Source organism: Arthrobacter sp. ISL-85, from assembly GCF_018613675.1.
GTDB lineage: Bacteria > Actinomycetota > Actinomycetes > Actinomycetales > Micrococcaceae > Arthrobacter.
In genome coordinates this window covers 1-114,500 of sequence record NZ_JAGGPQ010000002.1, presented here as the reverse complement: position 1 = coordinate 114,500, position 114,500 = coordinate 1, and the positions used below count along the sequence as shown (strand labels likewise).

The following is a 114,500-nucleotide window of genomic DNA, read 5'->3' as shown; positions in this document are numbered from 1 at the left end:
AAGTATCCGTCGGTCTTGGCGGGGTCACCATTGGTGACGCAGAGCAACAGCTGGTAGCCGCGCTCGTCCGCCGCCTGCGTCATCGTCTTGGCAAGTTCTGCGAAGAACGGGTTCGTGATGTCAGGGACGATCAGCGGGACAAAAGTGCTGGTCTTGCGACGAAGCGCCTGGGCGAGCGGACTCATGGTGTAGCCGAGTCCCTCGGCGACCCGGAGGATGTGCTCGCGTGTTTCACTTTTCACCGCCTCGGGGCGTGAGAACGCCCGGGAGACCGTTGATCGGTGGACGCCGGCAGCTTTTGCTACGACGTCGATGCTTAAGTCAGGCATGTTCTCTTCCTCCGTGCTGGTCGTCATAGGCCCGCCAGATGGGGCGCATGACATTTTCGAGCTGGGCCAGTGTGGTCAGGCCCCGGAATCCATCTTCCAGCGTCCGGGCGACGCTCCGCACGAACGGAGCGTAAAGAGGGTCGCTGTCCACGTTGATCTTGTCGACCTCGGTGGTGCCGTCCAGTGCCGTGAACGTAGCTGTGCCGTCCGAATCGACGGCGGCGAATCCTGCCTCACCGACTGAGGTGAAGCTGCAGTAGCGCTTAAGCGGGGAGCCAGGGAATGCGTAGCCGACCTCCACAATGGCTTCGCGTCCTTCGGGTGTCGTGATGATCAGGCTGGCGTGATCCTCCACGGCCTGGTTGTGAAGAACCGATGAGAGCCGGGAGCCCACGTGCGCTGCTGACTCACCGCTGCCCCGGAGGAACAGATCGACAAAATGCGGAGCCAGGTTGGCCAGGCAACCCCCGCCGGCCTTGACCGGATCGAGCATCCAGGGATTGGCATTGTCGAGATACCGGGAGGGTGGACCGGCAATGAATGAGGCTCGCTGGTAAGTGGCCCGGCCTGCCTTGGCAAGCCATTGCTCTGTGGGTCCGCCGCGCTGGACCAGAGGAACAGTGGCAGGCACGCCCGCTGCGTCGGCGGCTTGACGCACGGCGGAAAGCTCGTCAAGGGAAGTACCCAATGGCTTTTCCACGACGAACGGAATACCCCGCTCGATCAGGGCGAAACACTTTTCGGCCATACCCTCATGGGGACCAAAGACGTACGCGAGTCCGACGCCAGGGAGACCAACCAGCTTCCGCCAGTCGGCTTCAACCGGAGCCCCCCAGCCATCGGCCAGGTTCTGCACCTGCACGCGGGATACGTCGTCGTCACCGACTCCGATCACCTCGTGCTCTTCCGCAATTGCCTGCGCACAGAGCGGAACATGCCAATGGGAAGCACCGAGAATGATTGTCCGTACGTGCGTCAACCGCAATACCCCCTTGTATGAGATCGGTTGCTGAGATCGGTTGCAATAACAGTATGGATAGTGGGAGAGTTTGTCAACGGAAGCAAACACCCACACCGGGTCGGGCCCCTCAAAAGTTAGAGATTCCCGGCCAAGAGAGAGGCCAGCATGTATAAGAAACTTCGCACCCTGCAAACCATCGACGAGTCCGGGGCCGTCCTTATCGTGAGGCTGGAGAACGCGGAGGTTGCCGAACGCGTTGCAGAAGCTGCCATCGAAGGAGGATTCCGGGCGCTCGAAATCACACTTTCAATTCCCGGCGCCATAGACGTGATCCGTCGGCTCGCTGCCAAGCATGGACCCAGCGGAGTAGCCATCGGTGCCGGGACAGTGCTCGACGAGCACTCAGCATACGAATGCACCCGGGCCGGCGCGGAATTCCTGGTCAGCCCGCAGCTGAACCCCGCGATGATCCGCACAGCGAACCGCTACCAGATACCGACCATCAGCGGAGCCTACACACCCACCGAGCTCGTCCAGTCCGCCGAGGCAGGCGCCGACATCCTCAAGCTCTTCCCGACCGAGGCCGGCGGAGTCGCCTACGCAAAATCGGTGCTGGCTCCACTGGCACACCTGCCGATCATGCCCGCAGGCGGCGTCACCCTGGAAAACGTCGGCGAATGGTTCGCAGCGGGCGTGGCAGGCGTCGGCGTTGGCAGCTACGTAACAAAAGCATGGCAACCGGACGGCGACTTTACCCGCGTCACCGAGGCAGCCAGGGCGTTCCTTTCAGCGGTAGCAGAGGCCCGCAAATAATGTCCCCCCGCGTCTTCATTGTTATCGGGCCGGCAGGCTCAGGGAAAACCACCATTGCCCAGCAAACAGCACAACAGCATGAAGCTGCATACCTGGACAAAGACCGGGTCAGCGGCCGCTTCGTCGAATTCGCGCTGACCGCCAGCGGGCATGATCCCACCGACCGCGAGTCCAACGACTACTATCGCGCCAACTTGCTGCCCCTCGAGTACGAGACCCTCATGGATGTGGCTGGGATAAACCTGCGCCTCGGCCGGTCAGTAGTACTCGACGCTCCCTTTGGAGCCTATTTCGGAGACCCCGATTATTTGACTCGAGCGGCAGAAGACTTCCAATGGCCTTCCTCCGCTATCACCGTGATACGGGTCCGGGTGCCTCAAGACGTCCTACGTACGCGGCTCACCCGCCGCGCACTGGAACGAGACCAGTGGAAACTTGCACACTGGGATGACTACTGGTCCATATACGGCAACCTGGAGTGCGTCTGGTCCGGAGTGGATTTCCAGGACTTCAACAATGAGGCGCCCCTTCGGGTCAATTGACCTGAACTGGTGTTGGATGATTCGTCGCACGATGATCAGCGGGGCATGGTGGAGAGAAGCTCGCTGACAGGTCCGTCCCCAACCGAGGCTTATCTCGAAATCTTCGCCGCGACCATACAAGACGTTGACAAGAATCACATTCCATCCGTATCGTTGCTTGCAACCGATCTCAGCAACCGATCTCATTGGTAAAGACCTGGGACTGCATCAGCTTTTTGCACTGCAAGTCAGGCAGCGCCCATGCGTTGCACCGGCTGTGGGCCTTGGTAGCCGGTTGTCCCGCCGAGCCCAGTTCACAGCCGGGCGAGACCCGCGCACCGAGGTGTTCGGGAATACTCAAATGCCCCTTCGGCAACAAAGGTAAAAATATGGAGAGTTCAATGAAGACCTCAAAAGAAGCCGTCGGCAGTCCGGAGCCTTCGGAGCTTCCCGACGTGTCTGTGCACCCTCGCCGCACTGTCAATATGGTGGCAGGGACGATCGGCCACTTCGTGGAGTGGTACGACTGGTACGTTTACGGGCTGCTGGCAGCAGTGTTCTCGGGGCAGATATTTCCTAGCGATTCCCCCTTCGCCTCCCTAATCGCGGCACTGCTCACCTACGCGCTCGGGTTTGTTGTACGCCCGCTCAGCGGAATCATCATCTCCCCATTGGCTGACCGGTTCGGGCGCAGGCGCATCCTGACGCTGTCCATCTCGGGGATGGCACTTGGTGCTCTGATCATCGGCCTCACGCCCTCGTTTGCGACGATCGGGTATGCGGCACCTGTTCTCTTTCTGATTGCCCGCATCATCCAGGGCATCTCGGCCGGCAGTGAGGGGCAGAGCGCAATCGCGTTCATGGTTGAACACGCTCCCGCCAACCGGAGGGGCCTGTTCGGTTCGTTCACCAACATGGCAAGCGGCCTCGCGACCCTCGCAGCCACCGGGGCCGCGGCAATGGTGACATCGGCCTTTGCTCCAGCGGACCTCGCCGCCTTTGGTTGGCGCATCCCCTTCGTCGTAGGCGGCATCCTCGGCATCGTCGGTCTCGTCATGCGGGCCCGCTCAGATGAGACTCCTGAGTTTGAGGCAACTGCCCTCATCGATCAAAAGTCCGCCACGGCACGCCTGATGGACCTGCTTCGCGAACATCCGAAGGCTCTGCTGCAGGCAGCAGCGCTCTCGGCCCCGGCCGTGGCCTACTACACCTGGGCCACGTTCCTCCCCACCTACGCCAAGCTCACCACCGGCCGCGACCTGTCCTCCACCCTGGCCGGAAACGTTATCGGGCTGGCCCTGCTCGTTGTCATCGTGCCGGTCTGCGGCGCGCTCTCTGATCGGCTAGGCCGACGCAAAATCTTCCCCATCATTGGTGCCATCGGCATGATCGTTCTCTTCTACCCCATGCTCCTGCTGCTGAACCAGCCGGGCTTCGGTGTTTACGTTTTGGTATCGGCGTCCGGGTGGGTGGTGCTCGGTATCTGGCAGGCGGTCTACCCGACCATCCAGGCCGAACTGTTCCCAGCCGCGGTACGGGTATCGGGCATCGGCTTCGCACATCAAATCGTGATCGCCGTTTTCGGCGGCACGGCGCCACTGATCGCCGCTGCGTTCGTCGGCGCCGGACATCCCATGTATGTCGCGGTCTACATGATCGCCATTGTCGCCCTCAGCCTCGCCGTCTACTTCACGCTCCCCGAGACCGGCAGTCGCGCCGCCCGGGCCACCGTAGCTCCCGCCGACCCCGAAGTACTCGAAGGAGAGCACCTCCTCCTGAGCACTTCGTCGGCCACCGACAAGGCCAAGCTCTCCCGGTAGGCAGCATGTCCCTAGGAAGCCGTGGAGGCTCGACCAGACAACAAGGGGCGCGTCGGCCCCGGGTCTCGTCGATCCGCCCGGCTGCCCAAGGGCGCGATCCCTTCCACGACCAAAATTCACGTTGCGTTATGAACGAACCTTTTTCTCCCATAAACGCCGAACTGAAAGGATGCCTTTAAATGAACCAAATGATTGTTAATACCTTCTCCTATCTATGGTCGTCTACGGCAATTGACGCGATAGTTGAATTAGTCGATCATGGATATAGAACATTTGAAGTGCCCGTTAGCTCGCCACACTGCTGGCCGGATGAAATCTCGAACTCGGAGCGTTCGACAACCTGCGCGCGACTCACCGAATACGGCGCCAAAATCAGGTCACTCAATGCTGGCGGGTATGACATCAACCTGGCAAGCCCCGGTGCCAATATGCGTCGCAAAAGTGTTGAGCACATCAAGTCCGTGATTGACCTGGCGGAAGCCTGGGACGTCCCCGAAGTTGTGATATCGCCCGGCACCAGGCGCCCGATGATCTCCCCTTCGCTCGAAAAGACCTACGGGTGGATGTACGAGAGTCTCGAGAATCTCATTCCGCTGGCCAAGCAGGCCGGCACACGACTGCTCTTCGAAAACACCCCCTACTGCTTCACTCCTACCATCCAGGAACTGGCAGGCGTCGTAAGCGCTGTTGCCGACGATTCAGTCAAGATCGTGTACGACGTCGCCAACGCCGCCTACATAGGCGAGGATCCGGTAGAAAGCCTGCGCGCCCATCACGGGTCAATTGGGCTGGTGCATATTTCCGATACGGGCACGGACACCTGGGGTCATGATCCAATCGGCACTGGAGTGATCGACTGGAACGGACTGGGAAAGGCTGTCAGGGAAACGTGCGGAGTCAACAACGTTGTTCTTGAGATTATTCGCGAAGAGAACCCTGTGCAAGAGTTTAAGAAGGCAATGCAGGACCTGAAAGATCAGGGCTGGGAACTGGAAAATTAACCCAGGTTTTGCGATCGCGACGCGTTAACCGAAGATCCGCAGGAAAAATCTTAGATAGTTCACATTGCGAATTGAGACGCAATGAACTTGCAGGTCTTGATTTTAATGAGATTTCGCAGCAGCAATTGTTTTTCATGTGAACCGCTGATAAAGGAGTTGTGTGATGAGGGCTTTGGTTAGTGGTGGAAGTAGCGGCATAGGAGCGTCTACCTGCCTGCGCATCGCAGAGGCGGCTCTGGCTCGTGGCGTACACCCTATGATCGCAGTGGCTGGACACGAAGCGAACGGCGGCCAGGAGCAAGTCGTTCGTTCGATCCAGTCAATGGGCGGTACCGCTATCGCATTGGCGGGCGACCTCGGTGATCCAGAGGTGCCAGGTAAATTGGTAGAGGCTGCGGTAGCCGAGTTTGGTGGACTGGACGCACTTGTGGCAAATGCGGGGATCGCAAACCCTAGTGCCATCTGTGACGTGTCCCTTGAGGACTGGGACAGCATGTTCTCCGTCAACCTCCGCGGCCCGTGGCTTCTTGCCAAAGCAAGCTACCCGCATTTGAAGCACAGCAGGGGCTCCGCTTGTTTTACCTCTTCAATGTCTGGCCAGCTACCACATGCGGGATCGGGTGCTTACAGCCCCAGCAAGGCCGCGTTGACGATGCTGGCCCAAACACTCGCATTGGAATGGGCGCCTGACGGAATTCGCGCAAACGTCGTATCGCCGGGCATGACTCATACACGGATGACTGAAAAAATGTATGAAGATCCCCAAATCAAGAAGGCAAGGGAAGATATCATCCCGTTGGCAAAAATCGGAGATCCCATGGACATTGCGAACGTGATCGAATTTCTTGTAAGCCCTCTGGCGGGCTATGTCACCGGGCAGGACATCTGTGTCGATGGTGGCTTCTCCAAGTCCATTCTTAGCCATATTCCTGGGCGACCCAGCTCCAAATCCTGACACACGACCCGTACCGGCATCCCGGAAAGTAACCTATCGGTGTCGCCCCAGAACACCGGCGGCCGCGCCCCCGCGACGGTCACTACCCGGCGACGTCAAACCCGCGCATCTGCTTGGCCTGACGTCGCCGGGCGGAGCTACCTTGCGCTTTAATCAGCTTGTCAGGCTGCAGCACACCCCAATCTGACACGGAAGCATCAGTGGTTGGACAGGCCGGTCTCTGCGGCCTCCCGCGCTGCTGCCGACCGTTGCCGGCCGCCGGCAGCGCGGGAGGATTCTGGATTGTTGGACGGATGGGTCGTACCTCCGGGGTTATGACACCGGCTGCAGGTAGGACCTGAGTTCCTCTAGGGTGGGCGGATTTGCGCCCGGGCGCCGCACTGTGATGGAGGCGGCCATGGAGGCGGTGCGCCCGAGTTGTTCGAGAACGGCCGGGGCGAGGCGATCGGTCCCGCGGGTGAGCAGTCCCAGGATGAGGGCTGCCATGTATGAGTCGCCGGCGCCTATCGTGTCCGCGACTCTGGATGTCACTGACGGGATGTTCAGCTGTGTTGCAGCTGTGGCGAGCAGTGAACCCTGCGAGCCTTTGGTGATGACTGCAAGATCGGCGCCCATCCCCAGGATGTGAGCGGCGGTTTCATCCAAATCCTTCCGGGGGTAGAGCCACTGGGCGTCCTCGTCGCTTAGTTTAACGACGTTCGTCAGATGCATCAGGTCTTCGAAGATGGTTGTTGCCTCGGCGTGGCTGCCGAGGAGCGCGGGCCTGATGTTGGGGTCGTAGGTGATCGTGCATTCGTGCTGGCATTGCTGCAGGAGTGATTTGACCGCACCGGCACCCGGTGCGAGAAATGTGGCGATTGAACCGGTGTGAAGGACCTTAGGGGCATAGGCCGGAGCGGCCGGTTCCAGGGCCCAGGAAATGTCGAAGTCGTAGCTGGCGGACCCGTCCGGAGCGAGGGTCGCCGTCGCGGACGGCGTCCTGTCCAGGGAGTATGACCCGGGCAGGAGCGTCACGCCGGCACTGTGGAGGTGCCGCTGGATGGCGGCGCCGCGCTCGTCGTCGCCGATGGCGGTCAGCAGCCCGGTATTGATGCCGAGCCGGCCAAGCCCGTAGGCGACGTTGGCGGGTGACCCGCCGGGGTATTCGCTTGTTCCCTCCGGCGAGGTGGCGACGTCGATGAGCGCTTCGCCGACAACGACGACGTCCAGGAGTTGCCGGGTCGGGCCGGCGGACTCGAGATAGTGCATGTCATGTCTTTCTTCAGGTTAGGGGGTGCTCGGCCTCGTGGTGGAGGAGGCGGCGGCGTGTGCGCTGCCTGCCGTGCTCAAGCCGAGACGGCCGGTGCTGCTTCGACGGCAGGCTCGGGGACGGCTAAGCGTATTGGGTGACGCTTAGGTTATTGAGCGTTGCTGTGCCGCCGGTGGCGTAGAGCGAGACGTCGGTGTTGGTGGCGGCCGGGAAGATCAGTTCGGTCAAGGTGATCTGGCCTCCTTGGGCGAAGACTTCGACGGAGCAGTGGTCCACATAGATGGTGAGTTCGTAGGAACCGTTTGTCGCCTGGATCGGGGCGGTGTCGATGGAGGCGAAGGTTTCGTGGAAGTCTGTTTGCCCGGATTCGCGGCGATCAACGACGATGCGGCTATCCGTGGGCCGGATGCCGATGCGGGTGCCCTGCGTCCTGTTGCCGCGGACGATTAGTCCGAATTCCTCGGCTGTTCCGGGTGCGACGCTGAGGTCGATGCGTTGGACGCTGCCGGCCGCGCCGTCCAGGATGTGCTGGCCGTCCGATATTTCAACTGCCGCTAGGTTGAACGACGGGCTGTGCCCGGCGTGTGGGGCCAGATCCCCTGCGGCCTGTTGGACCAGCTGCCAGCTCCCGGCCGCGCTTTGCAGGGAAACTTCACGGACCAAAGACATGGGACTGCGCCACGGGGAGGTGGGGATCTCGTTGGCGTATTGCCAGTTGTTCATCCACCCGATCATGAGTCTGCGGCCGTCGGGAGCGTCGCTGAACGAAACGGCTGCGTAGTAGTCGCGGCCCCAATCGAGCCACTGGTAGTCGCCCAGCCGGGCCGGATCCTGGAGGCCTTCGGTGACCGTGGTGGCTGAGGTGAACGTGGTGCCGTCAAAGTCTCCGATGAAGTATTGTCCGGCCGAGCCGTTGTTGGGGCCGCCGGGGTTGAGGTTTACGGTAAGGACCCATTGGATGTTGTCCGGGTCACTGTCGACGGGCAGCGGGAAGAGGTCCGGGCACTCCCAGACGCCGCCGGTCGCGTTTGCCGGGCCGAAGCTGCTCAGCAGTTCCCAGCTTTTGAGGTCATGGGACTTGTAGAGGACGACCTGGAACTCCTGGGCTTCCACGGCCACCATGACCCAGTAGCTGCCGGCGTCGGACTGGTAGCGGAAGACCTTTGGGTCGCGGAAGTCGGCTGATCCCCGGTTCAGTACAGGGTTACCGGTGTGTTTGGTCCAGGTGTAGCCGCCGTCCAGGCTGTAGGCCAGGGACTGGGCCTGGATGCCGTGGTGGGCGGAAACCTGTTTGTAGGCGCTGGTGTAGATGGCGACCAGCGGAGCGGTTGATCCTGTGCCGAAGCCGCTGGTGTTGTTCCGGTCGTAGACGATGCTGCCGGAGAAGATGTCTTCTGTCTCGTTGCAGGCGATGGCGACGGGGTGCTCGGTCCAGGTCAGCAGGTCCGTGGAGGTGGCGTGCCCCCAGGACATGTTGCCCCAGACATTGTCGAGCGGGTTGTTCTGGTAGTAGAGGTGGTAGACGCCCTCATGGAAAATCAGGCCGTTGGGATCGTTGAGCCAGGTATTCCGGGCTGCATAGTGCAGGGCAGGCCGGAAAGTGTCGGCCGTCGTGGCGGTCACGGCAGTCATGAGGGTTCAGATCTCGTTTCTGTGCTGGTGCGTGCGGAGATTTCCCGGCGCTGGTTCCCGGGCGGCGGGGCAGGCCGGTGTGGTGTCCGGCCTCCCCCGCCCTGCCGATGGCTAGGAGTTCTTCTTGTAGCGGTCGTAGGCCTGCTGGTAGACCTCGATCATTTTGTCGACGCCGATGTTCTTGAGCTGGGTGACGTAGCCGTCCCATTCCTGCTCGATGCCTCCGGAAACGATCCACTTGGCGATGTTCTGTTTGACCAGGGAGGCGGTGTCAGTCTCGATCGTGCTGATCTGCTGAAGTTCCTCGGTGGACAGTGCCACCGGGGGGTAGCCGTCGTTGCCTGCGAAGGGCTTGTAGTTTTCGGTGACGGTTTTCTGGCGTTCCGCGGCGCGCGGTTCGGGAGCGACGACGGTTTTGAAGTTCTCCGCGGTGTTGGCCTTCGGGCCGCCCGGGGCGACCTTCTGACGGCGTTCGCCTTCGCTGGTCCCGGCCGGGGCGGGGATCTGAGTCAGAAGCCCGTTGGCGTCCTTTTGGAGGGTTTCGCCGATCGGGCCCCAGTTGGCCTGGGCGGACTGGATGGGGTCGTAGAGGTTGTCGGCCCAGCGCATGGTCGCGGCGGGGTATTTGTCGGCCCTGGTGATGGCGAAGGCGCCGCGGGCGATTTCCTGGTTGTTGGACTGGCTGGCAATGCGTTTGCCGTCGACGCCCTGGAGTACGGGCACGAGGGCGTAGTCGTTGGCGCGGTCTGCGCCGACCATTTCGGGGATTTCCCACCAGGCGAACGAGCCAAGGTTTTCCGTGGCTGCCTTGCCCTTGGCGAGGTAGGCCTTGTCGTCCTGGGAGAAGGATTCCGGGTCGATCAGGCCTTCCTGGTACCACTGGTGCAGGGTCTGGATGGCTTTTTTGTAGCCGTCCTGGGCGGGGGTGAAGACGACTTTGTTGTCCTGGACGATGCGGTGGTCCATATTGTCCGGCACGCCTCCCAGGGCGGCGATCAGGTCAACGATGTCCCCGCACCAGGAACCGGGCATGAAGCTCAGCGGAATGGTTTTGCCGGTTCCTGACGCATCCTGGTTTTTGAATGCCAGAAGGGCGTCGTGGAATTCACCGATGGTCTTCGGCATGGGGATGTTGAGCTTTTTCAGCCATGCGGTGTTGATGGCTATTTCGTTGGGGAACTGGACCAGACCGAGCTCCTCAATGGAGGGCAGGGAGTAGATGTGTCCGTCCGAGGAGGTGATGGCTGCCTTGATGTCCGGGCGGGCCGTAAGCAGCTTGGAGAGGTTGGGTGCGTTCTTTTCAATCAGGTTCTCCAGCGGGATGAGGGTGCCGCTGGCGGAGTACGTGGCGATTTCGGCATCGGTCAGGCCGGTGTTGAAGAATGCGTCGGGAAGGTCACCGCTGGCCAGGATGAGGTTCTTCTTTTCCTGGAAGACGGTATCGGGCAGGTTCTGCCAGTCGATATGGACGTTGGTGTCCTTTTCCCAGTTCTTCACCACGGTCATGGTGTTGTAGTCCGGGGCCAGCGCGGTCTTGGTGCCTGAAAACTTCAGGGTCAGCGGCTTGCTGACGATCGGGAATCCTGTCTCCTGGAATCCGAAGTCAGCGGAGGCGTCTTTGATCTCCGGGGTGCCGGTCTTGCTGCCGGAGCAGGCGGTGAACGTCATCGTTCCGGCCAGGAGGGCGCCAAGGACGGCGTATTTGCGGCTGATTGCCATGGTCATTCCTATTCTGAGGTGTGTTTTGCCGGCCCGTGGCGGATGCCCCGGGACGGGTGGTGCGGGAAGGGTCCCTATTTCACGGCGCCGATCATGGCGCCCTTGGTGAAGTGTTTCTGCATGAATGGCAGGGCAATCATCAGGGGCAGGCTCGAGACGACGATCATGGCGTACTTGGTGAGCTCTGCGATCCTTTGCGCTGCCGCATAGGACTGGATGTCTCCTCCGGTGGTGCCGGTGGATGAAACATCGGATTGGATGAGGATGTTGCGCAGCACGAGCTGCAGCGGGTACTTGGAGTCGTCATTGAGGAAGATCAGGGCGTCGAAGAACGAGTTCCACTGGGCCACGACGTGGATCATGATCATGAGCATGATCAGGGGCTTGGATAGTGGCAGCACCATCTTGAAGAAGAACTTGAAGTCAGTGGCGCCGTCCATCTGGGCGGCTTCGCGGAGTTCGTTCGGGATGGTGTGTTCGAAGAAGGATCGGGCGATGATCAGGTTCCATACCCCGACGGCACCGGGAAGGACGACGGCCCAGACGGTGTTGAGCATGCCCAGGTCCCGGACGACCAGGTACTTGGTGATGAGCCCGCCGTCGAAGAACATGGTGATGACGAACAGGAGCATCAGGATTTTCCGGCCCGGCATATCTTTGCGTGACAGTGCGTAGGCGCCGCAAAGAATCGTAGTGACACTGATCGCGGTGCCCACGACGGTGTAGATGAGGGTGTTGCCCAGGCCGTTCCAGATCCGGCTGTCAGCGAAGATCCGCTGGTATCCCTCAAGTGTCACGCCCGACGGAAACAGCCAGACCTTGCCTTCGTAGATTGCGTTCGGATCGCTGACCGAAGCAATCACAATGAAATAGAGGGGGTAGACCACGGCCAGGATGGACAGCAGCAGGATGGCTGTGGCTGTGATGTTGAAGGCCCTGTCACCGTACTTGTCCCGCAGCGTCTGCTTGGGACGGTCTTGGATGACGGCCCGTGTAGGGCTTTCGGTAGTGCGGGGGTTGGTTGTCAGAGACATTTTGGCATCACCACAGGGTCGCTTGGTTAGCCCGGCGCGCCACCGTATTGAAGAAGAGCAGCAGTGCCAGGTTGAGGACGGAGTTGAACAGGCCGATGGCGGCCGAGTAGCTGAACTGGGCCTGCTGCAGTCCCGCGTGGTAGACGTAGGTCTGGATGATCTCGGAGTTCGAGAGGTTCAGTGGTGTCTGCATCAGCAGTGCCTTCTCGAACCCGACGTTCAGCAGGTTGCCGATGGCCAGGATGAACAGAATCGTTACCACCGGCATGATGCCCGGCAGGTCGATGTGCCGGATGCGCTGGAGCTTGGAGGCGCCGTCGACTTTCGCCGCGTCGTGCAGGGCCGGATCGATGGCCGCCAGGGCCGCCAGATACACGATCATGGAGAAACCGGCGTTCTGCCAGACATCCGAGATGACGTAGATGGGCCGGAACCATTCGGCCGATCCCATGAAGAAGATCGGTTCACCGCCGGCAAGCTGGATCGCGTTATTCACCAGCCCCGACCGCGGGGACAGCACCACGAACATGATGCCCACCACCACCACCGTTGAAATGAACGCCGGCGAATACAGCACCGTCTGGGTGAACTTCTTGAACCTTTCGCTCTGGAGCTGATTTACCAGCAACGCCAGGATGATCGGGATTGGAAAAGCCACCAGAAGGCCCAGAACCGCGATCCACAGGGTGTTTCCGAGAACCTGACCGAACTGGTAGGAGTTCACGAACCTGATGAAGTGCGTCAGACCCACCCATGGGCTGTCCGTAAAACCGTCAGCAGGGTTGTAGTTCTTGAAAGCGATCTGAACTCCGTACATCGGCCAGTATTTGAAAACCGCGATGTAGACCAGAGCCGGTGCTAGTAATACGTATAACTGCCAAGCGCGGGAAATCTTTTTCAAGCGAAGTGAAAAAGAAATCTTTCGCTGCGGCAGCGGTGCCGCAGACGGACGCCGGCGTAGGGCCGGGATGGTGCGGCTCATGGCATCTCCTTTGGATGGGTCACTGAGTTTCGTTCAATCAAAGGGCACTCCATCAACTCGACCCGGCCCTCGGGCTCGGTGCCCTGCAGGACCAGGTCGACCGCCCGGCGCCCCATTGCCTCGAACGGAAGTTCAAGGGTGGTCAGCGCGGGCCTGAGGTGGGGGGCCAGGGTTTCCTGGTTGTCGAAGCCGACGATTGAGAGATCGGACGGGATGGAGAACCCCAGGGTGGCCGCAGCCTGGTAGGCGCCCCAGGCCATTCGGTCAGTTCCGCAAAAGATCGCGGTAGGCCGGCAGGCGGCTGTGAGCAGGCTCGTGGCGTGCTCAAATCCGTCCGGCTCGGCGCCGTGTCCGAAGCGCACGAAGTCCGGGTTCACTTCCAGTCCGTGCTCTTGCATGGCTCTGGAGTAGCCCGCGAACCGGCCGACGGCGGCCGGGAGCCCGCTCTCAAGCACGTCGTTATTGATCAAGGCGATACGCGTGTGCCCGGCGGCGATCAGGTGCCGGGTGGCCGTGTAACCGCCTTCTTCCTCGTCGGGCGCGACGCTGCAGAACCGCCCGTCGCGGTCCTCGGAGTTGAGGACTACTGAAGGCACTTCGCCGAGGACCTCCGGAACGTCCAGCAGCTGGTGGTACATGGACGCATAGACTACGCCCGCGACCTTGTAGGACAACATCGTTTCCAGCGAAGCCGCCTCAAGTGCCCGGTCGCCCCCCGTGTTCACGGTCAGCAGCAGGAGTCCGGATTCCCAGGCCCGGTCCTGGGCGGCTTCAATAATACGCCCGGCGAAGGGGGACGATGCAACGAAGTCGCCGACGAAACCGATCATCCCAGCAACTCCCCCGCGCAGCACCTTCGCGTGGGCGTTCGTTCGGTAGCCCAGCCGGTCTACGGCGTCCTGCACCCGGCGACGGGTGTCTTCAGAAAATCGTGACCCGGAGGCTGAATTCAGCACGAGGGACACGGTGGCCTGGGATACCCCGGCGGCGGCTGCGACATCATGCATCGTCGGTCCGGACTTCGGTTTCGTTCCAGCCACGGGCACCTCCTTGGACCACTGGGACTTCATAGGTTATTCGTATAACTTCTGATGAACTGTAGCGTGCATCACAGCGACCGTCAACATGGCGGATCAACTTCTGCGGGCGGGTCTACCAGTTGCTGACGTGGCCGGTGTGGTGGGGACGTACGATCCACGGCAATAGGTACGCCGTTTAACCAGCCCAGTTCTACAAGCTTCGGGATTGCCACCATCCCGCGCCGTGAAGCAGGGGGCCTAAAGGAATCCACCATGTTCGTCCGGTTAGGGAACACCCAAACCTGACGTGAGAGCGGCCTGAAATGGGAGGACTCGGCCAGCGCGCGGAACTCCCACTCGTTCGCGGGAACCCCGCCCAGATCGAACATGTGCGACATCAGCACCCACTGCCCAACCGGGCTCCAGTAAGTCTGGAATCTTTGGGCTGTTTGGATTATTTTCGAACTTCCTCGCCCCGATTCCTTTCCCGCCCACTGTCAGGGTGTGATCTGAGAAGATCATGAGCGCACTCTCAATAAACCGAAATCTCACGGAATTCTGACGCCAGCGCAGGCAAGGTGCGTCCGGACGCAGGTGACGTTCTCTTGCAGAGACACGGGCAAAGTGGCTCTTCGCGGTTGGTGGTGAAACGGGTTCCGTGTCTTGAAAGCTGAAGGGCTCGTAGCCCTGCTGTGATGGATGTTCTCTACGCATTCATCAAGTCAGGAGCTACGAGCCTTGATCGAGCCTACTTCCCCGCGCCCCGATGCTGCCACCGCCATTTTCAACCTGCCTGACTACCGCGTGACCGGCGCTGAAGTCCTTGCCTTCGGGCAGCGGCGGATTCGCGTCGTGGCCACCTCCGAGGCCGGCTGCCCATCGTGCGGGGTGATCAGCAACCGCGTTCATTCCCGCCGGCCCCAACGCGTACGAGACATCCCCGTCGCCGGGCCGGTCGAGGTGCAATGGGCCAAGCGCAGATTCTTTTGCGACGAGTACTTGTGCCCGCGCCGGACATTCACCGAGGAGACCGCGCAGGTTCCGCGCCGGGCTCGGTCCACCCGCCGGCTCCGGGAGGCCTTGGTGGCTGCCGTGATTGGATCCGGCCGGGCCGCGGCTGAGGCCGCCGCTTCGTTCGGGGTCTCTTGGTGGCTGGTGCAGCAGGCCCTTGATTCCGCGGCGCTGACGCTGCCCGATGTGGATGCCCTGGCACCTCGGATGCTTGGCATTGATGAACACCGCTACCGAGCCGTGCGGTTCTACCGCGATCCGGCCACCAAGGCGTGGAAGCGGTACGAACCTTGGATGACGACCATCGTCGATCTCGACACCGGCCAGGTCCTTGGCATCGTGGGTGGCCGCGACAGCGATGGTGTCGGGGACTGGCTGTTCGCCCGTCCGTTGGAGTGGCGCCTGGGCGTGCAGGTCGTTGCGATCGACCCCTCGGCGGCGTTCCGGAAAGCATTGCGGATGTGGCTGCCACGGACCGCTGTCTCGGTCGACGCGTTCCACCTGGTCAAGCTCGGCAATGACATGCTGACCGAGGTCCGGCAGCGGCTCACCCAGCAGGTCCATGGCCGGCGGGGACGCTCCATCGATCCGGTCTGGGCCAATCGGCGGTTGCTCCTGCGGGCCGGGGACACGCTCTCGGGCCGGGCCCGGGACCGGCTGGCCACCGTGTTCGCCACTGACGACGCCACCGGGAAGCTTGAGGCCGCCTGGCTGGTCAAGGAACAGCTCAGGACGTTGCTGGCCACCGGTTCCCTCGCCGAGGCGGCCGTTGCGAAGGACCGGCTGAAGGCCCTGGTCGAGAGAGCCGCACAACCGGAGACGAACCGGCTCTGGCGCACCGTCTGCCGTTGGTGGAAAGAAATAGAAGTCCTCATTGTCACCGGCGCGACGACCGCGAAAGTGGAAGCCAACAACACAGCGATCAAGCACATCAAAAGGACTGGCCGGGGATTCACCAACGCACGCAACTACAAAACGCGTATTCTGTTGCGCAGTGCCGCCAGAACAGCGGCATGAACACCCATCACGGCAGAACATTCACCACGAACCGTGAAGAGCCGGCAAAGTGGTCAGCCTTGGAACGACAAGAGGGTAGACTCACAGGCGCTCACAAGACTCACAGGGACTCACAGGAGGTTTTGCGGTGAGGAATCCTTTCCGTCCGACGGCGGGCGCCACTCCCCCGGAACTGATAGGACGTGCGGGCATGCTCGACGAGTTCGAGTACGGCCTGCAGCTCGGTTCCGGGGCACCTGGACTGCTCACCATCATCACCGGCGCCCGAGGCATCGGCAAGACCGCCCTGCTCAGCGCAGCCCAGGACAAAGCGCGGCAGCAAGGCTGGATCGTCATCTCCGAAACCGCCACGCCCGGCTTCGTTGGAAGGATCGGCGAGGTCATGCGGCTTCACGTGGAGGAACTCGGCTCCGGCCCCAGCGGCCGCAGAATCACCGCCCTGGGCGTGGCGGGCTTCACCGTGACCACGCAGCTGCCGCCAGAGCGCCAGGTCGATTGGCGACGGTTGGGTAGCCAGCTCCTGAGCCTGCTCGCGGAGAAAAGGACCGGGCTGCTCTTTACCGTTGATGAGATCCACTCCGCAGACCGCACAGAACTGTCCCAACTTGCCGCGGACGTCCAGCATTTCATCCGGGACGGGCTTCCGATAGGGCTGATCTTCGCTGGACTTCCAGCAGCGGTCTCGGACCTGCTGAACGAGGGAGTCGCCACCTTCCTGCGCCGGGCAGACCGGATCGACCTCTATGCCGCGGCCGTCAAGGAAGTCGAGCGTTCCTTCACCCACACTTTCGCCCAGGCCGGAATCAAGATCAGCGACGAAGAGATCCGGCGCGCGGCGCAGGCGACCGGGGGCTACCCATTCCTGATCCAACTCATCGGCTACCAGCTCTGGCGGCAAGCCGAGATCAACGACCTTGCCCTCGAAGAGGACAACGTCACCCAAGCGATCCGTGCTGCCACCCGGCGCCACGAAATGACAGTCATTGAAGCCGCCCTCTCAACAGCCTCGGACAAGGACAAAGACTTCCTGCATGCCGTGGCACAAGACGAGGGGCCTGTTGCCGCCGGCGACATCGGAAAAAGGCTCAATGCCAAGAGCAACGTTGTGGCGAACTATCGGGCCCGGCTGATTGCCGCTGGCCTCATCGAAGCCCCAGGGTACGGTAAGGTCGACTTCGCCATCCCGGGCCTTCGCGAGTACCTCCGCAAAATACGAGGCACATAGCCGCCTCCCCACCGAGCACAGAGCTCAATCTCGCCGCCCAACCCGACAGAATCTTTATTATCGGCCCTCTAAGCAGGCGGGGGAGTATCCGCAGGAGGGGCTGATTCCGGCCGTCACTCGCAGCGCTTTTTCAGGAAGTCCGGTAAGTCAGACCAGCTTAGCCAGCGTCCGGTTCACGTCGGCGATGTCCGGGAACGCAGGGTCACGAGGCTCACCGGGGCTGGTCACACCACCAGGAAGCGTGTTCGGCGTGGTCAGGATGGTCGGGGTCAGCCAGGGCGAGCTCCCTTGGCGATGTCCTCTCGGCAGGCTGCCCCATCCGGAACGTGTTGGAATACGTCACAGTAGATGGGGACTGCTCATCAAGAACTGCACAGCCTTTACGGAAAGGTCCGTACACAATGCAGAACCTCTCCGCAACACTCCCTGACCTTAATCACCGCAGAACCCGAGCTGATTTAGCGTAATGACCCTTGGCCGGCGCCCGTCGAACCACGCCGGCCGCATTCGCGCACGTTGTGTCCCGGGATCCCGGCAGGGAGAGCCGGAACCTCGCTGACAGCGGCCCGTCCGCCTTGCCAACACCGAGGCCCGGCATTCGTTGCTTGTCCCCTTGGCAGAGCTCAGATCGGGATCCGCCGCAGCCTGGAAATCTTCACCCCCGCGATGGTCCTCCTAGCAATAGGCTAAGGATCCGTCAGGCCGGACGGGAAGCTGCCGCTCCCAATGGACATAGTCATCAGTGCCCAGCGCAGCTTCGTTGATCTCGATTCCCCAGCCGGGACGATCGGGGCGGAGTTCGAGGTGCCCGTCAACTGGGATGTAGGGGTCTGGGCACCAGGTGGTTTCTTCGAGTTTGTATTCAAGGATGGAGAAGTTGCTGCAGGCTGCGGCGAAGTGCAGGTTGTGGGCGACTGCCAGCGGCCCCATGGGGTTGTGGGGTGCCACGGTGGTGAAGTGCGCTTCGGCGATGGTGGCGATCCTCCGCATCTGCGATATTCCTCCGACAACGCAGATGTCCGGTTGGATGATGTCTGCTCCCGCGCCTGTAAGCAGGGTCAGGAATTCGTTGGGTGAGTAGAGGCTCTCGCCGGTGGCGAGGGGGACCTGAAGTTCTGCGCGGAGCCTGTGCCACGCGGGGAGGTATTCGGGCCGAATGGGCTCTTCGAAGAAGAGGGGTTGGTATGGTGCGAGGGCGTTGCCGAGTTGGATCGCCTGGTAGGGCTCGAAGATTTTTGCGTGGGCATCGAAGGCGAAATCCCAGGCGTCGGGGCAGGCTTCCCTTACACCGGCGAAGTAGTTGGCGGTTTCCTTCACCACCAGCCCCCAGCGTCGGTTGTGCAAGTCTCCGCGGAACGGGCTCAGTTTGAAAGCGGTGAAGCCGTATTGTTCGTTGAGTTCTTGTGTGATTTCCCTGCACTGGGCCGGATCCGGGGCTGAGTAGACGCCGGCGTACACTGAGACGCGGTCACGCACGGCTCCGCCGAGCAGGGCGTAGACCGGCACGCCGAGTGCTTTTGCCGCGATGTCCCACAGGGCATGGTCCACGGCGGAGATGGCTGCCAGGCCGATGGCTCCTTGTGGAAACCGGGCTTTGCGGATGAGTTTTTGCGTCACGTACTCCACGCGCCGGGGATCATCGCCCTGGACCTGTTCAAACAGGTAGTCCAGGACCGGCACCAAGGCCCGGTCCGGGCCGTGGTTGTACGCTTCACCCCATCCGAAAATCCCTTCATCGGTGTCTATCCGCAGGAGGAGCCGCGGCCGGTTGCCGACCCGCTGCATGAAGGTCTTGAAGCCGGTGATTTTCATGCGACCACTGCCGTTTCCGAGGGACGAGGCGGTGCGGGGAGGAGGTTGTGCGTGGTGGCCCAGTCTGCGAGGATGCCGGCGATTTCGTTTCTGTCGGAGTCGTTCACTTCGCGGCTCGGTGGCCGGATGGACCGGTCACACAGGCCCAGCTGCGCGAGGGCTTCCTTGACCACGCTGACGTTGTTGGCGGAGCGGTGCTCGGCCCGCAGTTCCTCAAATCTGGATATCCGGGCGAGCAGCGACCGGGCCAAAGCATAGTGTCCGGTGCGTAGGGCGTCACGAAGGGCAAGGGACAGTTCCGGGTTGACGTTGACGAGTCCGGAGGTAAATCCCGCTGCCCCGTGCGCCGCGTAAGACAGAGCGTACGGTTCAGCCAGGCCGGCAACCCACACAAACCGGTCGGCGCCTGCCAAGTCCCGGATCCGTGCGAACTGTGTAGGATCCGGGACTGCGTATTTGATCCCGATGATGTTCGGGCAACGGTCGGACAAGTCGACCAGCATGGACGCAGTCACCCACTCGTTGCGGATGTAAAGGACGAAGCCCATGTCAGGGACAGCTGAGGCAATCTGGGCATGGTATTCAACCCAGCCTGCAGCGGAGATATGCGGGTGAGTGGGCTGGTGGATCATGGCCATCGGGATGCCCATTCCCCTGCCGAGCCGTGCGTCTGTAGTGGCTGTCTGAATGTCATGCCCGATGCCCAGGAGCAGGAAAGCGTCATCACCCGCCGCTTCGGCCGACGCCTCAATAAGGGCATGGCGTTCTGCCGTTGTCAGAGCGTAGAACTCACTTGTATTCCCATTCGGGGTGATGGTCGTGACACCGCTGTCGATCAGCCGGCGCAGGAGCATCTTGAACGTGGAGATGTCCAGGTCGCCATCCCTGTAAGGCGTCACAGGGATGGCGACGATGTCTGCCAGCGCTGCCCGGAGTTCCGTGAAAGTCATGATTGCCCCTTGGTAATCTGCGCGGCAGCGCGGACAGCGAAGCTATTGATGTGGTTAAGTACGAGCTCGGCAGCCCTGCCGGCGTCTCCGCTCCGTGCTGCTGCCAGGATTTCTGCGTGCTCGGCCGCTTCTTCCTCCCAGGAGTGCTGCTTAATCCAGGCATTCGCTGAAATGAGAGCTGTCTGTTCCCGGAGCCCGTCGAGCATCTGAGTCAGAACGGTATTGCCACAGTTTGAGTAGAGCAACTGATGGAAGTCCCGGTTCGCCAGGCTCCGCTCAGCTTCGTCCACGGCTTCAGCTGCACGGTCGAGCGCCACCTGGGCTCGGTCCATGTCGAAACCCCTCTCGACCGTTCGCGCCACCGCGACGGGCTCGAGGAGGGAACGAACGTCGAAGACGCTCCTGGCCATCTCCTCATCGACAACGCGGACCGTGGCGCCCTTGTATTCGCTCATCGTCACCAAGCCGGCACCCGCCAAAGTCTTCAGCGCTTCCCTTACCGGCGTCTTTGATATTCCAAACCCGCGCGCCAGTTCCGTCTCGACCAGAGCCTGCCCGGCGGGAAGCTCACCGGTCAGGATCGAACGGCGGAGTGCCTCCACGACGAGGTGTGTCCTGGATGCGGCGGGCAGTAAGGCGCCGGGGACGACTTCCGTACTCACAATAAATTCCTTTCGACAAAACTGATCATATCAGGAACATCGTATGTAGTATACGATGTATCACCAGCGGCACTTTGAGGCCGGACCCTCACCGACTTGCATTGAGAGGAACGCGATGAAGCGTAAGAACAATGGGACTTCATTCACTAGGGGCCGTCGCCGTGGACCGGCATTGGCAGTTGCAGTGCTGCTCACGGGCGTGCTGGGTCTCACGGCCTGCGGTTCCGGCAGCGGCGCGGAGAAGCCGGCAGGCGACAGTGGTCCTGTCACGCTCGAACTCTGGGATACCGACACCCGCCCCGAGCGGACCGAAAACCTCAAAAAGCTGATCAGCATGTTCGAGGAGAAGAATCCGTCCATCAAGGTGAACTACCTTGGCCTGCCGACGGACTCCTACATGCAGAAGATCAGCACTGCCATCGCCACGAAGGCGACACCGGACATCATTACCCCTAAGGCATCCGACATTTCCGCGCTTGTGGCACAGAAGGCGCTGGCACCGCTGGACGACAAGTTCCAAAGTGGCGGATGGAACGACAAGATCTCCCCGGCAATGACGCAGTCCTCCAAAGCCGCAGCACCCGACGGAAAGCTGTACCTGACCCCGGCCACGAGCCTGGCGGACGTCATCTACTACCGCTCAGACTTCTACAAGAACGCCGGATTGTCCGCCCCCACCTCCTGGGACGACTTCTATGCCGCAGCGGACAAATTGACCGACAAGTCCGCCGGCAAATTCGGCTACACATTGCGCGGCGGCAACGGCTTCTTCTCCCAGTTCGTACAGATGGTCTACCCGCAAGCGGGGGTCGACAAATTTTTCCGGGAAGACGGAACCTCCACCCTTGACGATCCCGCAGTGATCGCCGCTGCGCAGGACTACGTTGACCTGTACGGCAAGGACACCGCTGAGAGTGACCTGACCGCTGACTTCAAAACGATGGTCGCCCAATTCGGTGCCGGCGGAGCTGCCATGCTCAGCCACAGCATCGGCTCATACCCCACCCATGTTGCCGCCCTTGGAGCGGACAAAGTCGCAGCTGTTGCGCCCTTCCCTTCCAAGTCCGGCAAGTCCATCCTGACGGGACGGATGACCACAGGATTTGCGATGTTCGAGGCCAGCAAACACAAGGAAGCCGCCTGGAAATTCCTCGAGTACACCATGAGCACTGAAGGAAACAGCTTCTGGGCCCAGAAATCCGGATACCTCCCCGGAAACCTCGAAGTCGCCAAGGAAGCATGGGTAACCGACAACCCCGCGATGCAGACGTCCATTAAGGCCGTTGATAACAAGGACGCCGTTGTGCTCGAACAGCCGTTTTACCTGCCCGAGTTCAACTCCATCACGACCACAGACATGCTCCCCGATTGGCAGCGTGTCCTTCAGAACCAGCTCTCAGTCAAGGATTTCCTGACCCAATCGGCCGTGAAGCTGACAAAGGCCCAACAGAAGTACATGAAGAAGTGACGCCATGACTGTCATAACCCCCAACCGGCCTGGACGCCTGACCCAACCAGAAGCGAACGCTCGGCTGCGACGCTTATACCCCTACTTCCTGATCGGCCCAGCAGCGATCCTGACGCTGGTGTTCCTCGTGTACCCGGTCGGCAGCGTCTTCTATTACAGCCTCCAGAACTCGAACGTGACCCAGCCGTGGAACGACGGATTCGCTGGCATGGACAACTTCGTGGCCTTGGGCCAAGATCCCCTCTTCTGGCGAAGCCTGACCTTCACCCTCCAGTGGGTGGTCGTCGAGGTCGGACTACAGTTCATCTTTGGTCTGGCGTTGGCGCTCCTTATCAACAAGACCTTCGTAGGACGAGCCATTGCACGTTCATTGGTCTTCTCACCCTGGGCTGTTTCCGGCATCCTCACAACCACCATCTGGATACTGATCTACAACCCCTCCACCGGGGTCGGCCGTTATCTCGCAGACATCGGCATTGGCGAATACGGCGTCTCCCTCCTCTCAGGCAGCGGGACAACGTTTTGGGCCGTCGTGCTCGCCGAAATGTGGAAGGGGATCCCCTTTTTCGCCATCCTGATTCTGGCCGACCTCCAATCCGTGTCCTTGGAACTCTACGAATCAGCTGACGTCGACGGGGCAGGCACCTGGAGGAAATTTCTATCCATCACCTGGCCCCATATCCGGCAGGCAGTCGTCGTCGCAGGTCTACTTCGGGCTGTTTGGGAGTTCAACAACGTTGACCTGCTCTACACGCTGACCGGCGGCGGCCCCGCAGGAGCTACCACAACTCTGCCCCTCTACGTCGCGCAAACGGCTATCCATGACCGCGACTTCGGCTACGGCTCTGCACTCACGGTGGTGGCCTTCCTGATCCTGACCTTCTTCTCGCTGGTCTATCTGCGCATCACCAAGTCCAAAGAGGATGACAAATGACCTCCTTGCTTCCCCAAACTGCGCCGCCCCCCCTCCAGTCCGAGGACCACGGCGCGTACCGGCCACTCAGCCCCCTGAAGAAGCGCGCCCGACGCATCGACCGGATTCTGACCTACGTACCGCTGGCCTTGTTCCTCGTCTTCACGCTCGTACCGTTCTACTGGATGCTGCTTTTCGCATTCCGGCCTACAGGATCAACGTCCCTGGTCCCGTGGCCAATCACGTTCGAACACTTCGAGACGGTATGGAACGGGTCCGGGTTCGGGATCTACTTCAAGAACAGCCTCTTCGTCGCCGTCATGAGCCTGCTGACCTCCACCGTCGTCGCCCTCCTGGGCGGCTACGCTCTTGCCCGATTCAAATTCCGCGGCAAAACATTGTTCCTGGTAGCCATGCTCTGCACGCAATTCGTACCAGGGGCCATGATGCTCATCCCACTCTTCGAGATCTTCAACGCAGTCGGCCTCACCAACAGCCTCTGGAGCCTCATCATCTCGGACACCGTCTTCCACCTTCCACTGTCCCTGATCCTGATGTCAGGGTTCATCAGGAACGTCCCCGTGGAACTGGAAGAAGCTGCCTGGGTAGACGGCTGCACCCGCATCCAGGCATTCCGGCTGGTCGTCTTGCCCCTCCTGAAACCCGGAATCGTTGCTGTTGGCTCCTTCGCCTTCATCAGCGCCTGGAACAACTTCCTCTTCGCGATCATGTTCATCAGCAGTCAAGACCAATTCACCGTCCCCGTCGGCCTCAGCTACCTCTTGGGAGAGTTCGGCGCCGACTTCGGGGCCCTTGCCGCAGGCGGCGTCATCGCCATCATCCCCGTAGTGCTCCTATTCGCCTACGTCCAAAAATTCCTGGTCCAGGGACTAAGCGCGGGAGCAGTCAAGGGATAAAACGGCAGCGGCAACCGCCGCTGCCGCTTTATCCGGCACCTCACCCTGGCCGCCACCAACCATCAAGGAACCACCGTGACCCTTACAGGACAATCACTCATCGCCGGGCAACCCGTTGCCGGTGCCGGCAAGACCACTAACGGTTTCAATCCCGCCACAAACGAGCCCCTGGAACCGGCCTACACACTGCTCACGGAAGACCAGCTGAAGACCGCCACGGCCGCTGCGAAGGAGGCCTTCCCGTCTTTCAGCAGCCTGGACCCGGAGGCCCACGCGTCCTTCCTCGAGGCCATCGCGGACAATATCGAGTCCATCGGTGACGAACTCATCACCCGCGCCGGCCAGGAAACCGGGCTCCCGGCCGCCCGGCTCCAAGGCGAACGGGCACGCACCACCGGCCAGCTGCGCCTCTTCGCAAACGTGGTCCGCCAAGGCGACTTCCGCGGCGTCCGCATCGACCCCGCCATCCCAGACCGCACTCCCCTGCCCCGCGCAGACATCCGCCAGCGCCAGATCCCGCTCGGCCCCGTCGCCGTGTTCGGCGCCAGCAACTTCCCCTTCGCTTTCTCGACAGCGGGCGGAGACACTGCCTCGGCCCTCGCTGCCGGCTGCCCCGTCGTGTTCAAAGCCCACAACGCCCACCCCGGCACCAGCGAACTCGTCGGCCAGGCCATCACCAAAGCCGTCAAGGACTCCGGCCTGCACCCCGGAGTGTTCTCCCTGATCTACGGCCCCGGCGCCAGCATCGGCCAAGCCCTCGTCGCCGACCCCGCCATCAAGGCCGTCGGCTTCACCGGCTCCCAGGCAGCCGGCGTCGCCCTGATGCGCACCGCCGCGGCCCGCCCGGAGCCCATCCCGGTCTACGCCGAGATGTCCTCGCTTAACCCGGTCTTCGTTTTCGACGGCGCCCTAAAGGGTGACGTTGACGCCCTGGCGCAGCAGTACGTCACCGCCGTCACGGCCAGCTCAGGCCAGCTCTGCACCTCCCCCGGCCTGCTCTTCGCCCCCGACAGTGAGCTGGGCGACAAACTCGCTGCCGCCGTCGGACGCGCCATCGCAGCCTGCACCGGACAAACCATGCTCACCGAAGGCATCGCCAACTCCTGGAACACCGGAACCGCCAGCCTCGGCTCCGCCGACGGCGTGGAACTGATCGGCCAAGGCACCCCCGGGCCCACCCGGAACGCCCCGGCACCCGCCATCTTCGGCACCGGCGTGGACCAGTTCACCAGCAACCACGTCCTCCACGAGGAAATCTTCGGCGCCGCCTCACTGGTGATCCGGTACACGTCTGTGGATGACCTGCTCCAGGCCGCCAACCGGATCGAAGGCCAACTCACCGCGTCCCTGCAGCTCACCGAGGAGGACTACCCGACGGCGGCACGCCTCCTCCCCGTCCTCGAGCAGAAGATAGGCCGCATCATCGTCAACGGCTGGCCCACCGGCGTCGAAGTCGGCCACGCCATGGTCCACGGCGGCCCCTTCCCCGCCACCTCCGACACCCGCACCACATCCGTCGGAACCCTCGCCATCAACCGGTTCCTCCGCCCCGTCGCCTACCAGAACCTCCCCCCGGAACTCCTCCCCGAGGCGCTGCAGGACGCCAACCCCTGGCACCTCAACCGCCGCATTAACGGCGATGTACAGCTGGCGACAAGTTACGTGTGAACAACCGGCGGGACGACACCTAGAAGAAAGCCAAGGTGATGCTTGTTCCGCCCATGGGCGGCGGGAAGACCATCCTCGCAGGCTCCCGCGGCCGCTTCCCCATGTCCCTGCTGTCATCGCTTCCTAACGTGATTCAACTACATGCCTGGGAAGCCACTGCAGGCTTTCCGGAATTTCGCCGTCGACCACCCGCAGCGGCGCCAAGGAGTCATCGCCGGTGAACCTGTGCAGGTGTATGTCCTCCCAGCCGAAAGCAATTTGCAGGACCTGGTGGACTTGGTCCAGGGTCAGGGAGCCGCGGCCTCCAGCTGGCGCCAAATTTCCGGCTCGCTGTCGACCAGCTCCACGCGAACAGCCAGGACCAGATCCGGTCGACCGTCGATCCCGGCCTCAACACGCTTATCCGTGCGGGCCATTCAGCCAAACTCCACTGGCCGGTCCCGCAAGACCGCGACCTCTCCCCCACGTGGAACGACAGCTTGACGAAATCTGCATTATCGGCGTTGCAGATCAACAAGGGGAGAGGCGCGGAGGGGACTGTGCCCTCCTGGCGCTTTTCGGTGCGTGCCGTAGCTCCCATCAGGGAGCGGCGCGGGCAACCCTATTACTCATCGTCCGTCTTTGCTATGAAAACGTTGCAGGGCGCATTGTGGGCGACACTGTTTGCGACACTACCCAGCACTCGGCCAAGGCCGCGCATCCGCTTGTTTCCCACCACTATCATCTGGGCACCGTATTGTTCAGCCTGCTTGATAAGCGCCTGGGCCGGCGAGCCGGGTACTGCGAAGTAGGCCACCTGCAGCTGAGGCGAGCTCAATTCCATGGCCAGGTCGTGGGCAACCTTTTTCGCAGCGTCCTCACTGGAGATGACCAGCAGATCGGTGCCGCTCCCTACGATGTCCTGCCGGTTGTTTTCAAACGCCGTGACGACGTGCAGGCTGGTTCCCAGGGCGATGGCCATCTCCCGCGCCGTCCCGGCTGCGCGCTTGGCACTTTCACTGCTGTCTACACCTACGACGATCACACCGGTCATCTTTAACTCGTTTCTCCAGTCAGGCCTGCCTACACATCAACATGCTGTAGCTATTGTAGGCGATAGCCTATAATCTAAGCAGTACCGATCCGTTGTCGTTGACCACGACATCGGTGAGCGGACAAAGCAGCACAGCAGTGTCGAACGCAGCGTCCAGGGGCCTTGCCGCCCGGCTGGCAGTTGCAGTGCAGCGTTGATTTTGCTTCAACAATGCCGGCTGGTCCTTCAATTGGTGAAGGTCCTCCACAGGCCCGCAACGACGCATCCAGTAAGAAGGTTCAGCAAACATGACGCAAATAACGTCCGAGCACGACGAATTAGAAGAAAACCTACTGGCACCACTTCAAAAATCGGCCGGGCACGTCATCGTGGACACTCTGGTTGCGCACGGGATCAAGCGGGCCCACGTGGTACCTGGCGAGAGCTTCCTGGACGTCTTGGACGGGCTTCACGGCTCCCCCATCGAAACGGTGGTTTGCCGTCACGAAGGGGGCGCCACCTATATGGCTGAAGCTGACGGCAAGATGAACCAGAGACCGGGCATCGCTATGGTCACCCGCGGCCCGGGCGCAGCGAACGCCCATGTGGGACTACACACCGCCTGGCAAGATTCCACGCCCATGGTGCTGTTCGTAGGCCTGATTCCCTTCGCGCATCGGGATCGCGAAGCCTTTCAGGAGTTCGACATCAAAGCCTGGTTCGACACCGGCGCTAAGCGCGTCATGGTTTTGGATCACGCCGAGCGTGCCTCAGAGATCGTCGCCGAAGCCCTGTTCGCCGCAATGAACGGCCGGCCCGGTCCCGTCGTTATCGGCCTGCCCGAGGACATCATCCGGCAACAGATCCCCGCCGAACTCCACCCGCCGATCCCGGTGGCCACTGGGGGCATGACCACTGTCGATTCAGAAGCCCTCGCCGCAGCACTGGCTGACGCCGGCAAACCGCTCTTCGTCACCGGCGGCAACGACTGGACCCAGGAGGGCGCCGACCAGTTCACCCAGTGGCTGGAGAAGCACAACATCCCGGCGGCGGCAGAATGGCGGACCCAAGGTACCGTTCCCTTCGACTCCCCCTCCTACGTCGGCCCTATCGGCTACGGCCGTCCGCGCCCGACCTACGACTTGCTCGAAGAAACGGACCTGCTGATCTTCGTTGGCACCGTCCCGGGCGATGTCATCACCGACGGATTCCTGTGCCGCCAGGACTGGACGAAGAAAAACTTCCTCGTCACCATCGACCCCTCCCTCCGAGGCCGCTCGGGTCCGTGTCGTACCAGATCGTCGCCAAGCCGGACGTGTTCATCCGGGATCTGGCGAGAATTGAACTCCCGGTCAAGGACGAGTGGAAAACATGGACGGCACGAATGCGCCGCGAACAGGAATCCTTTGCTGCCCTGCCCTCAGCGACGCCGACAGCCGGCCCGGCCCGGATGGACACCCTGATGGCCAACCTCGTGCCCACCCTGCCCACGGATGCCATGATCACCCTTGGCGCCGGCGAACACACCAACTGGGCCCACCGCTACTTCCCCACCCAGCGCTACGCCTCAATGATCAGCGCACGCAACGGCTCCATGGGCTACTCCGTCCCCTCGGCCATCGCAGCGTCCCTGGCCTATCCCTGCAGGCGCATCGTGACCATCGCCGGGGACGGGGAGTTCCTCATGAACGGCCAAGAGCTCGCCACCGCAGCCCAGTACGGCGCGACTCCCCTGGTGATCGTGATGGACAACCAGGAATACGGCACCATCCGCACCCACCAGGAACGCCACTACCCTGAACGGGTCTCGGGAACCCAACTGAAAAACCCCGAGTTCGCACTCATGGCCCAGGCGTTCGGCGGCTTCGGCATCAAGGTCGAAAAAGACGCGGACATTCCCGCCGCGGTCAAAGCCGCGCTCAGAGCGATCGATGAAGATCACGTCTTCGCGCTCATCCACCTCGTGGTCGAGCAACGCGTCAAGGCCTACTAAAAACACCACTCGGTGGTTGAGGTCGACGAAGACCCGGCCACGTAACCATATTTTCTGAGGAGCGCCATGACTCTTGCCCCTGCACACACTTCCGCCATCTCGCCTGAGCGCGAGGCCTCCCTGCTCGCGTCCGTGCCCACCGGCCTGCTTATTAACGGGCAGTGGCGGGACGCGTCCGACGGCGGCACGTTCGACGTGCACGATCCCGCCACCGGGAAGGTGCTCGCCACCCTCGCCTCCGCCACCAGTGATGACGCCGTCGCCGCTTTGGACGCCGCGGACGCCGTGCAGGCGTCCTGGGCGCGGACCGCGCCGCGGGTGCGGGCCGAGATCCTCCGCCGCGCTTTCGACCTGGTCACCGCCCGGGCCGAGGACTTCGCGCTGCTGATGACCCTGGAGATGGGCAAGCCCCTGGCCGAAGCCCGCGGTGAGGTAGCCTACGGCGCCGAATTCCTGCGCTGGTTCTCCGAGGAAGCCGTCCGGGACTACGGCCGCTACTTCACCACTCCCGAGGGCAAGAACAAGATCTTGGTCCAGCACAAGCCCGTCGGACCCTGCCTGCTGATCACGCCGTGGAACTTCCCGCTGGCCATGGCCACCCGCAAGGTCGCCCCCGCCGTCGCCGCGGGCTGCACCATGGTTCTCAAACCCGCCAAACTCACCCCGCTCACGGCCCAACTGTTCGCCCAGACCATGCTCGAAGCGGGCCTGCCCGCCGGCGTGCTAAACGTCGTCTCCTCTTCCTCCGCGTCAGGGATTTCCGGTCCGCTGCTGAAGGATTCCCGGCTGCGGAAGGTCTCCTTCACCGGCTCCACCCCGGTCGGCAAACGCCTCATGGCCGCCGCCGCGCACTACGTTCTGCGGACCTCGATGGAGCTCGGCGGGAACGCCCCGTTCATTGTGTTCGAGGATGCAGACCTCGATGCCGCCGTCGACGGGGCCCTGGCCGCCAAGATGCGCAACATGGGCGAAGCCTGCACCGCGGCCAACCGCTTCCTCGTCCAGGAATCTGTGGCACAGGAGTTCACCCGGAAGCTCGCGGCCGCCATGGGCGCCCTGAACACCGGCTGCGGCACCGAAACCGCCACCCAGGTCGGCCCGCTCATCGACGCCGGCGCCCGCGACGACGTCCACGCCCTTGTTAGCGCCGCCGTCGACGCCGGCGCAGTCGCCATCACCGGCGGCGCCCCCGTGGACGGGCCGGGGTACTTCTACCAGCCCACCGTCCTCGCTGATGTCCCGAACGACGCCGCGATCCTGGGCCAGGAAATCTTCGGCCCCGTCGCGCCCGTGACAACGTTCGCCACCGAGGAGGACGCGATCCGGCTGGCCAACAACAGTGAATATGGCCTGGCGTCCTACGTCTACAGCCGGGACTTCAACCGGCTCCTGCGCGTGGCCGAACAGATCGAGTTCGGCATGGTCGGGTTCAACGCCGGCGTCATCTCCAACGCTGCGGCCCCTTTCGGTGGCGTCAAGCAGTCCGGGCTGGGCCGTGAAGGCGGTTCCGAAGGCATCGCCGAATACACCACCACCCAGTACATCGGCATCGCCGATCCCTACGCGGGCTAAAAACCCTACACCCGGCCGTCTAGTACGGAGAGAGTGCACATTATGACCCGGAAGATTGACGTTGTTGGCTCTGTAGTGGAGCTTGATGGCGATGAAATGACCCACGTCCTGTGGCAGTTCATCAGGGAACGCCTGATCTGTCCCTACCTGAACATAAAGCTGCAAAGCTTTGACCTTTCCCTGGAAAACCGGGACGCAACCGAGGATCAGGTCACGTTGGACGCTGCCCATGCCATTAAGGAGCACAAGGTAGGCGTTAAATGTGCCACCATCACCCCTGACGAGGCCCGCGCGCGGGAGTTCGGCCTGAAAAAGATGTGGCCCTCTCCTAATGGAACGGTCCGCAATGTTCTGGGCGGTGTTCTGTTCAGGGAACCCATCACCATCTCCAACATTCCCCGCCTGGTACCGGGCTGGAACAAACCCATCATTATCGGGCGGCATGCCTTCGGTGACCAATACCGGGCCACTAACTTCAAGGTCGCCGGCCCGGGTACGCTCACCCTCACGTTCACCCCCTCGGACGGCGGGGAGGAAATCCGCCAGGAGGTCGTCACGTACCCCGAGGGCGGTGGTGTCGCCATGGGCATGTATAACTTCAATGACTCCATCCGCGAATTCGCCCGCGCGTCGTTCGCGTACGGACTGCAACGCAACTACCCGGTGTACCTGTCCACAAAAAACACCATCCTGAAGGCCTACGACGGGCAGTTCAAGGACCTCTTCCAGGAAGTGTTTGATGCTGAGTTCAAGGACAGGTTCGAGGCGGCAGGCCTCAGTTATGAGCACCGCCTGATCGATGACATGGTGGCATCTGCCATGAAATGGGAGGGCGGTTATGTGTGGGCGTGCAAGAACTACGACGGCGACGTGCAGTCCGACATCGTCGCGCAGGGCTTCGGCTCCCTGGGACTGATGACCTCAGTGCTCATGACTCCCGATGGCAGCACCATGGTGGCCGAAGCCGCTCACGGCACAATCACCAGGCACTACCGCAGGCATCAGCAGGGCGTAGCCACGTCCACGAACCCCATCGCCTGCATCTTCGCCTGGACCGGCGCCCTGCGGCACCGTGGCAAACTCGACGAGACACCGGAGGTGATTCACTTCGCCGAGACGCTCGAAGACGTAGTCATCAAGACGGTGGAGGCCGGCAAAATGACCAAAGACCTGGCCCTTCTCATCGGACCCAGCCAGCCGTTCCTGACAACAGAGGAATTCCTCGAAGCCCTTGATGATCAGCTCAAACAACGCTTGAGCTGATCCGACTGCCACAAAGCGCGGGCCCCACCCTTAGGGTGGGGCCCGCGCTCGTAAGGCCGGTTCTTGCCGCTGGTCCCTCGCGGACAGTGGGCTGTCAGTCGTCAGCGAAGCTAACGACGCTGGCCGTGACAGCATCGGCGAAGACGCTGGTGCCTGCGCTGCCGCCCATATCCCTGGTCGCGGCGCCGTTCAGGACGGTGGCTTCAATGACCTTTTCACGAGTTCGGCCGCTTGGAGAACCTTTTCGTCACCGAATTTCGCGCTGAGCCAGAGCAGCAGCATCGCGGAAGAGAGGATCATCCCGATGGGGTTGGCGATGTTCTGCCCGGCGATGTCCGAGGCAGATTCTTGGGAGGCCTGGGCCATGGCCCGCGTGTCGGAGGAGTTGATGGACGGGGCGATACCCAGGGATCCGGCGACTTCGCCGGCGAGGTCCGAGAGGATGTCGCCCAACATGTTCTCGGTGACGATGACGTCGAACTTGTTCGCGCATCTGACCAGGTGCACGGTCATCGCGTCGATGTGGAAGTCGTTGACGGACACGTCCGGGTACTGCAGCCCAACTTCCCTGCAGACGTCCAGGAACAAGCCAGTGGTCAACTTCAGTACATTTGCCTTGTGCACGATGGTCAGCTGCCTGGACCTTGACTGGGCCAGCTGGAAAGCGGCGTGGGCTATGCGTTCGGTGGCAGCTTGAGTGATGATGCCATGCGTGATCGCCACGTCCGGGGTGGGCATGAATTCCCCGGTCCTGGCGTGTGTGTTCCGGTCAGCATAGAAGCCCTCGGTGTTTTCGCGCACGATCACCAGGTCTGTGCCGTCGACGATGGCGTTACCGTCGGGAAAGGCCTTGGACGGACGGATATTCGCGAACAGGCCGAAGTGTTTGCGGATAGTACCTGAACGGTTTCAGCGCGGACTTGTGCGGCTCGGATAAGCGGCGCTGTCGTGCGGACCCAGGAGGCAGCCGGCGACAGTGTTCAGCGCGGCAAGGGTTTCTTCGGGGACGGCTTTGCCGTGTGGGTGTCGATAGCGTTCCTGCCCAGCGGGAGCGCGGTCCACTCGATTCCCGGGGCGCCCACGTCTTCCATCGCCGCATCCAGAACCTTCACGGAGTCCGGAACAATTTCCGGACCGATCCCGTCGCCGTTCAGAACTGCCAGCCGACACTGCTTCACTGTCGCCATTTCCGCTTTCCTATCTCTGGTGCATAACCAACCTGGTGGTCCGGGAATCGTGCAGGCCTCGGACGCGGTGCGGACAGCGCTCCGAAGCTCCCTCGGGCACAACGAGAAAGGAGTGTCAGCAGCTCTTAGCGTTTTTCCGCGGCCGCCGCTGCCTGAAGACAACAACGTCGTCCTCCGGAAGGATCATTGCCCGTCCTTGACCGTCGTGCTGGATGAGCCAGAAGACGCTGCCGTCTAAAGCGATCATGTCCACGAGGCCCGACGTCAGGGTCTTGCCGTTGTGGTGCACCAGATGGAGGTCGTCTTCCCGGGCCAGCTTTGTCCAATCCAGGACCGGTTCCAGATCCATGGGCCGGATTGCATCGGTTGCGGCGACGTTTAATACCATTGATTGATTTCCTTGCGTTTGCACGGGCGCCGGCCGACGTGTGTGTACCCTTAGTTGCTGTTTTGGGCCACTGTTCTGCGGAGGATCATGGGGATGACGCCGCCTACGGTCAGGAGTTCGCACTCAAGCCCGGTCTCTACGGCGGCGGTGGCGGTGAACGGCTCTTTGGTTCCGTCGGTGCGGATGATGGAGGCTGCGATGTCGGCCCGGGGATGGATGTGTTCTTCCCCGGCATCCAGGGCAATCCTGTCACCGGGTGCGAGGCTGAGGAGCTTTTCCCTCATGTTCGCGGGCATGACGAGCGGGAGGATGCCCATGCCGATGAGGTTGGACCGGTGGATCCGCTCGAAGCTGGCGGCGATGACCGCCCTGACACCAAGCAGCCGCTGCGCCTTGGCGGCCCAGTCCCGGGACGAGCCCATTCCGTAGCGTTCCCCCGCCACCATGATGACCGCCTCGCCGTCTTCGCGGTATCGCTGGGCCGCGTCCCAGATGGGCATGGTTTCGCCTGAGGGGGCGTGGATTGTTTGAGCGATCGGCGCTTCGGGGTGGAGCAGGTTCTTGATTGATTTGTTGTGGAAGGCCCCGCGGACCATCACTTCCCAGTTGCCGCGGCGGGATGCGAAGACGTTGAGGTCCGCCCGGTCCTCGCCTCTTTCGACCAGGAAGTCGGCGACGTCACTGGCGGCCGGGATAGCACTGGCCGGGGAGATGTGGTCGGTGGTGATGTCATCGCCAAGGACCAGGAGGGGGTGCGCGGTGAAGCTGCCCAGCAGGCTTCCTTCGCTCATGGCGGCAAACGGCGGCCTGCGCAGGATGGTCGATCCCTGGTCCCAGGGGTACTGGGCGCCGTCCGGGGCTTCGACCCGCCGCCACTGCGGGTCGTTGCTGGCGATGGCGAAGTCGCGTCGGAAGTCGGCGGGATCGTTGGCCTGGACGACCAGCGCATCGATTTCTTCCTTGGTCGGCCACAGGTCGCTGAGGTAGACGGGTGTGCCGTCGGCCATGTGCTGGAGGGGTTCGACGCTGAGGTCGCGTTTGGCGTCCCCGGCCAGGGCGAAGGCGACGACAAGGGGCGGGGACATGATGAAGCTCAGCTCCACGTCCGGGTGCACCCGGCCTGGGAAGTTCCGGTTTCCGGACAGGATCGCGACTGGTTCGCTGAGTTCGTCGTGCTGGGCGCTGGCGATTACCGGCGTCAGGGGGCCGGGGTTGCCGATGCAGGTCGTGCAGCCGAAACCGACGATGTCGAAGCCCACAGAGGAAAGGTCCTCGGTGAGCTCGGCACGCTTGAGGTAGCTTGCGGCCGCCGGGGAACCGGGAGCCAGGGACGTCTTGACCCATTCCGGCACTTTCAGGCCTCGTTTGCGGGCGTTGCGGGCCAGGAGGCCGGCGGCGATGAGTAGCCGCGGGTCCGAGGTATTGGTGCAGCTGGTGATCGCGGCAAGGGCAACAGGGAAGTCCGGCAGCACTCCGCTGCCGGCGAGTTTGGGTCCGGCCTCCTGTTCCAGGGCGTTGCGGATCCCGCCGTAGGGCAGGAGGTCCTGGGGGCGGCGGGGGCCTGCGGCGTGCATGGCCACGGCGGAGAGGTCGATGTCGATGACCTGGGTGTAGACCGGGGTTGCTTCCGGGTCGAACCAGACGCCTACCTGTTTTGCGTAGGCCTCCACGAGGCGGGTCTGCTCCAGGGTGCGGCCCGTACCGGTGAGATAGTCCAGGACGTTCGCGTCGATCGGGAAGTATCCGGTCGTGGCACCGTATTCGGGGGCCATGTTCGCGACGACGGCCCGCTCCCCCACGGTCAGGGTGGCGACGCCGGGGCCAAAGAATTCCACGAACTCACCCGTCACGCCGACTTCACGGAGGCGGTGGGTGATGGTGAGCGCGAGGTCGGTGGCGAGGGTTCCGGTGCGCAGTTCGCCGGTGAGCCGGACCCCGACGACGTCGGGAATGCGCAGGGTGGCAGGCATGCCGAACATGACGGTCTGGGCTTCCAGGCCGCCCACGCCCCACCCCAGCACGCCGAGGCCGTTAATCATCGGGGTGTGGCTGTCGGTGCCGACCATCATGTCCGGGACCGCCCACCGGGTTCCGTCTTTTTCGATGGTGGTTACGACGGTGGCGAGCTGTTCGAGGTTGATGGTGTGCATGATGCCGGTGCCGGGCGGGTTGATGTGCACATCGTTCATGGCCTTCGATGCCCATTTCAGGAACTGGTAGCGTTCCCGGTTGCGGCGGATTTCGTGCTTGATGTTCCGTTTGGCGGCGTCGGGGCGTCCGTACTCCTCCACCGCGAGGGAATGGTCGATCGAGACGTCGACCCGCAGCAGCGGGTTCAGGGCCATGGGGTCTTCGCCGCATTCGGCCAGGGTGTCGCGCATGGCTGCGATGTCCACCAGCGCGGGAGTGCTCGTGGTGTCGTGCATGAGCACCCGGGTGGGCAGGAACTCGATTTCGGCGGCGCTGGTTCCGGTGTCCAGCCAGCGGCGCAGGGCGTCCATGGCCTGTGCCCGTTCGTGCCCTGTCATGTTCCGCTGAACGTTTTCGGCCAGCAGCCGCAGCACGACAGGCAAGTGAGCGTAGTCCGGGCCAAAAGCGGCTTCGACGTCCACCGCCTGCAGCACCTCGCCGTTCACGCTGAGGTGGCTCAGGGACGGGTTGTTGCCGGCAGCGGTGGCGATGCTCATCGTGCTACTTTCTCGAGACAGGTGGGGGCCTGATACAGATTATAGGCTATAACCCCGCTTATGCGGAAATGCCGCGGAAATTTTTTGCGTCGGCGGGGAAGCTGCTCATACGCTGGCTTCCCCGCCGGGTTCTGGGCAGCTAGCGGGTGACAGCCATCAGCTCGGCGACGTCCCTGGAGACGACATTCGCGCGGGGGAAGAGCCTCACGGCCTCTGCAGGGGACCACGAGGGGTTAAGGCGGGCGGAAACACTGATGTGATCCAACTCACCCCACTATTGCATATGGCCTATACAGCCTCGTCAAGGCGGAAGTCTTCTTGACTTGACCTGGGTCACAACCTACGCTGGTTACAGCTTATAACCTATAGCCCCTTTTCGGAGCCTAAGCAGGAGACACCTTATGACCGTCAAAGACGACCCGGGTCAGGAACTTTTCGAGAAAAAGACTGTCCGCAAGATTACGATGCGGATCATCCCGTTCATGTTCGTTCTCTACATCGTCAATTACATTGACCGAGCCAACATCGGCTATGCATCACTGCAGATGAACGCCGAACTCGGCTTGACCAGCCAGGCATTCGGTCTGGCGGCGGGCCTGTTCTTCATCGGGTACTTCCTCTTCGAAGTCCCAAGCAACGTCGGCCTTGCCAAGTTCGGCGCCAGGCGCTGGATTGCCCGGATCCTGGTCACGTGGGGCATCCTCGCGGTTGTCATGGCATTCGTGCAGAACGACATCCAGCTGTATATCGTCAGGTTCTTACTCGGCGTCGCCGAAGCAGGGTTCTTCCCCGGCGTCATCATCTACCTGAGCTTCTGGTTCCGTGGCAAGGAACTGGCCACCACCATCGCGCTGTTCGTCGCGTCCATCCCCGTTTCGTACATCATCGCCTCGCCGCTGAGCACCTGGATCATGCACAGCGTCAACTGGGCTGACCTAAGCGGCTGGCGCTGGATGTTCATCCTCGAGGGCCTGCCGGCTGTTATCCTCGGCGTCGTCTGCTACTTTGTCCTCACCGAACGGCCCAAGGACGCCAAGTGGCTTACCGCCAAGGAACGCAACTGGATCACCGCCGAACTGGAGACCGAACAGGCGGCGAAGAAGGGCACGGTAGTCCACCTCAGCATCTGGAAAACGCTGGCCAACCCCAAGGTCCTCTACTTGGGCGCCATCTACTTCGTTTACCAAGTTGGAAGCCTCGGCGTCGGTTACTGGCTGCCCCAGATCATCAAAAGTCTTTCCAAAACCCTGGACACGACCCAGATCGGCTTCATCGGCATGATCCCCTACATCGTCGCTACCGTGGCCATGATCTGGTGGTCCCGCCGTTCAGACCGTAAGAACGAACGCAAAGCACACAGCTACATCCCCATGGGTGTCGCCGCCGTCGCCATGTTTTTGGCAGCAATCCTGGAATCGCCGTTCCTGGTCATTGCCTCCATCAGCATCGCCCTGGCCGGCCTCTACGCCTTCAAGTCCCCGTTCTGGGCAGTGCCCGGCCAGTTCCTCTCCGTGGCCACCGCCGGAACCGCCATTGCCGCTATCAACTCGATCGGCAACCTGGGCGGCTTCGTCGGACCGTTCGCCCAGGGAATGATCGTCGACGCCACCGGCTCCCAGACAGCCGGACTGTACTTCTTTGCCGGGCTCCTGGTGGTCTCCACCGCCATGATGGTTGCCGTCCGGCTGCGTAAGCCCCAAAATGCGGCTCCGACCGAGGACCTCGCGGCCAAAGTACCTTCAAAGACAAACCACTAACGTGAAGGAATCAATTGTTGCCTACATCGGTTCCCGGACCACGCCCGAGCGCGGGACGGGAACCGGCATCAGCAGCTACAGCATCAGCGACGGCCGGTGGACGCTCCTGCACGAAACACCGGCCGTCAACCCCGGGTACCTTGCCATTGATCCAGTCCATAAGGTGCTCCATGCAGCCCACGGGGACCAGGACTACCTCACCTCGTACAGGATGCTCGGCGACGGAAAACTGGACGAGTTGGGGCGCCAGCCCACCATGGGAACCAACCCCGCACACATCGTCCTGGACCCCAGCTGCAAGTATGTCCTGGTGGCAAACCACACCAGCGGGTCTGTCGTGAGTTTGCCCATCCTCAGCGACGGAAGCCTCGGCCCCGTCACCGGGCAACTGAAATTCACCGGCATTCCCGGACCGCACCGCACCGACCAAAACGGATCAAAGCCGCACCAGGTGTTCTTCTCCCCCGCCGGAGACTACTTCCTCGTTCCAGACAAAGGACTCGACACAGTCTTCACGTGCCGGCTCAACCCCGAAACGGGCGGCATCGACCCCGCAGGAAGCATCCACCTGCGGGAGTTCAGCGGACCCCGGCACGGAATCTTCCACCCGCACCTTGCCACGGCATACGTCGTCAACGAACTCAACTCCACCATTACTGTTCTTGATTGCGGAAACCCCGAGAACCTCCTTGCCATCCAGATCCTGCCCACGACAGAGGACACGGACACTAGGGACAGCAGGGCCGCCGCAGCGGCATTAAGCTCCGACGGAAGGTTCCTCTACGCGAGCAACCGCAGCGGCGCCGGCGACAAAACCCTGGGCGGCCCCGGTGAAGACACCATCGCCGTCTACGCGGTGAAAGGCGACGGCACCCTGTCCCCCACAGCCTGGATCAAAACCGGCGGAATCCGGCCCCGGTTCATCACCCTCAGCCCCGACGGTGAAACCCTCTACGCGGCGAATGAAAAAAGCGGCACGATCCAGGCCTTCGACCTTGACGCCCAAGCCGGCACTTCAGGACCGGGCCGGCAGGTCACAGAGAAAAGCTCCCCCGTCTGCATAGTTTTTGGATAACTCGCGGGGTTCCGCCGCTGTCGTAGGTCGCGCTTGCACCTCCCGGTGGTAACGCAAAAAGGCCGGTAATATAAGCCATAGCCTATTCCTTGGCTGTCAGAGGCAGCGTTGGAAACAGCCCTCTCACGATAAGGAGCAACAGGTGCCGACCCCGTCCCCGATACTGACCAAGAACGCCTACGCGTACGAGGAACTGCGCCGGCGCATTCTGACGGGGGACATCGAGCAAGGATCCGTCCTCAGCCAGTCGAAACTGGCGCAGGAAATCGGGGTGAGCACTACGCCATTGCGCGAAGCCCTTCGCCGCCTTGCCGCCGAGGGCATGGTTGAACTCAAATCACACAGCGACGCCAAGGTTGCTTCCCTTACCGCGGAAGAAGCACGAGACCTTTACGTCATTCGGGAAAACTTGGACCCTCTCGCCGCCGGCCTCGCTGCAGAGAGCCGAACACCGGCAGATATCGCCAACATCCGGTCGGCACTCGAGCAACTGAAACCCCTCCACGACGCCGCTGACCTCGCAGCCATGACGGCCCACCGCGAGTTCCACCGCGCCATCTACACCGCCTCCCACAACCCGCTCCTCATAGGGATCCTGGAAGGACTGTGGGACAAAGCAGACCGCTACCGCCAAATCGGACTGAAAAGCCAAAAAGACTCCGAAAAAGACCGCGTCCGCGTCCAAGAAGAACACATCGAAATCGCCAACGCCGTTATCCAGGGAGACCGCACGCGCGCCCGCGAAGTCATGCAGCGCCACGTCCTCGGAAGCCTCGGCCGCCGAGCAATCTCGGTACTTACGGACAACTAGGTGCTATCGCCGATCGGCGGCAATAACAGTCGGATTGGAACCCGTAGCATTGCCAACCTATGTAGAGGCGGGTTCAAAACCTCGAAGGGGACAGGCACGAAGTGCTGGTCCTTCGCCCTGTTTACATCTAAGCAGGAGGCGGCTGCGCGGGTCGGGGCTTTCATGGCCCCGCAGCAGGTGCTTCCAACCAGAGGGATCTCAAGCCAGCGAATCAAAATCGTTGCCTGTCTTGCACTTTTCAGACTTCGCCAAATTGGACTACACCCAAAACTGACGTCAGTGACCAGGCAAATATGTGTCAGGTCAGGGTCAGTTTTGTCCTTTCCTGGCACTGAACTAAGAGACTCCTAGAAGTCAATCTGACACGACTTTGCCTGACCAGTGCCTTATCCGTGGGAATGGTGGTTTGAGTTTGCCGGCTGGAAACTGCAGCAAAGTGAGTCAACGTCTATATGGAAGCGGGCGGGCGGGGATGCATCAGCAGCCGCCGTCAGTTCGCTACGCGGCAAAACAATCCAGCAGCTCCACGCCTGAGTCCGCCCGAGCCATGGTTGTGAGTTCTACCAAGCAGGTTAGTGAGGCCAGTACTTGGCACGACGCCACGGCGATGAGCGTGCCGGATATGGTCTTGATGGAGACTTGCGATCCCGCTTTGCGCAGTAGTGCTACCGATGCGCCCACGATGTCGTGCCCACCGGAGGTGTGGCGCGTCACGTCGGTTTCCGAAAATGCCGCTTCAACCTCTTCCAGTACCGTGGCGTCTACGACGAATTGCGGATTTCGGCAGGCGGCGTGGTCCAAGAATCGGATTAGGTTCGCAGGCTTGTAGCCCGGGCCAATCATGGGTGTGAAATTGTAACCTTTGAATGTGAGAGGGTACTGCTTCCTCTTTGCCGCCAGCCGGGCAGCAGCCAGTCTCGAGGTCAAAGCAAAGACTCCATGATCGACGGAGTCATCCAAAGCTTCCTCTATAGCACGAACACCCGATGCTGCATGGGCGCTTAATGACCTTCGCAAAACATCTGACGACGACATTACGAGATCGGCGATGAGGTCATAGGCTTCCGTTGCTACTACGTGAGCCGGATAGTGCTTGTCCAGCCCTTGTATGCGGTCGAAGTCGTTGTCGACCAGCCCGTACACGTTGCCATTACCGTTGCACTCCGCGAGGCGCACGGCACCAAGGACGGTCTTTTTACCGCCGCAGACGATCAACACAACATCGGCTGAAACGTGCCCGTAGAAAACAGCGCTCTCATCGGGACCCTCCACGAGTAAGAAGGCACTGGGTGACGTTTCGTCCATGAGGATCTCAGCAAAAATACTATCGGCGGTCACGCTATCGAGCATCGTCGGCCGTTTCCTCCTCGCTTAGGAAGCCAGACAGAGTCGGGCCCAGTCTGGTTGCATTACTCCACCATCGATCTATGATCTGCGGCGAATGCGTTGCCACTACGAACTGGAACCCCACCAAGTCTGAAATTCGCAAAACGTCTGCGATGAACTTTTTTTGCCAGCCGATGTGTAAGGAGATTTCCGGCTCATCGATCATCACGAGGGACCCCGGTTGCACATTGAAGAGAAGGTCAAACATGAGAATTATTTCGTGCTGTTCACCGGACGAGAGCGCTGTCAGAGGGACGCTTGATCCATCGAGTTCGCGCGTTACCACGAGCCCATCGTTGGCATCCACGTGGAGCGACTTCCGTAGCAGTCGAGCATTGACGATCTCTTCTAGGAGATTAATGCGTTCGAGCACGTTCGAGAAGGAGTCGAGCTTCTTGTCGGCATCTTCAAGGTATAGCTCCAGCATGCCCAGCTGCCAGGAGTTTAAGGAACCCTCGGGCAGAGACAATTCAGGGTCCACATTAAGATCGGCGATCTCCGTAAGGCGGGCGCGGCGAGTGGTTTGTTCGGCCCACTTGTTGCGAAGCTCTTGCTCGGTCAGTACCGACTTGTCACCCCGCTCCAGCATTCGCCGGGGGAAGGTGCTATCGAGGCTTTGGGTTAGTCTGGAGTTGGCGGACAGGTTATTGTCCAGTGATTGCTTGATCTGGTCAGAATAGCGAATGATGGTCGGGACGCTATGCGGAGAATTCTCGCGGAAAGGGTGGCGGTCCCCAGTGCGGACAACCTCCTGAAGGCTCAGCCCAAGTAACCTCTGCGTTTCAATTAGACGAACATCCAATGATTTAGCATAATCGCGAATCGCAGGGTCGATTGCGGAGGTCATCCTCTTTTTGTTTCCCACCGCGGAGTTACGAGCGTGGAACCGTGGCAAGTGTCGCCGTTCAAGGTGCTCAAAGGAAACTAGCTCCCCGTCATTGGGGTCTATCCAGATGTCTGGGTCATCCGTCGGCTCGTAAGGGGTTGCTTGCTGTAGGAATACTTGGAAATCGTTCAGGGTACTGACCCGCGATTTCACGGGGGGACGGGCGCCGTTCCAGAGACAAAACTCCAGCTCATCGACCTTCTCTTGAGGTTCTGTAATGCCGTCGATGTCCAAATGTCCTTTGGCCTCAACACCGGAAATACGCGTAACTCGAAATCTACTGCCGTCGGAGAATTTCAACTCGGCGGATCGGAAGGGCAATGAGCTCAGCCGCATAACGTTCATATTGCACAGGGCGTTGATGATCTCAAGAACCCTGGTCTTACCCACACCGTTGGGGCCGTACACAATTGCGAACTGGCCTGGGGATTCGAAATCGAACCTATGATCAAACTCCCCCAGTACTCCATCGGCCTGCGCGGAAATGAGTCGACGCTCTTCGAACCCGCTGGTTGCATTACTTGCTGTGTCCACGCACGCCACACTACCGACCCCGCGTCTGCCTGATGACATCGAGCAAGTGATTCCCGCTGATATGTGACGCGTACAGGCTGAATAAGCAACCGCCGGTGGGTAGTCCCTGACTACATGGTGACGACCCGTCGCCGACGGAGAGAATATCCACGACCGGAAGGCACGCCATTAACAGGATCGGAAGAGTTGCACCAGAAAGCAAAGGCCCGACATTCGGGCGCCAGCGTCAATGTTCGCTGCCCACAGCCGTGGACAATCCTGATGGGTTATCCACCGCTGCTGCTGTTAGGGGAGCTTTCCCGATGGCTCCCGATTTCCAGCCGTGGATAACCTGGATTGACCCCAACCATGGACAGCCTGCGTGATCACCTCGAGCGTCGGCTGACAACAGCCGGCTTAGAAGAGCCCCGGGGGCGGGTCCTCGCAGGGTAGAGGGGTGAGTTTGGCGCGGTGGCCGTCGTCCGGGGTGCAGCCCTTGAATGGCCCATCTGTTGAGAGCAGGACGGACATGTGGTGGTCTGCGTGGTCGCGCCACCACACGCTCATTCCTGTGGTTCCGTCGAGCCGCAGGAATTCCCAGGCCCGCCAGAGCGCTTCGAGGCGGCTGATCGCTTCCGCGTGCTTCCACCACTGCGGGCACCAAGTCACCCCTCCCTGGACGTTGAGTTGTCGACGGTAGCTGGTGGCCAGCTTCATGCGGACGAATTCGGCGACGTTTGGGTAGAACAGCTCAGGTGCGTCCTCGTTCTCCTCAGCCGGCTCGGTGGGGGTTGTGGTGTCTTCGATCTCGTCGTCCCACTCCCCCATGCCCTCACTCATTGGAGGCACCTGCGGCGATCCACCGGTTCCCGGCCGCGGCCGCCGGCTTGTTAGCGGGATCATGTGTAGCGATGGAGGCCCGCACCGCGCCAGCTTGGGGACCGCTCATCCAGGGCACCGTTTCTAGCAGGGCGGCGGGGGCGCCGGAGGCGAACATGATGGCGCGGCCGCGGGGGAACGCGGCCAGGTCCGAGACGTCCAGGGTGCGTTCTTTGCGGTCGTCATCGTGGCTGTAGGAGGTGCCTTGTTTGGAGCGGCTTCTGGTCGTGTTGGAGTAGCGGTACTCCCCCACGAGCTGCGCGAGCTCGTTCAGGAATTCGGCTTCGGCGACGCCGCCGCCGTAGACCTTGATGTTGGATGCGCTCCAGAGTTTGCGCATCCCGTCCCGGCCCCACACTTCGACGCCTTGGGACCAGGACTGGAGGATGGTCATCAGGACGATGCCGCGGGAGCCGTAGTGGCTGTAAAGGTTGGGTAGTTCACGCCAGCGGCAAACATTGGCTGCTTCGTCCAGGACACCGACCATGGGTGTGGCCAACCGGCCGCCGGGTGAGTGGACGGCGAGTTCTTCGGCGGCTTCGACCGTGGCTACGGTCAGCGCCGTCACTAGCGGGCCGGCGGTGCCTTTGCCTTCCTTGGACAGGCTGTACAGCGTGCCTTTGGAGCGGACGAACGCTGCGGGTTCGAACTGGGGCCGTTCGTCCTTCTCACCTTGGGGTGTGACCCATTGGGCTACTTGGCGGTTGGTGAGGCAGGAGGCCATTTGCAGTGCCGTGCCGTACACGCCGCCGCGTTGCTTTTCGGGGGCGTTGATGACGCCGCCGACGGCGTTGGAGGTCTGGGTGAAGCCGTGGGTCTTGAGGATGTCCACTGCTTCGTCGTCGGCGGGACGGGTCAGCCAGGTGTGAACCTGCGTGATTGGCCGTTCGTCGAGGGCGGCGGCGAGCAGGAGGCCGGCGAGAAGATCCTGGCCGGCCGGGTCGAAGTAAGCGTCCGTTTTGGCGTCCGGGCCGCGGGAACCCGCGGCGAAATGGTCGGCCAGACGTGCCGCGCGCACTTCGTCGGTGACGTAGGACAGGGGGTTCCACCACCAGGTGGGTTCCTCAAGGGCGACGGACTGCGGGTCGAAGACCCACACCCGCCCGCCGGCGGCCCGGACGTCGCGTGTCCCGTCCACGATGTCCCGCTTGTTCGACGTCACCAACGCAGCACCGGGGGCGGCAAGAATCGCCGGGATGGCCCGGGAGGTCGTCTTGCCCGTGCGAGGTCCCCAGATATCGATATGCATGTCTTCCCAGGAGCCGTAAACCATCTGCCCACCCAGAACCGTCTTACCGACCGGGACACCGGGTGAGCCTTTCACTCCGAGGCGTTCGGCGGTGGCCGTGGCCCCGCGCAGGCTCAGGGCGCGCAGGTCACGGCCTTTGGCCATGTGCTGGGCGGCGGCGTCCACGCGGGAACGCTTGGACCGACGGCGCAGCACGGCACGGACCACGAGGACGGCGCCGGCGATGGCGAGGACGCCGAAGCCGACCAGGACCCAGGTAGAGACCGCAGGCCAGGTGACCTTGTGGGAGAGCAGGCCGAAGACCAGTTCGAACGGGTTGGCAGGGAGTTTCTGGCCGTCACCTGACAGGAGCGATCCCAGATGCACGGCGCCGGTCACCGAGCCCACACCGAGCACCACGACGGTGATGCAAACCCAGAGCAGGACCGTTTCGGTGTCCAGCCGGGAACGCTTGCCGCTGCTTGGTGCACCCATCAGTTCTCCCCTTCCCCGCTCCGGTTGATCGTCCAGCGTTTATTTGTGTCATGCAGGGATTCTTCAACACTGGTCAGCTTGAGGGCGACGGGGATTCCAGGCCTGCCGCCGACTTTGAAGAGGAACTTGCCCAGGCCGGGGCGGACCCGTTTGCGGGATCCACCGACGTCGGTCCATGACCCCGGGTCAGCCCACGAGATGAGCCGGGATTGTTCGGCCCGGGAGAGGGTGACGGCTTTGTTGAGTTTTTCCATTTCGGCCCCGGGGAGTGCACCGCAGACGACCATGCCGGAGCGTTCGACGAATCCGCGTGCTTTCATCCGTTCGGATTCGGTAGGCAGGGCTTCGAGGTCACTCATGGTGTGCGTGATCATGGCCTGTCCCACGCCTTCGGTACGGTTCAGGCGGGTCAGGGAGTCAACCCGGTCCACCATGCCTTCACCGGAGCGCAGGGCCCGCCACAGCTCGTCCATGACGACGAAGTAGTTTCGGCGCGGCTCCAGGCCTGCGTCGGCCAGGGTGTGGGCGACCTGGACGGTCGCGAACCCGGTTGACCAGCAGGCCAGCAGGCAGGCGGCCTGGATGTCCCGTTGCGTGTCGGAGATTCCTGACAGGTCGAAGACCACGGGTTTGGTCAGGTCCATCGGCTGGTCGGTGGGTTTGGAGAACATGTCAGAGAACCGGCCCGAGCCGTCGAGGGAGTACAGCGACTGGCGCAGCTGGTCGGTCGCGTCGAGGTAGCGGCTCATGTCGCCACGGTCCAGGGCGATGGCCCGGAGCTCGTCGGGGGCGTCTTTGATGACCTCGATCAGATCCCCGATCAGGGGCACGCGGTCCAGGCGCTCGTCCAGGATGTGCAGCGCCCGGTCGATCAGGGATTCCTCGTGGGCGCTGGGCTTGGCGTTCCGCACGATGGTGATCAGCGCCGTGATCATGTTCAGGCGCCGGTTGTGCGAGTCGGCCATCAGCTGTTCGGCCAGCTTCTCAGCCTTCACTGCTGCCGCCAGTAACGAACCTGCTGCGGCTTCGTCCGTGGCCCGGTTGGCCTTGGCCCGGTGTTCTTCGGCTGAGGCGAGGAGCCTGACGGCGGCGCCGGTGGCTTCACCGGGGTCCAGGACGTTCAGGTGGCCGCGCCCGGGACCGAGACTGATGACCTGTCCGCCGAGGGCTTCGATGAGGTCAACGTAGTCCGGTTTCAGGTCACCGAGGATCAACGGGTTGATGCCCCGGCCTGCCAGGCCCAAAACGATGTGCCGGACGAGTGTGGACTTGCCGTAATGCGGCAGGCCGAGGACGAACATGGAGGGGTTGTTGATCATGCCTTGCATGAACCAGCTGATCGGATCGGCCCCGAAGGGCGCTCCGGTGTCGGTGTGCACGCCGATCGGCACGCCCAGGATCGGGGTGCCGGACCCGCCCACGAACGGCCACAGACCGCAAACCTGGACGGAGGTGCCGCGCCATTCGTCCGCTGCCGTGACGTAGACGGCTTCGCCCTGTCCGCGGCCGCGCCAGCCCCGCAGGCCCGGGCGGCGGGCGACCGCGGCCGCGAGCTTCGTGGCAGGGGCCTGCTTGGTGGCAGAGGCTTGTGTGCGCTGGTGCTTGGTACGGCTTTCGAACATCACATGGCCTCGCGGATCTCTTCGGGAACCTTCAAGTGCTTGGGCAGCACCAGGCCCAATGGCAGGGACGCGGCGAAGGCAGAATCCTGGGAGCCGTAGGCGCGCCGCAGCAGCAGACGGGCCGAGGGGCCGAGGTTGCCCTCCACCACGGCCACGGCGTCATCGAGGTCACGGGAGGACAGCACCGTGGCCGTTACGACCATGCCGAAGTTGACCAGACCGGCACCCTTGGCTTCCTCGGCTGCGGTGGCCTGCGCCGCGCGCGCATCGACCAGGGCGCGGGCTGTGGGCCGGTTCGTTGAGGAGGCCCGGGTGAGGGCGCTGGTCTGGTCGGACTCCACGATGGCGGCCGCGCGGCCGGCTTCGATCGGCCGGTACAGCAAGGTGACGCGCTTGCGGGCGATCTCCCCGTGGGGTGCGACCAGGCGGGCCAGGGCTGATGCCAGGATGTGGCCGCGGGGTGCGCCCGTCATGGACCAGGACACGGAGTGGCCGGAGTCGTGGCGGTAGCCATCCCAGTCGGCTTGGTGGGCGGAGGGTCCGACGTCGCCCCAGTTCAGCTCAACGGGTGTGCCTTGATAGTGGGCTTCGTCAATGAGGCGGGCCGCTGCAGGGTCGTACGCGACCCTAACGAGCTCACAGAGTTCTTGGGCGTTCAACGGCGCGCACGCGCCGGCGCCGGTGGATTCCAGACGCTCGGTCAGGCTGGGAAGCCGGGAGGCGAGATCCCGTGCGATTTCTTCGGCGGTGCGTCGTTTGCCGCCTGCCCGGGCAGCCGCGCTGAACGTCAGCGCGACCCACGCCCGGATAGTGGCCGATCCCTGCGGGTAGGTCTCCAAGGCTTCCCGGAGCATGGCCTTGGCAATCGCGGGGGCGTCGTCATGGATGTTCGATTCAACTTCCCGGCGGAGCCGGGCCCCGGAATCGGGGGCGGTTTCGACCGTGACGGACGCCGCGACAACGGCGGGTTCGTTCGACAACGAGGCCAGCCAGCCGCCCCAGTTAGCCACCCAGGCATCAATCTGCTCGGGATCAACCAGTGACGACCCGTCGGGCTGGGTGCCGAAGACGACGGTGTAGTGGGCGGTGGAGGGAAGGTGAATCAATGCGAACGGGCGGCCATAGGAGTCGGTGAATTCGTAAAGTTTGGACCCGGCAGAGATGCCGGGCAGCTGGAACTCGCCCCAGGGTGTCAGTCCCAGTGGGCCGGAGCGGTAGATGTTGGCCTTCCTGCGCCGTGCCGAGCGGAACGCCAGGCGGGCGAAGACCCGCTCCCCTACGGACTTGTTGTGCTTGTCGGTCACCGAGACGACGGCCAGCGCCAACCCCAGGACGAGCAGGGCAACCAGTCCGGGGAACCAGCCGCCGACGAAGAAACAGATCACCGTGATGATCAGGCCAACAAACAATCCTGCTGTGGCGAGCCCACCGAGCGTTCCGATGCCTGCCTTGCGCGGACGCCGCCAGTTGCCGTAGGTCGGTTCCCTGTAGTTGTTTTCGATAGCTGCCACTTTCAGGCACCCCCCGTAGATTCTTCGCTCATGTCTTTGATCGCCCCGGAAGCGGCTTGGCCGGCTTCAACGCCCTTCTGTGCGGCCAGCACGGCGACGCCGCCAGCGCCGGCTGCCGCGGCGGCACCGCCTGCAGCCGCTCCGCCGGATGCAGCTCCACTGCCTGCAGCTCCGCTTGTTGCAGCTCCACTGTCTGACGCAGCGCTGCCTGCGCCGGTGGATGCTGCCGGGCCAGTTCCGGGCTGTGCGCCCGTGGCTCCCGAGCCCCGGGTGCCGGCTTTTCCAGCCGTGCCGGACGTTCCTGCCGTTCCCTGGCTGCCAGTCCCTGAGGGGCCCTGCGACCCGGGGTTCTGGCTCGTTGTGCTGCTGGTGGCCGCCCCGCTGGTGGAGGGGCCGCCGCCTCGTCCGGCGCTGCCCATGCTGATAGCGCCGGATGCCAGTGCGCCGACTGTTCCCGCTGCCAAGGCTCCACCGCCGCCAGCGACGGCACCCACCATGGGGGTAACGAAGCGCATGAGCGCTGGCATGGCGAACAACGCAATGACCATCAGCGCCAGCCCTGTGACCGTTGTCAGGAGCGCTGAGCCAAAGTCCTTGCCGTCACCCACGTTTCCGAAGATCCTGGTGCCGCTCAGTTGGAAGGCCGTGGCGTAGACGATGGCGGCCGCAGGCTTGTAGAGAATGAAGGCGATCAGCCAGGCCGTGCACTTCTGGAACCATCCCTTGCCGGCTTCGGTGTTGGTAAAAGCTGCCGCCGTAGGAAAGATGCCCGTCAGGATGACGAGCAGGCCACCGCGGATGATCATGAGGACGATCTGCATTACGGAGGCCAGAATGGCGATCAATCCCAGAAGGATGATCATGATCGAACCGATGGGGCTGGTGGCCGAAAGCGCCAGCAGGGACGTGATGTTCTCGTTGAACGACGTTCCATCGGTGGAGTTCTTGATGATCCAGGCAGAGAACTGATCCGCTGCAACCGTCAGCAGACCAACTGCCGCCACGCCCGCGCCGGATACAACAATCAAGGTCGCAAGTGAACGCGCCAGATCACGCAAGGGTGCGCCCCTGCGTTCGATCACCATCTTTGCCGACCCCACAAGGACGGACAGCACGGCAAGGGCAGCCGTCCAAAAATAGAGGCTGTTCTGTAGGAACAACACCGGGTCACTGGCCGTGGACCCACCCGGAGCTGACGTTAGTGCGGGAGTTCCCACGTTTATCCAGAACGTGCCCAGTGTTTGCACTGTCTGTCCTACGGCTTCGGCGATAGCCTTCGCCATGTTCTTTACTGCATCATTGGCGACATCTTCGATGGCCGATCCTGCATAGCAGCCGATGCTGAAGGCGTCCCATCCTTCGCAGGCCATCACACACCAGACCAGGGAATGTACCCAGACAAGTCACTTATCTGTCCCCCGCCCGTGCTCCCGGTTGCTGGAACAACAACCTTCCAGTCGCCGCCGTGCCACTGGAGCGGAACAGGAACGGAAACCAGCGCACCGTTGCTGCCCTTTGCAGCAATTGCGATCACTGCACGCTCGGCATCATAGGAGCGGATCTGGAAGCCTGCGATCTGCGCTGTCACAGCTGATGTCGCTTGCGGCTCAGGCTGATTCAGCAGTGCATCTCGCTCGGGGCCAGGGACTGCGAGTTGCTCGTAGACGAGTCGAGCCTTCCCTGTCGCGGACAACACAGCCACGTTCGACGCGGCGTATAGCGCCCCTGTTGGTGAGTGCGCGAAGCAGGAACGGAGGCCGTTGGCTTCGGTCTTGCCGGGGCCGAATTGTGCTGGTGATGTTGGCGCGGCTATCTTGCCCACCAGTTCCCATTTGGTGTCAGTGGGCGTGGTGGCAGGTTTGGCCTGGTTGCCGGAGGGGAGGCCGCAGACGCTTGCGGCCGCCGTTGCGCTGGGTTGGACGCTGGCCGTGGTTGATCCGGGATTGCCTGGTGCGGCTGTCGGGTTTCCTCCCCCTTTGGGGAGCAGGGCCAGGATGATCCCGAGCGCGACAATGATCGCCACGACAACGGCCGAGATGATGAACTTAGGTTTGGTCAACGGGTTCTGGTCTTCGTTCACTGTCGGTTCAGTCATGGCTTGAGCTCCTTAGACCAGGGCGCCTACGACGCCGCCGGCGGAGGCTGCCAGGATGCAACCGCCGAGGACCCATGCCAAGCGGCCGGCGTGCTCGCCGCCTTCACCGCGCCGGTTGTTAATCATCATCGTGCCGGCGGTGATCAGGATGCCGGCCACGGCCAGGCCGAAGACGATCCATGCGACCCATTTGAGGATGGTCAGCAACCCTTCAGAGCCGGGAGGTGCTTCACCGGTGCCCGGGTTCGGTATCTCGGTGATGGCAAAGCTTGACCATTCCATGGCCTTGGAGAACAACATCAAGTTTCTTCTTTCTACTTGGCCGGGAATCCGGCAGTGGCGGTTACTGCGATGTGCACCTGCTCCAGGGCGGTGCGGGCTTCCTTGGGAAGTTGTTCGGGAGGAACGTCGTGGCCGTAGCGCCATCCGTCCACCCAGGGGAAATGCCACACGTGCGGCACTCCCCCAGCAACGACGCGGGTATAGTCGCGGATCTCTTTAGGGAGCCGGCCGGGAGTGTCGGCCATGACCACCAGGCCTGCGACCTGGATCCCGGGAAGGGAACCCGACGCCCATTCAGTTGCCGCCAGCCTGGCCGCACGCAGGCCCGGGATATTGGAACGGGCCACCAGGACCACAGCGGCTCCGGTTGCCGTCAAAGGCCAGTGATGTTCGGCGGCCCTGGTGTTCTTGTCCAGGCGTGCAAGTGACGTTTCACCCGCACCGCCGTGGACGCCAAGCCACCAGAAAGCCGGTTCCCTCCCGGATGCGTTCCTTCGGGGAAGCCGGTCCGCGAGGTCCGGCTGCGGCACGCTCAGCTGCGGCCTCGTAGCCCCCGTAGGAATGAAACAAGGCTGTTCCTGGTCCACTGGAACAGGTTCATCAATGGTTTCTGCGCCAAAGGTCACCCAGCGATTCTTTGAGACCGGCATTTCACATCCCCCTGTAATGTCCGCAAAGATCGTATCGGTACCATCCGACACGAAAGGCCAAAAGTGACCCCCAGCAACAGCTTTAGTACCTTTCAGTCACTTTCAGTACATCACAGTACCAATTTGTGGTCTACGATGGCTCTATGCGGTGCGACGGACTGATCGTGGACCCCAAGTACCTGGAAGCACTCTTCGCCAAGTACCCGGAGCGTCTTACGCCTCAGGACCTCGAAGAAATTTTCGGGCTGTCCCGGAACACCGTGTACCGCTGGCTCCAAACCGGAGTGATTCCTGCCTACCAAGTCGAGAAGACATGGTTAATCGCCAGAGATCAAGTCAAAGACTGGGTCTGGGAGAACCGGAACACCCTCAGGAAGGGCCAGACACCGGAAGTGAACGAGGACCAGCCGTAAGGCGCAGCAGGACAGATGTGAGGGGGACACATGCAAGCACGAACGAGCGGGCCTGTGCTGGCCGCTGGTGCCGTCCTCGCACCCATCGGGCTGGTGCTCTCCATCATCCTGTTCGGCGGAGGCTCCCAAGCGGATGCCGACGTCTGTTCACCCACCGGCGGCAGCGTCAGCGCTGACGAGGACCAGCTGCCCAAGGTCGCCATCGCCGGCTACCAAGGCGAACAGCTGCGCAATGCCGCCCTGATCATCAACGCCGGCAAAGCCATGGGCCTATCGGCCAGGGCCCAGACCATAGGCGTCATGACCGCCATGGGAGAGTCCGGCCTGCGCGTCATAGACCACGGTGATGGTCCCGGCCCGGACTCCCGCGGCCTTTTCCAACAGCGCGACAACAGCGCCTGGGGAACCTACCAAGACCGCATGAACCCCACGGTCTCCGCCACTAACTTCTTCACCGCCCTGAAGAAGATCAGCGGCTGGGAACAGCTCGAACCCACCACTGCCGCGCACAGGGTCCAACGCAACGCCGACCCGTTCCACTACCAGACCTATTGGCCTGCAGCCGTGGAAGTCGTGGCGGCCCTGGGCGACACCAAGATCACCGATACCGGAGGGACAAGTTCCTGCGGCATCCCCGGGGAATCCGGAAAAGGCGATGACCTGCCGTGGCGCGCATCCCAGGTGTACCAGCCCTCTCCCCTGGGCATGTTCAACCGTGAGTGCGTTGACTTCGCCCTCTGGCGCGTCAACCAGCAGCTCGGCAGCACCGCCGCCCCCTACAAGGTCCTGAACGGCACCTTCCGGCCCGACGGTGCCCTCCTCGGGTCTGCCCTGACGTGGAAGGACGGCTGGGACGCCAAAGGCTGGCCCACCGGCACCACGCCACGTGTTGGCGCTGTCGTCTGGTACTCCCCCGGTACGGGCGGCGCCGACGGCACCTATGGCCACGTCGGAATCGTCAAAGCCGTCAACGGCGACGGCAGCTTCCTCGAAGAGGGCTACAACGGCAACCCCGCCCCGAACGACCACACCTACTACACCCGCACTGTCCACAACGGCACACCGAGTGCCTTTCTCTACCTGCCCGGCAGCAACACACCGGAGGAACCATGAAACGCACCCTAACAGCCCTCACAGCCCTACTCCTGTGCACCGCGTGCGCGCCGGCGGCCAGCATCACGCCTGCGGAACCGGCACCCGGCACGTCCACCACCGCAGCGGCCACGCTCAGCGCAGGCGGCAAACCCCAAGCCCCCGGCGGCCTCGCCCCGGCCACCTTGGGCATCGCCTGGGACGAGGCAAGCAAAACAACCGGGCTGGACACCGCGACCAAGGCCATGACGCTCTACGCCCGCCCCGCCGTCACGGACAAGGAATGGATCCAGGACCTCGGCCAGGTCCTCACCGCCCAAGCCGCCGCCGACTACCAATACGTCGACCCCGCCAACATCCCGGCCACAAAGGTCACCGGACCCGGCCAACTGAAGATCGATGAGAACAACGGCTTCGGCTGCCATGTCGTGTTCCCCACCGACGCCGGCGACTACGACTTGCAGCTGCTCCGCAGCGCCGCCGACAAGCCCTGGCAGGTCAACCGATTCACACCCCCGAACGGCACAAAGTAAGGACAGATGATGGAAACCCAAGCACTCGACTTCCCCAAGATCAACGCCGTTCTCCGCACCAACGGCACCGGTGAAGTCACCATCAACGGGACCTCCCACGCGATCGAGGCCAATGACGAAGCCGCCGTCCTGAGCCAGGCGCTGCTCCTCATCACCGAGACCGCTGCCCAGCTCGGCCGACCTGTCCAGGTCAGCACCACCGACCCGGACGGACAAGGCCACATCATCGTCTCCCCCGAAGGTGTCGTCAGCGAGGCCGGGCCGACCAAGACCGCCTCCCGACGGGAGGACACCTTGCCCGCTAAGGTCGCACCGGCGGCCGCGGCCAGCGCCCTGGCCGCGGCCGCCCCTGCGATGGTTCCTGTTGCCACTCCGTCCGAAGAAGTGCCGGCTCATCCCGCCGGTGCTGTGCCGGTGACTTTCGGTGCAGCCGCTACCCAGGCACAGCAACCCGCGCAGGCTACTGAGTCGGCCGCTGCGGAACCGGCCACCCGGCGCAGCCTCAAAGACACCTCGTTCCTCATCAGCGCCCCCGTTCTCCAGCCGGCCACGCGCGGCTGGCGCGGTGCCCTGAGCCGCATCGGCTTCCGCATGGACCCATCTGCCGAAGAGCTCGCCGAACGAGAAGACATCCGCATCGTCAGCCAGCACTGGCCCGGGCCCCGCACCGTGGCTGTCGTCAACCGCAAGGGAGGGGCGAACAAGACGCCCACCGTCGTCATGCTCTCGGCCATCCTCGCCCGCTACAGCGGCGCAGCGACCGTCGCTTGGGACAACAACGAATCCCAGGGCACTCTCGGTTGGCGTACTGAGAAGGGCGGCCATGACAACAGCGTCCTGGATCTTATCGACTCATCCCAGGCACTGCTCTCCCCCAGCGCTCAGGCTGCAGAGATCGCCCAGTTCGTCCACCACCAGACCTCGGACAAGTTCGATGTCCTTCGCTCAGACGAAAACGACGAGGGTGACCACGAAGTCACCGCCGAGGAAGTGGATATCGCCCACCAAGTACTCACCCGCTACTACCGGCTCATCGTCATGGACTCAGGCAACACCGCCCGGGCGGCCAACTGGCGCCGCATGATTCACCACACCAACCAGCTGGTCGTCCCAGTCACCGCGATCGAAGACCGCGCAGAAGCCGCACGCCTGACCCTCCAAACCCTCGAATCCCGTGGCGGGCACGACGCCGAACTAGCACGGAACGCCGTCGTCATCGTCTCCGAATCCACCGACGCCAAGCGGAGCATGAGCGGCGACGCGCTCAAACGCGCCAAAGACGAAGCCCGCAGGATTGCAGACGGCTTCACCCCGCACGTGCGCGCTGTCGTCCGCATCCCCTACGACCCCGCCCTGGTCAACGGCCCCATCCGCTACGACGCACTCCAGCCCGCAACCCAACGAGCCTGGCTCGCCGCAGCCGCCGCCGTCGTAAAAGGCTTCTAAAAGAGATGAAGCCGACACGCCGTACTTTATGTCCAGTCCCCAGCGTTTCAGAAACTAACGTGAGGGACATGGCAATTCAGAAACGCGCACGCGGAGGACGCCCTTCAAAAGGGGACCGTCATGTTCTGACTACCCGGCTCCCCGTTGCAGACGCAGAAAAGTTGTTCGCTGTTGCAGATCACCAAGGGCAGTCGGCTAGTGAGTTCATCGCACACGCCGTTGCTGAAAAGCTCGCCGCTATCGACATGACATTCGTTAGCGGCCAGGAGGAACTGCCTATCGGCCGTATCGCCTCTTAAAAGAGGAAGGCCCGCACTAGGCGGGCCTTCTCGGAAGCATTAAGTCCAGATCCAGTTCTTGGCGGGACACGATCTGAACTTTTGACAACACCCACGCTGTGGGTGCCATTTGTGTTACCTCGAAAGGAACTACTGCACACCATGGTACCGGAACCGGTATCGGCGTCAACGCATGCCCTTATGGGTGTCGCGCCGTATGTGAAGCCAGAAGATGCATGGAGCCTTGCTCCGCTGATTGCTGGTGCACCTTCATACCGCTTAGGTCGGTGGGTTGGTTCGCGATTCCAGTACCCGCGACCGCGGGAGACGCAGAAGATTACGCGGTCGCTTCCGGAGCGTCCTGCGGCGGTGATGGTGCATGGGCCGGATGGCAGTGTTGCCACGTTGTGCTTGGACTTTGATACATCCAAGGCGCTTAAGGGTGTGGTTGATGCGGACACTGCCCGGTTAGGCCGCTTGTTGTCGTCATGCGGGGTGCTTTTTGTTGAGGATTTCTCCCCCAGTGGCGGCCGGCACCTTTACATCCCGCTGCGGGACCGTATGGATGCAGCCGAAGCTAGGGAGCTGGTGGAAGCGCTGGCGTTGACGGCGACGAGCCTGGACCCGAGTCCGCACCAGAACGTCACGGACGGATGTATCCGTGTCCCTGGATCGGTGCACAAGGCCGGCGGCCACCAAACCTTAGTCACGCCACTCTCTCAGGCCTACGACATCCTGCGCCGCCGCAACCCGGCCTCTGCGCTAAGGGAGCTTCGGGCAGCTCTGGCTCCAGAGCTAACCCGGAAACGTGCACTCAAAGCCAGGGCTGCCAAGACTGTGGCCGCGCTGCGTGCCGGGTCATTGCAGCAGCTCTCACTGACCACCAAAGCTAGTGAGTCTCCGCTGCGCAGGGTGGCACGGACTGGCCTCTATGACACGGCCAGGTATAAGAGCCCGTCCGAGGCTCGAATGGCTGTCCTGAATCACTTCAGCGCTTGCGGCTGGTCCCTTCAGCACGTCGAGAACGAGCTCGCCGGCCAGTTCCTAGGGCTGGCGGCCCTCTACGGCTCCTCGGAACGCCGTGCACGGCTTCTGCCCGTTGAGTGGGCTAAAGCTCAGGCATTCACCTCCAACCGAGCTCACCCGAAACGAGACTCCCGTAAACAAGGGAAAAGGAGTGCCCCTATTAACAACACAAGCCTCACCCAAATCACAGGGGGGGCAGGGAAACTTAGCAGCGCTGGTGTGCACCAGCTCGTGAACGATCTGGAAAATGTTCTGTACGCAGTCCTCGACCACAGACTGCAAGCTAAAGGCCGGCAAGGTCTCAGTCTCCGTCTTCTGATTCGTGGACTACTCGGCTACATGAGAGCTAAGGAAACGGACATTCTCGACGTCGGATGCCGCACGCTGGCTGCTGCCATGGGCAAGCACCACGTGACCATTGCGAGGCTTCTCCCCGTGCTTGTAAGTGCTTCAGATGGCATCTTGACCAAAGTTGCAGACGCACGGCATAAAGCTGCCGACGTCTACCTCATTCAACTGCCTCAGCAGTACCAACAGCTCGCCAGGGAACTGACCTGGCGAAAAGGAAAAATCCACGCTGTCAGGCCGGTTTTCCGAGCGCTCGGGGATGCTACAGCATTGGTGTACGAAGCAATTGAGCGGGGCCGCCACTCCCCCACCACTGCAGATCTTGTACGTACTACCGGTGTCAGCCGCAATGCATGCTCAGCCGCACTAGTGGAGATGGAGGCCCTCGGCATGATCCAACGACAAGGACGTGCTTGGAGGATCACCAATATCAGTCTCAGAGCATTAGCGGCGCGGCTGGGAGTACTCGAGGACTATCAGGAACATATACGCCGACATCGGTTTGAACGCGCTGCCTGGCATGCGTACCTGGACAGGTTTAGGACTCCCGATTCGATCGTTGAGGCCGAAATGCATGATCCCGAGAGGGATGACTACTGGCTTCCCCCGGATGATGCGGCCATGTGGTGGCGCCGTCAACCCGCTTAGGTCTGTAGGGTCATCGGTGGTGCGTATCCAGCGGTTCTGATGATGACACGCAGCCGATTTGGTAACTAGCTAAGCGATAAAGGCCTTAGTTGCTAGCTTTTTGCTATCAGTCTGCTAGCAGTGGTGTAGCTTTTCGGAGGTGGCTGGCCCCACTTTTCCTATCCTGTGGTGGACTTTTAACATGGGTTTTCGTTTACGATGACGCTGCTAAAGAGAAGTTGGCTTTTCGCTATCAGCCTCAGCTCGCATCATGATGTAGCGGCGACTTTATAGTTGTAGCAAGAAACTATCTGTGAGTCTTATCAGCAGCTGGTCTGGGACTGGCTGGCAGGATGGTATCGGCCCGTCCGCCTCGGTGGTTGTGACTCAAAGAAACTATGACCATTAGTGTCTTGCGTCCGACTTGTCCTTCCGTCGGGGTGGTTGGCCGGTACCTGTCCGGCCCACTTCGGTGACTTGATCAGAAGATTGTCCGCGTTGTTGAGCGCGTGACTCGTCACAGTGCTGTTCCGATGTGATTCCTACCCGGACCGGTACCGGCCTTTAGCGGCCGGACCTTGTCCATGGCTGAGGAAAGGTGCTGCACCGCCATGTCTATCGTTGCGCATTCCCACCCGTTTGTCGTGGGGGTTGATACCCACGCCCGGAATCATGTTTACGCCGTCCTCGCCGCCGGGACCGGCGAGCTGCTGGATACTCGGGAGTTTCCCACGACGCCTGCCGGCATCAGCAGGGCCATCGCCTGGGTCGCCCGCCGTACCGGGGCAGACGCTGACACGCTCTGGGTCATCGAAGGTGCCGCATCCTACGGGGCTGTCCTGGCCGGCACTGTTGCCGCCGAGGGCTTCCCGGTCGCCGAGGCACCACGCATGGATGCCAGGAAGCGCCGCGGCGTTGGGAAGTCCGATGCCCTGGACGCCCACCGGATCGGCGCGGCCGTGCTGCCGCTGCCGCTGGAGAAGCTGCGCCGGCCCAGGGTGAACGACGGGGTCCGTCAAGCCCTGCGGATCCTGATCACGGCACGCGATGCGATGAGCACCGAGCGGACCCGCTCGGCCAACGCGCTCACCGCGCTGCTGCGCACACACGTTTTGGGAATGGACGCCCGGAAGCCTCTTTCAGGCGGGCAGATCACTGACGTCTCGCGGTGGCGTGCGCGCGAGGAGGAGCTCTCCCTGTCCATTGCCCGCGCCGAGGCGGTGCGCCTGGCCAGGCGTGTCCTCGAACTCGATAAACAGCTCAAATCCAACGAGAACCAACTGACCGAGCTGGTGCAGATCAGCGAGGCCGCGCCCCTGCTTCAGGAACCGGGCTTTGGGCCCGTCGCTGCAGCGACCTGCCTCGCCACCTGGTCCCACCACGGGCGGGTTCGAAACGAGGCCGCCTACGCCTCCCTGGCGGGCGTCAACCCGATCCCTGCGTCTTCAGGAAACACCGTCCGCCACCGCCTGAACCGCGGGGGCGACAGAAGCCTGAACCGCGCCTTACACATGGTCGCGCTCACCAAAATGGCCCACGATCCCGAGACCCGGAAATACGTCGAGAAGCGGCGGGCAGAAGGCCACACAAATAGGGAAATCCGTCGATGCATCAAGCGCTACCTGGCCCGACGCGTACACCGTACGCTCAACGCCTCCTGCACTTCGAATGCCGCTTGACAGACATAGAAGAGTCGGATTGCTAGCAGATTCCTGTGGAAACGAGAGAGCATCCGCTCAAGGGCCGCCAAGGATGACGAGTTCAGACCGGACTCCCCCGACTGGCCCCCGAATGCGAATAGCACTCAATAGCACTTTTATAGTGCTACCCAACTGCTATGCAACTGCTATCTAAGTGCTATCTAGATGCTAGCGATACCCGACGGTTGGCCACTCTGCGGAGTTTGCTACTACTTTTAAATTGCTAGCGTCCTGAAACTGAAGCGCTAGTTTTTGCTACCAAGGTGGCCCAGCGCGGCGACTGCAGTATCAAAGTGATATCGATTTGATACTGCTAGCAATAACATAGCGTGTCGCTAGCCCTTTGCTATCAGCCGTGGCGTTAGGTTGAAGGCATGATCATTGTGGTGGGTAGTGAAAAGGGCGGCGTAGGCAAGTCCACGGTTGTAACCAACCTTGCCGTCGAGCTGGCGAAGCGAGGGATGCGGATAGCAGTGGTGGATGGCGACCGACAGCGATCTACTGCACGCTGGGCGGTGGACCGAGAAGAGGCTGGGCATGAACCCCGAATATTTGTCGTAGAGAAACTCGGCAGTCTGCACGAGACATTGCGTGAACTCGATACGAGCTACGACGTAGTCCTGGTTGATGTGGCAGGGAAGGACAGCAAGGAGATGCGCACGGCCATGACTGCCGCCCATCAATTGTTGATCCTGACGCAATCGAGCCAATTCGATCTCGACACACTTGCGACAGTGGATAGGTTGATCGAAACTGCCCGTGACTTCAATCCCTCGTTGCGTGTAAGGGGAGCGCTTACACGTGTATCGACTAACGCGTTCGAGTCCGAAAGCGGTGACGCCAGAGATTACCTATCCGATTATCCGAGTATCGAACCACTGCGAACCGTCTTGTATGAGCGCAAGGCTTATCGGGACGTAGTGGGGGAGGGGCTTGGAGTTGTTGAGTGGAAGAACCCTAAGGCGGCAAGGGAAATCCGTGGTTTGGTAGAGGAGTTGATGGGGTAGTGGCAATCAAGAAACGGTCCGCCTCCGAACAGGCTAGGGACGAGGCTATCGAGGCCTTCGGTAACGCGGCCGAACCACTGCTGAGCTCGTCGGCTGCCAGCGTTGATCGCGGGATTCCGGTTAGGCCGAGCGTCACGCCGACGCTGAGTGATTCGAGGGACAAAGGGAGCGCCAGGACGATGCTGCTTCGTTTCGACGAGGACCGCGAACTCATGGATTTGCTCGCGGTTGTGGCAAGGCTTGAGGGTCGCAAGAAGCATCCGATGGCGTTGCGTGCCCTCAGGATCGGCCTCGAGCAGGTTCGCGACAGCTATGAGTAAAACGAATGCTATTGGTCTGCTATTAGTTTGATAGCAAACTGATGGCAGTTGTGGCACCGGAATGCTCTATGGGCAGCTTTTGAGTTTCAACAGGATGTGTCCTTGGGACTCTTGAGTGAAAGTTGTTTGTACGTGGCAACTGTTCTGCCAGACTCCGGCGGCTTGGCGTCCTACGCTGCAGGTTCCGTAACCGGGGGGTAGCTGAGGGTGGATGCCAGCATCACGTCGTGTTTTAGGGATTTGGCCCACCGCTGAGTGCCCCATTCGAAATGCCACCATTCGTCGTCCAGCCCAATAAAGCCTGCGCTTCTCATTGCTCGGTTCAGTAGGATCCTGTTCCGATGTGCTTCCCACGCTTGCTGATCCACTGGAGGATTGTGAAGGTACCAGTCTCTGTGCGCCTGGTTGGTGAATTCATCGAAACCTGTTCCCATATTTGCCGGTTCACTGTTGATTGTCAGTGTCAGGTCCACCGTGCCCCCGGTGCCGTGGGGAAATACCGAGGACGGGTCACTTACGAACGTCAGAGCAGCTTTGTGCGCATCAATTGAGTTCAGTTGATGTTTGGTCATCAAACTGGCTTTGTATTCCTCGAAGATGCTCTGCTGGGCCTCTTCGGAACGGAAACCGTCCCATACGAGAAGGTCATAGTTCCGTCCACGTGTACAGAACTCTTTCAGCCGCTGGCGTGCTCGGCGAAGTTGGGCAGCGACCCGATAGTGAAGGTAAAGCTCTGGTCGAGTGCCTGGCCGGCCTTGGTGGTGGTATTCGGCGGAATGGGGGACATCCCACACTTCGATCAGTTCGGAAGAGCCGGGCTCGACTGCTGTAGTGGACATGATCATCTCCTTCATAGCTGGATTAGGATCGCCCGGCGGGCGTAGACCAGAGCGAATTGTTCCCACGGCAACTTGACCATCGCCTGGGTGTCAGGCCAGTAGCCGGAGGGGTTGTGGAAACTGATCCCTTCGGAGTCCGTTCCGAAGGCGAGGACTAGGTGGCCCCCGGAGGTTTTTAGGGTCGAACGAGGGGTGCCTGAAAGTTGTCGAATGGAGGGGTGAACGGAGGCGATTGCCACCCTGCCTGTTGGCAGCAGTTCCCTTTTCAAGTCCTCGACGGGCAGTCGCCCTCGAACCTGCGCTGACACCCTCCAGCGCGCCCAGACATAGGTTGCAAAGGGTTCATAAATGAGCCCGGTTGTGGTGCCGAGCGCTTGATCAAGACGGTAGGCGCCGTTTTCAAGAAGATCCTTCGTTAGAGCTGCGGCCGTAGGAGTTGTGGTGGTTTGCGCTGTGAGAAGAGATTGCAGGCAAGCCACGCCGCAGGTCTGCCATGCCCAAAAGGCGTATTCCTCTCTTGTTAGCCAACCGGACTCGGCCCAACGAGGATCACTAAGCGTGCTGCTAGGCTCGGCGAGAAAGCTGTTGACGAGTTCAGGAGAAGCAAACTGCGAAAAGTAGGGCGGCGGCGTGATGCTCATGCGGCCGCCGTAGTGGTTCCAAGGATCTGATCAAACAGGGCACGGTCGATATTTCCGCCCGACACTACGGCAACGTGGCTGCCCTGGATGCGGCTGCTATAGCTGGATGCGGCAGCGTAGGCGGCCGCTCCTGCGAGTTCGGCACGGATACCAGCCGTGTACCAGAGCTCGCGGACGGCTTCCTCGAGTTGGCCGACGGAGACGGCGACTACCGCAACTCGGGCGAGCGAGGCGATGTGGAAGGGGAGAGCACCGACTTGCCGCACGCAGAGACCTTCCGCAACACCACGTGGCACTTCTATGGTCAAGCGCCGGCCTGCTGCAAGCGACTGGCGTAACGCGTCGGCGCCCTCCAGTTCTACTCCAATAATGCGGGTACGGGATGGCATCGAAAGCAGCGAGGCTGAGAGAAGTCCTCCACCGCCAACCGGCACCCAAACACACGACGGCTCCTCGTCCAGTTCCTCAATAATTTCGCGGAAAAGGCCCATGTGTCCCCTGATGATGTCGGGGTCATCGAACGAGGGGATATACGTTGCACCTTCCCTGAGCGCCCATTTCTCCGCGGCAGCGGCGCACGAGGTGTAATCGCCATCAAAGAGCCTGAGCGTGGCTCCTGAGCGCACAATGCGTTCGGTTTTCGCCTGTGGCGTGTCGGATGGCACAAAGATCACCGCCTGCCTGCGAAGCAGCTTTGCTACCTGAGCGACTGCCGCGCCGTGGTTTCCGGTTGACGCTGTGCAGACGGGCCCATGTCCTGCGTCTTGCAGCAGCTTGGCACTTACGCCTCGGATTTTGAATGCACCTGTGAGTTGCTCGGTCTCGTCTTTGACATAAATTCCGGCTGCACGGCCAGGCACTGCTACCAAGGGCGTTTTGGTGAGTTCGATGATTGGCATCAGTGGTTCTCCTCAATGGTGTAGGCGAATTTCACGTCGAGTTCGTGGTTGCGGCGGGTGGAGTCCGCTGCGTGCAAGGCGACAACTAGGTCTGAGATGGTCATGCCAACCTCCCGGAGCATTGCCGGGTATATCGATCCCGCCATCAAGCCTGGAAGGGTGTTGGTCTCGAGGTAGACGGGAACGCCATCGGGCGGAACGATGAAATCAATGCGGGCCATCCCGAAGCATTCCGTGCCAGCGAAGATTTCAATTGCAAGCTCTTGAAGCAGTTGCGTGACGGCGTTGTCCTGGAACACTTTGGTAGCGTGCCCGGCGCTGTGCTTGGCGGTGTGGTCGTAGAAGCCGTCATGGCTGTTGATGGCGACTACTGGCAAGGCGATTGGTTTTCCGTCCAGTTCGAGTACTCCTACCGAATACTCGTCGCCGAAGATGCGTTCCTGCACGAGAGCGGTCGGGGCACTCTCGAAAATGTCGGCTACAAGTTCTTCGCAGTCGGCTGTCCACTCCTCGACGGCGAAGGTTTTGATCGATGCACCACTTGAACCCGGTTTGATAATGAGCGGCATACCCAGCGGCACGGCGTCCAGATCGTCGCCGAGCCGGAAAGTGAAGGTGCCCGGGATACGTCCACGCTGCCCCAGGATGGAGGCCACGATGGGACCGGATGCCCACTTGGCCATGTTGATCGCGTCTCCAGTGGTTGAACCCCATGAGCCGGGCAAGCCGTTGACACGGGCCCAGCCTGCAAACACCCCGTCTTCGCCCTCCTGGCCGTGGAGAAGATTGAGAGTCCACGCGCGGCTGAGAAGCGCTGCGGCCTCGTGTGCGGTAAGGAGCGGCAGTTGCCGCAGTTCCGACTCTTGCCGTACTTGCGGATCCTCGTCGAGGTGGAATCGACCATCACGGTCTAGATAGATGACGACATCCGGGATGACATTCTCTCTGAGGGAGCCTAAGACATTCGCGAAGCTCGCTTTGGAAGCGTCATGCTCTGAACTGCGGCCACCATATATAACAGCTTTTTTCATGGGGGACTCCTCGTTTTCGTGTTCCTCTATGAACTACAAGTTGCGCTTCCCCCAGCTAGCAACTGGTAAAAGACTACAGTGTGGTTTCCTGAGGTGTACAGAGGAATTCTCATGCCATTTGACTGCAAAAGGGAGCGCCGCCGCCTCCCCGCATGGGGACGCAGCAGCGCTCCTTTGGATTGTTGTCTGGGCACTTAGCCGGGGATACCCCCCACTAAGCGTCGGCGAGTTCGGCAAGCCTCCCAGATATCTTGTCGTACTCCCTCATTAACTCCTGCTTATAGCGCTCCGCCTGGGCTTCAATGGCCTCCGGGCTCGAAAGCGCGTGCACTTCCTTCACGATCGCTTCACGGGCTATCTCAGTTTTCTTCTTGCCGTACAGGCCAGCCACAAGGTCTAAGAGCTCGAGATCCTTGCGTGACATACGAACGGATAGCACGGTAGAGTCCGCTGCGCTCTCCTGATCGGGAGACGGCGCCGTCGTATCCTGTTGTGAAGCGGGCTCCTTCGTGGTTCGCCGAGCGGTTTGAACTTTGCCCTCTTTTGTTTCAGGCATCAGATGCTCCTTGGTGCTCTCTACTTACCCATCTCCAGGTCTTGAGCACAGTCGTAGTGTCCGCGCTTGCTGCAGCACACGTCGCTTGCTGAATCTCTAAACATTTGAATCGCTCCTCTTGTTGTAGTTGCAGAAGTTGCAGAAGTTGCGGATGTTACTTCCACTTCCCATGCAGATACAGAAGATAGTAGATCAACATTGCGAACTTCTATAGACCACACTGTGTTTCGCCGCATACAATCTTGCGTTAAAGAAGTAAGGAGAAGCGGATTGGAAGAGTACGACGAACCTGAACCTGCACCTTGTGCGCGAACTTGCCTCTCCCGTCTATGCCAGGCTTGCGCGATCCTTCGAAGGAACATGAGCAGAGAGGCTTTGCTCCTTCACATGCAAATGATGAAAAAGCTCCCCAGCCGCGAGGATTTTAGGAAGGAGATCGAACACCAGCTTCAAGTAATAGTGGCAAGGGTGGCAGTCCTGAGAGGTGACATGCCTGAACAGATGTAGTCCGCACCCACCTCTGAGACGAAGGGCCGTTCCGCATCCAGGAACGGCCCTTCTCGCATCAGTGCCCAAGTTGCCTCTTCGAGAACTCCGCGAATGCATTAGGTAACCGATGCCCGCCTGTGAGTGAGCAGACAACCGAACCTTCTGTAGGAAAAAGGCTTCTTAGACACTCTGTGTTGATTCAAATTCATGGTCATGCGGAGTGGAGGAAGATTCGTGCGGCGTGGGCTTACGCGCCGCCTCGACCTTGCTCAAAGCACCTAAGGGCCGGAGTGCTGCAAAAACGACCGTTTCTGACCCGCCTTCGGCCTGCCTCCAAGAAAAGTCGGAAACGCACTCTTATGGTTGTGACTGTTGGCGGTAAATGGCGGTCTTTTTACGGCGCTAAATGTCGCCCTGCTAGTCGGCAAGCGCTCGTGACCGCCGGTAGAACGTCGCTCGGGACATACCGAGATCCCGGGCAACCTGCGCCGCGGGCTCGCCACCTTTGACGAGGCGAACAGCGCTTCTGATCTGACTATCAGTGACCCGGCGGGGCCGGCCGCCAAGGTCCTTGCCTGCTTCTCTTCGCTTGATTATGGAATCCGTGACGCGTTCACGCTTGATCTCGTGTTCCATCTGCGCGAGGGCGGCCATGATCGTGAACAACATTGAACCCATCGGTGTTGCTGTGTCGACGTCGCCTCCGCCCAGGTTCAGGACGCGCAGGCCGGCGCCCCTGCTGCGGAGTTCGTCGGCAAAGGCAAGCATGTTCTGCGTGGATCGCCCGAGCCGGTCCAAAGTCGTGATGACGAGGGTGTCACCCTCCATAAGCGCATCGAGTGCTCGATCGAACTGGGGCCGCGACGCCCGCGCTCCAGAGACACCCTGGTCGACGTAGAGGTCATCGCGCCGAACGCCGGCGGCCAGTAGATCCGCTCGCTGCCGGTCCGTGGACTGCTGCCGCGTCGAAACCCGGGCATAGCCAATAAGTTTCGACATGCCTGCCTCCGATGTGTCTCATAACTAACTATTACTACGTCAATTCAAGCAGAAGGTTTCGAGACATAGTTATGAGAATCGCCGGGCTTAGAGAAAGTCGCGAGATTTCACAGGAATAAGGATCCCATGAGACAGAGCCGGTGAGACGTCTCGTATCCCAAGGGTTTCGAGACGATTCGACGATGCAGCTCACAGGGACGACGACTGCGGATTTAACCCATCGGAAGTGATTGCTAGCGGCGGGGAGAGTTGGCGCTGTTGAGGGCGAGCAGTCGGGCGTCGATGGTCGGTGCGTTATCGGCCGTTTGCCGGAGACTCCACATCTGCTCTCCGTCACTGCGGTGATGCATTTTGCGGGTCGAGGCTCCTCCGGGCCTGACCCATAGGACTGAGCCATCGGGTGTCATTGCGTCGACGCGGCCGGTGCTGGTTGTGCTGTCTTTTCGCCGGATCCAGATGACGTCTCCATGTTGGAGCTTCGTCCAGTCCGTTGCGAGGAAGGCGGTCCCTGTTATGGGTAGCCCTTCGATTGCATCAACGCCGGCCTGGTTGATGGCGGCAGCTAGGGAGCTAGGTGCTTCCGGGCGGTTCAAGCGTCCACGGTGACTTCGTTCTTGGCGGCTTCACTGGAAGCGGGCGCGGCGGCGGTGATGGACCGGTTGGTCTTTCCCTTCTGTATGCGGCGGGCGGTCCAGGAGAGGATGAGATTGGTGACGAGGTAGAACAGGGCAATGCCGGTGTAGACGGGGATCGCGTACTTTCCGCCGAGGTATTCGACGGCGATGCGACCGTTCCGGAGCAGTTCTTCGTACCCGATGATGAACCCGAGGGACGTTTCCTTGAGCAGGGTGACGATCTGGGCGATGAGGGAGGGCAGGACAACCCGGACGCCTTGAGGGATGAGGATGAGCCTCATCGCCGCGCCGCGGGTGAGTCCGATAGCGTACCCGGCTTCGGCTTGGCCTTTGGGCAGGGAGAGGATGCCGGAGCGGAGGATTTCGCCGATGACGGCGCTGTTGAAGACAGCGATGCTGATGACGAGCGCCCAGAACGTGGGTACGTGGATGCCCCACGCGGAGGGGCCGAGGAAGACGAAGAAGATCAGCAGGAGCAGCGGCAGGCCGCGGAACACTTCGACCCATACTCTTGCCGCTCCCCGCACCCAAGGGCGGTGCGAGAGGCGGCCGACGGCGAGCAGGACACCGCCGACGAGGGAAAGAGCGAGGGAAGTCAGGGCGACCTGGAGGGTGGCGCCGAGGCCTTTGAACAGCAGGGTCTGGAGATCTTTGCGGGCCAGGACTCCCCACAGCTCTGGGGAGAGTTGACCGTTGGCTGCCAGTCGGCTGATGGCGACGGCGGCGATCCCGGCGAGCAGCAGGGCGCCGGCGACGGTGCCGTAGGTGATGCGTCGGCGGGTGCGGGGGCCGGCGACGTCGTAGATTGCAGCGGTCATCGTGAAACAGCGACCTTTCGTTCGAGGCGTCCGGCGGCCAGGCCAGCGGTGAGGGTGATGGCCAGGTAGAGCACAGCGGTGGTGAACAGGATGGGGAGCACGGCGGTGGCGTCGGTGTTGATGAGGCGTTCCATGACGTTGAGCATTTCGGCCACGCCGAAGGCGCTGGCGATAGCGGAGGTTTTGACCAGGGCGATGAAGACGTTGATCAGGGGTGGGATGACGCTGCGCCATGCCTGGGGAAGGACGATGAGGCGGAGGGACATCCCGAAGGTCATGCCGACGGCGCGTGCGGCTTCGAGTTGTCCGACGGCGACGGCGTTGATGCCGGAGCGGACGGCTTCGCAGAAGAATGCGGCGTAGTAGACGCTTAGTGCGGTGACGGCTGCGGCGAAAAAGTCCAGCTGGAGATCGACTTGGGGCAGTGCGAACAGGGCGAAGAAGAAGATGACCGTTGAGGGAATGTTGCGGATGACCTCAACGTAGGTGGTGGAGGCGGTGCGGAGAATCGGTACGGGTGAGACCCGGAAGGTGGCCAAGATGGTGCCGAGGACCAGGGCTGCCACGGATGACACGGCTACCAGTGCCAGTGTCATGGCGAAGCCTGACCAGAGGATTCCCAGGTTGTTGATAATCGTGGACATCGGTTTCTTTCAGAAGGTGAGGTGGAGGATACGGGCCGGAGCGTGCCTGCACGCTCCGGCTCCTGGCCGCCTAGGTGCAGGCGATGAGTTTGGGGAGCTGCTGTTCTTTGGCGGCACCGAGGTAGGTGTTCCATGCCTTCTGGTAGGAGCCGTCCGCCTGGAACTGCGTCAGGGCCTTGTCCAGGAATTCGCAGAACTGGGTGTTGCCCTTCTTGATGCCGATGCCCCAGGAGTCCGGGTCGCCCATGGTTGCGTTGAGCATTTCCAGGTTGTCTTTGTCCTCGCCGACGTAGCCCGCGCCGATGGGTGCTTGGGTGGAGAGCGCGTCGACCTGCCCGTTCTTCAGGGCCTCGATGCACTTGGAGGAGACATCGAACTCTACGAGGTTCACGCCGGGGTAGGTTTTCCTGATGAAGTCCGAGACGGCGCCGCCGGCGGTGGAGCAGACTTTGGTCCCGGCCGGGGTGAGCGGGTCTTTGATGCCTTTGGGGTTGCCCTTCTGGATCAGGAGGTCGAAGGGGGCCTGGGCGTAGGGGCCGGCGAAGCTGATGACCTGCTGGCGTTTGTCGGTGATCGAGAGGGTGGAGACGACCATGTCGACTTTGTCCTGCTGGATGAACTGCTCACGGTTGGCTGAGTTGGTTTCGGTCCATTCGACCTGGTCTTGTTTGAGGCCGAGCTGGCCGGCGACGTAGTTGACCATTGCCACCTCGAATCCTTCGAGGTTTCCGGTGAGGTTTTTTTGGGACAGGCCGGGGTGGTCGAACCGTCCGCCGATGCGAAGTTTGCCTGCTTTCACGATGCTGTCCATCGTGGAGCCGGCCGGGAACGATACGTTCTGGGCGACGGGCGCGGCGCTGGCTTCAGGGCTTGGGCTATCGGTTCCGCACGCGGTGGCGGTGAGAACGACGGCGGCGGCAACGCTGACGGCCGCGATCAGTTTGTAGGGGCGCATGTTTTGTCCTTTATCGGTGCGGGGGAATTAGTGGGCGATGATTTTGGAGAGGAAGTCCCGGGCCCGCTCGGAGGTGGGGCGGGCGAAGAACGTCTCGGGGTCTGCGGACTCAACGATGGAGCCGCCGTCCATGAAGATCACGCGGTTCGCCGCGGAGCGGGCGAAGCCCATCTCGTGGGTGACGACGACCATGGTCATTCCGCTGGCGGCGAGCTCTTTCATGACTTCCAGGACTTCGTTGACCATTTCGGGGTCGAGCGCCGAAGTCGGCTCGTCGAAGAGCAGGACCTTGGGTTCCATGGCCAGGGCACGTGCGATCGCTGCACGCTGCTGCTGTCCGCCGGAGAGTTGGGCGGGGAGTTTGTCGGCCTGGGCTCCGACGCCGACGCGCTCGAGGAGTTCACGGCCGCGCTTTTCGGCGTCGGCCTTCTTGACCCCGCGGACTTTGATAGGGCCTAGGGTGACGTTTTCAAGGATGGTCTTGTGTGCGAAGAGGTTGAAGGACTGAAATACCATCCCAACTTCGGCGCGCAGCCTGGCGAGTTCTTTGCCTTCGCTGGGCAGCGGCCGGCCGTCCAGGGTGATCGTTCCGCCTTCGATGGATTCGAGCCGGTTGATGGTCCGGCAAAGCGTCGATTTCCCGGAGCCGGAGGGTCCAATGACGACGACCACTTCGCCGCGCTGAATGTTCAGGTTGATGTCCTTGAGGACGTGCAGGGCTCCGTAGTGTTTGTTGACGCCGTTCATGACCACCAGGGCGTCAGTGCCCTGGCTGGCGGGGGCGGGCGCAGGCTGGGCGGCGAGGCTCATGTGCTGGTTCCGTTCTTCGTTGTTGGGGTGTGGTGTGCGGAGGACCGCGGCGGTCGCGGCAGTTCCATACCGGGGAATTCCAGTGCGGCCTGGAGGAGGGTTCCGGTGGACGATTCGGTGATGTAAAGCGTGGTCCGGTCTGGACCGCCGAAGGCGACGTTGGTGCAGGTGGGCCCTGCTGCGGAGCGGACCCTGGCCACGCATTCACCGTTCGGGGCGAAAACGAAGACCTGGCCAAGGGATGCGTGAGCGACGTGGATGCGTCCTTGTTCATCAATGGCCATGCCATCGGGGCCGCTGGTGCCGAACATGGTACAGAACCTCCCGACCTTGGACACCCCGCCAGTGGATGTCAGCGGAGCCCGCCAGACGGAGTTGTCGCGGGTCATCGCGACAAAGAGGTTCTTCTCTTCGAGGTCCAGGACCAGGCCGTTGGGGCTGGGCAGGTTGTCCATCAGGCAGTTGAGCCTGCCGTCCGGGTGCAGGCGGTAGACGCGCCCGGTGGGGTCGTGCAGTCCGGTTTGTCCCTGGTCGGTGAAGTAGATCTCGCCGGTGGAGGCGATGGTCAGATCGTTGACGCCTTTAAAGGATTCGGCGTTGCGGCGTTCCAGGAGTGGCTCGGTGCCGCCGGTGGCCGGGTCGACCCGGACGAGCCCGCGGCGGTAATCGGCAACGATGATCGTTCCGTTGTGGTCAAACTTAAGCCCGTTGGGTTCGCCATCGTATTCAGTTACGAGCTGCCACTGCGCGTCGGGGGTGATGCGGAAGATCCGGCCGAATGGAAGGTCGACGATGTACAGGTTGCCTTCGTTATCGAAGGCGGGGCCTTCGATAAAGGAATCTACGCTCTGCCCAGGTTTGTTGGCCCGTGCCCACGCCGACCCCTGGGATCCGCGGCGGAGGGACTCGGGCATCGTGGTGAAGATGGTGCTTTCGACCAGCGTTGGTGGGGTATCGAGGTACATGCTGGTGCTCCCTTAGGCCGGGACTCGTTCGTCGGTGGTGGAAATGACGCCGCGTTCGACGAGCCGGTGGATTTCTTCCGCGGAGTATCCCAGGGACGCTGCGATGGAGGTGCTGTGTTCCCCCGCCTTGGGAAGGTCGAGCCGGGCTTCCAGGCGGTCGCCGTCGATCTCGATGGGCAGCGCCGGCAGGGGCAGTTTGGTTCCGTTGGCCAGGGTCAGAGGTGTCATCGCCCCAGGCACTGCGAGGTGCGGGTCGTTGAAGAGGTCCTCGGGACGCTGGATCGGGGCGAAGGGCAACCCTGCCTGTTCGCACCGTGTGGCGGCCTCGGCGCGGTTCATGGACGCGATCTTGTGCTGGATCACCGGGATCAGGCGGGCACGGGCGGCAACACGTTGGGAGTTGGTTGTCAGCCCTGGATCGGCGGCGAGGTCGGGAAGGTCGAAGGCCTGGCAGAAAGACGCCCAGTGCGTATCGCTGACCACGCCGATGAAGATCTTTTCCTCATCAGCGGTGTCGAACACTTCGTACACGGCCCAGGCGGAAAGCCTGACCGGCATGGGCTGGGCCGGGGTGCCGGTGACGCCGTACTGGGCCATGTGCTGCCCTACAAGGAAGGCGTTGTTTTCAAACAGCGAGCTTCGGACGATCCGGCCCTTGCCGGTGTGGGTTCGCTCGAACAAAGCGGCCATCACGGCGATCGCGCCGAACATTCCGCCCATGATGTCGTTGACCGAGGTTCCCGCCCGGAGGGGTTTACCGGGAGGGCCCGTCATGTAGGCGAGGCCGCCCATCATCTGCACGACTTCATCCAGGGCCGCGCGGTGTTCATACGGGCCGCTGAGGAAGCCTTTCATCGACAGGTAGATAAGGCCGGGGTTCTCCTGGCTCAGTTCCTCGTAGCCGAAGCCCATTTTGTCCAGCGCGCCGACGCGGAAGTTCTCCGTGACAACGTCGGCTTTAGCGATCAGCTTGTGCACCAGCTGACGGCCGTCGTCGGACTTGAGGTCCACGGACAGGCTCTTCTTGTTCCGGTTGAACATGGGGAAGTAGCCGGAGCCTGACCCCGGCAGGCGGCGTGTCTTGTCGCCCTCGCCGACGGGTTCGATCTTGATAACTTCCGCGCCGAGGTCGGCGAGCACGAGCCCTGCCGTGGGACCCATGACCATGTGCGAGAATTCGACGACCTTGACGCCGTCCAATGGCAACGCGCTCACGCTGTCACCTCCTGGCCGGCGTAGACGAAGCCCAACTGCAGGCCCGCGTCGGGGACGCTGCCGTAGATCGCCTCTCCCGGGAGGCCCTCGAGGATGATCGGGCGAGCGGCGATGAGCGCTTCGATGTCGATGCCTGTCCGGAGTCCCATTGATTCCAGCAGGTAGACCAGGTCCTCGGTGACGATGTTTCCGCTGGCGCCGGGAGCGTAGGGGCATCCGCCGAGGCCGCCGAGGGAGGAATCGAAGGTCGTCACACCGGCGTCAAGGGCTGCGACCACGTTGGCCAAGCCTTGGCCCCTCGTGTTGTGCAGGTGCGCGCCGCCGGCCTTTTCGCCCAGCTCGGCGTGGAGGCGGGTGAACAGCCTCTTGACCTGCGCCGGGTTCCCGTACCCGGTGGTGTCGGACAGGCCCACGCTGTCCGCGCCGGCCTCGGCGCAGCTGACGGCGAGCCTTAATACCCAGTCCTCTGACACCGGTCCTTCCATGGTGCAGCCAAAGGCGGTGGAAACTCCAACCTCAAGCGTCACTGCCTGCCCCGCGCTGTTTCTGCGCAATGCGTCCACCTTGGAAACTTCGGCTACCGCTTCCTCCGGGGTCTTGCCGATGTTGGCCTGGCTATGCATCCGGGACGCCGAGACGGGCATCGTCAGTGCGTGCGTTCCGGCCGAGACGGCGGCCTCGGCCCCGCGGAGGTTGGGGACAAGGGCGAGGACATTCAGGTTGTCGATGGTAATCGCGTGCCGGACCACGTCGCCGGTGTCTGCCATCTGCGGCAGTCGCTTGGGCGATACGAAGGACCCGACCTCGATCTCCCGCAGCCCGGCACCTGCCAGGGCGTCAATCCACTTGGTCTTCACGTTGGTGGGCATGGTGCGGTCCACGCTTTGAAGCCCGTCCCGAGGACCGACTTCGCTCACGAGGATGTCGATGTCCGAGGTTCTGCTCATGAAATGCCTCCCAGGGCTTCGTTGATCGGGGAACACCACCCCTCCGAGGAGGTTTCTACTGTACAGAACGGTAGTGCGTCTGATAGAAAGTGTAAGGACGATCACAGCGAGAGGTCAAGTGCCGGACTGTGGAGTGAATATCCGCATAGGATCAAAGACAGGCAGGATCGAAAGGCAATCCCATGGCGGAACAAAAAGTAGAAGCAGTTGAAAGGGCCCTGGCGCTCCTGGACTGCTTCAATGACGGCTCAGCGATGCTATCGCTGGCCCAACTCGCAGAGCGCACCGGGATGTACCGCAGCACGATCCTCCGACTGGCCGGATCCCTGCAGCGCAACGGCTACCTCACTCGGGACACCGACGGACAGTTCCGGCTTGGCGCCACCCTCTGGCGCCTGGGATCCCTCTACGAACGTAGCTTCAAACTCGCCGACTACGTCCGCCCTGTCCTGGCCGACGTCGCACAAATGACCGAGGAAACGGCCGTCTACTACATCCGGGAAGGAGACAGGCGCATCTGCCTTTACCGCCACGAATCAAGCCAAAGCATCCGCCACCACCAGGAAGAAGGTGTGGCACTCCCCCTTGATCGCGGTGCGGGCGGCCACGTCCTCACGGCTTTCACCACCGGAACCGGCGAATTCTACGAAGGCATCCGAAAGGCCGGGTACTACATCTCCATGGGCGAGCGTGATCCACAGACCACAGCCGTGGCGGTACCCGTTTACGGCATCGGCAGCGAGTTCGCAGGAGCCCTCGGAGCCGTAGGAGCCAAAAGCCGCATGGACCACGCCCGCGCAGAAGAAATCAAAGACGTCCTGCTCGAACGCGCCGCCACACTCTCAGCCACGCTCGGCGGAAAAATCCAACCGCGCGAAGCCGGCATCCAAGTCCCGTAGTTCGGGCCCACACTCTTCTCAATCGCTCCCGCCTGTGGCCGCTACCGCACGGACCACCCCGCCCGCGCGTCTCGGAACCTTCCCGTCTCGGATCCCTAGCCATATGAGCCAGTTGGACACCCAGGGGTGCGACATTTAGCGATCACAGAACACCGCCATTCACCGCCGAAAGTCACACTTATGGTGGTCAAAACTGGTTTCCGAAATGAAAGCTTGTCAAAACCTAAAGTGGAGGCTTTTTGACGTGGGCGGCAACGTGATTGGTTATGCAAGGGTCAGCACCCGGGGGCAATCTTTGGACTCCCAAGTGGATGCGCTCGTGGCCGCCGGAGCCGTGCGCGTATTTCAGGAGTACGCCTCCGGGGCCACGCAACTGAGGGCGCGCTGGAAGGAATGCCTGGACTACCTACAGCCTGGCAATGTCTTGACGGTGGCGGACTTGACTAGGCTGGGCCGCAGCACGGCCGACCTGGCTGACATCGTGACGGTGCTGGGACAACGGGGGATTGGGTTCCGTTCGCTGGCTGAACCGTGGCTGGATACCACCAGCGCACACGGCAAGCTGATCTTTGACATGTTTGCGTCTCTTGCCGAGTACGAACGGTCTCGGCTTTCTGAGCGGACAAAGGCCGGCCTGGCCGCAGCAAGGGCACGTGGCCGACTGGGCGGCCGCCCTCGAACGATGACTCCTTCTAAGACAGAGGCGGCACGGCAGCTGCGCAGCCAAGGAAAAACTCTGAAAGAGATTGCCCAGATACTCAGCGTCAGCGTCTCATCGCTAACTCGGGCCCTTAGCCGGAGGGAGGCCCAAGAAGTCATAACTACAGCGGCCTCAGGCGGCAGGTGAGTCCGAGGCCGGACCGGCAGCGGGCCACGGGTAAAGTCAGGTACGCCCGCGCAGGCCTAATAGGGCAGCGCGGCCCGAGATTCAAGGAGCATGGGTGGCACACCTCGACACGCTGATCGGTAGGATTTCAGATCCAAAGCTGAGGAGTGAGATCCAGGACCAGGTTAATAAGTTGACGGCCAAGACAAGCTTTGGCCTCGTTTTTGAAGAGCACCGCCCAGAAACGGTAACGCTTCCTGGGTTTGAGATCAGTCGAGGCGGCAAGGTTGCCTACAAGGACGGATCGACACCCGGTATATGGACCGTACTAAGGTTGGTCGACGGTGTGGCCACCATCGTAAGAATGGGCGATACCGCCGAACGTGGGACTGCTTCCATTGGTGAGCTTGTCGTCATTCGTGAATTTGGCGACCCAATCTATCCCGGTCTTGAGTCCGTCGGTGCTGTCACTCGGGGCGATGACAAACCATTTCATACAGTCATCAATGCCGAGAACTACCATGCGCTTCAAACCCTGATGTACACCCATGAGGGTAAGGTGGACGCAATTTACATTGACCCGCCGTACAACACAGGGTCACGGGACTGGAAGTACAACAACGACTACGTCGATGGTGATGATCAGTATCGGCACTCCAAATGGCTCGCTTTCATGGAGCGTAGGCTCAAGCTTGCGAAGCGACTCCTGAACCCCGCTGATGCCACGCTCGTAGTCACTATTGACGAGAAGGAAGTCCACCGCCTAGGCCTCCTACTGGACAAGGTCTTCCCTGAAGCTAGACGCCAAATGGTGACGATCGTCATCAACCCAAACGGATCTGCACGTGGTCAGGAGATGTCACGCGTCGAGGAGTACGCTTTTTTCCTCTTCTTCGGGCAAGCAGGTCCCGGGCTCGTCTCGGAAGATCTCCTTGGTGGTGAGGACATGGCGCCTGTTCGGAAGGATGTCCGCTGGGAGTGGCTGCTGCGAGGGGGCGCCAACTCTCGGCGACAGGACCGTCCCAACCTGTTCTACCCAATATTCGTTGACCCAGAGACAAAGAGGATCGTCGACGTTGGGCCCCCCCTGCCGATCGATGCAAACCGTGACGACGTCCAGGCGGCTAAGGGGCTGGTTACCGTTTGGCCGTTGAAAACGGACGGTCAAGAGGGCCGTTGGCGTGCATCAGCAGATTACATTCGAGCGCTTCTGGCTGCCGGGCATGCACGGCTCGGCGCGTATGACTCGAAGTTGGACAGGTGGTCGGTCCTCTACCTCGGGAAGGCTCAGATCCGCCGGATAGAAACCGGAGACATCGAAGTGACCGGGCGCCGGGAGGACGGTTCGGTCATCCTCCAAGAGCTTGTTTCGACAAGGCGCACGCCGAAGACGGTCTGGAACATGTCACGGCATACCGCAGGGGAGCACGGCAGTAACCTGCTCAAGCGGTTTGTAGAAGGCAGGGCCTTTCCGTTTCCTAAATCTCTTTATGCAGTCGAAGACTCACTTCGTGTTGCTCTCGGGGGCAAGAAGGACGGTGTGGTGCTCGATTTCTTTGCAGGCTCCGGCACCACCGCTCATGCCGTTATGCGGCTGAACCGGCAGGATGGTGGCCGCCGGCGGAGCATCAGCATCACCAACAACGAAGTGTCGGCTGAAGAGCAGGCGGGATTGCGTGCAGAAGGGCTACGCCCCGGCGATGCCCGCTGGGAAGCGCTCGGCATCTGCGAGCACATCACTATGCCACGGCTCCAGGCGGCTATCACGGGTAGGACGACGGATGGAGTGCCCGTGAAAGGTGACTACCGATTTGTCGACCCGTTCCCGGTGGCTGACGGTTTCGAGGAAAACATGGAGTTCTTTAAGCTGACCTATGAGGACAATCACCTGATCCGGCTCGGGAGGAAGTTTCATGCCATCGCACCTCTTTTGTGGATGCGAGCCGGTGCCGAGGGGACGCGCATAGACGACCTTCCCGAAGAAGGGTGGTCACTGCCCAAAGATAGTTTCTACGGCGTTCTGACCGACATCGACCAATGGGAACCATTCGTAAACGCGGTCAATGCGCGCGATGATGTTCGCTGCGTCTTCATCGTTACCGATTCGCAGGCCGAGTTTGAGGCCATCAACGTTCAGATCAACCAGGGCATCGACTCGGTAAGGCTCTACGCGGATTACCTGCAGTCGTTCGAGATCAACACCAGGCAAGGCTAAGCGTCTCTATGAAATTCAAGCTCCGCGGCTACCAAGCTGTTGCCAAACGCGATGTACTCGAAGATATAAGTGAGGCTCTGGAACGCTATGTAGAAACCGCTGGCGAACGCGTCACGGCCGTGCAGTTGACTGCGCCGACAGGATCAGGCAAGACGGTCATCGCCTCGGCTGTCATTGAAGCGGCCCTCTTTGGTGCCGACGACTTCACTCCCAAACCTGACTGGACGTTTCTCTGGATCTCCGATGATCCGTCGCTGAACGAACAGACCGCCCGCAAGTTCTTGACCGCCTCGGACAAGATTTCGCACGGCACGATCGAGATCATCGAGTCGAGCTTCGACCAGAAAGTGCTCGATCCAGGCAAGGTCTACTTCCTCAACGTCCAGAAGCTTAACTCGAGCGCTCGACTGTCCAAAGAGGGTGGCGGTGACCTGCGCGAGTATTCCTTCTGGTCCACGCTGACGAACACGATCGACATGCGGCCCGACAAGCTAGTAATCATGATCGACGAGGCGCACGTCGGCATGAAGACGGAGCGATCCCGAGACACCATCGTGTCGCGCGTCATCGGCGGAGCGAAGACCGGCCGTCCGCCAGCGCCGGTCATCGTCGGGATCACTGCCACCCCGAAGAGGTTCGAAAAGGCGATGGACACGATGAAGCGCCGTGTCCGTGCCACGCGCATTGGCGTCGACCAGGTGCAGGCCTCTGGCCTTCTCAAGGACGGGCTTGTGCTGGCTTCGCCGCAGCAGATCGCTGCCAACTTCAATGAATCGGCCCTGCTTCGTCACGCCGTATCGACCGTTCGTCGATACGAGCATGATTGGGCAACATACTCAGCTCAGAATAACGAGCCGCTGGTACTGCCGGCACTGGTCATTCAAGTGGGTAACACGCCGTCCAACGAAGAACTGTCATCGATCATCGGCGTCGTTATGGAGTCCTGGCCCGGTCTAAAGACCCACAACATCTGTCACACCTTTGGTGAGCACAGTGTTCTCAAAGTCGGCGCTTACGCAATTCCGTACTCGAACCCGGAGGATATCCAAGACGACCTCGATATCCGGGTGGTTCTCTGTAAGCAGGCCATCACCACAGGGTGGGACTGCCCCCGCGCCGAGGTGCTGCTGTCCTACCGTGTAGTCGAAGAAGAAGACGCCATTACGCAGATCATCGGTAGGATGATCCGGACGCCCCTCGCCCGGCGCGTGGAACAAAATGAAGCCCTCAACTACGTGCATTGCTTCCTGCCCCGGTTCAATAAGGCGGGCGTGAAGAAGATCGCCGACCGGCTCAAGCTCGGCGACGACAGCTTCCGCCAGGAGTGGGTCCATCCGGAAACGATGGACAGGGACACGCTGCCGGAGCTTGTCCCCGCTATTCCCTCGACTGAGATGACGCTGGCCGGCAGCACCGTGGCCAAGCGTGCGACGACCTTTAACACCGGCCTCCGTGACGAATTGATCCGCCGTCGTGAGGCAGAGCGAGACGATGCCAGGCTCTTTAGTGACGACACAGACCAGCTGTCAGCCCCTGAGGCTGAGCCGGCGCGTCCGGGACCCGAAGAGGAACTGATCATCGTCGAGGAGCAGGAGCTTGCGGACGGGCCTGGGCCTACTGGGGTCAGCGTCATCACGCAGGAGAATGTCCGGCTGGCGCTCAACCCGATGATCGATGCGAGTGTGTTCGGGAAGCTCCTCGAGTTGCCCTCCTACGTTATCCCCGGTGTGCAGTACCGGACGCAGGTTGACCGACTCAAGAACTTCGCTACATTGCTCACCGGCGGTGGCAAGAACGCTATCCTCCAGGGGGCGTCGAAGATTGCCAACGAACGCCTTCTCCAGGTGCTCCGGGAGACGAGGCTGCAACTCGACGCCAGCGAGAAGTTCCAAGAGCAGGCTGACAAGCTAGCCCACTTCTTCATCGAGAATGAGGTGACGACTCTCTTTGACGGCAACGCAGTGCTGGAGGTCGACCAGCTCGAGGAGGTCGAGATCGACAGCAAGGGCGTCGAGCAGCTTTTCGCTCAGGCGGAACGGCGTATAGGCCGCACGATGGCCAACGCTTACCTCAACGAGCGCTATGAAGCTGACGGCGACACCTTCACAATGATGATGTCCGTCGCAGTCGTAGCCCACCAGCCGGGCATTAAGGAAAAGCTCGAACAGGTTGCTAATTCCACCATCGTTGAATGGTTCAAGGAATACCAGACCCTGATTAACAAGGCACCTGCCGCTCTCAAGGCTCAGATTGACGAGGTACGGTCCGAGGCGACCGAGCCGGAGCCCACGGTCATCTCGCTGGTGGAAAACAAGCCCTTCCCTGTGGCCGAAGTCGTCTGGCCCAAGCACCTCCTGTCGTCACCGACTGGCGACTACCCGGTGAAGCTCAACGAGTGGGAGATTCACGTTCTAGACACCGAGCTGCAGGACGGCAACTGCCTGGGCTGGTATAGGAACCCCTCGACGGGCTCCGGTGCGCTGACGGTTCCGTACACGATGGGTGGCCGTCACCGCGGCCTGACACCGGACTTTGTCTTTTTCCACCAGTCCGACGACGGCGTAGTGGCCTCCATCCTGGATCCTCACGCGCAGAGCCTGAGCGACTCCATCCCGAAGCTGCGGGGCCTGGCCAAGTACGCCAAAGACCAAGGAGAGTACTACCAGCGCATTGAATCGATCATCAAGATCAACGACGTCTTCTACTCGTTGAACCTGAAGGATAAGACCGTGCAGGACGCGGTCGAGTCCTACCGGGATGCGCGGCCCGAGGCGCTGTACTTGGAGCATGCTGGAAAGTATTAGGAGTCACTGTGAGTGCGAGGCTGGGTGCGGCGGTGGTAGGCGGCTCGCGTGATTACAAGCGTTTGCGGCGCGCCATATAGAGGCAATCTAAGCTCCGTGCTGCGCAACTCGCTGCAACACCCTGCGTGCATGAGCTTCAGTCTGGGTGCGGGAGGGTGCGGTAAAGCGCGCTGCTCGCACTTCCCTCAATGTGGAGTAGCTCTTTCCGCGGCGAAGGAAAAAAGTGAGGGTTCCCTTGGTTTCCTCAATGCCGGCAGACCAGCGAGTGGAATCCGTTCCTGTGCCGATCCAACCCCCCTGATCGTCTAGCTCCCAAGACACACGAGGTTGAGCTTTCGTAAGTGCCAAGCGGAAATCTGCTGCAGTGTTGAAGCGCTTCATGGGGTCCACGTGAAGGGCACGAACGATCGCGCGCCTTAGCGGCAGATGGACGTACGGCTGCCAGGCCTTACGGTCAGGGAATTTTCCCGCGAGCACTGCCTCCGGAAAGCTCGCATCGAAGGGGAACGCTCCGTACAGCATGTCGTCACCGTTGATGAGGCGGTAGGCAGTGCCACCTAGGGCGTATACATCTCCAAGGGGACTATCAATGTAGGAATCATCCGCCCAGCACTCAGGCGGCCGCAGCGGCAAATAGCCTCCCTCCTGGAGGGTCGTGGGGTCGTCAGCCATACCAGCAAGGCCGAAGTCGCTAACCTTCACCTGACCACCCTCGGCAAAGAGAAGGTTCGCCGGCTTGATATCTCGATGCAACAATCCCTGCGAATGGAGGTGGTGAACTCCCCGGCACGCATCCTCGACCACCTGGAGCGCTTGCCGCACGGGTGCGGGACGGCCGCGATATCTGTCCTGGACGGTGCCTCCGGGAAGATACTCCATCCGGATAATTAATTCGCCAGCTACAACATCCGCATGGAAAACTTTTACGACGTTTTCATGCTCGGCAAGCGCCATTGCCTTTGGTTCGAAGTATTGAGCCAAGCCATGGGACCTGGACGTGTCGATGTACTTGACCGCGTACTGACGTCCTGTAAGAGCATCTTCTTCAAGCTTTACGACCCCGAAGCTTCCTGAGCCAAGTGTTGTCACTCCGGCAGCTCAGCTATGGCGACGATGACAGGGATAAGCCTACTTCTAGGCGTTCCTGCAGATGCCTGCAGTGTGGCCACATGATCAAGAATTAGGTCTTTCGAGCCAAGTTTGTATCGGCTCCTCAAGCCTGGCCACTTGTAGGTCAGAACTTCTTGCTGTGCTTGTTCGGCTGCAGCGAGCACGACGCCGTCCATCTGTGCGCGCTCCAGAGTAGAAGCCTTCATACTCTGCCCAGCCTCAGCTTCATTAAGGTGGATGCTTCCTGGGGAGTGAGACAGAACCATTTCAGTCACTTCGCGAAAGATCCAATGGAGCTTTTCTTGACGCGATTTCTTAGGCAGCGGCCTACTTCCAGACGACACCATGGTCGCCGTTCCGCGAGTGTCGCCGTCCATCAGCGCCCACAGCATGCGCTCTTTTTCACACTGCAGTCCTAGCATGGTGCTCATTCATTCCCAGTTTCTTCGAAGTTCACGTCCTGTGTTGGACTGTACCGCCCAACACAAAGAAGGCGGGGCCGCGTTAACACGGCCCCGCCTCCAACGCGCGCTACATCAATACGAGCTCACGAACGTTCTTGTTGTCGGCATCCAAGGTGTGCACTTTGCGCCCCTCGTGAACTTCATCGTCAATGAACTTGTACACGGAGATTGCTCGACGTACGGCCTCGGTGAATGAAATGCCATGTTCCTTAGCCATCTCTTTCAGGGCGTCCGCAGTCTCTTTGTTCAGGTTAACGCTCAACCGAACGAGTTCCTGGTCCCCCGTGGGCTTGGCATTTGTAGTTGGGGAGCTGTGGCGATTCGCAGGCATTTCCCATCTCTCCTTGGTTGTGACCTCGCGTCTAACCCCGTCTTAGAGACGACGATTAGACCCCCATCAGACGGAGGTCATTCAATTATTTTGAGTCGCCGGACAAGCCGGCACGTTCGGTTCCATTACTAGGTCGTACCTAGCTGCTGCTTATACCCGGGTTCACCCGAATATTCCAGCGCCATACGTCAAAGGTACACAGATGTAGAGATCGCTGTCAACAAAAAATGTGGCTATCGTGTGCGTCTGATGTACATTCGACGCACACGAGCGTAGCATGTGATTGCGCACGAAGTTTGTAAGAACTGCTCCGGTCTGCAGCCGGGAAAGGAGAGCACGCTGATGTCATCTTGTGCTCCTATCGGCGGGTCCGACGACCCGAACGGGCCCAACACGCCACCTTGGATCTATGTTTCCAGTGTCCGCGGGGCATGGAGTAGCTCACTCTCCATGCCCCTCGCCGTTAAAGAATCAATTTCCGACGATGAAAGCCCCCTCCATCCCGGTCTCAGCGGAGTGATGGCGGTGTTTGATAAAGATGTCGATTTCTGATCCAGAGGAAGCAGGGCAGAAAGGCGGCCTCGATGAGGCTGGCGATGGCGAGGGAGGCACACTGACGCCCCTGCCACCGGAAGAGTTGGAGGAATCCTTATCCCCAGGAGGGCCCGGCCTCTACCCTGTCGAAGCGAGGGATCCGCACAACCATGACCGCGTTCGCGCCAGGATCGCCTACTCCATCCTGGCGGGATTGGGTATCTTGTACGCCGCGCTGTTTGTTGGTCTGCTATGGCTGGACCTTCCTTTGGAACGCTTTACGGCGGCCGCTGCAGCACTTTCTGCACCTCAGTCACTAGCAGCGGCAGCGGTGGGTTTTTACTACGCCAAGAAATAGGGTCGCCCAGCTTGAAGGAGACGCTGAACGGCTCAGCGTCAGCGTCTCCCCAAAAATGACTGCTCTGACCTATATGGTTGCCCATCCCTCCTTAGGTGCGGATTCACTCGTCCGTGATTGACTCCAGCAGCCATTGTTCCGACAGGGGATCCCGGCGCAGTTCGAAGGTTCGCAGCGCCGATATGGAGGACCCCAGCCGGACTTGAAGTCTCCAGTGTTCGATGTCCACAACGTTCCCCACTCCGACCGGCACGGTCCGCTGTGTTTCCCACCAGTAGTCCCTGGTGAACCAGTGCAGCGGCTCCGCCGCGACCGCCCAAACGCGCCCGTCATAGCGGACGGCCAGGGGTGTGCCGGCTGCGGTGAAGCGGACGTCCACGGGGGCGTTGAGGGTTGTTTCACTTACTGTTGCTGTCACGGTTGGTCCGCTCTCCCAAATTTCTGTTCATCATTTCTTCCCGGCGGGTAACCGCCGAACTCCACACCCAGTTCCGGTATGTCACCGGTCCGTCCTTCCACGTCACTTCTGCTGCTTTCGCCGTCCAAGCGAACACTTCGCTGTCCACGAGCTCCGCGCAGTTGGGGAACCGGATCCACGCCTTTACTGGGATTCCTGGGTACCCGTTTTTGCCGGGAAGTGCTCGAAATCGAGCTCTTCCACGGTCAGCCCGATTGGGCCGGCGCGGCGCGCGTACTTCGCCTGCAGCGCGACAGCTTGCTCCGGTCCCATAACACAACCTTAGAACATATGTTCGAATAGACACGCCAAGAAAAAACGGCCCGTCTGACCGCAGGTTTCATTGTGGGGGAGGGGTACGACAAAGAACGTTCTCCACCAACTTGCGTCTGATGCAGGACACGAAGCCGGGGCTGTGGGGGCCGCTGCCCACAACCGGGGACAATCCTGATGGGGGTTATCCACCGCTCCGGCTGCCGAAGCGAGCTTCCCCGATGGCTCCCAGGAAAAAAACCAGCCGTGGATAACCCGGATTGCCCCCAACCGTGGACAAGGCCGCGCCGTCTTGGGTGCTTGGGAACCGGGGGGAGCGGCCCGTACTCGTGGGACGCCCTCTGCGGTGATCGCTTTGGGTGAAGTGTCGGGCAGAATGGGCTCCATGTGCGGCAGGTACGTGATGTCCAAGGCAACCGGTGATCTCCTGAGCCATTTCGAGGCGAAGGAGGTTGAGGGCAGGCCGCCGCCGCCGTCGTGGAACGTCGCACCGACCCAGGACGTGCCGATCGTGGCCGAACGGCTGGACGAGGACTCGATCGAACGGCACCTGCTCATCGCCCGCTGGGGCCTGGTCCCGTCCTGGGCCAAAGACATCAAAATCGGGAACAAGCTCATCAACGCCAGGAGCGAATCGATCCTGGACAAGCCGTCCTTCCGCAAGGCAGCAGTCAAACGCCGCTGCGTCGTCCCAGCCGAAGGCTATTACGAATGGCAGAAGACCGAGGACGGCAAAAAGATCCCGAACTACCTGTACTCGGAAAAGGAACCCCTGCTCGGCTTCGCCGGCCTGTACGAGTGGTGGGCCGATCCGTCAGTGCCCGAGGACGACCCCGGCCGCTGGCTGCTGTCCTGCACCGTGCTGACCACCAAGACCCAGGACGCCCTCGGCCACGTCCATGACCGGTCCCCGGTGATCATCCCGCGGGACCGGTTCGCCGAGTGGCTCAGTCCGGACCTGACGGCCAAGGACGATGTCCAGCACCTGCTCGATGCCCTGCCCGAGCCCACCCTCACACCACGCATTGTCAGCCCCAGGGTCAACAGCGTCAGGAACAATGGGCCCGAGCTCATCGAGCCGGCGCCCGCGGATGCGTAGGCTCTTGCGGTGATCCTTACCGGCAGCACCAGCAACCCGACGGCAGCGTCACCCGTATCGGCGCCGAGGGTGACACCTACGACGAGGCGCGGGAAAACCTGTAGGCGCTGCGGGAAGAAGGCCAAAAGCTCCTGGCCGTCCGCACCGACCGCTAACCAGCACAAGGGGGTTAGCGGTCCGGGAGTTGTACATCATCCGGTGGGAGTTCCGGCCCGGGGCCGGATGTACCGGCGGGGTGTACCGCAAAAGGCGGCGCCCCCAAAAATCGAAGCGGGTTATGCCCATTGTGGGCAGGTGGAGACCGGAGGATGAATCTCAAAGCTGTCCACACTGGGTATAACCCGCGGCGCCGTCAGCGGCGCCTGTTGTCCAGCTCCGGGGGAACACGGACGCCTGAGGGGTCCAGCTCGGGCCTTGCCCGCCGGTAGGAAACCGGGTGGCGGAAGGACATACCGGACCAGGCGACGTCGGCGGAGACCTCGACCACGACCGGCTCGACCAGAGTCAGCCGCACTGGGCCTTTGGCCTTGCTGAACCTGTTCAGGGACGATTCGCTGATCTCCTCGGGCCAGGGATGCCCGGGGCCGGCCGGGCGGAGGTGCTGGCTCAGTTCACGGCCGATCTTCGTGGAGAGGACTGTGGATCGACCGATAATTTTCAGTGCGCCTTCTATCGGTAGACCGGCGATGATGGCCTGAGGCTGGGTCACGGGCCCGATCACCGCAGCGCACACGACGTCCAGGACGTCCTTGTGTTTCAGCTTCAGCCAAGCCCTGGTGGCTTCGTACGGTTGGGCGGCGCCCTTGAACACGAGACCTTCGATTCCGGTGGCGGGCAGATCCTGCAGCCAGGTCTTTGCCAGTTCCATGTCCCTGGTGGTGGGGGAGAGGGTCAATGGTGCGGCCCAGTCCCGGGCCAGTTCCTCGAGCAGCTGCCGGCGCCCGGTGAACTGCACGCCCCTGGTGTCCTGCCCGGCGACGGCGAGCACATCGAAGGCCACGAACGAGGCGGGCAGTTTTTTGACCACGGCCGGCAGGGCGGCCCTGGAGGTGACCATGCGCTGCTGTAGGGCTTCGAAGTCCAGCCGGTTCTTGTTCCAGATGATGGCTTCGCCGTCCAGGACAACCCCGGGCGGTACCTGAGCTGCGAGGGCTGCAGCGAGATCCGGCAGGATCTTCGTAAGTTCTTTGCCCTGTCTGGACCACAGCGTCACCTGGTCAGCCTGAATGTAGGCGGTTGTCCGGTAACCGTCCCACTTGGGTTCGGCCGTCAGTCCACCGGGTAGTGCGTTGGGCCCAGGGAAAGTTTTGACGAGTTTTGCCAGGGCAACCGCGACCGGTGGTTGCAGTGCCGGCGGAAGGGACTCGGCCATGGGCCCAGCCTAGAGGAGAATCGTCAGCCTGGACGCCCGCGTTAGGCGGGCGGCAGACCTTCAGTGGCCGCGTCTTCCTTGCTGAAGCTACGGAGCATGGCCGCCATGCTCCGTACAGATGCGGGGTCTTCCTGCCAGGGCCTGCCGCCCCGTGAGCAGGCATGAAAGCTGGTGACAGCTGACTCTTTGGCCGCCTCGGTGAGCTCGGTCCACGCATCTTTAAGCTCTGACAGCTGCTCAGGAGTTAATGGCTCCTGCTCCTTGGGCTGATCGGACATCACGCGGTCGGCGTCGTCAGCACCCTTTGCCGGCTTGCGCCGGCCAAGCCAGCTCCACAGGCCCATAGATTTCCCCCTCTAGTGTCCGTTCGGGACTAAATGACTTCCAGCTCCAGAAGACCCCAGACATCACCGTATCAACACTGCTGCGGCCGCCCAGGGCAAAGCAGAGGACCACGACTGGTGGGAATGCGGCCCTCTGCCCTGGGTGTAAACATGCCTTTTTCGGCCGCACCGTCACCGGCCTACTGGGGGAGCGGCCGGTGACGGGGGCAATACAAGTTTATCGCCGTACAGGGGGTTTCCGGCTGCGCTCCAACCCCTCTAATGGGCGTCCGCTGCGCGGCCGACTGTTGGGTGCTGCCGGTCCGTCGCAGGGCTCCGGCCCGTCATCACCTTTGTGTTGACGACGTCTTTTGGCTGCTGTCCTTATGTTGTTATCGGGTTCAGTTCCGCGGCCGCTGTAGGGTCGTGGCTACCCAGGGGAGGCGGGTATGGCTTTGGCTGCTGTGCCGGACGACTCGTGCGTGACGGCTTGTCAGGATTGGCCGCCCGCCACCCCGCGATGACCCGACCGCTGATTGAGAGACGCGACATGATCGCCGGATAAGGACACGACGGCGTGGTTATCTGCTGGGCCCTTAACCCATCCAAAGAATGGAGCCTGTTCTTGGTGCACCTATGGGCCGGCATTGACGCCGGCAAAGCCCACCACCACTGCGTCGTGATTGATGCCGAAGGCACACGGCTGCTCTCACGAAAGATCCCCAACGACGAAGCGGCCCTGCTTGAGCTGCTCGCCGATGCCCTTAAACTCGCCGACGGCGGAAACCTGATCTGGGCCACCGACCTGAACCACGGTGGATCCGCGCTGCTCATCGCCCTCCTTCTCGCACACGGCCAGGACATTCTCTACATTCCAGGCCGTACCGTGCACCACGCCTCCCGGCTATATCGCGGTGACGGCAAAACTGACGCCAAAGACGCCGCCGTCATCGCTGACCAGGCCCGGATGCGCAACGACCTCCAACCCTTGCGCGCGGGGGATGAAATCAGCACCGGCCTGCGGCTTCTCACAGCCCGGCGGGCTGATAAAGCCGCCGACAAAACACGTGCAGTCAACCGGCTCCGCGCCCAGTTGCTTGAATACTTTCCGGCCCTGGAACGGGCGTTTGACTACAGCCGCTCTAAAGCGGCGTTGCTGCTGCTGACCAGGCACCGCACGCCCGACGGGATCCGCCGGGCCGGGCAGGCCAGAATCCAAGCGTGGCTGAAAAAGCACGGAACCCGCTCCTCGGCAGCAATCGCCGCCACTGCCGTTGAGGCTGCCAAATCGCAGCACACCACCGTGCCCGCCCAACACATCGGCGAGCAGATAGTCGCAGCCTTGGCTCGGGAAATCCTGGCCCTGAGCGATGAACTGGCCGAACTCGATGCCCTCATCAGCGCAAAAGTCACGGAGCACCACCACGCCACGGTACTGCTGAGCATGCCAGGTTTTGGGCCAGTCCTGGCTGCAGAGTTCCTCGGGGCGACCGGCGGCGACCTGAGCGTCTTCGAAAACCCCGGCAGGTTCGCCGGCGTCGCCGGACTCGCCCCGGTCCCCAAAGATTCGGGACGGATCAGCGGAAATCACCACCGCCCCAGACGCTACGACCGACGGCTCCTGCGCGTCTTCTTCCTTTCATCACTCTCCGCCCTCAAGAGCTGTATGGCATCACGGACCTACTACGACCGCAAACGGCTTGAAGGAAAGACCCATATACAGGCGATGCTCTCCCTTGCCCGGCGTCGACTCAACGTTCTCTGGGCGATGTTGCGCGACGGCACGAGCTATAGCCGGCCGCCTACGCAGGCAGCTCCGGTGGCAGCCTGAGGAACCCACGGGTATGCGTCAGTAAGCACCGGGACCCCGCTGGGAAGGCGAGGTTGGGGTCAGGTCCGGGAAGTCGTTTGGTTTACCAGCAACCAGGTGATGGCCTCGGTGTTGGAAGTGAAAAAGCGCGCCGGGGTGGGGAGGTTTCGCACGCCCAGGGACCAGTTGGCGAGCATCCGGTCAACTGGGCTCTTGCCAAGCAGCGCAATGCGGGAGGCCGCACAGCGGATGGTGAAGACGGAGCGTGCTTGGCGGCTGAGGGAGGCTGTGTCTGACATGTCCACTAACAAGGGGTACTCGGACCCATCCGCCGCGGCATTTACGGCTGCCATGGCGGCGTGGGCGTCGGCGGGCTCGATTCTCACTCCCGGGTGCCAACGCAGGCGAAGGATTCCATCATCGCCGAGGACGACTGTGCCGTTGCCACCTTCAACTTCAATTTTTTCCAACGACTCCCCACAATCGCTTCGCCGGCCGACGGAGCCTCCTCAGAAGCCCGTCGCCCCCCAATAACCGACAGAAGCACGCTACCGGGATATCTAACAAATGTACATACTCGTCAACAGAGTTTGTGCTTGGCCGGTCACCAGGGCTGCCCCATCCACCATCACTTCTCGGACAAAAAGGAACAACACCATGAACGCAGTAACAAGGAAGACCGTGACCCTGGCCGACACCGGGGAAACCATCGAGGACATGATCGTGCTGGGCGATTACCACATGAACGGCGGCTACGACTGGATGGACCTCATCGAACAACACGGCTGGACCGTGCTCTCCAACTGGGGCTCGGACGGCTGGGACCTGGGACAGTGGCCCTACGTTATGGTCGCGGCCACCCGAACCGCTGACCGGATCGGTAACCTGTTCGGCGTCGCCACCTACTGCGAGGGAGACGTCACCTGCACCTACTACCGGACCAAGGCCCGCCAGTGGGACGCGATCACCGAACAGGCGTTCTTCCACTGGAAGAACGGCCAGGCCCACGGCCCGGACGACCTGCCAGAAACCGCCGCCGAGCTCCCCAACCGCTACCGAATGCCCTGCACCGTCAACGTCGCCTAAACAACCGCAGGAGTCCGTTGACAACATCATTGAGATTCCTGACGGATTGTACGTGCCCGCTCCGGCCCGTCCAGCCCCTCCGTTCCTCCGGGGCCTGCGGTGCGGAATTCTTCGACGGCGCTCCTTCGTCGCTGATTTCCTTACGAAGATTTCCGCACCTTGCCCTGCGGGTGGACAGGCCTCCGTCGGCCACAGCTCCGCAAGCTCCGCCAGCAGCCAAAAAGCAACGGGGGAGGGAAGGGGAGCTGGCCGGTCACCAAATCCGCCCCACCCACCCCACTTCTCGGACAAGGAGGACAAATATTTATGAGCGCAACACCCGTACTGGAGATGATCGACCCGGCCACTCTGACCGTCGATGTCAACGTCCGCAAGGACGCCGCCCTGACCGCGGATTTTGTCGCCAGCATCAAAGAACACGGCGTGATGGAACCGGTCATCGCCCACCGCAAGGACGACGGTACCGTGCATGTGCTGATGGGTCAGCGCCGCACCCGCGCCGCCGTCGAGGCGGAGCGTCCGGTGATTCCGGTGATGATCATCGAGTCCCCCGAGGAGGCGGAGCGGATCGTGACGCAGGTGGTGGAGAACATCCAGCGGGCCGAACTCACCGAAGCGGACGAGGCCGAGGCCTACCATCAGCTGTCCCTGATCGGGGTTTCGGCGGCAGCGATCGCGAAGAAGACAGGCCGCACGCGGACCACCGTGGAATGCGCACTGAAGGCCAAGTCTTCCGACGCCGGTGCCGCAGCCCTGGGTAAAGGATGGTCGATTGAGGAAGCGCTGATTATGGCCGAGTTTGAAGGGAACGAGGAGGCGACCCAGGAGTTGGAGTCGGTCATCATGGACGAACCCGGCCAGCTCCTGCACATCGCCCAGCGCCTGCGCGACCGGCGTGAGAGCGCCGCTGCCCTCGCGGCCCTAATCGCCGAACTGGAAGCCCAGGGCAAGACCATCGTCGAAGGCGCCGGACACTACGCCGATGAGGAAAACCTTTACGTCACCGCGGCCAAAAGGGCTGGCGGGGAACCGGCCACCGAGGAGGACGCTAACGCAGTCCTGATCACCACAGACTACCGCGGTGATCACCGGACCCACCCGGTGATCACCGGCTGGAAGGACCTTGGTTTCACCCCGAAGTACGAACGCTACGACGGCGGCAGCCAGCCACAGAAAGGCCCGATGACGGACGAGCAGAAGGCGGAGCGCAAGAGCCTGATTGAGAACAATAAAGCGATGTTGTCCGCGCAGGTGGTACGCCGTGACTTTGTGACCGGCCTGCTGGCGAAGAAGCAGGCACCGAAGGGTTGGCAGTACTTCGCCGTTCACGCGATCACTCATCACCCGGAAACCGCCATCGGTTACGACGGGAAAGTCGCCGCCGGGATGGTTGGGGCGAAGGTCGAGGAGTCCAATGCCTGGGCATGGAATCCGCTTCGTGACCACGTCGCGAAGTCCACGGCACGGCCGGAGTTTTCCCTGCTCGCGTTGGTCTGCGCCGGGTATGAAAAGACGATCGCCAAGGACTCGTGGCGGTCTCCAAGCCAAGCCAACAGGGACTACTTGAACCAGTTGGTGACGTGGGGATACACCGTGAGTGAGGTCGAAAAGATCATTCTCGACAGCGGCGCACCAGCCGAGGACGACGCAGCCTAAAGACTCCCTTGCCGGGCGGCCGACAACGCATGCCCGGCAAGACCTCTGCCCGCTCATCATCCGAGGGCCAGGAACCTTCCATACGTCGGGCGGTCCGCCGCCCGGTTCGAACCACAGCAGCGACTCACCAGCGGCGGATCGCCGTTCGCGCAGGACTGGCGCCCCAAATGCCCGTGCCGCGTTGCACCTGCAGCGGCTGGTAGAGTTGGGACCAGATTTCCTTTGTCCGAGGAGAACAAAAAGGGCCGGCTATGCCGGCCCTTTTTGTGTCTGCATGAGTGCCCTGCCAGGGGCAGGGATGCCGCCTCGTCGTGCACTTGTGGTCTTAGTTCAGAGAAGCCGCGTGCTGCTCGTCCGGCTGCTGGGCTTCACCCTGAAGCGTGGAGGTGTCAGCGGCTTTAGTCTGGGCTTTGCGGCGCCGTCCTGCTGCGGCTGGTTCGAGACCGAGTTTTTTGAGTTCCTCGGGGCTCCATCCATCACGGGTTGCCTGTACGTAGGCGCGCTTGTCCTCACGCTCTGCTGATGCCAGCTGGTCTTTGAGATCGGTGATGCGCTGCCGTGTTCGTACCAGATTGGTCACTGACTCGATTCGTGAGTCCAGAAGTGCGCGGGCCTGGTTTCGTGTCTGTTCAATGTCGAGATTCGCCATGGGATTCAGCCTAACGATCGTCCCGACGCCGGCTGCGCCGGACGCGCCCATCCCGGCACGAGGCCTGGCCGTCGGCTGGAGGATCTTCTGCCAGGAGGCCGGCGTTCTCGGGGTCGTTGAACCAGTCTCGCAGGTAGTCGTCAGCGTAGCTGACGGTCCGGGCGGTGAACTGGAAGTATTCCGGGCCGATCCCGCGCCGCCGCCACTGACGCAGCTGCGTCGCAGAGATTCCGTATTGCATGGCCACTTCGGTAGGTGAGATGAGAGCCAAAACTGTACCTTTCGCTAGCCCTTATGCCGCGTTCCTTTCGGCACGCTTGCCGAGACTTGGCCGGTGAAGGAATTGGCCAGTCGGAGTGGCCGGACCGTGGAATACCGGAGCGGAGCGAGGATATGCCGCGAAAGCCGGCTGCGGAGACTTGCCAAGGAAGGACCGGGCAGTAGCCTCACCCAGCCGAAACGGAACGACGCAGTCGTTTGGGCAGCTCAGACGCGAAGCGTCCAGCAGGGCAGTACCCGGCAACCACCCAAAGCGCGGAATCCCGGCGCAGGTGATGTTCCGGAGCAAGCTAGGTGGTTATGTGCCATAACCCGCGTGTCGATCCACGGCTTGCGGACGTTGATCGGCGACACTGAGGTGTCGGCCCGGAGATCCCGGGGCGCTGCGCTGGGCACTGGGGGAGGGGACCGGATGAGCGAAGAGCAGAAGTCTCCCCGCCGGTTCGCCCGCCGGCGCCGCGCGAACATTGACGGGGACACTCAGTACGTGCGCGTGTCGATGTCGGAGTTCGAACGGGCGCAGCTGAAGGTCCTGGAAGAACGGACCGGGCGCAGTCCGTCGGAGATTTTGGTCAGTGCGGCGCTGTACGCCGAGAACTCTGAGTCGCTGGCTGAACGGCGGGCGATGGCGGTGGAGTTCATTGCGGCCCGCCGCTACCTTGCTGCACTGTCGAACAACGTCAACCAGTTGGCCCGGCACGCGAATGCCACTGATGAGTTTCCGGAGGCTGCCCGCACAGTGTTGAGCCGTGTCCGGGCGGTTGCTGACCGGATCAATACGATGCTGGATTCGATGGTGCGCTGATGATTCCCAACATCACCAAGGGCACCCGCATGCACGGGCTGATCGCTTACCTTGCCGGCCCCGGCCGTGCGAACGAGCACACCGACCCGCATCTGGTCGCAGGCTCACCGTCGATCATGGCCTGGCACAACGACGATGAACTCAACGCTGACGCCGCCGGGGCGATTGCCAAGGAAATTGACCGCGCCCATAGCGTCCTGGGTGTCGAGATTTCCGGGGGGCACGTCTGGCACTGCTCACTGTCGCTGCGTGCCGAGGAAGGCGACCTGACCGATGAGAAATGGGCTGCCATCGCCCAGGACTTTATGGACGAGATGGGGTTCACCGAAGCCAGCGGTCGGGCGCCGGCGCAATGGGTTGCCATCCGTCACGGCCACAGCAAAGCCGGAAACGACCACATCCACATTGCCGCGTCCATGGTCCGCGAGGACGGCACCAAATGGAGCAGCTGGCGGGACTTCCCCCGCGCACAACAAGCGGCCCGCGACCTCGAGAAAAAGTACGGCCTGGAAGAACTTTCACCCACCCATTCCACCCGCGGCCTGCGCCCCGGTGAACGCGAAGCATCCGCACGGCGCGGCGCCCCGGAACCGGAACGCCGCTCCCTGGAACGCAAGGTCCGCGCCTGCGCCACTGCCGCCCAGGACGAAGCTGAATTTATCCGCCGGCTCCGGCGGACCGGTGCACTCGTAAGGCCACGGTACGCGTCCGGACGCGACGACGTAGTGGTTGGCTACAGCGTCGCTGAACGGCCCCCCAAGGGTGGTCGGCCGGTCTGGTTCGGTGGCGGCCACCTCGCAAAAGATCTTGCCCTTCCCAAGCTGCGCCCCGAGTGGCACGACACCCCGCAAGCGGCGACCGAAGCTGTCGCCGAATGGCAGGCAGCAGCCCGGGGACGCCGCCCGGTCACCATCGGCCGTGAAGCCCATGAACCGGACCCGCAACTGTGGGAGCACTACAGCAATGAAGTCGCACGGCTGCGCGAAACCCTGCGAACTGTTCCGCTGGATGACCACGCCACCTGGGCGCACGTCGCCCGCGAAACCTCGGGTGCGTTTGCTGCCTGGTCGACAGCCACGGAATCAACGCCCGGGCCACTGGCCGCCGCAGCAGATGAACTGTCCAAGACCGCGCAGCTCCGCCGTTACCCGGTGCGTCCCTTCCGCAGCGTAGGACCCTCCGCCCGGGGAGCCTCGCTGATGCTCATGGCAGCCACCATGGGCGGCAACGGAACCGCCGCGCAGGCAATCATGCTGCGCCAGCTGCTCAACGTCGCCAAAGCCGTCCACGACATGCACAAAGCCTCAAACGACCTCCGCCGGGCCCGCCAGATCAGCCACATGGTGAAGCACCACCTGAGCCAGGTCGCCGCAGCACTGCCAAGCACTCCCGTGCCGACACCGGTTGTCGATCGTGAAGCGGCCGACGCTGTACGTACGAGCACTGCCGGCCAGTCCCAAGGACGGTCTGTCGGCTATGTGTTGCCACCGAAGTACGAGCAAGCACGGACCCAGGCAACCGCCCGAGGCGGGACCACCCGCCCGGACATTGAAAGATAAACACCAGGATGGGGAACAATGAGTGAATCTGACGGCATCGAAGAAGCAATCGAGGGAATGTCCAGCGTCGGGCTGACCGTCGCCGGCCGGCTCGGAGAGCAGCTGGCCAGGGCACGCGAGCAGGAGCTCCGCCGCGTCCAGACGGTCGAAGAACAACAAGCCCGGGAACTGCAGGCCCGGTACGACGCCGAACGCGCTGCTGCCCGTGCGCAGCTCGCGCCAGTCATGGACAACCGATGGTGGGACACCGCCAGCGGCCGCGACATCGAAAGGGTCCATGAGACGGCCACCGCGTGGAAGGACTACGACCCGGCAGCGCGCGACGCGGCCGAGGCAGTCCGCGACCGGGTACAACGCCGCTACGGCCTCGACGTGGACAACCTGGGCGCCGATGAAGCCTCGGTGGCGGAGGCCCTGGCCAAGGGTGAACGGGACCGCGACCAAGCCCAAAACGAGCGCACCGCCGGCCGTGACGAGAACACCCAGGCCGTGCAGCTGCTGGCCGAGGCCGACCGGGAAGATCGGGACCGTGAACAAGACGTCACCGAAGAGAACCAGCGCCCCGAGTCACTGGCAGAAGAGGCCGACCTTAAATACGACTCGGCCAAGCGTCGGCAGGAGCTGGCGACGAGCCTGGAAAACGTTGCCGACCGCGAGGCCGTGCAGGCACGGCTCAGTGCCGACCAAGACCAGGGAACGCCGCCAAGCGCAGCGGTGGCCAAGGGGCCAGGGCGTAATCCAAAGGCCCGCAAAACCCGCGGAGCCAACGGCCAGACCAAGCTCCTGCAGAAAGGCATGGGCCGCTGAGTCCAGAACTATCGGGGGCTGTCCGGTAGTGAGGGCGCTGATTCCGGCCTTTCCGCCGGCTGCCAGCAGCCAACTCGATATACTTCAGTCCAGTTTCTATCACTGGGGGATCCGCATGATTGGTGCACGAATGAATAGTGCACGAAGCCTTCTCGCTCTCTTTGGCCATTGGGAACTTCAGCCCAATGGCAATGCATTAGGCGTAAGAGGGGATTCCAACCCTTCATCGCAAGGATTTTGGGCGGAACATCGAAAGGCTTTGGACTGGCTCGCAGACATTGAGTCCGCTGTGAACGCTCTCGAGGCGTCCGGAACCGACGTATCGGTTTATCGAAAGAAGATTCCTTCCTGGTACCAGGGACTCTTCGCCATCAACACCAACTGGACTCCATCAACCAACACGCCGCTCGTTGAGGAAGCGGCCTTGGACGTTCTTCAGATCCTGGCCTCAACACTGGACTTAGTCGAGTGGGAACCTGACTTCGGTGAAGACCAAGCCAATGTCTTCGAAGCGTTGCTCCACGCAGAAGAACTCATTCGAGGAGACAACTCCCTTCCTGCTTCAACGAGGCGCTATCTTCTGCAGCTCCTTCAGGAGGCACGTTTTACGCTTTCCAGTCTGGAGGAACTTGGTGGGGCTGCGGCAAGGTCCGCTTCCATGCAACTGGTTGGTGCATTGACGACAGTTGCGACGACAGCCGAGACGCCAGCGAAACGAAACGCTTACTTCAAAGTAGCTGTCGAATTGGCCAGAACTGCAGGTGCCACCGCCGTAACCAAGGCAGTCGAAGCTGGAATCGATTGGATTCAAAGTCTGACCCAGTAAGCCGGTGTGCGATGAAGACGCAAACCCGGGATGCATAGGGGGCCGGTTGGAGGGCCCGGACCTCAGCTTCCAAATGAGCGGAGTGAACTGCCGTTCCGTTTGTGCCGGCACGTCGGAATGAATCGCGACGGCCGCCACATCTGGACGCGCGTCCCATAGGGACGCAGCAAACCCGGCACAAGGCGCTCTATGACCAAGATCCGTCGTCCGGGTTCCACCGGCTGTGGTCTTCTGCTGATGAATCGAACACCGGATCGATGAATACAAGGATTCTTTCAACCTGGTCGTCCAGGTTTGCCTCGCATAGGTCTTCCACTTTCTGTTTGCTGCGCCAAGCTGCCCACTTGGCTTGTCCAACCTCCCCGTATCCGGCAAGTAAGGCGCGCAGCGGCCCGAGCTCGACGCCTCGATGTTGAGCAACCTGCGTAGCCGCTTCCCGGACGTCTGTGGCGGCAAACTCGTATCGGTCGGACAAGGCGGCGACATCAAGAAGGTCGCGCCACCTGGTGCTGGTAGTGCCGCGCTGCAGCATGGTGACGGTTTTCTCTGCGATGACGGTTACCAGCGGATGGCCCTGCATCTTGACGGACCCGCCAAGTAGTGAGGGAAGCTCGATTGGCTCGGGAGCTGGCCAGATGGGATCGCCGGTGCTGATGTCCAGTTTGATGGTGAGTTTCGCCCGATGCAGCCGCGCCGGCAGGGTGACACGCAGCCCGGTGTACTCGTCCTCGTCGCGAATTTGCTCCACACTTAAGCCGTCGGACTGAAACGTGAGGCCGTCGTCGACGACCACGTTCGAGACTGCTGTGACCACTTCGGTGACATGGACGACGTCGAGTTCAAAGTCGAGTGCCTGCATGTCGATGTCCCGGGTAGGCCGGCGAAGTGAATGAGCGGAAAGAAGAACGCCACCTTTGAGGCAAAAGTCCCCTGCGTAAGGAGTGTTTCCGAGGCGAGCCAGGAATCGCTCAAGCGCGTACAGGACGAGGATTTCATCAAAGGGTCGTTTGCGGCCGCGCGCGACGGCCTGCAGCTGAGTGTAGATTTGAGACGCTGTCATAAGAGGACCTCGAGAGCGCGGCGGAGGGGTCCTTTGGACCGAGGGACCACCGATGCAATTTGCATAAGTCGTGCTGGCTGAGCTCCCGGCAGCTTCAGCCAGTTGCGAAGGGCTTCGATACCAGTTTCATACCCGGCACTGGCTCGCAGGCGAAAGGCGTCAACAATAGAGCGCTCGGGGGAGTAGATACCGATCCTTGTCCCGTCGGTGCCTTCGACTGGCATCAGCGACCGGCCGACGTCGAATGTGGCCTTATCGAACACATGCCAGGTAACCGGGGCCGAAATCTGTGGGGGAGTCCTTCCGCGCGGAAGTGCCAGATCAATGGATGATGGTATCTCGTCGATCAACCCATGATGTGCCAGAGCACTGTTAAGGCAGATGGTGGCCGAGGGGGCTTTGTGCGCGGCCTCCAACAAATCGAGATCTGCGTCCATGCCGTCTGGAGTTACATAGAGTCCCGGGCCGATCTGCTCTATGAGTCCCGAGTCTCGCAGTCGGTACAGACTTGCCTTTGGCACACCGAAATGCGAAGCCTCGCTGACACTGAAAGCCGCGCCACGGGGAAGACTGTCCAGAAGCGCGCTCCTTCTCTTCATGGATACATTCTACGACAGATAACCATATCTGTCGTAAAAAAGTCTCGGAAAGGCATGCGGGTCGAGGGGGAGTGGTGCGTCGTCGTCAGCGGCGACGACGACGACGCCGGTGGTGATGATCATGACGAGCATTAGGGTGCCCATGAAGTATGCGGCGACAGCAATCGAGCCGTTAGCCGGCCGCTGGTGTTAGCTGTCTTTGGTTTGGCCAAGGGCACCCGGGGACAGTGTTTCCCATCGTTTCTGCGCCCCTTGCCGAGTGATGCCAACCGCCCGGCCGATCTTGTCCCAAGAGACGCCCGCCGCCCGGGCGGCACCGACGGCGTCATCGAGCTGGCCTTCGAGGTCCTTTAGGCTCCGGCTCAGGGTGCCGATGGTGTGCAGCGACAGGTCCGGGGCGATGTGCCGGTGCCAGACGTCCAGGAACAGCGGCTCCAGGTCCTGCCGTTCACTTATGTCAGCGGCATCGGCGCTGGCCGGCGGTCCGGCATAGATGCGACCCGCGGCCAGATCCTCGTCGGCCGGATCCCAGGCACGCGTCCACAATGGGTCCAGGATGACGTGTTCCCGGAACGGAACACAGCTGCAGGCGACCCGCCAGCCGACCACCTGCGACGGCGGCCGCCAGGCCGCACGGCTGGGATCCTCCTCGTGCCCGACCGGCCGGCCGTCGGGCGTCATCAGGTCGATCTCCATCCACCTGCCACCGGACCCGTACATGCCATCCGCGAAGACGCACACGACATAGCCCTCATGCTCGCTGCCCTCGGTAAACCAGCCCATCGAGCTTCCCTCCGCCTGCCACTAATTGCTACAGTGACAGTATGAGCGCCGGCAACTCTAGTTGACAAGCCGTGATGCTAAAGCAACTTTAGTTGACATAATATCAATTATCGGCTTTCAGTCCGGCCGTCATTAGATATTGCTCCGGCCGTCTCCTTCGTCTCGCCACGCCGTGCACTTCATCACCTCCTGAAGCAGCGCATGTTTCAAGGCGGTACGGCGAGGGCCGTATATGGAAGGCCCCCTCCGTACTGTGCGACTGTATTCGTTGGCGGCTAGCCTTCGGCGTGGCCGGCGTGAATTCGTTTGCGGACCGCGAGCGTGGTGATGAGAGAGATGCCGCACACTCCTGCCATGTAGGACGCGGCCAGGTAGGAGGCGCCGTTGCCTACGCTCACGAGCCATGTGGCGACTAGTGGGGCTACGCCGCCGCCGACGGCTGCGGTGATTTGGTAGGAGAATCCGGCGCCGCTGTAGCGGAATTCCGGGCTGAAGAGTTTGGTGAAAATGGGCTGTTGGACGGTTGCCATGGTCACTTCGACTGCGAGCAGAGTGACCATTACGGCGAGAATGATAATCAGGACATTCCGTGTTTCGAGTCCCCAGAAGAACGGGAAGGCCAGGACCACGCCGGCGGCGGCTCCAAATACGTAGACCTTGTATGGGCCGTACTTGTCGGCGTATTTGGCGATGATCGGGATGGCGAAGAGTGAAGCGATTGCCGTTGCGATGATGGCGGTGAGGGAGATGGATTTGTCTACGCCCAGGGTTTTAGTTGCATAGGAGATGGCGAACGTCAGGATGATGTAGTTCGCGACGTTCTCGCCAATGCGCATGCCAAAGACGATGAAGAATGACTTCGGGTTTTCCTTCAGTGCCGCTATAAACGGCACTTTGCGGATGTCGTCGCTTTTCTGAAGGGTGGTGAATTCTTCACTTTCGCCTACGCTGCGGCGGATGATGAAGCCGATGGCAATGACGATGACGCTTGCGATGAAGGGGATCCTCCAGCCCCAGTCAAGGAAGGCCTGGTCCGGTGTGATGAGGGTGCTGGTGAGGTAATAGGCGCCATTGGCCGTGAGAATGCCTACGTAGGCTCCCGACTGGACCACGCTGCCATAGAGTGTCTTTTTACCCTCGGGAGCGCTTTCCACTGCCATGAGGGTGGCTCCGGCCCATTCGCCTCCGACCGCGAAGCCCTGGGCGGCTCGGAGGATGATGAGCAGGATCGGCGCCCATACTCCGATGTTTTGGTACGTGGGCAGGAAGCCGATGAGGACGCTGGCGGCGCCCATGATCAGGAGGGTCAAAACGAGCATCTTCTTGCGTCCGATGCGGTCGCCGAAATGTCCGAAGACGAGGCTGCCGATCGGACGGAAAAAGAATCCAATGGCGAAGGTCGCGAAGGCCAACAGCTGCGATGCCACTGGGTCGTTGCCTGGGAAGAACAGCGGTCCGAAGATCAGCGCGGATGCGGTGCCGTAGAGAAAATAGTCGTACCAGTCGACGACGGCACCGACGAGGCTGGCGGCAGCGGCTCGCCGTCCTTTAGTGGCGGCGGGCTTGCCGGTTACAGACCCGGACGTGATCGATGTTTTCATTTGGTCTCCATTGACGATGAGGATGGGCTTACGGAGGCAGTGCGGTCGAGGACCTCCCGTGTTGCTGCCAGGGCCAGTTCGGCCCGGACGGATGCCTGCAGGGGCTCTGGAGTATTGAGCGGGACTTCGACGCTGATGACGAGGTTGTCGGGGAGGTAGCGAAGCTGGCCCAGCAGGTCGATGCCGCCGCGGCCAGGCAGCAGACGGTCATGCCGCGCATGATGGATGAGCTGTTCAGTGGTGGCTGGTTTTTCGGCTGGGCCGTCGCAAATCTGCAGGTAGTGGAACCATTCCGCCGGCAGTGTCCTGAGGTCCTCGACGTTGCTCCCGGATCGGTCGAAGTGGATCGAGTCTATGAGCAGGCCGGTGCTGGGGTGCCCGACGGCCTGCATCACGCGGGCGGCATCTCTTAGGTCAGGAACATCGGTCCAGGGCATGAACTCCAGGTTTGCAATCATGTTGTGTTCGGCGGCGAGTTCCGCCAAGGTTCGGAAGTTGTCCGTGAGGCGGTGACGTTCCGGATCGTTGCCTGCGACGAGGATGTGGCGGGCACCCAGCGAGGCTCCGGTCTCGACGAATCTGCTGTAATCGGCACGAACGTCTGTTTCGGGCTGCAGGCGCAGGGTTTCGATATCCAGAATCAGTATGCCCAGGTCGTCTGCACGTTTCCTGGTCTCGCGAACGAGCGGGGTGTCTCCGATGATCGGATACACGGTTTCCTCCGGTGTGGAGGGAATCAGCCGCAACCCGACGTAGTCGTACCCGGCCGCTGCTGCGGTCTCGACGGCCTGGGTGGGTGATAGCTCCAGAACTGTCAGGGGTGCGAGGGAGATTTTGTGCGTCATGGCCATTCTTCCTTGAATGAGGTTGCGCGTTGAGCGGTGCAGGACGTTGCTATTGCAGCGGTGAGAAGGGTGCTGGAATGTAGATCTCTGAATTCAGGGTTGTCAGGTTGGCGGGTCCTCCCTTAGGTGGCCAGGTGCCTTCCTCGACCGCTTGGGCGCGGGATGCGTTTCGGGCATCCAGTGAGGCGTACGGCCAGATGTTGATGAACCGGGGGCCGGGACCGTCCAGTGCATAGGCGGCCAGGGTGAGCGGGGATATCCGGGTCCGCGCTGGAACGGCTTTCTCCCAGGCGTCGATGGTGGCTTGGACCGCGTTGGGTTTGATGCCGTAGGTGCGAACTTCGTAGAACGGGCCGGACGTACCAGGCGTGACCGGTTCCAGGAATGGGAAGAGGGCATAGGTGGAGACCGAGAGTGAAGCAGCGACGGACGAAACGCCGTAGGGGTCAGCGCTCAATTGTGCCCGGTTTCGGTCCTCTGCTGCGTCAGCATCCGTTTCGAACGCACGCAGGACCAAGACCTTGTTCAGTTCACCGATTTCGGTGGTGAATGCGCCCAGTAGTGTTCCGCCGACTGCCGGGGGCTGCGTAAATGCATGGATTCGGTCGAAGGCTTCCTTGACTCCGCCGATGGCTGTGGTGATGGTGATCGCTTCGATGCGTGACATGTTTACTCCTTACGTTCAGTGCTGGTGGTCGGTTTCTTCGGCCATGATGGCCTCGGTAGCGCGGAAAGCGCTGTCGGCGGCAGAGACGCCGCAGTAGATGGCGGACTGCAGCAGCACTTCCTTGATGTGCTCGGGCGTGGTGCCCAGGCGGAGGGCCGCCCGCACGTGTGCCTTGAAGTCATCTGACCGGTTCAGGGCAATCATCGTGGCGATGGCGACCAGGCTGCGTGTGTTGCGGTCCAGTTCCGGCCTGGACCAGACCTCGCCCCATGAATAGCGGGTGATCATCTCCTGGAAATCAGCGCTGAATTCAGTGCCGTGGGACTGGGCGCAGTCCACGTGCGCATCCCCCAGAACTGCACGTCGCTGCTCCAGCCCCAGTTCGTATCGGCATTTTTCGTCCATGACTTACTTCCTTAGGTGATGCTTATCAAAGATTTGAGTTTTCACTGTAGAACACGTTCTCACTCGTGAACAAGTGCTGGCCATGGATATGCCGTTGGTGTATCGAAGAGACGGGTCAGTGGGCGGCGGCCAGCCTCGTGAGCTGGCGCGAAATACGCTCGATGGCAGTGGTCAGCCCGCGCGTAGCTTGCGCCTGCGACTCATCGGTGAGGCGGACGCTTGGCATGACGACACTAATGGCACCAATTGGGAATCCGTCGTCGGCCAGGATGGGCGCCCCGATTCCCACGATGCCAAAGGTGAATTCTTCATCGACGAACGAGTACCCCGTTCGTCGGACTTCCTCCAGCTGGCGGACAAGCTCATCTGTGCTGGCGATGGTGTTCGGCGTGATGCGCTCAAACTCAACGCGCCGCAGATAGTCGGACAGCATGGCCTGCGGCAGGTGGGCAAGAATTGCCTTACCGCCGGAAAGCGCATAGAGCGGTCCGCGGTCGCCCGCGCGCATGTGTGAGACCAGCCGGTGCGGCCCGGAAACCGAGTCGATCGTTTCCCCTTGATCGCCTTTAAGCTGAGTTACGGTCACAGATTCCCCCGTGGCTGACGAGAGGTCAACAACAATAGGATGAATGAATCCCAGCAGCGACCGTTCCCGTCCGGTACGTTGCGCGAGCTGCACAAAGGCATCCCCAAGGCGATAGCCCTTCGAGATCGGGTCATACTCGACAAAATTTCTTGCCACAAGGTTGCGCAACAGTGGAGTGAGGCTGGATTTGGGAATGTTCAGCACCTCCGCCAGCTCGGCATGCGACATCTCGCTGCCCCATCGACCGAGCAGTTCGAAGACATCCAGGACGCGGTCCGCTGACTTCACAACCCCTTTGGGCTCAACAGCCATGTGCTCCTCATCCTGTAACGCCTGCGCTTGCGGCCCCGTCGGACCGCGTTTCAACTCTAGCCGGAACCGCCGCCTGGGGACGGTCGGGCGATCGCGTTATGGATCATGCTTAGGTAGGCACTGACTCCGACGACTGCTAATCTGTGTTTACATACTAGAACTCGTGCAGTTACATGAACACTGATTTCGCGGGGGCTGGAGATTCTGCACGTCGCGATGAAGGGACGCATAATGTCAAAGATCGATTACCACTATCAGGGGCGCACAGCTGTCATCACCGGGGGCGCCCGCGGGATCGGACGCGGCATTGGCGAAAGGCTTCAAGGGGAGGGGGCTGAGGTCGTTGTGTGGGACCTCGATCCCTGCCACTTCGACCCAACACTCAACGATTTCAAACCGGCGCTAATACAGGCCGTGGACGTTTCGAGCCTGGCATCGGTCGAAGAAGCCTGCCGTGCCACACTCGCCGTTACCGGCCGTATCGACTTCCTGATCAACGGCGCTGGCATCAACGGACCGGTCGCCCCCGTATGGGACTACGATCCCGAGGCCTGGCAGCGCGTTATCGACATCAACCTAACGGGCGTTTTTAACACATCCCGCACGGTTGCTCCTCACATGCGGGCGGCCGGATTTGGGCGGATCGTGAATATCGCTTCCATGGCCGGCAAAGACGGCAACCCACACATCGCCGCCTATTCCGCGGCAAAAGCCGGGGTAATCGGGTTCACCAAGGCCTTTGCCAAAGAACTCATTACTGACGGCGTGTCCGTCAACGCAATCGCACCCGTTATTACGGAAACTGCACTTTTCAAGGAAATGACCCAGGAACACATTGAAGCCAGCAAGGCCAAGATCCCCATGGGCCGGTTCCTGCAAATTGAGGAAATCGCCGCCCTCGTCAGCTGGATCGTCAGCGATGAATGCAGCTTCACCTCCGGGTTCACCTTTGACATTTCCGGTGGCCGGTCCACCTACTGACGCCGGTCCTCTGCCGCTAAGGGAGGGCCGTCACGGTAGTTCGTGGACAGAGTGTCTGCCCGGGAACCTGTTTCCTCGTTGGCCGATCCCGGTCATCCCAAAACTGACCACGGCTGTTCTTCCTGGGCCGCAACAGGTAGGTCCCCGCACCGGCCTGGAGTACTTCGAGTCCCTGCTGGATCCGGCACTGGTCCTGGAAGTGGACAGCTACTGGCAGCCAGGACCCCGTGGAACTGCTGTGCAGGCTGGGCGACCGGGTGAAGTTCATCCACATCAAGGACGGCCCCTGAACAAGGACAACAAGGGGAAACTTGTGAAAAAGTCGAATATACGACGCTAAGGTCTTGCCGGGCGGGGACTGTGGAATTAACGGTGTATCCGGCTCCACAAGCCGGGCGGTGAGCCTGGCGGGGAGGAGCCCGATATGACCGCAACACTTGAGGCTGTGCCGAGTACGAAAACCCCTGAGAAACCGACAGAGAAATCCGAGGCCGAGGCCGCCCGTGAACTGGTGAGGATGGCCAAGGAACAGGGCCTGTCCCTGACCGGCCCTGACGGGCTGCTGAAGATGCTGACCAACGGGCAAGAGTCTTCATTGGCCCTGGCGCCCCGGCTGACCATGCATTTCTATGAGATGACGGACTGCGCCGAGCAGACCGACCTTATCCTGGCAGCACGGGCAACGCAGCCTCCTACTGTCCCGTGGCATCGACAACTGCGGGAGCGTGGAAAATAAGGGTGGAAAAGAAAGTAGGGTGGGCCGGCGCCAACCGCCGGGGGTTGTTCCCGAGAGCGGAACGAGGGCGTGTTCACAGGGCATGAGGTACTCCCCCGGTCAGGGCCGCAACGGAAAGCAGGGCGCTCACCCTCCGATTCGGCCTCTTAGGGGCCAAGTCCCCTCGACCCCTGCGGCCTGGTTCCCGGTGGTGCTGCTTAGCGAAAGGCCGGACTCGGGGAACCAGGCCGGCAGCGCGATACTGGCGTGTCAGCGCCAGCCCCGGCCCGTAGGAAACCCCAAATATGGTTTTGGATACCGCGACCTTGCGGAGCTTTTGGCCTTACGGCCCTGGCTCTGATCTTCCTGTTCTATTTTTGACCTACCGCCCTGCCGTTCCCCGTACAGCGCCGCTAACGAAACGCTATATCTGGCAAAGGCACAGGGAAGGAACCATGCCGTACGAAACGACCGGATGATCCGCGCATAGCCCCTCCGTGCCAAGCGGCAGAACGAACCCAAAGGAACCGCCTGCGCACGGCAAAAGTTGGAGTGGCAGGTGCGCGATAACCTTGTTCGTGTTGCTACCCGAAAGGGGAAGGCTTGCTGCTGACCGCATATATTGCCAGCGCCTCAGATGGGTTTTTCATGGTCAAAACCATAGAGATACCCGAACTAGCGGTTCGCACCGGCAAGATCGAACAGATACCGGAAGCAGTACGCGCCGCCGCCGCCATCACGGGCAAGGGCCCCGCAGGACTTCGACCTAACTACGGACTACTAACACCTAACGCGATGGATAAGGCGTTTGAGTCCAGCGGCTTTTTACGCTTGCCTTGACTAGAGAGCGGCAACGCGAAGGCACTGCCACGCCCGCCAACGCGACGCGACCCCGCCGGATCGGGCACCCAAGCCCGCGGCACCGGTTCCGAAGGAATTACGGGCTCAGCAGAGAGACGCTCTACCAGTACCTGCGCCAGGCAGGCCAAACCGGGGAACCCCTCCCCTGCCGGCGCGACTGGCGGGGCGAAGCACGCTGTATCAGCCATACAGAATCATCATTATCGGCTCTCGCAAAGCGCCGGTGGAGTGCCTGTAAAAAGGGTCACCACTGAGGTGTAAGAATTTCTCGCGTTAATGCTCACGAGCACGGCCTGGCGGTGTTCTCCCGGTGCTATATAGCGGCTTCGGAGCAGATGCCCTGAACCGGTGTCGCGCGCTGTCGGCCTGTTCGGCAGCATCGATCCTCGGGCGCGGATCCCAGAAGCATCCGCGGCGCAGGTACAGGTCGGCTATGGGCGGTCGATTCCTCTGAAGGTCTCGAGCACGTTGGTGGCGTGGGTGGTGGCGTCGTAGGGCATGTTGCCGATGCCCTTTGTGGTGGGGATGGTGGTCACCGGTTCCCACAATTCATCGCTGTTGCCCGATGCGAGGGCGAGGAGGGCGTCCCGAACGAAGGTGTCGCGGAGAACTTGCTCCTCGCTGGTGTCAGGCCGAATCTGGCCGACGATGCCGTACATCTCCGTGCCGTGGACGGCGGGGGCTCCCTCGACGGGGCCGACGGCGATCAGGTGTGCGTTTCCGCCGGCCGCGGCGTGGGCGAGTGCTCCGCGGGCCTGGGGCAGGGTGAAGGAGAAGTCGGTGAGCAAGGCTCCACGGACCTGGACGGGGGTGCGCCCGTCGACGTCGTAGGCGGCGATGATCTTTCGGGCGCGGCTGCGTGGGATGCGGTTGCTGTTGGCGAACTCGGCGACGAGGGCGTCGATGCTGCCGGGATCGAAGTCCTCGGTCTTGTGAAGTACCCACCAGTCGAGCTCATGGGTGGTGCTGCTGAAGAGGATGTCCACGTCACGGTGTCGGCCGGACTGGAGAACGTGCATGGGAAGGTCGGCGAGGACGCCGTTGGGCTGGGTCCGATCGTCGACGATGGCGACGAGATCGTTGTCCACGCCGTGCGCGGCCCCAGGGTCTTTGGACTGCGTCGCAGCCATCGCCTCGGCGAGCAGGTCCGCGTCGACGTTCAGCAGCTGCTCGGGGTCATCCTGCAATCCGAGTCCGGTGAGGACCGCCTGGGCGCGTTCTTCTGCTCCCCATGCCGGCACCTGGCGTGCTGGCATGCCGGAGAACGCGGCGAGGTGGTGGTAGAGGCCGTCGGCGGAGGGTGCGGCGAGGAGGCTGAGGGTGGAGTAGGCGCCGGCGCTGTGGCCGGTGACGGTGACGTTGTCGGGGTCGCCGCCGAATCGGGCGATGTTCTCGCGGACCCACTGCAGCGCGGCGATGATGTCCTGCAGGCCGAGGTTGGTGGCCTCTGCGAGTGCGCCGCCGTAGTGGGAAAGGGACAGCCATCCGAACGCTCCGAGCCGATAGTTGATGGAAACTCCGACCGCTCGTCCCGTTGCGGCGAGGCCGGACGCGTTCGAGGTGGTCTGCGTGTTCGCGCCAAGCATCCATCCGCCGCCGAAGATGTAGACGATCACGGGAAGCGGCTTGTCGCCTGAGTCTTCGGGTGCCCAGACGTTGAGGTTCAGGCAGTCCTCGCTGAAGCCGTTGTCGGCTTCGAGCCAACTGGTGTCCCCGGCTTGAAGCGGTGCAGGCCCTTTCTGGTCGTAGGGCAGGTCGGGGTTGAAGGGAAGCAGGCTGGGGCGGCGGAAGCGTTCGGCGGTGGCGTAGGGAATGCCAAGCCAGGAGCGAACTGCGTGTTCATTTGTAAAGGTGCCGGTGGTGTCGGTCATGGGTGAGTCCTTTCCAGAGCTCAGTCGGTTTCGGGGGTTGTGGAGTTATCGCCGGTAGAAGCGCCTGGGCTGGCGGAGCGTTGTTGCGCCCAGAGCTGGAGGCGTTCGGTGATGGCGCGTTCATACCCGTTGGCGGTGGGTTCGTAGAAGGTCTGCCGGGGCATGCCGTCGGGGAAGTAGTCGGCGCCGGAGAAACCGGTGTCTGTGTCGGGGTCGTACTGATAGCCCTTGCCGTAGCCGAGGTCCTTCATCAGACGCGTGGGGGCATTGAGGATGTGCCCAGGCGGCATCAGCGACCCGGTGCGTTTCGCCGCAGCGTGGGCTCTGTTGAAGCCTCGGTACACGCCAATGGACTTCGGGGCCGTCGCCAGATAGAGCACGGCTTGCGCGATGGCGAGTTCCCCTTCCGGGGAGCCGAGCCGTTCGTACACGTCCCATGCAGCGAGGGCTTGCTGGATCGCGTTCGGATCGGCCATGCCGATGTCCTCGGTGGCGAACCGGGTGATCCTGCGGGCGATGAACAGTGGGTCCTCTCCGCCGTCGAGCATTCGCGCCAGCCAGTACAGGGCGGCGTCCGGGTCCGAGCCGCGCATCGATTTGTGGAGCGCGGAGATGAGGTTGTAGTGGCCCTCCTGGGCCTTGTCGTAGAGCGGTGCGCGTTTCTGCACCGCGGCAGCGAGCGTGGCTGAGTCAACAGGTTCGGTGAGGTTCTGTATCTGTTCGATCATGTTGAGCAGGTATCGACCGTCACCGTCGGCCATCGCGACGAGCGACTGCCGGGCGTCCACATCGAGCGGGAGCGGTGCACCGATGCGTTCTTCGGCGCGGCCGATGAGGGTTTCGAGAGCTGTCTCGTCGAGGCGCTTCAGAACGAACACCTGGCATCGGGACAGCAGTGCGCCGTTGAGTTCGAAGCTGGGGTTCTCGGTGGTGGCTCCGACCAGGACGATGGTGCCGTCTTCAACGTAGGGCAGGAACGAGTCCTGTTGGGCGCGGTTAAAGCGGTGAATCTCATCGACGAACAGCAGGGTCCCTTGCCCGATTTCTCCTCGGTATTTCGCCGCCTGGAACACCTTCCGGAGGTCGGCCACCCCGGAGAACGTCGCGGACAGCGGTTCAAACGCGAGATCTGTCTGCTCGGCGAGGAGCCGCGCGATGGTCGTCTTCCCGCAGCCGGGAGGTCCCCACAGGATCATCGACACGAGTCGTTGCGCGCCCACCATGCGCCCGATCGGGGCATCTGCTGCAAGGAGATGGTCCTGGCCCACGACGTCGGCCAAGGTGCGCGGGCGCAACCGATCGGCAAGCGGCCGGGAGGAATCGTCCATCTCGAACAGCGACAGGGGCTGCCCGCTCACGATCGCTGCTCCGGGTGGTGGCCGGAGACAATGTCGTAGGAGTCTTGCACCAAATCCTCGACGAGTCGTTTAGTCACGCCGGGGCCGGGTCCGACGGAGATCCAGTGCTGTTTGTCGAGGTAGTGCCCACGGGTGATCGAGTCGTGTTCGTGGCGAAGCGCGTCGACGTAGTGTGGGTCGGCCTTGACCGTGATGATCTGTTGATCCGGGTCGTCCTCGGTGATAATGAGAAACACCTTGTCCTGCACCTTCCACACCTCGAGGTGGGGTGTGAACGGCCGGCCATTGCTGACGTCCCCAAGGGCCGCGGCGGTGTCGCGGGCGATCTGCTGCAATCTCGTCCCGGAGAGTGTCACCTCGTATCCCGTCCGAACGTGGCAGGGTCGACCGGCCGCTTCGCGAGCGGAAGATTCTCAACGACGAGCAAATATGACTCCGTGACCAGGTCGTCGATCATCTGTTTCCGCAGGTCGCCGGAGGGGTGCAGTGTGATCCAGTGCTTCTTGTTCATGTGGTACCCGGGGGTGATATCGGCGTGCTGCTCGCGAAGCGCCATCCCGTCCGCTGGGTCCGTTTTCAGGATGACGATCGGCTCCCCGGTCACCTCGGTGAGCAGCATGAACACCTTGTCCCGCACCTTGAAGACCTCCCAACCGGGCCCGAACGGATGCTCCAGATTCGCGCCGGGGAGCTCCTGGGCTCGTGCCCGGGCATGCTCCTGCAGTTTTTCGCCATTCATACGGTGCCCCTCCTGGACTAGATTGAAAACCGGTACGTACTCGCGTACGCACTAAGCTACGTACAAGTGTACGCACTAGCTCAGACATGGGAGAAGAAGATGCGCCGAGGGAAACCGAACGATCCCGGACGTCGCGCCCGGATCCTGCAAGCGACGCTCGACGTGATCAGGGCCGGTGGCATGGAGGCGGCCTCGTATCGGGGTATCGCCGCGCACGCCGGAGTGCCGCTGGGATCGATGACGTACTACTTCCCCACCCTCGAGGGGCTCATCCTTAGTGCGCTCGACACGACCCGCAGCGATCTCGAACCCCGCTACGCGGACCCACTCCGTGAGGCACAAACCCGGGACGACGTCGTTGACGTGCTCGTCGACGCGACGATCGGCGCAACGAGCCCCACTCTCGACGACATCCGCCTGTATGCGGAGATACGCCACTACGGTGCACGAAACCCGAAGGTCGCCGACGTCCTTCAAGCAGTTGAAGACGACTCCCTCGTGACGCTCCACCGCGTCCTCCCGAATAGCACCGCGCTTGCAATCAACGCCCTGCTCTGGGGCTGGTGGAGCCACCGCCTGGCGCATCCGGACACTGCACTCGACGAACTCACCGTGCGCCAAGCCTTCGAAGCCCTCGTCAACCTCCCCGCACCGGGTCACCCATTCCACGAAAAGGAGCAGAACAATGCCTGAGACGATGCGCGCGATCCGGCTCACGGGCCCCGTCGACATCGACGGTCTCATCGTCAGTGACGTACCGATCCCCGAAGTGCGCCCGGGATGGGTGCGTATTCACGTGATGGCGTTCGGGGTCAACGAGTCCGAGGTGACGAGCCGCAAGGGTGAATCCGGTCCCGACTTTTCCTTGCCCCGGATCTTGGGCATCGAAGCCGTCGGTGTCGTGGACGCCGTCGGCGACGGCGTCCACCTCGCTCCCGGGCAGAAAGTCGCCACCCTGATGGGTGGTCTCGGCCGAACCATCGACGGCAGCTACGCCGAGTACACCGTCGTCGACGCAGCGAACGTGATCCCGTTCAAGACGGACCTGGGATGGGATGTCGTCGGCGCGCTTCCAGAGATGCTGCAAACCGCGCACGGGGCGATCGCCACCGGGCTGCGGCTGACGGCCGGACAGCGCATTCTCATCCACGGTGGCACCTCTACCGTGGGGCTCACCGCGATCGCGATCGCCCACCAGCTCGGTGCAACGGTCATCGCGACCACCCGTGCTCCGGCTAGCATCGATTTGTTGAAGGGCGTCGGCGCCGACTACGCCCTGATCGACGACGAGGGACTTTCGGAAACGGTGGCCGAGATTGCTCCGACGGGAGTCGATGGGGTTCTCGAGTTCGTTAGCGCCCGCTCTTTGCCTGCAATGCTCACCCTCATCCGCACGGGTGGGACAGTGTGTTTTGTCGGCTCTCTCGCCGACGAGTGGACTATCGCGCAGTTCTCCCCGTTCGAGATTCCCAACGGTGTCCACCTCACCAGCTACGCAGGCCGCGCGTCAGACCTCCCCGCAGACGCACTCGCCCGCTACCTCGCGACGATCGAGGCAGGGACCCTGAAGATCGTTATCGCGGGCGTGTATTCGGGACTCGACGAGGTGGCCACCGCCCATCGGGCCTTCGAGGGCGAACGGCGACCCGGGAAGAATGTCGTCGTTCTCGCCGCCACCTGAGTAGATGAACACCGATCGCGCACTCTTCCATCAAATGGCGGAAGGATACGGGATCGCTATCGTCCCGGAGCAGGTTCTGGTCTGCACTTCTCGATGGTCATGGTGAAGGGATCACCGGCGGCCGCGATCAGGTCCAGGCCAGTGGCGATGGTGCCAACCATGTGGGGGCGGTGGTCTCTCCCCTGGCCAGCCGGCATACCGATCTCGCGCAAGGTCAACGTTGGCAGCGTACGCAAGATCGTCCGACTGGCACACGATTGGGATTGGGCCACATTCGAGCCGCCCTGTGCCTGACCGGACACCGGTCCTGCTCGACCACGGATACGACGAAGCCAAGAAACCATCCGAATGGACGGCAACGGACTACGGCTCTGCCGCCGAATTCAGAGGCGGACAAGTGCTGACGCAGGACATGGCCCCTGGGCAGTTCACCAAGCCCATCGAATGGCGGTGCGCATTCGGTCATGCCTTCGATGCCAGCCCCCGACTGGTCCTGACCGCTGGCCACTGGTGCCCCGCCTGCCTCGCAGACCCTGCCAGCTACTCGGACCAGGCAGCGCGGAATCCATTCCTCGCCCAACTTATCCAAGCCGCGGAACAACCAGTTCACACAGCCGCAGCGTCGGCCAGTGCCGCCGGTCCATCACAACCGAAGCCCTGACCCCGCTGAGGAACGCTCACAGCACCCGGCAACAACCAGACACTAAAACCCCCAGAAAAGGAAGAGGCAGGAACACGTGAACTTTAACGAAATCATGCTGAACCCATTCGCGACCGGCGCTGGGACAACCCTTAGTAGCTGGCAACCCGTAGACGATTGGTGCGCGTTGACAGGCTGCCTGGTCGAAATCCATCATCGCGGGCAACTGGTCGACCTTGGGACAGTCGAATGCGCCACACACGACGAATCTCTCCTCTGGCTGCACCAGAACGGGCAGTTCCACGGCGGATCATCGAAAAAGCCCCGACGTCCATATCCGCCTAACCCATCTCACGCCGGACTAAGGCCGAACCAGAGTCCAATACAGTGAAGATCTGGATACCGCGATGGCATGGCATGAGGCACCCTCCGCCTCGGCAGTCCGGGACGCGGCAAGATGGGGCACAGCCCAACGTGACGTCAAAACCGCCTGACACAGTTGACGCGGGTTCATCGTAGAGCCGCGAACCAACAAAAGCGACGTTGTGCGAGTAATACTCAGCTTTCTCGGCTCAGATCAGGGCCCTACAGCCATGCACTAAGGAAGCAAGAAACGGATGCTGAGCCCGATCGCAGAACACAAACCAGAAATGTTCGATGACGATCCACTCGACCCCCCAGGATCCGCACCGAAAGAATCCTTGACAGAGGCTTCCAGCAGCCCTATGTTTATTGCAACCGATCTCAGCAATCGATCTCACTATTCTCAAATGCAACCGATCTCAAAGGAGAGACTCGATGATCAAATGCCTTATCCACGGACCTTCGGTAGCCCCACATTGAGCAGGCGTCGTTTTGAGTACGACATGCATCCGCAACCCAGCACACAGGAGAGATTCATGATCAAGAAGCGATGGGGCTTTGCGCTCGTTACAGCAGTCGTAGCTAGCCTTGCCCTCAGCGGCTGCTCCCCCTCAACTCCGCAATCTGAGGGGCCGGTGACGCTCAATTACTGGGACTTCCTCGATCCCAGCCAGGCTAATCCGCGCTCTAAAGCCCTGAAGGAAAACGTTGCCAATTTCGAGGCGGCAAATCCGGACATCAAGATCAACCTGTCCGTTGTTTCACTGGGCGATATGTTGAACAGGCTGCCGCAGGCTGCGGCAGCTGGTCAGGCTCCTGACGTCTTCAAGATGTACACCCCCGTCGTTCCCCAGATGGCATCTGCCGGCGTTTACTCCCCGCTGCCTGATGCGGCCTCCAAGGTGACTGACTGGCTGCGCCCGACCAACGCTCTTGCCGGTCCTGACGGCAAGCAGGTCGCCGTTCCGTATGAGTACCGGACCTGCGCCCTCTACTACAACCAGAAGATCCTTTCTCAGATCGGCGCGACCGTTCCTACCACCTACGACGGGGTTGTCGACGTTGCACGGAAAGCTGCCGCAGCCGGGTTCACCGGCTTCGGAACCGGGTTCTCGGACAGTGACAACTCAGCCATTATCGGCACGTTCTTCGACTGCTTCATGACGCAGGTCGATCAAGAAATGTGGAACAAGGATGGGCAAGCAGATTTCGCGACATCCAAGGGCGAGGAGTTTGGTAACTTCCTTACCAAACTCCGGGACGCAAAAGCTCTGGGAAGCAACGTCGTTTCGGATACTTACGGGACCGTAGCTGACGGCATGGCAAGCGGTACGGTAGCGATGGCAATCATGGGCACGGAACGCGCAGTTTCGTATGCCTCGCAAAATCCGGACCTTAAGTGGACAGCCTTGCCCAAAGCAAGCACCGGAGATACCACGGGCACCACCATTGGGTGGACCCTGGGGATAGGCAATGGCAGCAAACACACTGAGGCGGCCTGGAAGTTCATCGAGTACATGACCGGTCCGGAAGCCGCTGCACGGATGGCAACCGGAGGCGAGGTACCCACCCGTGCCGCCACCTACCAGCAACCGTATTTCTCCTCGCCTGAGGCTAAAACAGTCAATGACATCGCTGCTTACGTCAAGAGCAATAGCAAACCGCGCACATACTCCAGCAACTGGACCTCGCTGGCCAGAGGGCTTTCCCAGGCCGGGCAGAAAGTGATCCTCAATGGCTCGTCGGGGAGCGACTTTATCCATTCCGCGCAGGATGCGGCCAACAAGAAGTAGCCGGTCGGGGAGTCCGAGAAATCGGGCTCCCCTCGGAAGGGACAGATAATGTCAACAAAAAGCCCGACCCGCACCTCACGCCACACCCTAATTTCCCCCTCAGGCACCCAAGCTTCTCGCCGGGCCGGCAGGGACCGGAAGGTATGGCTCTACGTCGTCCCCGTCAGCGCTGTCTTCCTGTTTGTTTTTGTGGGGCCGCTCATCTACACCGCGTGGACGGCCCTCCACGAGACTTCCTACTACCAGATCGGCAAATTCTCAGGTCTCAATTCCTTCGTCCGGCTGTTCTCGGATTCTGACCTGCCCAGTCGCATCTGGACAACCTTGGTATTCTCGCTCGGTGCCTTGGTCATCGCCTTGCCGGCAGGGCTTCTGTCTGCGATCGTGCTGAACAACCTCCACCGCTTCAAGCGCTCCGTCCGGAGCCTCTTCCTACTGCCGTGGCTGATGTCACAGGCCACAGCAGGAACAATCTGGCTTTGGTTCCTCAACCCGAACTACGGTCCAGCCTCCGCCATCACCAGGTCCCTCGGATTCGGTCCCACTGACGTGTTTTCATCACCGACCAGTGCACTCGTCGCCGTGACTCTGATGACGTCGTGGTGGTCCTACCCGCAGGCCATGCTCCTCTTCCTGGGAGCCCTTCAAACCGTTCCAGGGGAGTTGTATGAAAGCCTCAAAGTGGACGGCGGAGGCATCCGGCACGCATTCGTCAACATCACGTTACCTCACCTGCGCAACACCATCGTGTCCGTGGTGATCGTTCTTCTCATGCTCTATGTACAGATGGTCACCATCATCCTGGTGACGACACGAGGTGGCCCCCTCGGATCAACCGAGACGCTGTCAATGCGGGTCTACAACCAGATGTTCGACAAGTTCGATCTCTCCGGGGCATCAGCAACGGCCATCCTCCTTTTTGCCGTCAACATTGTCCTTACTCTTGTCGCGATTCGTTTCCGACGGAAGGAAAGCCTGTGAGTACCACAACCGCGCGCCGTAGAGGCGGCGTCGGCGCGGCCCTTCGGGCGGTTCCGGCCTGGGCATACGTCGTCCTCTCCGCCGCGGTCGTTCTACCGCCTGTTGCATGGATCGTATCCACCTCGCTCAAAACCGCCTCGGATACCCTTGAGTTCCCGCCTAGGTGGATACCAGACCCGTTCTCCTCCGAGGGTTACGTTGGTCTGCTAACCCCAACCAACATCCGCTTCTTCGCCAACTCTCTGATCTATGCAGGCGGCTCGATCGTGCTCGCTCTCGCCATCAGTATCCCGGCGGCATACGTGGCTACCAGGTACCGGAGCCGCCGCATGGAAGCTTTGATGACCGGCATTCTGGTGCTGTCCATGGTCCCGGCGATCGTGGTCTTCATCGCTCTGTACTCCATGTTCGTCAAAACCGCCCTAATCAACACCTACCCGATGCTGATCGTCGTCTACACGGCCATCATTTGTGGACAGACCATCCTGTTTCTGCGCAACTTCATCGAGAACATCCCTGTGGAGATTGAGGAAGCAGCCGCAATCGATGGCTGCTCCCGGATACAGATCCTGTGGCGAATCATCCTCCCACTCATCCGTCCCGGCATCGCTGCTGTGGCAATCTTCATCTTCGTATTTGTCTGGAACGACTTCCTTGTAGGCACCGTCCTCGCCACCACGGAAGACATGAAGACCGTCCAAAACGGCATCGTGCGTTATATAACCACTGGCTTCGGCAGCTTCTGGGGACTCTTCGCCGCATTCATCGTTGTTGCTTTCATCCCCGTTCTCTCAATCTTCCTGGCCTTCCAGCGCTGGTTCGTTGCCGGCATGACGTCCGGCGGTGTCAAGGGATAACTACAGCAGGAGTTCTGCTGCCCAGGCCCAACCTAGAAAGGGCACGCCGCATGACCG

Annotated in this window: 108 protein-coding genes and 4 pseudogenes (1 of these 112 running past the window's edge); 50 read left to right on the top strand and 62 right to left on the bottom strand. The window is 61.7% G+C overall.

From position 1 onward, the window contains the following. Both J7I84_RS01400 and J7I84_RS01395 read right to left on the bottom strand, forming a co-directional pair. Nucleotides 1–329 carry the 5' end (the start) of a LacI family DNA-binding transcriptional regulator gene (locus J7I84_RS01400; protein ID WP_214939610.1) on the bottom strand. 667 nt of this gene lie to the left of the window's left edge, so only the first 329 of its 996 coding nucleotides appear in the window; its start codon is at nt 327–329; its stop codon lies off the left edge, out of view. Continuing rightward, nucleotides 322–1,224 carry a Gfo/Idh/MocA family oxidoreductase gene (locus J7I84_RS01395; protein ID WP_311381036.1) on the bottom strand — a complete coding sequence of 301 codons (903 nt, stop codon included), beginning with the start codon at nt 1,222–1,224 and terminating at the stop codon, nt 322–324. Before J7I84_RS01395 ends, J7I84_RS01400 begins: the two co-directional genes overlap by 8 nt. Before the next feature lie 231 nt (nt 1,225–1,455). Here J7I84_RS01395 and J7I84_RS01390 point away from each other — a divergent pair, with 231 nt between their 5' ends. The 5 genes from J7I84_RS01390 (at nt 1,456) to J7I84_RS01370 (ending at nt 6,400) form a co-directional block, all read left to right on the top strand. Beyond that, nucleotides 1,456–2,103 (top strand): bifunctional 4-hydroxy-2-oxoglutarate aldolase/2-dehydro-3-deoxy-phosphogluconate aldolase, encoded by a 648-nt coding sequence (locus tag J7I84_RS01390; protein ID WP_214939604.1) that lies wholly within the window; start codon nt 1,456–1,458, stop codon nt 2,101–2,103. Continuing rightward, on the top strand, nt 2,103–2,645 hold the full coding sequence (locus J7I84_RS01385) for an AAA family ATPase (RefSeq protein ID WP_214939601.1): 543 nt from the start codon (nt 2,103–2,105) through the stop codon (nt 2,643–2,645). The genes J7I84_RS01390 and J7I84_RS01385 overlap by 1 nt, the downstream gene beginning before the upstream one ends. A 380-nt stretch (nt 2,646–3,025) precedes the next feature. Next, nucleotides 3,026–4,444: an MFS transporter gene (locus tag J7I84_RS01380; protein ID WP_214939598.1), complete on the top strand. Its 1,419-nt coding sequence runs from the start codon at nt 3,026–3,028 to the stop codon at nt 4,442–4,444. Nucleotides 4,445–4,623: 179 nt separating this feature from the next. After that, nucleotides 4,624–5,445 (top strand): sugar phosphate isomerase/epimerase, encoded by an 822-nt coding sequence (locus J7I84_RS01375; RefSeq protein WP_214939595.1) that lies wholly within the window; start codon nt 4,624–4,626, stop codon nt 5,443–5,445. 163 nt (nt 5,446–5,608) lie between these two features. Further along, a complete protein-coding gene (locus tag J7I84_RS01370; RefSeq protein ID WP_214939593.1) occupies nt 5,609–6,400 on the top strand; it encodes an SDR family NAD(P)-dependent oxidoreductase in 792 nt (263 codons plus the stop codon). A 312-nt stretch (nt 6,401–6,712) separates the two neighbouring features. On the opposite strand, the gene J7I84_RS01365 is transcribed toward J7I84_RS01370, so the two are convergent. The 6 genes from J7I84_RS01365 to J7I84_RS01340 all read right to left on the bottom strand — a co-directional run bounded on the left by J7I84_RS01365 (nt 6,713) and on the right by J7I84_RS01340 (nt 14,056). Next, the gene (locus J7I84_RS01365) at nt 6,713–7,648 is read right to left on the bottom strand and encodes a carbohydrate kinase (protein WP_214939590.1); all 936 of its coding nucleotides are present in this window, start codon (nt 7,646–7,648) and stop codon (nt 6,713–6,715) included. 124 nt (nt 7,649–7,772) lie between these two features. Continuing rightward, nucleotides 7,773–9,281 carry a glycoside hydrolase family 32 protein gene (locus J7I84_RS01360; RefSeq protein WP_214939587.1) on the bottom strand — a complete coding sequence of 503 codons (1,509 nt, stop codon included), beginning with the start codon at nt 9,279–9,281 and terminating at the stop codon, nt 7,773–7,775. Between the two features lie 111 nt (nt 9,282–9,392). Next, the gene (locus J7I84_RS01355; protein WP_214939584.1) at nt 9,393–11,000 is read right to left on the bottom strand and encodes an ABC transporter substrate-binding protein; all 1,608 of its coding nucleotides are present in this window, start codon (nt 10,998–11,000) and stop codon (nt 9,393–9,395) included. A 74-nt stretch (nt 11,001–11,074) separates the two neighbouring features. Next, nucleotides 11,075–12,034, bottom strand: a complete 960-nt coding sequence (locus J7I84_RS01350) for a carbohydrate ABC transporter permease (RefSeq protein WP_214939581.1) — start codon at nt 12,032–12,034, stop codon at nt 11,075–11,077. A 7-nt stretch (nt 12,035–12,041) separates the two neighbouring features. Next, the gene (locus J7I84_RS01345; RefSeq protein WP_214939579.1) at nt 12,042–12,851 is read right to left on the bottom strand and encodes a sugar ABC transporter permease; all 810 of its coding nucleotides are present in this window, start codon (nt 12,849–12,851) and stop codon (nt 12,042–12,044) included. A gap of 161 nt (nt 12,852–13,012) precedes the next feature. Beyond that, nucleotides 13,013–14,056 carry a LacI family DNA-binding transcriptional regulator gene (locus J7I84_RS01340; RefSeq protein WP_311381035.1) on the bottom strand — a complete coding sequence of 348 codons (1,044 nt, stop codon included), beginning with the start codon at nt 14,054–14,056 and terminating at the stop codon, nt 13,013–13,015. 717 nt (nt 14,057–14,773) lie between these two features. On the opposite strand from J7I84_RS01340, the gene J7I84_RS01335 reads away from it, so the two are divergent. Beyond that, nucleotides 14,774–16,063: an ISL3 family transposase gene (locus J7I84_RS01335; protein WP_251045897.1), complete on the top strand. Its 1,290-nt coding sequence runs from the start codon at nt 14,774–14,776 to the stop codon at nt 16,061–16,063. A gap of 127 nt (nt 16,064–16,190) precedes the next feature. Further along, entirely contained in the window at nt 16,191–17,288 is a 1,098-nt protein-coding gene (locus J7I84_RS01330; protein WP_214939574.1) for an ATP-binding protein, read from the top strand. Between the two features lie 675 nt (nt 17,289–17,963). On the opposite strand, the gene J7I84_RS01325 is transcribed toward J7I84_RS01330, so the two are convergent. Genes J7I84_RS01325 through J7I84_RS01315 form a run of 3 tightly spaced genes read right to left on the bottom strand, consistent with a single transcriptional unit; the run spans nt 17,964 to nt 20,712 of the window. Next, a complete protein-coding gene (locus J7I84_RS01325) occupies nt 17,964–19,100 on the bottom strand; it encodes a mandelate racemase/muconate lactonizing enzyme family protein (RefSeq protein ID WP_214939571.1) in 1,137 nt (378 codons plus the stop codon). Then, nucleotides 19,097–20,050: a dihydrodipicolinate synthase family protein gene (locus J7I84_RS01320; RefSeq protein ID WP_214939568.1), complete on the bottom strand. Its 954-nt coding sequence runs from the start codon at nt 20,048–20,050 to the stop codon at nt 19,097–19,099. Before J7I84_RS01320 ends, J7I84_RS01325 begins: the two co-directional genes overlap by 4 nt. Beyond that, a complete protein-coding gene (locus J7I84_RS01315; protein ID WP_214939565.1) occupies nt 20,047–20,712 on the bottom strand; it encodes a GntR family transcriptional regulator in 666 nt (221 codons plus the stop codon). The genes J7I84_RS01320 and J7I84_RS01315 overlap by 4 nt, the downstream gene beginning before the upstream one ends. 172 nt (nt 20,713–20,884) lie before the next feature. Between J7I84_RS01315 and J7I84_RS01310 the strand changes: the two genes are divergently transcribed. The 4 genes from J7I84_RS01310 to J7I84_RS01295 all read left to right on the top strand — a co-directional run bounded on the left by J7I84_RS01310 (nt 20,885) and on the right by J7I84_RS01295 (nt 25,678). After that, nucleotides 20,885–22,180 carry an ABC transporter substrate-binding protein gene (locus tag J7I84_RS01310; RefSeq protein ID WP_214939562.1) on the top strand — a complete coding sequence of 432 codons (1,296 nt, stop codon included), beginning with the start codon at nt 20,885–20,887 and terminating at the stop codon, nt 22,178–22,180. A gap of 4 nt (nt 22,181–22,184) precedes the next feature. Beyond that, entirely contained in the window at nt 22,185–23,114 is a 930-nt protein-coding gene (locus J7I84_RS01305; RefSeq protein WP_214939560.1) for a carbohydrate ABC transporter permease, read from the top strand. Further along, nucleotides 23,111–24,010 carry a carbohydrate ABC transporter permease gene (locus tag J7I84_RS01300; RefSeq protein WP_214939557.1) on the top strand — a complete coding sequence of 300 codons (900 nt, stop codon included), beginning with the start codon at nt 23,111–23,113 and terminating at the stop codon, nt 24,008–24,010. Before J7I84_RS01305 ends, J7I84_RS01300 begins: the two co-directional genes overlap by 4 nt. A gap of 75 nt (nt 24,011–24,085) precedes the next feature. Continuing rightward, the gene (locus J7I84_RS01295) at nt 24,086–25,678 is read left to right on the top strand and encodes an aldehyde dehydrogenase (NADP(+)) (RefSeq protein ID WP_214939554.1); all 1,593 of its coding nucleotides are present in this window, start codon (nt 24,086–24,088) and stop codon (nt 25,676–25,678) included. A gap of 123 nt (nt 25,679–25,801) precedes the next feature. Here J7I84_RS01295 and J7I84_RS01290 read toward each other — a convergent pair whose 3' ends face one another. Continuing rightward, nucleotides 25,802–25,996, bottom strand: coding sequence for a plasmid pRiA4b ORF-3 family protein (locus J7I84_RS01290; protein WP_251045896.1), 195 nt, complete (start codon nt 25,994–25,996; stop codon nt 25,802–25,804). 286 nt (nt 25,997–26,282) lie between these two features. Next, nucleotides 26,283–26,711 carry a universal stress protein gene (locus J7I84_RS01285; RefSeq protein ID WP_214939551.1) on the bottom strand — a complete coding sequence of 143 codons (429 nt, stop codon included), beginning with the start codon at nt 26,709–26,711 and terminating at the stop codon, nt 26,283–26,285. A 287-nt stretch (nt 26,712–26,998) separates the two neighbouring features. Here J7I84_RS01285 and J7I84_RS01280 point away from each other — a divergent pair. The 3 genes and pseudogenes from J7I84_RS01280 to J7I84_RS01270 all read left to right on the top strand — a co-directional run bounded on the left by J7I84_RS01280 (nt 26,999) and on the right by J7I84_RS01270 (nt 31,518). Continuing rightward, nucleotides 26,999–28,683 (top strand): annotated as a pseudogene (locus J7I84_RS01280) (thiamine pyrophosphate-dependent enzyme). Between the two features lie 66 nt (nt 28,684–28,749). Further along, nucleotides 28,750–30,255, top strand: coding sequence for an NAD-dependent succinate-semialdehyde dehydrogenase (locus J7I84_RS01275; protein WP_214939548.1), 1,506 nt, complete (start codon nt 28,750–28,752; stop codon nt 30,253–30,255). A gap of 42 nt (nt 30,256–30,297) precedes the next feature. Next, nucleotides 30,298–31,518, top strand: a complete 1,221-nt coding sequence (locus J7I84_RS01270) for an NADP-dependent isocitrate dehydrogenase (protein ID WP_214939545.1) — start codon at nt 30,298–30,300, stop codon at nt 31,516–31,518. A 189-nt stretch (nt 31,519–31,707) separates the two neighbouring features. Here J7I84_RS01270 and J7I84_RS01265 read toward each other — a convergent pair whose 3' ends face one another. The 4 genes from J7I84_RS01265 to acnA form a co-directional block, all read right to left on the bottom strand. Beyond that, on the bottom strand, nt 31,708–32,382 hold the full coding sequence (locus J7I84_RS01265) for an isocitrate/isopropylmalate family dehydrogenase (RefSeq protein ID WP_311381037.1): 675 nt from the start codon (nt 32,380–32,382) through the stop codon (nt 31,708–31,710). A 116-nt stretch (nt 32,383–32,498) separates the two neighbouring features. Continuing rightward, nucleotides 32,499–32,705 carry an isocitrate/isopropylmalate family dehydrogenase gene (locus J7I84_RS01260; protein WP_214939542.1) on the bottom strand — a complete coding sequence of 69 codons (207 nt, stop codon included), beginning with the start codon at nt 32,703–32,705 and terminating at the stop codon, nt 32,499–32,501. 115 nt (nt 32,706–32,820) lie between these two features. Then, entirely contained in the window at nt 32,821–33,093 is a 273-nt protein-coding gene (locus J7I84_RS01255; RefSeq protein WP_214939539.1) for a hypothetical protein, read from the bottom strand. A gap of 50 nt (nt 33,094–33,143) precedes the next feature. Beyond that, nucleotides 33,144–35,780: an aconitate hydratase AcnA gene (gene acnA, locus J7I84_RS01250; RefSeq protein ID WP_214939536.1), complete on the bottom strand. Its 2,637-nt coding sequence runs from the start codon at nt 35,778–35,780 to the stop codon at nt 33,144–33,146. A 401-nt stretch (nt 35,781–36,181) separates the two neighbouring features. Here acnA and J7I84_RS01245 point away from each other — a divergent pair, with 401 nt between their 5' ends. From J7I84_RS01245 to J7I84_RS01235, 3 genes are all read left to right on the top strand, one after another. Beyond that, nucleotides 36,182–37,537: an MFS transporter gene (locus tag J7I84_RS01245; RefSeq protein WP_214939533.1), complete on the top strand. Its 1,356-nt coding sequence runs from the start codon at nt 36,182–36,184 to the stop codon at nt 37,535–37,537. A gap of 1 nt (nt 37,538) precedes the next feature. After that, nucleotides 37,539–38,612, top strand: coding sequence for a lactonase family protein (locus tag J7I84_RS01240; protein WP_214939530.1), 1,074 nt, complete (start codon nt 37,539–37,541; stop codon nt 38,610–38,612). Nucleotides 38,613–38,754: 142 nt separating this feature from the next. Beyond that, nucleotides 38,755–39,423, top strand: a complete 669-nt coding sequence (locus J7I84_RS01235; RefSeq protein WP_214939527.1) for a GntR family transcriptional regulator — start codon at nt 38,755–38,757, stop codon at nt 39,421–39,423. A 498-nt stretch (nt 39,424–39,921) separates the two neighbouring features. Here J7I84_RS01235 and J7I84_RS01230 read toward each other — a convergent pair whose 3' ends face one another. The 10 genes from J7I84_RS01230 to J7I84_RS01185 all read right to left on the bottom strand — a co-directional run bounded on the left by J7I84_RS01230 (nt 39,922) and on the right by J7I84_RS01185 (nt 50,946). Continuing rightward, entirely contained in the window at nt 39,922–40,773 is an 852-nt protein-coding gene (locus tag J7I84_RS01230; protein WP_214939524.1) for a DUF4435 domain-containing protein, read from the bottom strand. Further along, nucleotides 40,763–42,229 carry an AAA family ATPase gene (locus J7I84_RS21850; RefSeq protein ID WP_214939521.1) on the bottom strand — a complete coding sequence of 489 codons (1,467 nt, stop codon included), beginning with the start codon at nt 42,227–42,229 and terminating at the stop codon, nt 40,763–40,765. The genes J7I84_RS01230 and J7I84_RS21850 overlap by 11 nt, the downstream gene beginning before the upstream one ends. Nucleotides 42,230–42,625: 396 nt before the next feature. After that, a complete protein-coding gene (locus J7I84_RS01220) occupies nt 42,626–43,048 on the bottom strand; it encodes a DUF4913 domain-containing protein (protein WP_214939518.1) in 423 nt (140 codons plus the stop codon). Further along, entirely contained in the window at nt 43,041–44,810 is a 1,770-nt protein-coding gene (locus J7I84_RS01215; protein WP_214939515.1) for a type IV secretory system conjugative DNA transfer family protein, read from the bottom strand. The genes J7I84_RS01220 and J7I84_RS01215 overlap by 8 nt, the downstream gene beginning before the upstream one ends. Further along, nucleotides 44,810–46,432: an ATP/GTP-binding protein gene (locus J7I84_RS01210; protein WP_214939512.1), complete on the bottom strand. Its 1,623-nt coding sequence runs from the start codon at nt 46,430–46,432 to the stop codon at nt 44,810–44,812. Before J7I84_RS01210 ends, J7I84_RS01215 begins: the two co-directional genes overlap by 1 nt. Continuing rightward, a complete protein-coding gene (locus J7I84_RS01205; protein ID WP_214939508.1) occupies nt 46,432–47,943 on the bottom strand; it encodes an SCO6880 family protein in 1,512 nt (503 codons plus the stop codon). The genes J7I84_RS01210 and J7I84_RS01205 overlap by 1 nt, the downstream gene beginning before the upstream one ends. Nucleotides 47,944–47,945: 2 nt before the next feature. After that, a complete protein-coding gene (locus J7I84_RS01200) occupies nt 47,946–49,313 on the bottom strand; it encodes a hypothetical protein (protein WP_214939505.1) in 1,368 nt (455 codons plus the stop codon). Beyond that, the gene (locus tag J7I84_RS01195) at nt 49,313–50,038 is read right to left on the bottom strand and encodes a hypothetical protein (protein ID WP_214939502.1); all 726 of its coding nucleotides are present in this window, start codon (nt 50,036–50,038) and stop codon (nt 49,313–49,315) included. Before J7I84_RS01195 ends, J7I84_RS01200 begins: the two co-directional genes overlap by 1 nt. Nucleotides 50,039–50,050: 12 nt before the next feature. Further along, the gene (locus tag J7I84_RS01190) at nt 50,051–50,338 is read right to left on the bottom strand and encodes a hypothetical protein (protein WP_009358107.1); all 288 of its coding nucleotides are present in this window, start codon (nt 50,336–50,338) and stop codon (nt 50,051–50,053) included. Nucleotides 50,339–50,352: 14 nt separating this feature from the next. Then, entirely contained in the window at nt 50,353–50,946 is a 594-nt protein-coding gene (locus J7I84_RS01185; RefSeq protein WP_311381034.1) for a DUF6668 family protein, read from the bottom strand. Between the two features lie 167 nt (nt 50,947–51,113). Here J7I84_RS01185 and J7I84_RS01180 point away from each other — a divergent pair, with 167 nt between their 5' ends. The 9 genes from J7I84_RS01180 (at nt 51,114) to J7I84_RS01140 (ending at nt 59,760) form a co-directional block, all read left to right on the top strand. Next, the gene (locus tag J7I84_RS01180) at nt 51,114–51,383 is read left to right on the top strand and encodes a helix-turn-helix domain-containing protein (protein ID WP_214939496.1); all 270 of its coding nucleotides are present in this window, start codon (nt 51,114–51,116) and stop codon (nt 51,381–51,383) included. Nucleotides 51,384–51,413: 30 nt separating this feature from the next. Further along, nucleotides 51,414–52,496, top strand: a complete 1,083-nt coding sequence (locus J7I84_RS01175) for a CHAP domain-containing protein (protein WP_214939493.1) — start codon at nt 51,414–51,416, stop codon at nt 52,494–52,496. Then, nucleotides 52,493–53,008 (top strand): hypothetical protein, encoded by a 516-nt coding sequence (locus J7I84_RS01170; protein ID WP_214939490.1) that lies wholly within the window; start codon nt 52,493–52,495, stop codon nt 53,006–53,008. Before J7I84_RS01175 ends, J7I84_RS01170 begins: the two co-directional genes overlap by 4 nt. A 6-nt stretch (nt 53,009–53,014) precedes the next feature. After that, nucleotides 53,015–54,454: a chromosome partitioning protein ParA gene (locus J7I84_RS01165; protein ID WP_214939487.1), complete on the top strand. Its 1,440-nt coding sequence runs from the start codon at nt 53,015–53,017 to the stop codon at nt 54,452–54,454. A 68-nt stretch (nt 54,455–54,522) separates the two neighbouring features. After that, nucleotides 54,523–54,753: a hypothetical protein gene (locus J7I84_RS01160; protein ID WP_155854532.1), complete on the top strand. Its 231-nt coding sequence runs from the start codon at nt 54,523–54,525 to the stop codon at nt 54,751–54,753. Between the two features lie 390 nt (nt 54,754–55,143). Beyond that, nucleotides 55,144–56,754, top strand: coding sequence for a hypothetical protein (locus J7I84_RS01155; protein WP_251045894.1), 1,611 nt, complete (start codon nt 55,144–55,146; stop codon nt 56,752–56,754). A gap of 590 nt (nt 56,755–57,344) precedes the next feature. Then, nucleotides 57,345–58,412 carry an IS110 family transposase gene (locus tag J7I84_RS01150; RefSeq protein ID WP_214939484.1) on the top strand — a complete coding sequence of 356 codons (1,068 nt, stop codon included), beginning with the start codon at nt 57,345–57,347 and terminating at the stop codon, nt 58,410–58,412. A gap of 395 nt (nt 58,413–58,807) precedes the next feature. Beyond that, nucleotides 58,808–59,440, top strand: coding sequence for an AAA family ATPase (locus tag J7I84_RS01145; RefSeq protein ID WP_015062035.1), 633 nt, complete (start codon nt 58,808–58,810; stop codon nt 59,438–59,440). Then, nucleotides 59,440–59,760, top strand: a complete 321-nt coding sequence (locus J7I84_RS01140) for a hypothetical protein (RefSeq protein ID WP_214939481.1) — start codon at nt 59,440–59,442, stop codon at nt 59,758–59,760. The genes J7I84_RS01145 and J7I84_RS01140 overlap by 1 nt, the downstream gene beginning before the upstream one ends. 170 nt (nt 59,761–59,930) lie before the next feature. Here the strand turns inward: J7I84_RS01140 and J7I84_RS01135 are convergent, their stop codons facing one another. The 5 genes from J7I84_RS01135 to J7I84_RS01115 form a co-directional block, all read right to left on the bottom strand. After that, nucleotides 59,931–60,599 carry a M15 family metallopeptidase gene (locus J7I84_RS01135; protein ID WP_214939480.1) on the bottom strand — a complete coding sequence of 223 codons (669 nt, stop codon included), beginning with the start codon at nt 60,597–60,599 and terminating at the stop codon, nt 59,931–59,933. Between the two features lie 11 nt (nt 60,600–60,610). Then, nucleotides 60,611–61,240, bottom strand: coding sequence for a hypothetical protein (locus J7I84_RS01130; protein ID WP_214939477.1), 630 nt, complete (start codon nt 61,238–61,240; stop codon nt 60,611–60,613). After that, nucleotides 61,237–62,139, bottom strand: coding sequence for a threonine/serine dehydratase (locus J7I84_RS01125; RefSeq protein ID WP_214939474.1), 903 nt, complete (start codon nt 62,137–62,139; stop codon nt 61,237–61,239). The genes J7I84_RS01130 and J7I84_RS01125 overlap by 4 nt, the downstream gene beginning before the upstream one ends. Continuing rightward, the gene (locus tag J7I84_RS01120) at nt 62,139–63,170 is read right to left on the bottom strand and encodes an ATP-grasp domain-containing protein (protein ID WP_214939471.1); all 1,032 of its coding nucleotides are present in this window, start codon (nt 63,168–63,170) and stop codon (nt 62,139–62,141) included. Before J7I84_RS01120 ends, J7I84_RS01125 begins: the two co-directional genes overlap by 1 nt. A gap of 214 nt (nt 63,171–63,384) precedes the next feature. Next, the gene (locus J7I84_RS01115; protein ID WP_214939468.1) at nt 63,385–63,726 is read right to left on the bottom strand and encodes a hypothetical protein; all 342 of its coding nucleotides are present in this window, start codon (nt 63,724–63,726) and stop codon (nt 63,385–63,387) included. Nucleotides 63,727–64,086: 360 nt separating this feature from the next. On the opposite strand from J7I84_RS01115, the gene J7I84_RS01110 reads away from it, so the two are divergent. Continuing rightward, complete coding sequence (locus J7I84_RS01110; protein ID WP_214939465.1) at nt 64,087–64,233, top strand: hypothetical protein; 147 nt, start codon at nt 64,087–64,089, stop codon at nt 64,231–64,233. 399 nt (nt 64,234–64,632) lie between these two features. Here the strand turns inward: J7I84_RS01110 and J7I84_RS01105 are convergent, their stop codons facing one another. From J7I84_RS01105 to J7I84_RS01070, 8 genes are all read right to left on the bottom strand, one after another. Next, entirely contained in the window at nt 64,633–65,214 is a 582-nt protein-coding gene (locus tag J7I84_RS01105; protein ID WP_214939464.1) for a recombinase family protein, read from the bottom strand. A gap of 589 nt (nt 65,215–65,803) precedes the next feature. Beyond that, the gene (locus J7I84_RS01100) at nt 65,804–66,667 is read right to left on the bottom strand and encodes an amino acid ABC transporter permease (protein WP_214939462.1); all 864 of its coding nucleotides are present in this window, start codon (nt 66,665–66,667) and stop codon (nt 65,804–65,806) included. Beyond that, on the bottom strand, nt 66,664–67,311 hold the full coding sequence (locus J7I84_RS01095) for an amino acid ABC transporter permease (protein WP_214939459.1): 648 nt from the start codon (nt 67,309–67,311) through the stop codon (nt 66,664–66,666). The genes J7I84_RS01100 and J7I84_RS01095 overlap by 4 nt, the downstream gene beginning before the upstream one ends. Before the next feature lie 70 nt (nt 67,312–67,381). After that, nucleotides 67,382–68,266: a glutamate ABC transporter substrate-binding protein gene (locus tag J7I84_RS01090; RefSeq protein WP_214939457.1), complete on the bottom strand. Its 885-nt coding sequence runs from the start codon at nt 68,264–68,266 to the stop codon at nt 67,382–67,384. A gap of 27 nt (nt 68,267–68,293) precedes the next feature. Further along, complete coding sequence (locus tag J7I84_RS01085; protein WP_285291158.1) at nt 68,294–69,076, bottom strand: amino acid ABC transporter ATP-binding protein; 783 nt, start codon at nt 69,074–69,076, stop codon at nt 68,294–68,296. Further along, complete coding sequence (locus J7I84_RS01080) at nt 69,073–70,041, bottom strand: SMP-30/gluconolactonase/LRE family protein (protein WP_214939455.1); 969 nt, start codon at nt 70,039–70,041, stop codon at nt 69,073–69,075. The genes J7I84_RS01085 and J7I84_RS01080 overlap by 4 nt, the downstream gene beginning before the upstream one ends. 12 nt (nt 70,042–70,053) lie before the next feature. Further along, nucleotides 70,054–71,256: a CaiB/BaiF CoA-transferase family protein gene (locus J7I84_RS01075; protein ID WP_214939453.1), complete on the bottom strand. Its 1,203-nt coding sequence runs from the start codon at nt 71,254–71,256 to the stop codon at nt 70,054–70,056. After that, a complete protein-coding gene (locus tag J7I84_RS01070; RefSeq protein ID WP_214939450.1) occupies nt 71,253–72,203 on the bottom strand; it encodes a hydroxymethylglutaryl-CoA lyase in 951 nt (316 codons plus the stop codon). Before J7I84_RS01070 ends, J7I84_RS01075 begins: the two co-directional genes overlap by 4 nt. 182 nt (nt 72,204–72,385) lie before the next feature. Between J7I84_RS01070 and J7I84_RS01065 the strand changes: the two genes are divergently transcribed. The 4 genes from J7I84_RS01065 (at nt 72,386) to J7I84_RS01050 (ending at nt 78,947) form a co-directional block, all read left to right on the top strand. Beyond that, on the top strand, nt 72,386–73,102 hold the full coding sequence (locus J7I84_RS01065; RefSeq protein WP_214939446.1) for an IclR family transcriptional regulator: 717 nt from the start codon (nt 72,386–72,388) through the stop codon (nt 73,100–73,102). 205 nt (nt 73,103–73,307) lie between these two features. Then, the gene (locus J7I84_RS01060) at nt 73,308–73,949 is read left to right on the top strand and encodes a recombinase family protein (RefSeq protein WP_214939443.1); all 642 of its coding nucleotides are present in this window, start codon (nt 73,308–73,310) and stop codon (nt 73,947–73,949) included. 94 nt (nt 73,950–74,043) lie between these two features. Continuing rightward, nucleotides 74,044–76,143 carry a site-specific DNA-methyltransferase gene (locus J7I84_RS01055; protein ID WP_214939440.1) on the top strand — a complete coding sequence of 700 codons (2,100 nt, stop codon included), beginning with the start codon at nt 74,044–74,046 and terminating at the stop codon, nt 76,141–76,143. 8 nt (nt 76,144–76,151) lie between these two features. Beyond that, entirely contained in the window at nt 76,152–78,947 is a 2,796-nt protein-coding gene (locus J7I84_RS01050) for a DEAD/DEAH box helicase (protein WP_214939437.1), read from the top strand. A gap of 87 nt (nt 78,948–79,034) precedes the next feature. Here J7I84_RS01050 and J7I84_RS01045 read toward each other — a convergent pair whose 3' ends face one another. The 3 genes from J7I84_RS01045 to J7I84_RS01035 form a co-directional block, all read right to left on the bottom strand. Then, nucleotides 79,035–80,036 carry a serine/threonine-protein kinase gene (locus tag J7I84_RS01045; protein WP_214939434.1) on the bottom strand — a complete coding sequence of 334 codons (1,002 nt, stop codon included), beginning with the start codon at nt 80,034–80,036 and terminating at the stop codon, nt 79,035–79,037. Beyond that, nucleotides 80,033–80,488, bottom strand: a complete 456-nt coding sequence (locus J7I84_RS01040) for a hypothetical protein (RefSeq protein WP_214939431.1) — start codon at nt 80,486–80,488, stop codon at nt 80,033–80,035. Before J7I84_RS01040 ends, J7I84_RS01045 begins: the two co-directional genes overlap by 4 nt. A gap of 100 nt (nt 80,489–80,588) precedes the next feature. Next, complete coding sequence (locus J7I84_RS01035) at nt 80,589–80,852, bottom strand: ribbon-helix-helix protein, CopG family (RefSeq protein WP_214939427.1); 264 nt, start codon at nt 80,850–80,852, stop codon at nt 80,589–80,591. A gap of 538 nt (nt 80,853–81,390) precedes the next feature. Between J7I84_RS01035 and J7I84_RS01030 the strand changes: the two genes are divergently transcribed. After that, nucleotides 81,391–81,744 (top strand): hypothetical protein, encoded by a 354-nt coding sequence (locus J7I84_RS01030; RefSeq protein ID WP_214939424.1) that lies wholly within the window; start codon nt 81,391–81,393, stop codon nt 81,742–81,744. A gap of 103 nt (nt 81,745–81,847) precedes the next feature. Here J7I84_RS01030 and J7I84_RS01025 read toward each other — a convergent pair whose 3' ends face one another. Together J7I84_RS01025 and J7I84_RS01020 are read right to left on the bottom strand one after the other, a co-directional pair. Beyond that, nucleotides 81,848–82,123: a hypothetical protein gene (locus J7I84_RS01025; protein WP_214939635.1), complete on the bottom strand. Its 276-nt coding sequence runs from the start codon at nt 82,121–82,123 to the stop codon at nt 81,848–81,850. Between the two features lie 19 nt (nt 82,124–82,142). Further along, nucleotides 82,143–82,474: pseudogene (locus J7I84_RS01020) on the bottom strand (hypothetical protein). Nucleotides 82,475–82,859: 385 nt separating this feature from the next. Here J7I84_RS01020 and J7I84_RS01015 point away from each other — a divergent pair. Next, entirely contained in the window at nt 82,860–83,573 is a 714-nt protein-coding gene (locus J7I84_RS01015; protein WP_214939420.1) for an SOS response-associated peptidase, read from the top strand. 352 nt (nt 83,574–83,925) lie between these two features. On the opposite strand, the gene J7I84_RS01010 is transcribed toward J7I84_RS01015, so the two are convergent. Next, a complete protein-coding gene (locus J7I84_RS01010) occupies nt 83,926–84,945 on the bottom strand; it encodes an ATP-dependent DNA ligase (RefSeq protein WP_214939417.1) in 1,020 nt (339 codons plus the stop codon). 41 nt (nt 84,946–84,986) lie between these two features. Then, nucleotides 84,987–85,289 (bottom strand): hypothetical protein, encoded by a 303-nt coding sequence (locus tag J7I84_RS01005; RefSeq protein ID WP_214939413.1) that lies wholly within the window; start codon nt 85,287–85,289, stop codon nt 84,987–84,989. 604 nt (nt 85,290–85,893) lie between these two features. Between J7I84_RS01005 and J7I84_RS01000 the strand changes: the two genes are divergently transcribed. After that, entirely contained in the window at nt 85,894–87,099 is a 1,206-nt protein-coding gene (locus J7I84_RS01000) for an IS110 family transposase (RefSeq protein ID WP_214939411.1), read from the top strand. 59 nt (nt 87,100–87,158) lie between these two features. On the opposite strand, the gene J7I84_RS00995 is transcribed toward J7I84_RS01000, so the two are convergent. Then, nucleotides 87,159–87,464, bottom strand: coding sequence for an STAS/SEC14 domain-containing protein (locus J7I84_RS00995; protein WP_311381033.1), 306 nt, complete (start codon nt 87,462–87,464; stop codon nt 87,159–87,161). Nucleotides 87,465–87,735: 271 nt separating this feature from the next. On the opposite strand from J7I84_RS00995, the gene J7I84_RS00990 reads away from it, so the two are divergent. Together J7I84_RS00990 and J7I84_RS00985 are read left to right on the top strand one after the other, a co-directional pair. Then, nucleotides 87,736–88,164: a hypothetical protein gene (locus J7I84_RS00990; RefSeq protein ID WP_214939405.1), complete on the top strand. Its 429-nt coding sequence runs from the start codon at nt 87,736–87,738 to the stop codon at nt 88,162–88,164. Nucleotides 88,165–88,470: 306 nt separating this feature from the next. Beyond that, nucleotides 88,471–89,820, top strand: coding sequence for a ParB/RepB/Spo0J family partition protein (locus tag J7I84_RS00985; protein WP_214939402.1), 1,350 nt, complete (start codon nt 88,471–88,473; stop codon nt 89,818–89,820). Nucleotides 89,821–90,145: 325 nt separating this feature from the next. Here the strand turns inward: J7I84_RS00985 and J7I84_RS00980 are convergent, their stop codons facing one another. Together J7I84_RS00980 and J7I84_RS00975 are read right to left on the bottom strand one after the other, a co-directional pair. Beyond that, nucleotides 90,146–90,469, bottom strand: coding sequence for a hypothetical protein (locus J7I84_RS00980; RefSeq protein ID WP_214939399.1), 324 nt, complete (start codon nt 90,467–90,469; stop codon nt 90,146–90,148). A gap of 10 nt (nt 90,470–90,479) precedes the next feature. After that, nucleotides 90,480–90,740 carry an AlpA family transcriptional regulator gene (locus J7I84_RS00975; RefSeq protein ID WP_214939396.1) on the bottom strand — a complete coding sequence of 87 codons (261 nt, stop codon included), beginning with the start codon at nt 90,738–90,740 and terminating at the stop codon, nt 90,480–90,482. Nucleotides 90,741–91,160: 420 nt separating this feature from the next. On the opposite strand from J7I84_RS00975, the gene mobC reads away from it, so the two are divergent. Genes mobC through J7I84_RS00955 form a run of 4 tightly spaced genes read left to right on the top strand, consistent with a single transcriptional unit; the run spans nt 91,161 to nt 94,745 of the window. Then, nucleotides 91,161–91,553, top strand: coding sequence for a plasmid mobilization relaxosome protein MobC (gene mobC / locus J7I84_RS00970; protein WP_214939393.1), 393 nt, complete (start codon nt 91,161–91,163; stop codon nt 91,551–91,553). Beyond that, nucleotides 91,553–93,112 carry a relaxase/mobilization nuclease domain-containing protein gene (locus tag J7I84_RS00965; protein ID WP_214939391.1) on the top strand — a complete coding sequence of 520 codons (1,560 nt, stop codon included), beginning with the start codon at nt 91,553–91,555 and terminating at the stop codon, nt 93,110–93,112. The genes mobC and J7I84_RS00965 overlap by 1 nt, the downstream gene beginning before the upstream one ends. A gap of 18 nt (nt 93,113–93,130) precedes the next feature. Further along, the gene (locus J7I84_RS00960; RefSeq protein WP_214939388.1) at nt 93,131–93,919 is read left to right on the top strand and encodes a hypothetical protein; all 789 of its coding nucleotides are present in this window, start codon (nt 93,131–93,133) and stop codon (nt 93,917–93,919) included. Between the two features lie 28 nt (nt 93,920–93,947). Then, the gene (locus J7I84_RS00955) at nt 93,948–94,745 is read left to right on the top strand and encodes a hypothetical protein (RefSeq protein ID WP_214939386.1); all 798 of its coding nucleotides are present in this window, start codon (nt 93,948–93,950) and stop codon (nt 94,743–94,745) included. Nucleotides 94,746–94,932: 187 nt separating this feature from the next. Here the strand turns inward: J7I84_RS00955 and J7I84_RS00950 are convergent, their stop codons facing one another. The 8 genes from J7I84_RS00950 to J7I84_RS00915 form a co-directional block, all read right to left on the bottom strand. Next, on the bottom strand, nt 94,933–95,805 hold the full coding sequence (locus J7I84_RS00950) for a nucleotidyl transferase AbiEii/AbiGii toxin family protein (RefSeq protein WP_214939383.1): 873 nt from the start codon (nt 95,803–95,805) through the stop codon (nt 94,933–94,935). Next, nucleotides 95,802–96,404, bottom strand: coding sequence for a type IV toxin-antitoxin system AbiEi family antitoxin domain-containing protein (locus J7I84_RS00945; protein ID WP_214939380.1), 603 nt, complete (start codon nt 96,402–96,404; stop codon nt 95,802–95,804). The genes J7I84_RS00950 and J7I84_RS00945 overlap by 4 nt, the downstream gene beginning before the upstream one ends. Before the next feature lie 189 nt (nt 96,405–96,593). Beyond that, nucleotides 96,594–97,187, bottom strand: a complete 594-nt coding sequence (locus J7I84_RS00940) for a hypothetical protein (protein WP_214939377.1) — start codon at nt 97,185–97,187, stop codon at nt 96,594–96,596. A 275-nt stretch (nt 97,188–97,462) separates the two neighbouring features. Beyond that, a complete protein-coding gene (locus J7I84_RS00935; RefSeq protein ID WP_214939374.1) occupies nt 97,463–98,788 on the bottom strand; it encodes an MFS transporter in 1,326 nt (441 codons plus the stop codon). Continuing rightward, nucleotides 98,785–99,633 carry a sugar phosphate isomerase/epimerase gene (locus tag J7I84_RS00930; RefSeq protein WP_214939371.1) on the bottom strand — a complete coding sequence of 283 codons (849 nt, stop codon included), beginning with the start codon at nt 99,631–99,633 and terminating at the stop codon, nt 98,785–98,787. Before J7I84_RS00930 ends, J7I84_RS00935 begins: the two co-directional genes overlap by 4 nt. 49 nt (nt 99,634–99,682) lie before the next feature. Further along, nucleotides 99,683–100,300, bottom strand: coding sequence for an NIPSNAP family protein (locus J7I84_RS00925; RefSeq protein ID WP_214939368.1), 618 nt, complete (start codon nt 100,298–100,300; stop codon nt 99,683–99,685). A 15-nt stretch (nt 100,301–100,315) separates the two neighbouring features. Further along, complete coding sequence (gene pcaC, locus J7I84_RS00920) at nt 100,316–100,705, bottom strand: 4-carboxymuconolactone decarboxylase (protein WP_214939365.1); 390 nt, start codon at nt 100,703–100,705, stop codon at nt 100,316–100,318. 115 nt (nt 100,706–100,820) lie between these two features. After that, nucleotides 100,821–101,603, bottom strand: coding sequence for an IclR family transcriptional regulator (locus tag J7I84_RS00915; protein ID WP_214939362.1), 783 nt, complete (start codon nt 101,601–101,603; stop codon nt 100,821–100,823). 231 nt (nt 101,604–101,834) lie between these two features. Here J7I84_RS00915 and J7I84_RS00910 point away from each other — a divergent pair, with 231 nt between their 5' ends. The 4 genes and pseudogenes from J7I84_RS00910 (at nt 101,835) to J7I84_RS00900 (ending at nt 104,139) form a co-directional block, all read left to right on the top strand. Beyond that, on the top strand, nt 101,835–102,584 hold the full coding sequence (locus J7I84_RS00910; RefSeq protein WP_214939359.1) for an SDR family NAD(P)-dependent oxidoreductase: 750 nt from the start codon (nt 101,835–101,837) through the stop codon (nt 102,582–102,584). Between the two features lie 145 nt (nt 102,585–102,729). After that, nucleotides 102,730–102,871, top strand: a pseudogene (locus tag J7I84_RS21375) (sugar phosphate isomerase/epimerase); the annotation flags it as partial. Nucleotides 102,872–103,008: 137 nt separating this feature from the next. Further along, nucleotides 103,009–103,233, top strand: a pseudogene (locus J7I84_RS21965) (IS256 family transposase); the annotation flags it as partial. A 669-nt stretch (nt 103,234–103,902) separates the two neighbouring features. Beyond that, nucleotides 103,903–104,139: a hypothetical protein gene (locus J7I84_RS00900; protein WP_214939356.1), complete on the top strand. Its 237-nt coding sequence runs from the start codon at nt 103,903–103,905 to the stop codon at nt 104,137–104,139. Nucleotides 104,140–104,591: 452 nt separating this feature from the next. Here J7I84_RS00900 and J7I84_RS00895 read toward each other — a convergent pair whose 3' ends face one another. Genes J7I84_RS00895 through J7I84_RS00880 form a run of 4 tightly spaced genes read right to left on the bottom strand, consistent with a single transcriptional unit; the run spans nt 104,592 to nt 108,128 of the window. Beyond that, nucleotides 104,592–106,031: a carboxylesterase family protein gene (locus tag J7I84_RS00895; RefSeq protein WP_214939353.1), complete on the bottom strand. Its 1,440-nt coding sequence runs from the start codon at nt 106,029–106,031 to the stop codon at nt 104,592–104,594. A gap of 20 nt (nt 106,032–106,051) precedes the next feature. Further along, on the bottom strand, nt 106,052–107,389 hold the full coding sequence (locus J7I84_RS00890; protein WP_311381032.1) for a replication-associated recombination protein A: 1,338 nt from the start codon (nt 107,387–107,389) through the stop codon (nt 106,052–106,054). Then, complete coding sequence (locus tag J7I84_RS00885; protein ID WP_214939350.1) at nt 107,386–107,724, bottom strand: MmcQ/YjbR family DNA-binding protein; 339 nt, start codon at nt 107,722–107,724, stop codon at nt 107,386–107,388. The genes J7I84_RS00890 and J7I84_RS00885 overlap by 4 nt, the downstream gene beginning before the upstream one ends. 17 nt (nt 107,725–107,741) lie before the next feature. Continuing rightward, entirely contained in the window at nt 107,742–108,128 is a 387-nt protein-coding gene (locus J7I84_RS00880) for an MmcQ/YjbR family DNA-binding protein (protein WP_214939347.1), read from the bottom strand. 66 nt (nt 108,129–108,194) lie between these two features. Between J7I84_RS00880 and J7I84_RS00875 the strand changes: the two genes are divergently transcribed. The 6 genes from J7I84_RS00875 (at nt 108,195) to J7I84_RS21370 (ending at nt 114,443) form a co-directional block, all read left to right on the top strand. Next, nucleotides 108,195–108,821: a TetR family transcriptional regulator gene (locus J7I84_RS00875; RefSeq protein WP_214939344.1), complete on the top strand. Its 627-nt coding sequence runs from the start codon at nt 108,195–108,197 to the stop codon at nt 108,819–108,821. Beyond that, the gene (locus J7I84_RS00870) at nt 108,814–109,809 is read left to right on the top strand and encodes a zinc-binding dehydrogenase (RefSeq protein WP_214939341.1); all 996 of its coding nucleotides are present in this window, start codon (nt 108,814–108,816) and stop codon (nt 109,807–109,809) included. Before J7I84_RS00875 ends, J7I84_RS00870 begins: the two co-directional genes overlap by 8 nt. Before the next feature lie 286 nt (nt 109,810–110,095). Beyond that, the gene (locus J7I84_RS00865) at nt 110,096–110,470 is read left to right on the top strand and encodes a hypothetical protein (RefSeq protein WP_214939339.1); all 375 of its coding nucleotides are present in this window, start codon (nt 110,096–110,098) and stop codon (nt 110,468–110,470) included. Nucleotides 110,471–111,348: 878 nt separating this feature from the next. Then, the gene (locus J7I84_RS00860; RefSeq protein ID WP_214939335.1) at nt 111,349–112,605 is read left to right on the top strand and encodes an ABC transporter substrate-binding protein; all 1,257 of its coding nucleotides are present in this window, start codon (nt 111,349–111,351) and stop codon (nt 112,603–112,605) included. A 48-nt stretch (nt 112,606–112,653) separates the two neighbouring features. Beyond that, the gene (locus tag J7I84_RS00855) at nt 112,654–113,586 is read left to right on the top strand and encodes a carbohydrate ABC transporter permease (protein WP_251045892.1); all 933 of its coding nucleotides are present in this window, start codon (nt 112,654–112,656) and stop codon (nt 113,584–113,586) included. Further along, nucleotides 113,583–114,443, top strand: coding sequence for a carbohydrate ABC transporter permease (locus J7I84_RS21370; RefSeq protein ID WP_214939332.1), 861 nt, complete (start codon nt 113,583–113,585; stop codon nt 114,441–114,443). The genes J7I84_RS00855 and J7I84_RS21370 overlap by 4 nt, the downstream gene beginning before the upstream one ends. Nucleotides 114,444–114,500: the final 57 nt, after the last annotated feature.

Coding starts and splice junctions, on each gene's coding strand:
- J7I84_RS01390 (WP_214939604.1), top strand. CDS start 1,456: ATGTATAAGAAACTTCGCACCCTGCAAACCATCGACGAGTCCGGGGCC.
- J7I84_RS01385 (WP_214939601.1), top strand. CDS start 2,103: ATGTCCCCCCGCGTCTTCATTGTTATCGGGCCGGCAGGCTCAGGGAAA.
- J7I84_RS01380 (WP_214939598.1), top strand. CDS start 3,026: ATGAAGACCTCAAAAGAAGCCGTCGGCAGTCCGGAGCCTTCGGAGCTT.
- J7I84_RS01375 (WP_214939595.1), top strand. CDS start 4,624: ATGAACCAAATGATTGTTAATACCTTCTCCTATCTATGGTCGTCTACG.
- J7I84_RS01370 (WP_214939593.1), top strand. CDS start 5,609: ATGAGGGCTTTGGTTAGTGGTGGAAGTAGCGGCATAGGAGCGTCTACC.
- J7I84_RS01365 (WP_214939590.1), bottom strand. CDS start 7,648: ATGCACTATCTCGAGTCCGCCGGCCCGACCCGGCAACTCCTGGACGTC.
- J7I84_RS01360 (WP_214939587.1), bottom strand. CDS start 9,281: ATGACTGCCGTGACCGCCACGACGGCCGACACTTTCCGGCCTGCCCTG.
- J7I84_RS01355 (WP_214939584.1), bottom strand. CDS start 11,000: ATGGCAATCAGCCGCAAATACGCCGTCCTTGGCGCCCTCCTGGCCGGA.
- J7I84_RS01350 (WP_214939581.1), bottom strand. CDS start 12,034: ATGTCTCTGACAACCAACCCCCGCACTACCGAAAGCCCTACACGGGCC.
- J7I84_RS01345 (WP_214939579.1), bottom strand. CDS start 12,851: ATGTACGGAGTTCAGATCGCTTTCAAGAACTACAACCCTGCTGACGGT.
- J7I84_RS01325 (WP_214939571.1), bottom strand. CDS start 19,100: ATGAAAATCACCGGCTTCAAGACCTTCATGCAGCGGGTCGGCAACCGG.
- J7I84_RS01320 (WP_214939568.1), bottom strand. CDS start 20,050: ATGACTTTCACGGAACTCCGGGCAGCGCTGGCAGACATCGTCGCCATC.
- J7I84_RS01305 (WP_214939560.1), top strand. CDS start 22,185: ATGACTGTCATAACCCCCAACCGGCCTGGACGCCTGACCCAACCAGAA.
- J7I84_RS01300 (WP_214939557.1), top strand. CDS start 23,111: ATGACCTCCTTGCTTCCCCAAACTGCGCCGCCCCCCCTCCAGTCCGAG.
- J7I84_RS01285 (WP_214939551.1), bottom strand. CDS start 26,711: ATGACCGGTGTGATCGTCGTAGGTGTAGACAGCAGTGAAAGTGCCAAG.
- J7I84_RS01275 (WP_214939548.1), top strand. CDS start 28,750: ATGACTCTTGCCCCTGCACACACTTCCGCCATCTCGCCTGAGCGCGAG.
- J7I84_RS01270 (WP_214939545.1), top strand. CDS start 30,298: ATGACCCGGAAGATTGACGTTGTTGGCTCTGTAGTGGAGCTTGATGGC.
- J7I84_RS01260 (WP_214939542.1), bottom strand. CDS start 32,705: ATGGCGACAGTGAAGCAGTGTCGGCTGGCAGTTCTGAACGGCGACGGG.
- J7I84_RS01255 (WP_214939539.1), bottom strand. CDS start 33,093: ATGGTATTAAACGTCGCCGCAACCGATGCAATCCGGCCCATGGATCTG.
- acnA (WP_214939536.1), bottom strand. CDS start 35,780: ATGAGCATCGCCACCGCTGCCGGCAACAACCCGTCCCTGAGCCACCTC.
- J7I84_RS01245 (WP_214939533.1), top strand. CDS start 36,182: ATGACCGTCAAAGACGACCCGGGTCAGGAACTTTTCGAGAAAAAGACT.
- J7I84_RS01230 (WP_214939524.1), bottom strand. CDS start 40,773: ATGCTCGATAGCGTGACCGCCGATAGTATTTTTGCTGAGATCCTCATG.
- J7I84_RS01220 (WP_214939518.1), bottom strand. CDS start 43,048: ATGAGTGAGGGCATGGGGGAGTGGGACGACGAGATCGAAGACACCACA.
- J7I84_RS01215 (WP_214939515.1), bottom strand. CDS start 44,810: ATGGGTGCACCAAGCAGCGGCAAGCGTTCCCGGCTGGACACCGAAACG.
- J7I84_RS01210 (WP_214939512.1), bottom strand. CDS start 46,432: ATGTTCGAAAGCCGTACCAAGCACCAGCGCACACAAGCCTCTGCCACC.
- J7I84_RS01200 (WP_214939505.1), bottom strand. CDS start 49,313: ATGGCCTGCGAAGGATGGGACGCCTTCAGCATCGGCTGCTATGCAGGA.
- J7I84_RS01195 (WP_214939502.1), bottom strand. CDS start 50,038: ATGACTGAACCGACAGTGAACGAAGACCAGAACCCGTTGACCAAACCT.
- J7I84_RS01190 (WP_009358107.1), bottom strand. CDS start 50,338: ATGTTGTTCTCCAAGGCCATGGAATGGTCAAGCTTTGCCATCACCGAG.
- J7I84_RS01180 (WP_214939496.1), top strand. CDS start 51,114: ATGCGGTGCGACGGACTGATCGTGGACCCCAAGTACCTGGAAGCACTC.
- J7I84_RS01175 (WP_214939493.1), top strand. CDS start 51,414: ATGCAAGCACGAACGAGCGGGCCTGTGCTGGCCGCTGGTGCCGTCCTC.
- J7I84_RS01170 (WP_214939490.1), top strand. CDS start 52,493: ATGAAACGCACCCTAACAGCCCTCACAGCCCTACTCCTGTGCACCGCG.
- J7I84_RS01165 (WP_214939487.1), top strand. CDS start 53,015: ATGATGGAAACCCAAGCACTCGACTTCCCCAAGATCAACGCCGTTCTC.
- J7I84_RS01160 (WP_155854532.1), top strand. CDS start 54,523: ATGGCAATTCAGAAACGCGCACGCGGAGGACGCCCTTCAAAAGGGGAC.
- J7I84_RS01150 (WP_214939484.1), top strand. CDS start 57,345: ATGTCTATCGTTGCGCATTCCCACCCGTTTGTCGTGGGGGTTGATACC.
- J7I84_RS01145 (WP_015062035.1), top strand. CDS start 58,808: ATGATCATTGTGGTGGGTAGTGAAAAGGGCGGCGTAGGCAAGTCCACG.
- J7I84_RS01135 (WP_214939480.1), bottom strand. CDS start 60,599: ATGTCCACTACAGCAGTCGAGCCCGGCTCTTCCGAACTGATCGAAGTG.
- J7I84_RS01130 (WP_214939477.1), bottom strand. CDS start 61,240: ATGAGCATCACGCCGCCGCCCTACTTTTCGCAGTTTGCTTCTCCTGAA.
- J7I84_RS01125 (WP_214939474.1), bottom strand. CDS start 62,139: ATGCCAATCATCGAACTCACCAAAACGCCCTTGGTAGCAGTGCCTGGC.
- J7I84_RS01120 (WP_214939471.1), bottom strand. CDS start 63,170: ATGAAAAAAGCTGTTATATATGGTGGCCGCAGTTCAGAGCATGACGCT.
- J7I84_RS01115 (WP_214939468.1), bottom strand. CDS start 63,726: ATGCCTGAAACAAAAGAGGGCAAAGTTCAAACCGCTCGGCGAACCACG.
- J7I84_RS01110 (WP_214939465.1), top strand. CDS start 64,087: ATGAGCAGAGAGGCTTTGCTCCTTCACATGCAAATGATGAAAAAGCTC.
- J7I84_RS01105 (WP_214939464.1), bottom strand. CDS start 65,214: ATGTCGAAACTTATTGGCTATGCCCGGGTTTCGACGCGGCAGCAGTCC.
- J7I84_RS01100 (WP_214939462.1), bottom strand. CDS start 66,667: ATGACCGCTGCAATCTACGACGTCGCCGGCCCCCGCACCCGCCGACGC.
- J7I84_RS01095 (WP_214939459.1), bottom strand. CDS start 67,311: ATGTCCACGATTATCAACAACCTGGGAATCCTCTGGTCAGGCTTCGCC.
- J7I84_RS01090 (WP_214939457.1), bottom strand. CDS start 68,266: ATGCGCCCCTACAAACTGATCGCGGCCGTCAGCGTTGCCGCCGCCGTC.
- J7I84_RS01085 (WP_285291158.1), bottom strand. CDS start 69,076: ATGAGCCTCGCCGCCCAGCCTGCGCCCGCCCCCGCCAGCCAGGGCACT.
- J7I84_RS01080 (WP_214939455.1), bottom strand. CDS start 70,041: ATGTACCTCGATACCCCACCAACGCTGGTCGAAAGCACCATCTTCACC.
- J7I84_RS01070 (WP_214939450.1), bottom strand. CDS start 72,203: ATGAGCAGAACCTCGGACATCGACATCCTCGTGAGCGAAGTCGGTCCT.
- J7I84_RS01065 (WP_214939446.1), top strand. CDS start 72,386: ATGGCGGAACAAAAAGTAGAAGCAGTTGAAAGGGCCCTGGCGCTCCTG.
- J7I84_RS01060 (WP_214939443.1), top strand. CDS start 73,308: ATGAAAGCTTGTCAAAACCTAAAGTGGAGGCTTTTTGACGTGGGCGGC.
- J7I84_RS01050 (WP_214939437.1), top strand. CDS start 76,152: ATGAAATTCAAGCTCCGCGGCTACCAAGCTGTTGCCAAACGCGATGTA.
- J7I84_RS01040 (WP_214939431.1), bottom strand. CDS start 80,488: ATGAGCACCATGCTAGGACTGCAGTGTGAAAAAGAGCGCATGCTGTGG.
- J7I84_RS01035 (WP_214939427.1), bottom strand. CDS start 80,852: ATGCCTGCGAATCGCCACAGCTCCCCAACTACAAATGCCAAGCCCACG.
- J7I84_RS01030 (WP_214939424.1), top strand. CDS start 81,391: ATGTCGATTTCTGATCCAGAGGAAGCAGGGCAGAAAGGCGGCCTCGAT.
- J7I84_RS01015 (WP_214939420.1), top strand. CDS start 82,860: ATGTGCGGCAGGTACGTGATGTCCAAGGCAACCGGTGATCTCCTGAGC.
- J7I84_RS01010 (WP_214939417.1), bottom strand. CDS start 84,945: ATGGCCGAGTCCCTTCCGCCGGCACTGCAACCACCGGTCGCGGTTGCC.
- J7I84_RS01005 (WP_214939413.1), bottom strand. CDS start 85,289: ATGGGCCTGTGGAGCTGGCTTGGCCGGCGCAAGCCGGCAAAGGGTGCT.
- J7I84_RS00990 (WP_214939405.1), top strand. CDS start 87,736: ATGAACGCAGTAACAAGGAAGACCGTGACCCTGGCCGACACCGGGGAA.
- J7I84_RS00985 (WP_214939402.1), top strand. CDS start 88,471: ATGAGCGCAACACCCGTACTGGAGATGATCGACCCGGCCACTCTGACC.
- J7I84_RS00980 (WP_214939399.1), bottom strand. CDS start 90,469: ATGGCGAATCTCGACATTGAACAGACACGAAACCAGGCCCGCGCACTT.
- mobC (WP_214939393.1), top strand. CDS start 91,161: ATGAGCGAAGAGCAGAAGTCTCCCCGCCGGTTCGCCCGCCGGCGCCGC.
- J7I84_RS00965 (WP_214939391.1), top strand. CDS start 91,553: ATGATTCCCAACATCACCAAGGGCACCCGCATGCACGGGCTGATCGCT.
- J7I84_RS00960 (WP_214939388.1), top strand. CDS start 93,131: ATGAGTGAATCTGACGGCATCGAAGAAGCAATCGAGGGAATGTCCAGC.
- J7I84_RS00950 (WP_214939383.1), bottom strand. CDS start 95,805: ATGACAGCGTCTCAAATCTACACTCAGCTGCAGGCCGTCGCGCGCGGC.
- J7I84_RS00945 (WP_214939380.1), bottom strand. CDS start 96,404: ATGAAGAGAAGGAGCGCGCTTCTGGACAGTCTTCCCCGTGGCGCGGCT.
- J7I84_RS00940 (WP_214939377.1), bottom strand. CDS start 97,187: ATGGGCTGGTTTACCGAGGGCAGCGAGCATGAGGGCTATGTCGTGTGC.
- J7I84_RS00935 (WP_214939374.1), bottom strand. CDS start 98,788: ATGAAAACATCGATCACGTCCGGGTCTGTAACCGGCAAGCCCGCCGCC.
- J7I84_RS00930 (WP_214939371.1), bottom strand. CDS start 99,633: ATGACGCACAAAATCTCCCTCGCACCCCTGACAGTTCTGGAGCTATCA.
- J7I84_RS00925 (WP_214939368.1), bottom strand. CDS start 100,300: ATGTCACGCATCGAAGCGATCACCATCACCACAGCCATCGGCGGAGTC.
- pcaC (WP_214939365.1), bottom strand. CDS start 100,705: ATGGACGAAAAATGCCGATACGAACTGGGGCTGGAGCAGCGACGTGCA.
- J7I84_RS00915 (WP_214939362.1), bottom strand. CDS start 101,603: ATGGCTGTTGAGCCCAAAGGGGTTGTGAAGTCAGCGGACCGCGTCCTG.
- J7I84_RS00910 (WP_214939359.1), top strand. CDS start 101,835: ATGTCAAAGATCGATTACCACTATCAGGGGCGCACAGCTGTCATCACC.
- J7I84_RS00895 (WP_214939353.1), bottom strand. CDS start 106,031: ATGACCGACACCACCGGCACCTTTACAAATGAACACGCAGTTCGCTCC.
- J7I84_RS00880 (WP_214939347.1), bottom strand. CDS start 108,128: ATGAATGGCGAAAAACTGCAGGAGCATGCCCGGGCACGAGCCCAGGAG.
- J7I84_RS00870 (WP_214939341.1), top strand. CDS start 108,814: ATGCCTGAGACGATGCGCGCGATCCGGCTCACGGGCCCCGTCGACATC.
- J7I84_RS00860 (WP_214939335.1), top strand. CDS start 111,349: ATGATCAAGAAGCGATGGGGCTTTGCGCTCGTTACAGCAGTCGTAGCT.
- J7I84_RS00855 (WP_251045892.1), top strand. CDS start 112,654: ATGTCAACAAAAAGCCCGACCCGCACCTCACGCCACACCCTAATTTCC.